The sequence below is a fragment of the Pseudomonas sp. S2_H10 genome (genome assembly GCF_054668285.1).
In genome coordinates, this window is record NZ_CP162754.1 from 1,435,785 (window position 1) to 1,551,127 (window position 115,343).

General features: G+C 61.0%; 89 protein-coding genes, 4 tRNA genes and 1 pseudogene (2 of these 94 cut by a window edge). 37 read left to right on the forward strand and 57 right to left on the reverse strand.

Features of this window, described 5'->3' with window-relative positions; all coding sequences use genetic code 11:
- Positions 1–523: the start of an ABC transporter ATP-binding protein gene (locus AB4O16_RS06355; RefSeq protein WP_160390002.1), read on the reverse strand. The gene continues 593 nt to the left of window position 1, outside the view; 523 of the gene's 1,116 nt are visible here — the first part of the coding sequence; its start codon is at positions 521–523; its stop codon lies beyond the left edge, outside the window.
- A complete protein-coding gene (locus AB4O16_RS06360) occupies positions 523–1,617 on the reverse strand; it encodes an ABC transporter ATP-binding protein (RefSeq protein WP_160390001.1) in 1,095 nt (364 codons plus the stop codon). Before AB4O16_RS06360 ends, AB4O16_RS06355 begins: the two co-directional genes overlap by 1 nt.
- 378 nt (positions 1,618–1,995) lie before the next feature.
- Here AB4O16_RS06360 and AB4O16_RS06365 point away from each other — a divergent pair, with 378 nt between their 5' ends.
- On the forward strand, positions 1,996–3,828 hold the full coding sequence (locus AB4O16_RS06365) for a sigma-54-dependent Fis family transcriptional regulator (protein ID WP_460157322.1): 1,833 nt from the start codon (positions 1,996–1,998) through the stop codon (positions 3,826–3,828).
- Between the two features lie 197 nt (positions 3,829–4,025).
- Here the strand turns inward: AB4O16_RS06365 and cysS are convergent, their stop codons facing one another.
- Both cysS and AB4O16_RS06375 read right to left on the reverse strand, forming a co-directional pair.
- Entirely contained in the window at positions 4,026–5,408 is a 1,383-nt protein-coding gene (gene cysS, locus AB4O16_RS06370; RefSeq protein WP_460157323.1) for a cysteine--tRNA ligase, read from the reverse strand.
- 20 nt (positions 5,409–5,428) lie between these two features.
- Complete coding sequence (locus AB4O16_RS06375; RefSeq protein WP_460157324.1) at positions 5,429–7,126, reverse strand: glutamine--tRNA ligase/YqeY domain fusion protein; 1,698 nt, start codon at positions 7,124–7,126, stop codon at positions 5,429–5,431.
- A gap of 266 nt (positions 7,127–7,392) precedes the next feature.
- Between AB4O16_RS06375 and AB4O16_RS06380 the strand changes: the two genes are divergently transcribed.
- The gene (locus AB4O16_RS06380) at positions 7,393–7,896 is read left to right on the forward strand and encodes a peptidylprolyl isomerase (RefSeq protein WP_160389238.1); all 504 of its coding nucleotides are present in this window, start codon (positions 7,393–7,395) and stop codon (positions 7,894–7,896) included.
- Entirely contained in the window at positions 7,893–8,648 is a 756-nt protein-coding gene (gene lpxH / locus AB4O16_RS06385; protein ID WP_460157325.1) for a UDP-2,3-diacylglucosamine diphosphatase, read from the forward strand. The genes AB4O16_RS06380 and lpxH overlap by 4 nt, the downstream gene beginning before the upstream one ends.
- 124 nt (positions 8,649–8,772) lie before the next feature.
- Here the strand turns inward: lpxH and AB4O16_RS06390 are convergent, their stop codons facing one another.
- The 7 genes from AB4O16_RS06390 to AB4O16_RS06420 form a co-directional block, all read right to left on the reverse strand.
- The gene (locus AB4O16_RS06390) at positions 8,773–10,305 is read right to left on the reverse strand and encodes a DHA2 family efflux MFS transporter permease subunit (protein ID WP_160389236.1); all 1,533 of its coding nucleotides are present in this window, start codon (positions 10,303–10,305) and stop codon (positions 8,773–8,775) included.
- Positions 10,306–10,369: 64 nt separating this feature from the next.
- Positions 10,370–11,572, reverse strand: a complete 1,203-nt coding sequence (locus AB4O16_RS06395; RefSeq protein ID WP_460157326.1) for an HlyD family secretion protein — start codon at positions 11,570–11,572, stop codon at positions 10,370–10,372.
- Positions 11,573–11,587: 15 nt separating this feature from the next.
- Positions 11,588–13,057: an efflux transporter outer membrane subunit gene (locus tag AB4O16_RS06400; protein WP_460157327.1), complete on the reverse strand. Its 1,470-nt coding sequence runs from the start codon at positions 13,055–13,057 to the stop codon at positions 11,588–11,590.
- Positions 13,054–13,527: a MarR family winged helix-turn-helix transcriptional regulator gene (locus AB4O16_RS06405; protein WP_160389233.1), complete on the reverse strand. Its 474-nt coding sequence runs from the start codon at positions 13,525–13,527 to the stop codon at positions 13,054–13,056. Before AB4O16_RS06405 ends, AB4O16_RS06400 begins: the two co-directional genes overlap by 4 nt.
- 238 nt (positions 13,528–13,765) lie before the next feature.
- Positions 13,766–17,434 (reverse strand): translocation/assembly module TamB domain-containing protein, encoded by a 3,669-nt coding sequence (locus AB4O16_RS06410; RefSeq protein WP_460157328.1) that lies wholly within the window; start codon positions 17,432–17,434, stop codon positions 13,766–13,768.
- Positions 17,431–19,158: an autotransporter assembly complex protein TamA gene (locus tag AB4O16_RS06415; protein WP_460157329.1), complete on the reverse strand. Its 1,728-nt coding sequence runs from the start codon at positions 19,156–19,158 to the stop codon at positions 17,431–17,433. The genes AB4O16_RS06410 and AB4O16_RS06415 overlap by 4 nt, the downstream gene beginning before the upstream one ends.
- Positions 19,159–19,223: 65 nt before the next feature.
- Positions 19,224–19,874 (reverse strand): GNAT family N-acetyltransferase, encoded by a 651-nt coding sequence (locus tag AB4O16_RS06420; protein ID WP_160389230.1) that lies wholly within the window; start codon positions 19,872–19,874, stop codon positions 19,224–19,226.
- A gap of 217 nt (positions 19,875–20,091) precedes the next feature.
- On the opposite strand from AB4O16_RS06420, the gene xthA reads away from it, so the two are divergent.
- On the forward strand, positions 20,092–20,904 hold the full coding sequence (gene xthA, locus AB4O16_RS06425; protein ID WP_160389229.1) for an exodeoxyribonuclease III: 813 nt from the start codon (positions 20,092–20,094) through the stop codon (positions 20,902–20,904).
- 81 nt (positions 20,905–20,985) lie between these two features.
- Positions 20,986–22,326 carry a phosphate ABC transporter substrate-binding/OmpA family protein gene (locus AB4O16_RS06430; protein ID WP_160389228.1) on the forward strand — a complete coding sequence of 447 codons (1,341 nt, stop codon included), beginning with the start codon at positions 20,986–20,988 and terminating at the stop codon, positions 22,324–22,326.
- Between the two features lie 106 nt (positions 22,327–22,432).
- Here the strand turns inward: AB4O16_RS06430 and AB4O16_RS06435 are convergent, their stop codons facing one another.
- Positions 22,433–23,662: an acyl-CoA dehydrogenase gene (locus AB4O16_RS06435; RefSeq protein WP_008053616.1), complete on the reverse strand. Its 1,230-nt coding sequence runs from the start codon at positions 23,660–23,662 to the stop codon at positions 22,433–22,435.
- A gap of 165 nt (positions 23,663–23,827) precedes the next feature.
- Here AB4O16_RS06435 and AB4O16_RS06440 point away from each other — a divergent pair, with 165 nt between their 5' ends.
- The 3 genes from AB4O16_RS06440 to AB4O16_RS06450 all read left to right on the forward strand — a co-directional run bounded on the left by AB4O16_RS06440 (position 23,828) and on the right by AB4O16_RS06450 (position 26,432).
- Positions 23,828–24,757 carry a LysR family transcriptional regulator gene (locus tag AB4O16_RS06440; RefSeq protein ID WP_160389227.1) on the forward strand — a complete coding sequence of 310 codons (930 nt, stop codon included), beginning with the start codon at positions 23,828–23,830 and terminating at the stop codon, positions 24,755–24,757.
- A 219-nt stretch (positions 24,758–24,976) separates the two neighbouring features.
- The gene (locus tag AB4O16_RS06445; RefSeq protein ID WP_460157330.1) at positions 24,977–25,378 is read left to right on the forward strand and encodes a MerR family transcriptional regulator; all 402 of its coding nucleotides are present in this window, start codon (positions 24,977–24,979) and stop codon (positions 25,376–25,378) included.
- Between the two features lie 154 nt (positions 25,379–25,532).
- The gene (locus AB4O16_RS06450; RefSeq protein ID WP_460157331.1) at positions 25,533–26,432 is read left to right on the forward strand and encodes a hydroxymethylglutaryl-CoA lyase; all 900 of its coding nucleotides are present in this window, start codon (positions 25,533–25,535) and stop codon (positions 26,430–26,432) included.
- A gap of 692 nt (positions 26,433–27,124) precedes the next feature.
- Here the strand turns inward: AB4O16_RS06450 and AB4O16_RS06455 are convergent.
- Entirely contained in the window at positions 27,125–28,822 is a 1,698-nt protein-coding gene (locus tag AB4O16_RS06455; RefSeq protein ID WP_160389225.1) for an AMP-binding protein, read from the reverse strand.
- A 250-nt stretch (positions 28,823–29,072) separates the two neighbouring features.
- Here AB4O16_RS06455 and AB4O16_RS06460 point away from each other — a divergent pair, with 250 nt between their 5' ends.
- From AB4O16_RS06460 to AB4O16_RS06475, 4 genes are read left to right on the forward strand one after another with little or no spacing between them, the layout of a single operon-like run.
- Entirely contained in the window at positions 29,073–30,236 is a 1,164-nt protein-coding gene (locus AB4O16_RS06460) for an isovaleryl-CoA dehydrogenase (protein ID WP_007946948.1), read from the forward strand.
- A 12-nt stretch (positions 30,237–30,248) separates the two neighbouring features.
- Entirely contained in the window at positions 30,249–31,856 is a 1,608-nt protein-coding gene (locus tag AB4O16_RS06465; protein ID WP_223589102.1) for a carboxyl transferase domain-containing protein, read from the forward strand.
- A gap of 13 nt (positions 31,857–31,869) precedes the next feature.
- Positions 31,870–32,682 (forward strand): gamma-carboxygeranoyl-CoA hydratase, encoded by an 813-nt coding sequence (locus tag AB4O16_RS06470; protein WP_160389223.1) that lies wholly within the window; start codon positions 31,870–31,872, stop codon positions 32,680–32,682.
- Positions 32,682–34,637 carry an acetyl/propionyl/methylcrotonyl-CoA carboxylase subunit alpha gene (locus tag AB4O16_RS06475; RefSeq protein WP_460157332.1) on the forward strand — a complete coding sequence of 652 codons (1,956 nt, stop codon included), beginning with the start codon at positions 32,682–32,684 and terminating at the stop codon, positions 34,635–34,637. Before AB4O16_RS06470 ends, AB4O16_RS06475 begins: the two co-directional genes overlap by 1 nt.
- Positions 34,638–34,676: 39 nt before the next feature.
- On the opposite strand, the gene AB4O16_RS06480 is transcribed toward AB4O16_RS06475, so the two are convergent.
- On the reverse strand, positions 34,677–35,324 hold the full coding sequence (locus tag AB4O16_RS06480; protein WP_160389221.1) for a LexA family protein: 648 nt from the start codon (positions 35,322–35,324) through the stop codon (positions 34,677–34,679).
- Between the two features lie 129 nt (positions 35,325–35,453).
- On the opposite strand from AB4O16_RS06480, the gene AB4O16_RS06485 reads away from it, so the two are divergent.
- Together AB4O16_RS06485 and AB4O16_RS06490 are read left to right on the forward strand one after the other, a co-directional pair.
- Positions 35,454–35,795 (forward strand): DUF6124 family protein, encoded by a 342-nt coding sequence (locus AB4O16_RS06485; RefSeq protein WP_160389220.1) that lies wholly within the window; start codon positions 35,454–35,456, stop codon positions 35,793–35,795.
- Positions 35,796–36,279: 484 nt separating this feature from the next.
- Complete coding sequence (locus tag AB4O16_RS06490; protein ID WP_160389219.1) at positions 36,280–37,431, forward strand: M14 family metallopeptidase; 1,152 nt, start codon at positions 36,280–36,282, stop codon at positions 37,429–37,431.
- Between the two features lie 60 nt (positions 37,432–37,491).
- Here AB4O16_RS06490 and AB4O16_RS06495 read toward each other — a convergent pair whose 3' ends face one another.
- Together AB4O16_RS06495 and AB4O16_RS06500 are read right to left on the reverse strand one after the other, a co-directional pair.
- Positions 37,492–38,037, reverse strand: a complete 546-nt coding sequence (locus AB4O16_RS06495) for a cytochrome b (RefSeq protein ID WP_460157333.1) — start codon at positions 38,035–38,037, stop codon at positions 37,492–37,494.
- Positions 38,034–39,119 (reverse strand): catalase family peroxidase, encoded by a 1,086-nt coding sequence (locus tag AB4O16_RS06500; protein ID WP_460157334.1) that lies wholly within the window; start codon positions 39,117–39,119, stop codon positions 38,034–38,036. Before AB4O16_RS06500 ends, AB4O16_RS06495 begins: the two co-directional genes overlap by 4 nt.
- Before the next feature lie 158 nt (positions 39,120–39,277).
- Between AB4O16_RS06500 and AB4O16_RS06505 the strand changes: the two genes are divergently transcribed.
- The 4 genes from AB4O16_RS06505 to AB4O16_RS06520 all read left to right on the forward strand — a co-directional run bounded on the left by AB4O16_RS06505 (position 39,278) and on the right by AB4O16_RS06520 (position 43,141).
- The gene (locus AB4O16_RS06505) at positions 39,278–39,784 is read left to right on the forward strand and encodes a sigma-70 family RNA polymerase sigma factor (RefSeq protein WP_253559815.1); all 507 of its coding nucleotides are present in this window, start codon (positions 39,278–39,280) and stop codon (positions 39,782–39,784) included.
- Positions 39,781–40,533 carry an anti-sigma factor family protein gene (locus AB4O16_RS06510; protein ID WP_460157335.1) on the forward strand — a complete coding sequence of 251 codons (753 nt, stop codon included), beginning with the start codon at positions 39,781–39,783 and terminating at the stop codon, positions 40,531–40,533. The genes AB4O16_RS06505 and AB4O16_RS06510 overlap by 4 nt, the downstream gene beginning before the upstream one ends.
- An 88-nt stretch (positions 40,534–40,621) precedes the next feature.
- Entirely contained in the window at positions 40,622–41,746 is a 1,125-nt protein-coding gene (gene zapE / locus AB4O16_RS06515) for a cell division protein ZapE (protein ID WP_460157336.1), read from the forward strand.
- Positions 41,747–41,827: 81 nt separating this feature from the next.
- A complete protein-coding gene (locus tag AB4O16_RS06520) occupies positions 41,828–43,141 on the forward strand; it encodes a leucine-rich repeat-containing protein kinase family protein (RefSeq protein WP_460157337.1) in 1,314 nt (437 codons plus the stop codon).
- A gap of 132 nt (positions 43,142–43,273) precedes the next feature.
- Here the strand turns inward: AB4O16_RS06520 and AB4O16_RS06525 are convergent, their stop codons facing one another.
- Positions 43,274–43,981 carry a YebC/PmpR family DNA-binding transcriptional regulator gene (locus AB4O16_RS06525; protein WP_160389212.1) on the reverse strand — a complete coding sequence of 236 codons (708 nt, stop codon included), beginning with the start codon at positions 43,979–43,981 and terminating at the stop codon, positions 43,274–43,276.
- 225 nt (positions 43,982–44,206) lie between these two features.
- Between AB4O16_RS06525 and AB4O16_RS06530 the strand changes: the two genes are divergently transcribed.
- Positions 44,207–45,619, forward strand: a complete 1,413-nt coding sequence (locus AB4O16_RS06530; protein WP_460157338.1) for a type VI secretion system Vgr family protein — start codon at positions 44,207–44,209, stop codon at positions 45,617–45,619.
- 3 nt (positions 45,620–45,622) lie between these two features.
- On the opposite strand, the gene AB4O16_RS06535 is transcribed toward AB4O16_RS06530, so the two are convergent.
- Positions 45,623–47,020, reverse strand: coding sequence for an FAD-dependent oxidoreductase (locus AB4O16_RS06535; RefSeq protein ID WP_460157339.1), 1,398 nt, complete (start codon positions 47,018–47,020; stop codon positions 45,623–45,625).
- 62 nt (positions 47,021–47,082) lie between these two features.
- On the reverse strand, positions 47,083–48,408 hold the full coding sequence (locus AB4O16_RS06540) for an MFS transporter (protein WP_460157340.1): 1,326 nt from the start codon (positions 48,406–48,408) through the stop codon (positions 47,083–47,085).
- Between the two features lie 269 nt (positions 48,409–48,677).
- On the opposite strand from AB4O16_RS06540, the gene AB4O16_RS06545 reads away from it, so the two are divergent.
- Positions 48,678–49,550 carry a LysR family transcriptional regulator gene (locus tag AB4O16_RS06545; protein ID WP_110660817.1) on the forward strand — a complete coding sequence of 291 codons (873 nt, stop codon included), beginning with the start codon at positions 48,678–48,680 and terminating at the stop codon, positions 49,548–49,550.
- Between the two features lie 101 nt (positions 49,551–49,651).
- Here AB4O16_RS06545 and AB4O16_RS06550 read toward each other — a convergent pair whose 3' ends face one another.
- Positions 49,652–50,515 carry a LysR substrate-binding domain-containing protein gene (locus tag AB4O16_RS06550; protein ID WP_154861372.1) on the reverse strand — a complete coding sequence of 288 codons (864 nt, stop codon included), beginning with the start codon at positions 50,513–50,515 and terminating at the stop codon, positions 49,652–49,654.
- 109 nt (positions 50,516–50,624) lie between these two features.
- Here AB4O16_RS06550 and AB4O16_RS06555 point away from each other — a divergent pair, with 109 nt between their 5' ends.
- The 3 genes from AB4O16_RS06555 to AB4O16_RS06565 all read left to right on the forward strand — a co-directional run bounded on the left by AB4O16_RS06555 (position 50,625) and on the right by AB4O16_RS06565 (position 53,491).
- The gene (locus tag AB4O16_RS06555; RefSeq protein ID WP_160389208.1) at positions 50,625–51,734 is read left to right on the forward strand and encodes a 2-aminoethylphosphonate--pyruvate transaminase; all 1,110 of its coding nucleotides are present in this window, start codon (positions 50,625–50,627) and stop codon (positions 51,732–51,734) included.
- A 123-nt stretch (positions 51,735–51,857) separates the two neighbouring features.
- Positions 51,858–52,685 (forward strand): phosphonoacetaldehyde hydrolase, encoded by an 828-nt coding sequence (phnX, locus tag AB4O16_RS06560; protein WP_160389207.1) that lies wholly within the window; start codon positions 51,858–51,860, stop codon positions 52,683–52,685.
- A 245-nt stretch (positions 52,686–52,930) separates the two neighbouring features.
- Positions 52,931–53,491: a cytochrome b gene (locus AB4O16_RS06565; protein WP_160389206.1), complete on the forward strand. Its 561-nt coding sequence runs from the start codon at positions 52,931–52,933 to the stop codon at positions 53,489–53,491.
- Positions 53,492–53,515: 24 nt separating this feature from the next.
- Here AB4O16_RS06565 and AB4O16_RS06570 read toward each other — a convergent pair.
- From AB4O16_RS06570 to AB4O16_RS06585, 4 genes and pseudogenes are all read right to left on the reverse strand, one after another.
- Positions 53,516–54,433: pseudogene (locus AB4O16_RS06570) on the reverse strand (1-aminocyclopropane-1-carboxylate deaminase/D-cysteine desulfhydrase); the annotation flags it as partial.
- Positions 54,434–54,510: 77 nt separating this feature from the next.
- Positions 54,511–56,550 carry an oxidoreductase gene (locus tag AB4O16_RS06575; protein WP_460157341.1) on the reverse strand — a complete coding sequence of 680 codons (2,040 nt, stop codon included), beginning with the start codon at positions 56,548–56,550 and terminating at the stop codon, positions 54,511–54,513.
- Between the two features lie 168 nt (positions 56,551–56,718).
- Positions 56,719–57,294, reverse strand: coding sequence for a hypothetical protein (locus AB4O16_RS06580; RefSeq protein ID WP_160389203.1), 576 nt, complete (start codon positions 57,292–57,294; stop codon positions 56,719–56,721).
- 169 nt (positions 57,295–57,463) lie between these two features.
- Entirely contained in the window at positions 57,464–68,728 is an 11,265-nt protein-coding gene (locus tag AB4O16_RS06585) for a peroxidase family protein (protein ID WP_460157342.1), read from the reverse strand.
- 670 nt (positions 68,729–69,398) lie between these two features.
- On the opposite strand from AB4O16_RS06585, the gene AB4O16_RS06590 reads away from it, so the two are divergent.
- The 5 genes from AB4O16_RS06590 (at position 69,399) to AB4O16_RS06610 (ending at position 76,415) form a co-directional block, all read left to right on the forward strand.
- On the forward strand, positions 69,399–71,135 hold the full coding sequence (locus AB4O16_RS06590; RefSeq protein WP_160385815.1) for a type I secretion system permease/ATPase: 1,737 nt from the start codon (positions 69,399–69,401) through the stop codon (positions 71,133–71,135).
- A 6-nt stretch (positions 71,136–71,141) separates the two neighbouring features.
- A complete protein-coding gene (locus AB4O16_RS06595) occupies positions 71,142–72,482 on the forward strand; it encodes an HlyD family type I secretion periplasmic adaptor subunit (protein ID WP_160385814.1) in 1,341 nt (446 codons plus the stop codon).
- A 1-nt stretch (position 72,483) separates the two neighbouring features.
- Positions 72,484–73,812: a TolC family outer membrane protein gene (locus AB4O16_RS06600; protein WP_460157343.1), complete on the forward strand. Its 1,329-nt coding sequence runs from the start codon at positions 72,484–72,486 to the stop codon at positions 73,810–73,812.
- Positions 73,813–74,240: 428 nt separating this feature from the next.
- Entirely contained in the window at positions 74,241–75,371 is a 1,131-nt protein-coding gene (locus AB4O16_RS06605; protein WP_160385812.1) for a carbon-nitrogen hydrolase family protein, read from the forward strand.
- 3 nt (positions 75,372–75,374) lie between these two features.
- On the forward strand, positions 75,375–76,415 hold the full coding sequence (locus AB4O16_RS06610; protein WP_160385811.1) for an AraC family transcriptional regulator: 1,041 nt from the start codon (positions 75,375–75,377) through the stop codon (positions 76,413–76,415).
- A 3-nt stretch (positions 76,416–76,418) separates the two neighbouring features.
- On the opposite strand, the gene AB4O16_RS06615 is transcribed toward AB4O16_RS06610, so the two are convergent.
- The 12 genes from AB4O16_RS06615 to AB4O16_RS06670 all read right to left on the reverse strand — a co-directional run bounded on the left by AB4O16_RS06615 (position 76,419) and on the right by AB4O16_RS06670 (position 87,195).
- On the reverse strand, positions 76,419–76,601 hold the full coding sequence (locus AB4O16_RS06615; RefSeq protein WP_178120525.1) for a hypothetical protein: 183 nt from the start codon (positions 76,599–76,601) through the stop codon (positions 76,419–76,421).
- 154 nt (positions 76,602–76,755) lie between these two features.
- Positions 76,756–77,607 carry a DUF2242 domain-containing protein gene (locus tag AB4O16_RS06620; protein ID WP_160385810.1) on the reverse strand — a complete coding sequence of 284 codons (852 nt, stop codon included), beginning with the start codon at positions 77,605–77,607 and terminating at the stop codon, positions 76,756–76,758.
- Between the two features lie 203 nt (positions 77,608–77,810).
- Entirely contained in the window at positions 77,811–79,682 is a 1,872-nt protein-coding gene (locus AB4O16_RS06625) for a SurA N-terminal domain-containing protein (RefSeq protein ID WP_460157344.1), read from the reverse strand.
- A gap of 233 nt (positions 79,683–79,915) precedes the next feature.
- Positions 79,916–80,188 carry an HU family DNA-binding protein gene (locus AB4O16_RS06630; RefSeq protein WP_002552737.1) on the reverse strand — a complete coding sequence of 91 codons (273 nt, stop codon included), beginning with the start codon at positions 80,186–80,188 and terminating at the stop codon, positions 79,916–79,918.
- A gap of 149 nt (positions 80,189–80,337) precedes the next feature.
- Positions 80,338–82,734, reverse strand: a complete 2,397-nt coding sequence (lon, locus tag AB4O16_RS06635; protein ID WP_150715926.1) for an endopeptidase La — start codon at positions 82,732–82,734, stop codon at positions 80,338–80,340.
- Positions 82,735–82,895: 161 nt separating this feature from the next.
- Complete coding sequence (clpX, locus tag AB4O16_RS06640; RefSeq protein ID WP_007982210.1) at positions 82,896–84,179, reverse strand: ATP-dependent Clp protease ATP-binding subunit ClpX; 1,284 nt, start codon at positions 84,177–84,179, stop codon at positions 82,896–82,898.
- Between the two features lie 111 nt (positions 84,180–84,290).
- Positions 84,291–84,926, reverse strand: coding sequence for an ATP-dependent Clp endopeptidase proteolytic subunit ClpP (gene clpP / locus AB4O16_RS06645; protein WP_007970761.1), 636 nt, complete (start codon positions 84,924–84,926; stop codon positions 84,291–84,293).
- 93 nt (positions 84,927–85,019) lie between these two features.
- Positions 85,020–86,330: a trigger factor gene (tig, locus tag AB4O16_RS06650; protein WP_460157345.1), complete on the reverse strand. Its 1,311-nt coding sequence runs from the start codon at positions 86,328–86,330 to the stop codon at positions 85,020–85,022.
- Positions 86,331–86,716: 386 nt separating this feature from the next.
- Positions 86,717–86,792 (reverse strand) — tRNA-His (locus AB4O16_RS06655).
- Between the two features lie 77 nt (positions 86,793–86,869).
- Positions 86,870–86,954, reverse strand: a tRNA-Leu gene (locus tag AB4O16_RS06660).
- Positions 86,955–87,010: 56 nt separating this feature from the next.
- A tRNA-His gene (locus AB4O16_RS06665) sits at positions 87,011–87,086 on the reverse strand.
- Between the two features lie 32 nt (positions 87,087–87,118).
- A tRNA-Arg gene (locus AB4O16_RS06670) sits at positions 87,119–87,195 on the reverse strand.
- 274 nt (positions 87,196–87,469) lie between these two features.
- Here AB4O16_RS06670 and folD point away from each other — a divergent pair.
- Together folD and pbpG are read left to right on the forward strand one after the other, a co-directional pair.
- Positions 87,470–88,324: a bifunctional methylenetetrahydrofolate dehydrogenase/methenyltetrahydrofolate cyclohydrolase FolD gene (folD, locus tag AB4O16_RS06675; protein ID WP_150715924.1), complete on the forward strand. Its 855-nt coding sequence runs from the start codon at positions 87,470–87,472 to the stop codon at positions 88,322–88,324.
- A gap of 238 nt (positions 88,325–88,562) precedes the next feature.
- The gene (pbpG, locus tag AB4O16_RS06680; protein WP_160385807.1) at positions 88,563–89,501 is read left to right on the forward strand and encodes a D-alanyl-D-alanine endopeptidase; all 939 of its coding nucleotides are present in this window, start codon (positions 88,563–88,565) and stop codon (positions 89,499–89,501) included.
- Positions 89,502–89,559: 58 nt separating this feature from the next.
- Here pbpG and AB4O16_RS06685 read toward each other — a convergent pair whose 3' ends face one another.
- From AB4O16_RS06685 to AB4O16_RS06695, 3 genes are all read right to left on the reverse strand, one after another.
- Positions 89,560–89,775 (reverse strand): hypothetical protein, encoded by a 216-nt coding sequence (locus tag AB4O16_RS06685; protein WP_150715922.1) that lies wholly within the window; start codon positions 89,773–89,775, stop codon positions 89,560–89,562.
- Positions 89,776–89,792: 17 nt separating this feature from the next.
- Positions 89,793–89,999 carry a DUF6021 family protein gene (locus tag AB4O16_RS06690; RefSeq protein WP_460157346.1) on the reverse strand — a complete coding sequence of 69 codons (207 nt, stop codon included), beginning with the start codon at positions 89,997–89,999 and terminating at the stop codon, positions 89,793–89,795.
- A gap of 94 nt (positions 90,000–90,093) precedes the next feature.
- Entirely contained in the window at positions 90,094–90,828 is a 735-nt protein-coding gene (locus AB4O16_RS06695; protein WP_160385806.1) for a peptidase C39 family protein, read from the reverse strand.
- 180 nt (positions 90,829–91,008) lie between these two features.
- Between AB4O16_RS06695 and AB4O16_RS06700 the strand changes: the two genes are divergently transcribed.
- Positions 91,009–91,170 carry a hypothetical protein gene (locus AB4O16_RS06700; RefSeq protein ID WP_178120526.1) on the forward strand — a complete coding sequence of 54 codons (162 nt, stop codon included), beginning with the start codon at positions 91,009–91,011 and terminating at the stop codon, positions 91,168–91,170.
- A 70-nt stretch (positions 91,171–91,240) separates the two neighbouring features.
- On the opposite strand, the gene AB4O16_RS06705 is transcribed toward AB4O16_RS06700, so the two are convergent.
- Positions 91,241–91,990 (reverse strand): TerC family protein, encoded by a 750-nt coding sequence (locus AB4O16_RS06705; protein ID WP_253559782.1) that lies wholly within the window; start codon positions 91,988–91,990, stop codon positions 91,241–91,243.
- A 29-nt stretch (positions 91,991–92,019) separates the two neighbouring features.
- Positions 92,020–92,262, reverse strand: a complete 243-nt coding sequence (locus tag AB4O16_RS06710) for a hypothetical protein (protein WP_160385804.1) — start codon at positions 92,260–92,262, stop codon at positions 92,020–92,022.
- A gap of 135 nt (positions 92,263–92,397) precedes the next feature.
- Here AB4O16_RS06710 and nhaR point away from each other — a divergent pair, with 135 nt between their 5' ends.
- A complete protein-coding gene (nhaR, locus tag AB4O16_RS06715; protein WP_160385803.1) occupies positions 92,398–93,297 on the forward strand; it encodes a transcriptional activator NhaR in 900 nt (299 codons plus the stop codon).
- Here the strand turns inward: nhaR and AB4O16_RS06720 are convergent.
- On the reverse strand, positions 93,284–94,444 hold the full coding sequence (locus AB4O16_RS06720; protein WP_160385802.1) for an MFS transporter: 1,161 nt from the start codon (positions 94,442–94,444) through the stop codon (positions 93,284–93,286). The genes nhaR and AB4O16_RS06720 overlap by 14 nt on opposite strands.
- A gap of 278 nt (positions 94,445–94,722) precedes the next feature.
- On the opposite strand from AB4O16_RS06720, the gene sstT reads away from it, so the two are divergent.
- Entirely contained in the window at positions 94,723–95,955 is a 1,233-nt protein-coding gene (gene sstT / locus AB4O16_RS06725; protein WP_160385801.1) for a serine/threonine transporter SstT, read from the forward strand.
- 189 nt (positions 95,956–96,144) lie between these two features.
- Here the strand turns inward: sstT and AB4O16_RS06730 are convergent, their stop codons facing one another.
- The 15 genes from AB4O16_RS06730 to AB4O16_RS06800 form a co-directional block, all read right to left on the reverse strand.
- Positions 96,145–96,654: a DUF1993 domain-containing protein gene (locus tag AB4O16_RS06730; protein WP_056722346.1), complete on the reverse strand. Its 510-nt coding sequence runs from the start codon at positions 96,652–96,654 to the stop codon at positions 96,145–96,147.
- A 191-nt stretch (positions 96,655–96,845) separates the two neighbouring features.
- Positions 96,846–97,721: an SDR family oxidoreductase gene (locus tag AB4O16_RS06735; protein ID WP_160385800.1), complete on the reverse strand. Its 876-nt coding sequence runs from the start codon at positions 97,719–97,721 to the stop codon at positions 96,846–96,848.
- Positions 97,722–97,865: 144 nt separating this feature from the next.
- Positions 97,866–99,014: an acetyl-CoA C-acetyltransferase gene (locus AB4O16_RS06740; RefSeq protein WP_160385799.1), complete on the reverse strand. Its 1,149-nt coding sequence runs from the start codon at positions 99,012–99,014 to the stop codon at positions 97,866–97,868.
- Between the two features lie 127 nt (positions 99,015–99,141).
- A complete protein-coding gene (locus AB4O16_RS06745; protein ID WP_160389999.1) occupies positions 99,142–100,197 on the reverse strand; it encodes an acyl-CoA dehydrogenase family protein in 1,056 nt (351 codons plus the stop codon).
- 10 nt (positions 100,198–100,207) lie between these two features.
- Positions 100,208–101,374, reverse strand: a complete 1,167-nt coding sequence (locus AB4O16_RS06750) for an acyl-CoA dehydrogenase family protein (protein ID WP_160390000.1) — start codon at positions 101,372–101,374, stop codon at positions 100,208–100,210.
- Between the two features lie 10 nt (positions 101,375–101,384).
- A complete protein-coding gene (locus AB4O16_RS06755; RefSeq protein ID WP_160389998.1) occupies positions 101,385–102,140 on the reverse strand; it encodes an enoyl-CoA hydratase family protein in 756 nt (251 codons plus the stop codon).
- A 10-nt stretch (positions 102,141–102,150) separates the two neighbouring features.
- Positions 102,151–103,218, reverse strand: a complete 1,068-nt coding sequence (locus AB4O16_RS06760; RefSeq protein ID WP_160389997.1) for an NAD(P)H-dependent flavin oxidoreductase — start codon at positions 103,216–103,218, stop codon at positions 102,151–102,153.
- Positions 103,219–103,220: 2 nt separating this feature from the next.
- A complete protein-coding gene (locus AB4O16_RS06765) occupies positions 103,221–104,093 on the reverse strand; it encodes an enoyl-CoA hydratase (RefSeq protein ID WP_160389996.1) in 873 nt (290 codons plus the stop codon).
- Positions 104,094–104,116: 23 nt separating this feature from the next.
- The gene (locus AB4O16_RS06770; RefSeq protein ID WP_160389995.1) at positions 104,117–104,905 is read right to left on the reverse strand and encodes a CoA-transferase subunit beta; all 789 of its coding nucleotides are present in this window, start codon (positions 104,903–104,905) and stop codon (positions 104,117–104,119) included.
- Positions 104,906–104,917: 12 nt separating this feature from the next.
- Positions 104,918–105,799: a CoA transferase subunit A gene (locus AB4O16_RS06775; RefSeq protein WP_160389994.1), complete on the reverse strand. Its 882-nt coding sequence runs from the start codon at positions 105,797–105,799 to the stop codon at positions 104,918–104,920.
- Positions 105,800–105,810: 11 nt separating this feature from the next.
- Positions 105,811–106,701, reverse strand: coding sequence for a VOC family protein (locus AB4O16_RS06780; RefSeq protein ID WP_160389993.1), 891 nt, complete (start codon positions 106,699–106,701; stop codon positions 105,811–105,813).
- Between the two features lie 347 nt (positions 106,702–107,048).
- Positions 107,049–107,489: a hypothetical protein gene (locus tag AB4O16_RS06785; RefSeq protein WP_160389992.1), complete on the reverse strand. Its 441-nt coding sequence runs from the start codon at positions 107,487–107,489 to the stop codon at positions 107,049–107,051.
- Positions 107,490–107,596: 107 nt separating this feature from the next.
- Positions 107,597–108,097 (reverse strand): DUF4822 domain-containing protein, encoded by a 501-nt coding sequence (locus AB4O16_RS06790; protein ID WP_460157347.1) that lies wholly within the window; start codon positions 108,095–108,097, stop codon positions 107,597–107,599.
- Between the two features lie 397 nt (positions 108,098–108,494).
- Positions 108,495–109,616 (reverse strand): LLM class flavin-dependent oxidoreductase, encoded by a 1,122-nt coding sequence (locus AB4O16_RS06795; RefSeq protein ID WP_116581264.1) that lies wholly within the window; start codon positions 109,614–109,616, stop codon positions 108,495–108,497.
- Positions 109,617–109,739: 123 nt separating this feature from the next.
- Positions 109,740–110,924 carry an acyl-CoA dehydrogenase family protein gene (locus AB4O16_RS06800; RefSeq protein WP_460157348.1) on the reverse strand — a complete coding sequence of 395 codons (1,185 nt, stop codon included), beginning with the start codon at positions 110,922–110,924 and terminating at the stop codon, positions 109,740–109,742.
- Positions 110,925–111,303: 379 nt separating this feature from the next.
- Here AB4O16_RS06800 and AB4O16_RS06805 point away from each other — a divergent pair, with 379 nt between their 5' ends.
- The 4 genes in view from AB4O16_RS06805 to AB4O16_RS06820 are tightly spaced (at most 13 nt apart) and all read left to right on the forward strand, a layout consistent with a single transcriptional unit that may run on beyond the window.
- Positions 111,304–111,819 carry a flavin reductase family protein gene (locus AB4O16_RS06805; protein WP_110663281.1) on the forward strand — a complete coding sequence of 172 codons (516 nt, stop codon included), beginning with the start codon at positions 111,304–111,306 and terminating at the stop codon, positions 111,817–111,819.
- A 9-nt stretch (positions 111,820–111,828) separates the two neighbouring features.
- Positions 111,829–113,508, forward strand: a complete 1,680-nt coding sequence (locus tag AB4O16_RS06810) for an FAD-binding protein (RefSeq protein WP_460157349.1) — start codon at positions 111,829–111,831, stop codon at positions 113,506–113,508.
- Positions 113,496–114,251: a glucose 1-dehydrogenase gene (locus tag AB4O16_RS06815; RefSeq protein ID WP_460157350.1), complete on the forward strand. Its 756-nt coding sequence runs from the start codon at positions 113,496–113,498 to the stop codon at positions 114,249–114,251. Before AB4O16_RS06810 ends, AB4O16_RS06815 begins: the two co-directional genes overlap by 13 nt.
- Positions 114,252–114,264: 13 nt before the next feature.
- Positions 114,265–115,343, forward strand: the 5' portion of a protein-coding gene (locus AB4O16_RS06820; protein ID WP_460157351.1) for a 2Fe-2S iron-sulfur cluster-binding protein. 4 nt of this gene lie beyond the right edge of the window; the window shows 1,079 of its 1,083 coding nt (coding positions 1–1,079); it begins with the start codon at positions 114,265–114,267; its stop codon lies beyond the right edge, outside the window.

The following is a 115,343-nucleotide window of genomic DNA, read 5'->3' on the forward strand; positions in this document are numbered from 1 at the left end:
GGTGCGGGTCGATCACCGTCAGCGGCTCGTCGAACAGGATCGCCGAGACGTCGTCACGCACCAGCCCACGGCCCATGGAGACTTTCTGCTTTTCATCGGCGGTGAGGTTGCGCGCCTTTTTGCTCAGCAGGTTCTGCAGGTCGAGTACTTCGGCGATTTCCTGCACCTTGGTATGGATTCTTGCCTCCGCCATGCCCTGGTTGCGCAGCGGGAAGGCCAGGTTGTCGAACACCGTCATGGTGTCGTAGACCACCGGAAACTGGAAAACCTGGGCGATGTTGCGCTTCTCCGGGGTCAGGTCGTTGACCGCTTTGCCGTCGAACAACACATGGCCCTGGGACGGGCTGAGCAGCCCGGAAATGATGTTGAGCAAGGTCGACTTGCCGCAACCCGATGGCCCCAGCAACGCATAGGCGCCACCCTGCTCCCAGATGTGGTCCATCTCGCGGATCGCGTAGTCCTCAGGTCCCGCCGGGGTCTTGGTGTAGCTGTGGGCGAGGTTCTGCAATCGGATTTCGGCCATCAGGCAACCCTCGCGACACGCCGGCCCGGCGCCTGGACCAGCCGCCCCTGCGTATCGAACACAAACAGTTTATGGGTCGGGATGTAGATGCGGATCGGCGCATCGACGTCGTATTCGTGAACACCGGGCAAGTGCAGCACCAGCAGGAAATGCTCGTTGCGCACATGCAGGAAGGTTTCCGAGCCGCTGATTTCGGCGACCTCGACGGTCACCGCCAGTTCGAGGTCATCGTCATTGCTCGGCACCAGCGAGATATGACTGGGCCGCACGCCGAAACGGAATTCGCCCTCGCCCACCGGGCGCAAGTCGACGTTCAGCGGAAAGTGCACGAAGTTGGCGAAACTCACTTCGTTGCCGGCAATGCGCCCCGGCATCAGGTTGATCGGCGGCTCGGAGAACAGCTCGGCCGCCAACACCGTTTGCGGCTGGTGATAGACCGCTGAAGACTGCCCGCTCTGGATCACCCGGCCTTCGTGAAGAATGGTCGTGGTGCCGCCCAGGGCCAGGGCTTCGTTGGGTTCGGTGGTGGCGTAGATAGCGATGGTGTGGCGCGCCTTGAACAGCTCGCGCATTTCCTGGCGCAGTTCTTCGCGCAACTTGTAGTCGAGGTTGACCAGCGGCTCGTCGAACAGGATCAGTTCGGCATCCTTGACCAGCGCCCGGGCCATGGCCGTGCGTTGTTGCTGGCCACCGGAAAGCTCCAGCGGATAGCGTTTGAGAAACTTCTCGATGCGCAGCATCTTCGCGGTTTCCAGCACCTTGCTCTGGATCATCTCGCTGGATACACCGGCCTGACGCAACGGCGAGGCGATGTTCTCGAACACCGTCATGGTCGGGTAGTTGATGAACTGCTGATAAACCATCGACACGTTGCGCAGGCGCACCGGGCGTTGGGTGACGTCGACGCCGTTCATCAGGATGCGCCCGCTGTCGGGCTTGTCCAGACCGGCCATCAGGCGCATCAGGCTGGTTTTGCCGGACAGGGTGCGCCCCAGCAAAACGTTGAAGGAACCGGGTTCGAAACTCAGGTTGGCATCGTCGATCCAGGTCTGGCCCTCGACGGTGCGGCTGACGTGCTCCAGGGTGAGTGACATGGCTCGGCCTTTTTATTATTGGAGTCAAGCGACCGGAGCGATAAAGCGACATTCGTGCCAAAAATCTCAAGCCGTTGATTCAGCTTGAAATCCCTGAAGATGAAGGCAAAAACGCGTTCGTTGCTGAACACAAATGAACAATCGGAAATGAACAATTGAACAGTTCACCCATTGACAGTGAACAATAGTGAACAACACTCTAGACACCGTTCATGCCCCTGTAGGAGCCGGCTTGCTGGCGATGGCGTCATCGAAATCGCCATCGCCAGCAAGCCGGCTCCTACAAAGGCGTGGCACGCCAGAACCGTCACGTGTGAGATTCAACGTGATGTGCAAAACCCATAAAAACAATAAAAGCTTGCCCAGAGATCGACTGCCATGGCCGCACCCGCCTCGCCGCTGTCCCACGACGCCATCATCCAGGACTCCTGGTCGCGATGCCGCGCGTTCGGCCTCAGTCACCAAAGCGCGCCGGCCTTCGACCAGTTGCCGGCCGCGGGCATCGCGCAACTGCTGGAGAGCCAGCACTCACTGGTGCAAACCACCCATCAGGAAGTCCTGCCCTACTACGAGAACATCCTGAGCAATTCCAATTGCCTGATCATGCTCGCCGACCATCAGGGCCAGGTGCTCACGTCCTGGGGCACCCAGCGCTTTATCGAACCGAAACTGGCCCGAGGCTTTAGTGCCGGCGCCAGCTGGATGGAGCGCTGCACCGGCACCAACGCCATCGGCACCGCCCTGGCCTGCGAGCAAGCCGTGCATATCGAGCACGATGAACACTTCCTCAAGGCCAACCGCTTCATGACCGGTTCCGCCGCGCCGATTTTCGATGCCGAGCGTAAAGTGATCGCGGTGCTGGACGTGTCCAGCGACAGCTACCTGCCGCCCTCCCACACCCTGGGCATGGTCAAGATGATGAGCCAGACCGTGGAAAACCGGCTGATCCTCAACCTGTTCCATGGCCAGCATTTCCAACTGACGTTCAACACCGGGCTGAACAACCTCGACAGCCAATGGGCCGGCTTGCTGATTTTCGATGAAAGCGGCCAGGTGCTTTCCGCCAATCGCCGCGCCGACAATCTGCTGGGCATCAGCCTGTCGCGGGTCAGTGTCGAGAGCCTGTTCAAGGTTTCGCTGCTGGAGTTGCTGAACCAGCCCGAAGGCCTGCCCTTCGCCCTGCAAACCTCGGGGCGCAATCGCTTCCAGTGCCTGTTGAAGCGGCCGAAACAGGTATCAATTCAACCTCGAGTGTTCACCGAACCGGTAGTAGCTACACCCGCCGCCATCAGCCTCAACACTCTGCATTACGGTGACAGCCGCGTGGAAAAAGCTGTGCGCCAGGCCGAGCGCTTGCTGGAAAAAGACATTCCATTGCTGATCCACGGTGAAACCGGCGTTGGTAAAGAAGTCTTCGTCAAAGCGCTGCACCAGGCCAGCTCACGCAGCAAACAAGCGCTCATCGCGGTCAACTGTGCGGCGATTCCCGCCGAACTGGTGGAATCAGAGCTGTTTGGTTATGAGAAAGGTGCATTCACCGGTGCCAATCAGAAAGGCAGCATCGGGCTGATCCGCAAGGCTGACAAAGGCACGCTGTTCCTCGACGAAATCGGTGACATGCCGCTGCCGACCCAGGCGCGACTGTTGCGGGTGTTGCAGGAGCGCTGCGTGCAACCGGTGGGCAGCAGTGAATTGTTCCCGGTGGACTTGCGCATCATTTCCGCGACCAATCGCTCGTTGCGCGAACAAGTCCAGCTGGGGCGATTTCGTGAAGACTTGTATTACCGCATCGGCGGCCTGCCCCTGGAACTGCCGCCGCTAAGAGAACGAAGCGATAAAGAAGCACTGTTCAAGCGCCTGTGGGAGCAGCACCGTGAACCCGCGCAATGGGCCGGTTTGAGCCAGGAAGTGATGGCGTTGTTCGGCCGGCATCCGTGGCCGGGTAACCTGCGCCAGGTCAGCAGCGTGATTCAGGTCGCCCTGGCCATGGCCGAGGAGCAACCGATACGGCCGGAGCATTTGCCGGATGATTTTTTTGTCGACCTGGAGATGGAGCCGGTGGAGACGCAGGAACCATTGGCCGTTGACCTCAATGATATCGAGGCGCTGAACCGGCAGTTGCAGGCGGTCGGGGGGAATATTTCCTACCTGGCACGCAGGCTTGGGGTGAGCCGCAATACCCTTTACAAGCGGTTGCGCCAGGCTGAATGACGGGTTGGCCGAACGGCCCCCATCGCTGGCAAGCCAGCTCCCACAGGTTCAGCGGGCTGCATGGATTTTGTGTACGACACGGACACTGTGGGAGCTGGCTTGCCAGCGATGACGTCAGCCCGGACTCCACATATATCCCCCTTTTCAAAAACAAAAACCCGCACTAGGCGGGTTTTGTTTTACAGCAGATCAAGCAATCAATCAGCCAAACGCCAGGTCGTGCCGCCCTTGCCGTCTTCCAGCACCACGCCCATGGCGGTGAGCTGGTCGCGGATGCGGTCGGATTCGGCCCAGTCCTTGCCGGCACGTGCCGCCAGGCGCGCAGCGATCAGCGCTTCGACTTCGGCGGCATCCACGCGCCCTTCAGCGCCCGCTTGCAGGAAGTCATCGGCTTCGAGCTGCAACACACCCAGTACGCTGGCCAGTTCTTTCAAACGGGCTGCCAGAGCGGCCGCTGCGTTCAGATCGCTTTCACGCAGACGGTTGATTTCACGAACCATCTCGAACAACACCGCACAAGCTTCCGGCGTGCCGAAGTCGTCGTTCATCACCTGGGTGAAACGCTCGACGAAGGCTTCGCCGCCAGCAGGCGCCACGCTCGGCAGGCCTTTCAACGCGTGGTAGAAACGCTCCAGGGCGCCCTTGGCGTCCTTGAGGTTGTCTTCCGAATAGTTGATGGCGCTGCGGTAGTGGCTCGACACCAGCAGGTAACGCACGACTTCCGGGTGGTACTTGTCGAGCACGTCGCGAATGGTGAAGAAGTTGTTCAAGGACTTGGACATCTTCTCGCCATTGATACGGATCATGCCGCAATGCATCCACGCGTTGGCGTAGGTCTTGCCGGTGGCCGCTTCGCTCTGGGCGATTTCGTTTTCGTGGTGCGGGAACTCAAGGTCGCTGCCGCCGCCATGAATGTCGAAAGTCTCGCCCAGGCAGCAGGTGGACATCACCGAGCACTCGATGTGCCAGCCCGGACGCCCGGCGCCCCACGGCGATTCCCAGCTCGGCTCACCCGGCTTGGTGGCTTTCCACAGTACGAAGTCCAGCGGGTCCTGCTTGGACTCGTCGACTTCGATCCGTGCGCCGATGCGCAGGTCTTCGATTTTCTTGCGCGACAGCTTGCCGTAACCCATGAACTTGGCGACGCGGTAGTACACGTCGCCATTGCCCGGTGCGTAGGCATAACCCTTGTCGATCAGGGTCTGGATCATGCTCAGCATGCCCGGAATGTGATCGGTGGCACGCGGTTCCATGTCCGGCTTGAGGATGTTGAGGCGCGCCTCGTCCTCATGCATTGCAGTGATCATGCGTTCGGTCAGCGCGTCGAACGGTTCGCCGTTCTCGCGGGCACGATTGATGATCTTGTCTTCGATGTCGGTGATGTTGCGCACGTAGGTCAGGTTATAACCGCTGAACCGCAGCCAGCGGGTCACCAGGTCAAACGCGACCATGCTGCGGCCGTGGCCAATGTGGCAGTAGTCGTACACGGTCATCCCGCAGACGTACATGCGCACGTTGTTGCCATCCAAAGGCTTGAAGACTTCTTTGCTCTTGGTGAGCGTGTTGTAGATCGTAAGCACTTTAATTCCTTGACGCTAAATCACTGGCCCCACGAATCACGCAGGGTCACGGTACGGTTGAATACCGGCTGACCAGGTTTCGAGTCCTTGAGATCGGCGACGAAGTAACCTTCGCGCTCGAACTGGAAACGGTCTTCCGGCTGTGCGTTGCCCAGCGAAGGCTCGGCACGACAACCGGTGAGTACCTGCAGCGAGTCAGGGTTGATGTTGTCCAGGAAACTGGCGCTGTCTTCGGCCTTCTCAGGGTTGGCCGAACGGAACAGACGGTCGTACAGACGTACTTCGCACTCGACGCTGGCAGCAGCCGGCACCCAGTGCACCACGCCTTTGACCTTGCGGCCTTCCGGGTTCTTGCCCAGGGTCTCGGGATCGTACGAGCAGCGCAGTTCGACGATGTTGCCATCGGCGTCCTTGATCGCTTCGTCGGCACGGATCACGTAGCTACCGCGTAGACGCACTTCACCGGCCGGCTCCAGGCGCTTGTAGCCTTTTGGCGGCTCTTCCATGAAGTCGTCACGATCGATGTAGATTTCGCGAGCGAACGGCAACGCGCGCACGCCCATGTCTTCTTTCGGGTGGCACGGCAGTTCGAGGTTCTCGACCTGGCCTTCCGGATAGTTGGTGATCACGACTTTCAGCGGACGCAGCACGCACATGGCACGCGGGGCGCTGTGGTCGAGGTCGTCACGGATGCTGAATTCGAGCATGCCGAAGTCGACCACGCCGTCGGAACGGTTGGTGCCGATCATCTCGCAGAAGTTACGGATCGACTTCGGCGTGTAGCCACGGCGGCGGAAGCCCGACAGCGTCGACATGCGCGGGTCGTCCCAGCCGTTGACGTGCTTTTCATCGACCAACTGCTTGAGCTTGCGCTTGCTGGTGATGGTGTAGTTCAGGTTCAGGCGGCTGAACTCGTACTGACGCGGGTTGGCCGGCACCGGCAGGTGCTCGAGGAACCACTCGTACAGCGGACGGTGGCTTTCGAACTCCAGGGTGCAGATCGAATGGGTGATGCCTTCGATGGCGTCCGACTGACCGTGAGTGAAGTCGTAGTTCGGGTAGATGCACCACTTGTCACCGGTCTGGTGGTGATGAGCGTGACGAATGCGATACATGATCGGATCGCGCAGGTTCATGTTCGGCGAGGCCATGTCGATCCTGGCCCGCAGCACGCGTGCGCCGTCCTTGAATTCACCGGCCTTCATGCGGGCGAACAGGTCCAGGTTTTCTTCCACGGAGCGGTCGCGGAACGGGCTGTTCTTGCCCGGCTCGGTCAGGCTGCCACGGTATTCCTTGGCTTGCTCCGGAGTCAGGTCATCGACGTAGGCATTGCCGGATTTGATCAGCTCCACCGCCCAGTCATGCAACTGGTCGAAATACTGCGAGGCGTAGCGCACTTCACCGGACCATTCGAAGCCCAGCCATTTGACGTCGCTTTCGATCGCGTCGATGTATTCCTGGTCTTCCTTGGCCGGGTTGGTGTCGTCGAAACGCAGGTGCGTGACGCCACCGAACTCCTGGGCCAGGCCGAAGTTCACGCAGATCGACTTGGCGTGGCCGATGTGCAGGTAGCCGTTGGGTTCAGGCGGGAAACGGGTGACGATCTGCGTGTGCTTGCCCGAGTCCAGGTCTGCCTGGATGATCGGCCGCAGGAAGTTGACCGGCACGGCAGGGCCGGTCTTGGCATTCGAGGTAGGGTCGACAGTGGGCTTGCTCATAGGATCCTTGAACGTACAAGTGCGTGGCCGTAATGAAGGCCGGACAAAACAAAGCCGCTATCATAGCCGATGCCGTCAAGTACCTGACAGAGCGCACTCTGTAAACCGTCGCATTTAATAGGACGCAAATGAAAAAACAGCCTCGAAATTCGCGTCTGGCACGCTAAACTGCGCACCTTGGCCAAAAAGGCTGAACCGGTGGCGGGACGTGATGTTCCAACACCAAGAATTCCTTCAATACGCTCCACCTCAAAAGAGTCCCGATCATGACCCAAGTCAAACTGACTACTAACCACGGTGACATCGTCATCGAACTGAACGCCGAAAAAGCCCCGATCACCGTGGCCAACTTCGTCGAGTACGTTAAAGCCGGTCACTACGAAAACACTGTTTTCCACCGTGTCATCGGCAACTTCATGATCCAGGGCGGCGGTTTCGAGCCAGGCATGAAAGAAAAGAAAGACAAGCGCCCAAGCATCCAGAACGAAGCTGACAACGGTCTTTCCAACGAAAAATACACCGTCGCCATGGCCCGTACCATGGAGCCGCATTCGGCCTCCGCGCAGTTCTTCATCAACGTGGCCGACAACAGCTTCCTCAACCACAGCGGCAAGAACGTTCAGGGCTGGGGCTACGCGGTATTCGGTAAAGTGACCGCGGGCACCGACGTTGTCGACAAGATCAAAGGCGTGGCCACCACTTCCAAGTCCGGCCACCAGGACGTACCGGCAGACGACGTGATCATCGAGAAAGCCGAGATCATTGAGTGATACTGCTGATTTCAGATTTACATCTGGAAGAGGAGCGCCCGGACATCACCCGGGCGTTTCTGGATTTGCTCGCCGGACGCGCCCGCTCGGCGAGTGCGTTGTACATCCTGGGCGACTTTTTCGAGGTGTGGATTGGCGACGACGCCATGACACCCTTCCAGCGCTCCATCTGCCAGGCCCTGCGCGACCTAAGCGACAGCGGCACGGCCATTTTCCTGATGCACGGCAATCGCGACTTCATGCTCGGCAAGGCCTTCTGCAAACAGGCCGGCTGCACCCTGCTGAAGGACCCGAGCGTCGTGCAGTTCAACGGCGAGCCGGTGCTGCTGATGCACGGCGACAGCCTCTGCACCCGCGACGAAGGCTATATGAAGCTGCGTCGCTACCTGCGCAACCCGGTCACCCTGTTCATCCTGCGCAACCTGCCGTTGCGCACCCGGCACAAGCTGGCACGCAAACTGCGCAATGAAAGCCGCGCGCAAACGCGGATGAAGGCCAATGACATTGTCGACGTCACGCCCGAGGAGATTCCGCGGATCATGCAGGCGTTCGGCGTGAAGACCCTGATCCACGGACATACCCACCGTCCGGCGATTCACAAATTGCAGCTCGGCGAGCAAGCGGCGCGGCGCATTGTGCTGGGGGATTGGGATCGTCAGGGCTGGGCGCTGCAGGTCGATGAGCAAGGGTTTGCCCTGGCGCCGTTCGACTTCGCCCCACCGCCGCAACTCGCCGCACCGACAAACTTGTAGGAGCCGGCTTGCTGGCGATCACGGTGGGTCAGCTGTATCAATGACATCTGAAACACCGCGATCGCCAGCAAGCCGGCTCCTACAGGATCGCGTTCCAGCCGGCCCGGATTTGATCGCGTTTGGCTCAATGCCCGGCAGAAGCCGCAGGCCCTGCCTTGGCCGTAAACGGCGGTTTGGCCAGCCACACGATCAATATCAGCCCCATGAACATCCAGCCCAGCAAGGTGAAGTAATCCACCGTGGACAGCATGTACGCCTGGCTGACCACCGTCTGCTCCAGCTGCGTGTAGGCCTTGGCCCCTGCCCCGCCCAGTTGGGTCAACGCTTCGCGGGTGGCCGGATCGAACGGGGTGATGCTTTCGGTCAGGTAGGCATGGTGCTGGTCGGCCCGACGAATCCAGATCCAGGTGGTCAACGATGCAGCAAAACTGCCGCCCAGGGTGCGCAGGAAGGTCGCCAGTCCGGAGCCGTCGGCAATCTGGTGCGGTGGCAGGTCCGAGAGCAGGATGGTCAGGGTCGGCATGAAGAACAGCGCCACGCCGATGCCCATGAACAGTTGCACCATGGCGATGTGCTGGAAGTCCACTTCATTGGTGAAACCGGCGCGCATGAAGCAGCTCAGGCCGATGGCCAGGAAGGCCCCACCCGCCAGCACACGCATGTCGAAGCGCGGTGCGTACTTGCCGACGAAAGGTGACAGCAGTACCGGCAGGATCCCCAGCGGCGCGACGGCAAAACCGGCCCAGGTCGCGGTGTAGCCCAATCGGGTCTGCAACCACTGCGGCAGGATCAGGTTGATCCCGAAGAACCCGGCATAGCCCAGGATCAGCACGATGGTGCCGTAGCGGAAGTTGCGGTGGGCGAACAGGCGCAGGTTGACCACCGGATGTTCATCGGTCATTTCCCAGATCACGAAGAACGCCAGGGCCACCACCGAAATAACCGAACCGATCACGATGAAGCTGGACTCGAACCAGTCGGCATCGTTGCCCTTGTCGAGCACGATCTGCAGCGCCCCGACGCCGATGATCAAGGCGATCAGGCCGACGTAATCCATCGGTTGGCGACTGGTGACCACCGGACGTTTTTTCATCTGCTGGGTCACCACCCAGGCGGCGAACAGGCCGATCGGCACGTTGATGAAGAAGATCCACGGCCAGCTGTAGCTATCGGTGATCCAGCCGCCGAGGATCGGCCCGGCAATCGGCGCGACCACCGTGACCATCGCCAACAGTGCCAGCGCCATCCCCCGTTTCGCCGGTGGATAAACGGCAATCAGCAAGGTCTGGGTCATCGGGTACAACGGCCCCGCCACCACCCCTTGCAGCACCCGAAAGCCCACCAGCTCAGGCATGGACGTGGAAATCCCGCACAAAAACGAGGCCAGCACGAACAGCAGTGTTGCCCAGACAAAAAGCTTCACCTCGCCAAAACGGCGACTGAGCCAACCGGTCAGCGGCAAGGCGATGGCGTTGCTCACCGCGAACGAAGTGATAACCCAGGTGCCCTGCTCCGAACTCACGCCCAGGTTGCCGGAAATCGTCGGCAGCGCCACGTTGGCGATGGTCGTGTCGAGCACTTGCATGAAGGTCGCCAGCGACAGGCCGATGGTGCTGAGCACCAGGCTGGGCGGCGTGAAAGACGCGTTATTGCTCATCGCGAATCCTTTGACACTCAAGTTGCGCTGCGCCCGTTACAGGCGCAGCCGACGGATTGGCGAATCAGCGCTGCGCGGTCTTGCTGACCGCGGCGCTGTTGTCGTGAATCAACTGCGTGATCATGGCGTCGGCCTCGGCCAACTGGCGGTCGTAGACGTTGGTGCTGAATGACGCCTTCTGCGGCGGCTGTTGCGCCAGCACCGGGCCGCTCTGGTCATGCAGATCGACATCGACGAGGGTCGACAGGCCGACGCGCAACGGGTGCTTGGCCAGCTCTTCGGCGTTGACGTGGATCCGCACCGGCACGCGCTGCACGATCTTGATCCAGTTGCCGGTGGCGTTCTGCGCCGGCAGCAAGGCAAAGGCGCTGCCGGTCCCGGCACCGAGACTGTCGATGGTGCCGCTGTACTTCACGTCGCTGCCGTACAGGTCGGTCTCGATCTCGACCGGTTGGCCGATGCGCATGTCACGCAGCTGGGTTTCCTTGAAGTTGGCGTCGATCCACAACTGATCCAGCGGAATCACCGCCATCAGCGCGGTACCCGGTTGCACCCGCTGGCCCAGTTGCACCGAACGCTTGGCCACGTAACCGGTGACCGGTGCAATCAGCACGCTGCGCGAGTTGTTCAGGTAGGCCTGGCGCAGTTGCGCGGCGGCGGCCATCACGTCCGGGTGCGAGGAAACCACGGTGTCGTCGACCAGCGCGCTGGTGGTCTTGAGCTTTTGTTCGGCATTGGCCAGGGCGTTTTGCGCCGAGGTCAGGTCGTCGCGGGCGTGGGACAGCTCTTCCTGGGAAATCGCCCCGCCGGCGGCGAGGTTCTTGCGCCGGCTGAAGTTGTCCCGGGCCTTTTGCACTTCGGCTTTCTGCGCGTTGACCTGGGCTTTCATGCCATCCACATCGCTGTACAGGCCGCGCACCTGGCGCACGGTACGGGCCAGATTGGCCTGGGCGTTTTGCAGACCGATTTGTGCGTCGTTCGGGTCGAAGTTCACCAGCACCTGGCCTTCATGGACCAGATCGCCGTCATCGGCGCCGATGCTGACCACGGTGCCGGTGACCAGCGGGGTGATTTCCACCACGTTGCCGTTCACATAGGCGTCGTCGGTGCTTTCACTCCAGCGCCCGTAGAATTCGTGGTAGGCCCAGACGCCCGCGCCGCCGAGCACTACGACGACAGCCAGCACCAACAGCATGAGTTTGCGCTTGCCCGAATTGGGGTTGCCCTGGGTGTTTTCAGGAGGTTGAGTTGTATCGGCAGTGGCCATGACAGGTACCTTGAATTAGTGGGTCAGCGTGGCTGGCGCGGCGTTGGCCGAGGCAATGGCCTCAGGCTGGAAACCGCCGCCCAGCGCCTGCATCAGTTGGATCGACAGGTCAATCTGCTCGGCATTCAGGTTGGCCAGCTGACGCTGGGCCTGGAGCAATTGCTGCTCGATGCTGAGCACGTCCAGGTAGTTGCCGATGCCGGAACCGTAACGCTGGACCACGGTGTTGTAGGAATCCTGGGCGATGTCGGTGGCATGCTGCTGGGCCGCGATCTGCCGGCCGATGTCACGCAGCTGGTTGATGCTGTCACTGACATCCCCCAGTGCCTTCACCAGGCTTTTGTTGTACTGCGCCACGGCGAGGTCGTAATCGGCGTCGCGCGAATCGAGGTCGGCGCGCAAGCGGCCACCGTCGAAGATCGGCACCGAGATCGTCGGTGCAATGTTGAAGAAACGGCTGGCGGAACCAAACATCGCATCGCCCAACAGGGATTCGGCGCCGGCTGCGGCACTGAGGTTCAAGTTGGGATAGAACCGGGTCTTGCCGGCGTCGATGTTTTTGCTCGCAGCCTCGACCCGCCAGCGCGCGGCCACCAGGTCCGGACGACGTCCGAGCAACTCGGCCGGCAACACTGAAGGTAGCGCTACCACGCCTGGCTGAAGAATGTTCGGTCGGGCAATGTCATTGCCGCGGTCCGGGCCTTTGCCGAGCAGCACCGCGAGAGCGATTTTGGCGCTGTTCAGGCGTTTCTCGGCATCGATCAGGTTGGCCTGGGAGGTGGCTTCCAGGCTTTCGGTCTGCTGGAACTGATACTGGCTGTCGATCCCGGCCGTCAGGCGGCGCTGGCTCAGGTCGAGCATTTGCCGGGTGCGCTTGAGGTCTTCGCTGGACAGGTCGTAGACGATGTGTGCCTGGCCCAGATCGCTGTAGGCGCGGGCAACATCGGCGGCCAGGGTCAGTTGCGCAGCCTGCTGGTCGACTTCGGCGGCACGGGCCTGGCCAAGGGCCGCTTCCCAGGCATCGCGCTGGCCGCCCCACAGGTCGAAGTTGTAGTTGAAACCGGCGCTGATGTTGCGAATGGTGGCGTAAGCGTCCCCCTGCCCGAGCGGGTCCTGGTCGCGGGCCAGGCGCGAACGGCTGACGCCGGCGCTGGCATCCAGGGTCGGCATCCGCTCGGCGTCGGCGGCGTCGGCAGCGGCGCTGGCCTGATGGGCGCGGGCGTCGGCAATCTGCATGTCCGGGCTGTCACGCAGGGCTTCGCGGATCAGGCCGTCGAGTTGCGGGTCGCCGAGGCTTTTCCACCAGTCGCTTTTCGGCCAGGCGGCCGGCGACAGGGTCACGCCGCCGAGGGATTGCCCGGCCTCGAGGGTTTTCGCGTCGAGGCTGACCCCTTCGGTTTTCAGTCCGCTGTAACTGGCGCAACCGCCCAGGCTCATGGCCAACAGCACCAGGCTCAGGCCGGTACGCAAGGGTTTACTGCTCATTTGTCACCTACCCGCAGCAGGGTGATCGAGTCACCGGCTGCCAGCAAAATTTTCTTCAGGATCAGCTCCAGAGTCTTCAGCTCATCCGGAGTGATGGCACCGGCCAGTTCATTCATGGCTTCGGCACCGATGTGCGGCAATAGACTGGCGAGCTTCTGCCCTTCTTCGGTCAGTACCAACTGCACCTGACGGCGATCCGCCTCGGAGCGTTGGCGGGCGAGGAAACCTTTCTGTTCCAGACGATCGAGCATGCGCGTCATCGAGCCGCTGTCGAGGGACAGGTGACGGCACAGCTCGCCCGGCGAATCGACGCCGTACTGGGCGATGATGATCAACACCTTGAACTGCGCGGCGGTGATGCCGTGGGGTTCCATGCGGGTGTCGAGGATCCGGTCCTTGAGCAGCGCGGCACGTCCGAGCAACAGGCCGAGATGGCAATTCTGGAAATCTTCCGGAGAGAAATGTTTCATCTGACCACCAATTAGCTGCCTAGGCAGTGAATGTATGTCGAGATGTTACTGCCTAGGCAGCGAATGTCAACGTAATAGTTAGCAAGCTTCGCAAATAGTTGACTAACGGCGTCGGGATTTGTTTCGACCACACTGACGCCATCGCTGGCAAGCCAGCTCCCACAAGGATCGCATTGGACCTTGTGGGAGCTGGCTTGCCAGCGATGGCAGCGACTCGGTTTGAAGAGGAAACGGGAGCCTAGAAATCCCGCTTGTAGAAGATGTCCAGCGAACTGGCCACGCCGCCGGCGGCTTCGAGATAGACCTTTTTGCTCAGCTTGTAGCGCAAGGCAATGGTATTGGCCGGTTCGAACACGCCGACGCCGTAACGCAGGCTGAGCTTCTCGGAAATATTGCCGCTGGCCACCACGCTGGTGGCATCGCCACTGCCCTGGGTGTCGAGCTGGAAGTCCTGGATGCCCAGGTTCTTGGCGATGCTGCTGGTCACCCCGGAACTGCCCATCAAGCCCAGACCGAGGGCCGCTTGGGCGAGCATGTTGTTGTCTTCGCCATTGGTGCTCAGCGGACGCCCAAGCACCAGATAGGACAACGCTTGCTCCTGACTCATGGCCGGCTCCGAGAAGATCTGCGTGGTCGGCTGCTCGGCACTGCCACTCAAGCGAATGCCGGCGATGATGTCATCGGTCTTGCGAATGGCCTCGATGTCCAGGTATGGCTGGTCGATGGGACCGGCAAACAGCAGGCGCGCCCGGCGTACCGAAAGCCGCTGGCCGTAGGCACGATAACGCCCGTCGTTGAGCCACTGCTCGCCGCGGGTGTCCATGTTGTCGCCGACGTGCACATGGCCCTGCACATTCGCCGTCAGGCCAAACCCGGTGAAACTCAGCTTGTCCTCGCCGACCACCACTTCAATGTCCATCTTCATGGCCAGCGGCGGCTTGCCCTCTTCGGTCTGCTGTCCGACGATCACCGTGTCATCGGAAACCTTGACCGTCGACGGCGGCAACTCGCGAATGGTGATTTCACCCCTCGGTACCAGCACTTTGCCAGCGATGGCCAACTCGTCGCCCTTCATCGAGATTTTCAGGTCCGGTGCGACTTCCAGCTTGGCGTAAGGCTCGACGGTAACCGGTAACTGCGAGCCCTTGAGCGCCAGATCCACCACCATGGCCTGCCCCCAGGCGATGTTGCCGTTCAGGCTGCCCTGCCCGGCCTTGCCGCTGTTCCAGCCGCCGTTGAGTTGCACGCTTTCACCGGCGATGAGCGCTTGAACGTGCAGGTTTTGCAGCTCCATCGGCAGTTCAGGCCCGGCAACCACGCCATCGCTCAGTTGCAGACTGCCATTGACCTGTGGCGCCAGCAGGCCACCGGAAATCGTCCCGCTGCCATTCAGGCGCCCGGCCAGCTTTTCGACCATGGGTACAAACGGCCGTACCACCGACAGGTCCAGCCCGCTCAAGCGGAATGAACCGGTCACGGGCTTGTTCTTCGGCAACGGATTGAGCTGTGCCTGCACCATCAGCTCCCCGAGCTTGCCACCGACGAAATTGAGTTCGGTGTCGATGCGTTTGGGCGTGAGCTTGCTGGTGAGTTTCAGGGCCTGGTACGGGAAATCCAGCCACTGGTCCTTATCCTTGACGCGCAACGTGCCGCCGCCGGCATCGACACTGACCTGGCCGTTCGGGCCGCTGGCCGGCAAGTCCAGTTGCAGGTCGGCATTGAGCCGGCCCTGCCAGGCGAAATCCTTCGGCAACCACTGCGCAAGACTGTCGATGGGGAACTGCTTGAGGTGATAGCGCAGCTTCGGCTCGGGCATCAGGCGCGAGTCTTCACCGCACAGGCTGGCTTGGCCGGAGGCCCAGCAATGGGCGCCGAAGTTGATCTTGCCATCCGCCAGGCGTTCGAGTTTCGCCGGCCCTTGCAGCTTCCAGTCCTGGCCACCGGCCTGGATATCACCGCTGGCCAGGCGTCCGCGCCAATTGCCCTGGTCGAGCGCACCGTCCAGACCAAGCGCCAGTTTCAATTTCGGCCCTTGCAGGTCGAGGTTCAGCTTCTGCTTCCTGATATCGCCCTGGCCGCTGGCGGTCAGCGTTCCCAGCGAGGTGTCGCCGGCCTGGATGCCGCTGCCCTTGAGGTCGATTTGCGCCCGTTGCGCGCTGTCCAGCGTGGCGTCCAGGTTCAGGCTTTGCAGGCGGTTGTCCTGGAAAGCCAATTGCGCGCCTTGCAGGTCAAGCTTGCCCTGGGGCGCCTTGAGCGTGCCGGCGACATCCACGCGGCCATTGAGTTGGCCGCGCAGCTCTGGCCAGAGCTGCGCCAGGCGCGGCAACTTCAGATCGATCTGGCCGGCGAGTTTCTGTTGCAGGCTGCCCTTGCCAGTGATGCTGTTGTCGCCGAGGCGAACTTGCAGGGCGTTGAGGTTCCACTGCTCGCCACGGCCATCGGCCTTGGCCTGGATCACCGCTGGCTGACCGCGCAGTTTGCCCTTGAGGTCCAGGTCGGCATTGAGGCTGAGCACTTCGTTTTTCATCTCGCCCTGGCTGCGCAACGGCCCGGCGAGGGTGCCCGGCAGCTCCGCGACCCAGTACGCCGGGTTGATCGCCGACAGGTCCAGCGCGGTGTCCCAGGCAATGCCGTCGGCAAATTGCAGGTTCAGGTGCCCTTCGGCCTTGCCCTGCCCGGCCTGGAGTTGAATCTGCTGCAGGTAGATTTTCGTCAGGTCGCCGGCGAACGGGCTGGCCAGGGTGAAAGCACCGGCCGGACCATCCGCCGCGGCGTCGAAATGACCGAGGTACTTGCCGTCGGTGTAGGAGATTTCGCCGGTGAACGTGCGCAGCGTTACCTGCGGCTCGTCGATGAGCGGATAGAGCCTGTGCCAGGGAAAATCCAGCCAGTCGATATTCGCTTGAGCGCTCAGGCCTTTGCTCCAGTCCAGAACCCCTGTGAGCTTGAGGCTTTGCTTGTCGTTGGCGGTCAGGTCCAGCGCGGCGATCTGTGCACCGTTGGCGTCGACCTTGCCCTGCAGCGCCAGGGCGACCGGCCCTTGCTCGGCGGGTAATGTGGCTTTGCCGAGCAGTGCGTAGCCGTTCTTCAAGTCGCCGGCCCCCGTGAGCTCAAGTTGATTGAGTTGCAGGGTGTCCGGCAGATCGGCGCTGGCCTTGAAGCCATCGGCGGTGATCCGCACCTTGGCCGGCAGGTTTTCCACCAGTGGTTGCAGCTCGCCGCTCAGTTGGCCGTTGAGGTAACCACTGCTGTCGGCTTTGAGGTTCAGGGTCTTGAGCAGGTCGCCGTCGATCTTGAGTGCCAGATCCCAGGGTGCTGGGGTAGACAGGGTCAACTTGCCTTCTGCGGTAAGTGGCCAGTTGCCGCTCGGTTGCAGGGAGCCGGACAGGTTCAGGCTCAGGTCATCGCGCTGCAAATGCACGGAATCGATCTGCATACCCTCAGGGGTCCAGTGCGCCGCGAGTTGCAGGCCCTTGAGTTGTTCGCTGCCGTTGAACAGCAGCCGGCCGACCTTGACGTCTCCCAACTGAATGGCCAATGGCAACTTCAGTTCCGGCAGCGTGATCGGGCCGCTGTCGGGCTCTTCGGCACCCGGCGGGAACGTCAGGCTGACCTGATCGGCCTGCAATTGCTCGATACACAGGGTCATGCGGGCCAGGCACAACGGCGACCAGGCGAAAATCACCTGAGCAAGTTCAACCCGGTTGTTGTCCTGCTGCCATAAAACCCGGTCGGCACTCCACTGCCGGCCCAGCCGGCCCTGGAAGTTGTCCAGGGTCAGCCCCGGGACGAAGCCCAGCGCCCAGCGGCTGCCTGTCGCCGTGCCCAACACCGTGGCCAGCGTCAGGACAACCAGCATCAACAGTGCCGTTATCGCCAGCAGCGTTACTTTCAAACCACGCTTCACAGCTCAGGCCCCATGGAAAAGTGCAGTCGAATGCCGCCATCGTCGTCCAGCGCATGGGCCAGGTCCAGCCGGATCGGCCCGACCGGCGAGACCCAGCGCACGCCGATGCCGACCCCGGTCTTGAGGTTCGGCAATTCGAGTGTGTTGAAGGAGTTGCCCTGATCGACAAAAGTCGCGACCCGCCATTTTTCGGCGATGGAATACTGGTATTCCGCGCTGGCGGCCACCATGTAGCGGCCACCGATGCGGTCACCGTCGGAGTTTTCCGGGGACAGGCTCTGATAGTCGTAGCCGCGCACGCTCTGGTCGCCACCGGCGAAGAAGCGCAACGACGGCGGCACCGACTTGAAACCGTTGGTGGCGCTGCCGCCGACCTGCACCCGCCCGAGGAAGCGGTGTTTATCGAACACCGTGGTCAGGCCTTTGACCAATGCCGTGCCGTAGAGCAGGTTGCTGTCGGAACCCAGGCCTTCCTTGGCCACTTTGGATTCGAATGCCAGGCGATAGCCGTTGTGCGGGTCGATGCGGTTGTCGCTTTTGAGGTACGAGTAGCTCACACCCGGCATCAGCAAGGTACTGAGTCCCGCGTCGTCGCCCAGTTGGTAATCCTCGCGCTGCCACTTCAGCGAAACCACCCGTTGCCAGCCGCTGGGCAGTTTGCTGTGCCACTCGGGGCCTAGGGTCAACAGCTTGCTGTGGCTTTCCTTATCGGCGATTTCTTCATTCTGGTAGCCGCCGGCAAAACGCAATTTGTCGGTCAGTGGCGGGTCCAGCGGAATGTCGTAGAACAGCCCGACGTTTTGCCGCGGCGCCGAGACTTCGGTTTCCCAGCCGTAACTGTGCCCTTGCGCGTTGACCCAGTGCCGGGTCCAGTTGGCCTTGGCCCGTGGGCCGACGTCGGTGGAGAAACCCAGGCCCAGGCCCATGGTCCGTGGCTTGCGGGTTTCGAGCTTGACGTCCACCGGGATCACATCTTCTTTCGATGCCGTGGGTGCCGCGTCCACGCGCACGCCTTCGAAGTAGCCACTCGATTGCAGGTTCTGATTGAGTTCGGCGATCAGTTCCGAGTCATAGGGCGCACCGGCCTTGAACGGCACCATGCGTTGCAGCAGCTCGTCGTCGAACGGCGTATCGCCCTCGAAACTGACCTTGCCCAAGGTATAGCGCGGACCACTTTCATAGATCAGTTCGATATCGGCGACGCCGGCCCGCGGGTCGACCGACAGTTTTGAACGGGTGAAGTAGCCGCTGAAAAAGCCATAACGCGAAGCCTGGTTCTGGATCAGACGCTTGGCGTCCTCGTAATGACCATGATTGAGCACGGCGCCGGACTTGAGCGCGTCGCTCTTGGGGACTCGAAAGGCCTTGAGGGAAGCGGCCGGACCCTCAACTCGTACCGTGACGTTGCGCAGATGCACCGGCTCGCCGGGATCGACCGTGAGCACCAGGCGCGGCTTTTCGCCGCCCTTCACTTCGCTGTCGATGTGCGGCTGGTAATAACCCAAAGCCTGGGCGGCCTTGCGTGCCTGCTCCTCGGCGCCACGGCTGAAGCGCAGCAGCGCCTCCTCATCGCGATCGCCGAGGCTGCCGATATAGCCTTCAATATTGGCCTTCAGCTCGTCATTGGACGGTTTGATCCGTACATCCAATTCACTTTGTGCCAGCGCTGCGCAGCTGGTCATCAGCATCAGCACACCGCTGGTAATTCTTCCTGGAAACTTCATAGGCGCGGATGCTATCACGAGCTCGAGAGCGTGATAGAGCCTGACTTGCCCGGAAAGTTCTTGGATTAAGCCGTTGCTGTATGTAACACCTGGGGATTGGGGTGAAAAAACACGTGCTCGCGCACCGGTCCTACGGCGACTTCACCGATTTCCTCGTACCCCTGACGCTTGTAGAACTCCAGATAACGCGGATTGCCGGTGTCGAGGATCACGCCCTGTGAGTTTTCATCCACGGCGCACCAGTTGTGCACGGCTTGCAACAGTTGCTCGCCGAAATGTTGGCCCTGGAACTGCGGATGAACCCCGAGCAATGGCAAGACGTGCACCGAGTCGTTCGGCACGCAGGCCTCCACGGCGGCGTGGTACTCGAGGTAGCGACGGGTGCAGCGAAATCCTGTGCTGAGCACCATGCGCAGGCGCCACGCCCAGCTTTCGGTGACGCCAAGACGACGTTGCGGCGGCGCGATCAGGGCGATGCCGATCAGGCGGTCGTTGACCAGCAGGCCGATGGCCGGCAGGTCCTGGAGAAAATGCTGGGTCACCAGTTCGCGCACCGTGGCGCGAACCCGCTGTTCGTAACCGGGGCGTTCGGCTTCGAACAGATAACCGAAGGTCGGCTCGTGTCGATACGCCTGGTACAGAAGAGAACGCGCTTCGCGGGCGTAGCCGCTGTCGAGCATGTGGATATCGGCGATGGCGGTCGAGGTTTCGGGCATGACGGTTGATCTCCCCGGCACAGCTCAAATGGCTGCGCTCTTGTTGTTACGAGCTGATCGGCGCTGACACAGTTCCCTACAGATCCGAAATCAGTGTAGGCAATGAAATCGCCTTCGCGAGCGACACAGATCTGACTGTACAGAGTAAATCCCTACCCCACACTGGCCCGATTCCCACATGTCAGCTAGCATCGCCCTTTTGCCAGGACTGCCGACCATGAAGATCGTCTCCTTCAACATCAACGGGCTGCGCGCCCGTCCCCATCAGCTGGCGGCGCTGATCGAAAAGCACCAGCCCGATGTGATCGGCCTGCAGGAAACCAAGGTCCACGACGAACAGTTCCCGCTGGCCGAGGTTCAGGCCCTGGGTTATCACGTGTATTTCCACGGGCAAAAAGGCCACTACGGCGTCGCCCTGCTGTCGCGCCAGGAGCCGCTGGCCCTGCATAAAGGTTTCGTCACCGACGAAGAAGACGCCCAGCGACGCTTCATCTGGGGCACTTTCGCCGACGCCAACGGCGTGCCGGTGACCATCATGAACGGTTATTTCCCACAGGGCGAAAGCCGCGACCACCCGACCAAATTCCCGGCCAAGGAACGTTTCTACGGCGACTTGCAGCAATTGCTGGAAAGCCAGTTCAAGAACGACCAGCCACTGGTGGTGATGGGCGATGTGAACATTTCCCCGGAAGACTGCGACATCGGCATCGGCCCGGACAACATGAAGCGCTGGCTGAAGACCGGTAAATGCAGCTTCCTGCCGGAAGAGCGCGAGTGGATGGCCCGCCTGAAGAACTGGGGCCTGGTCGACAGTTTCCGCCACCTGAACCCGGACGTGACCGACACCTTCAGCTGGTTCGACTACCGCAGCCGCGGCTTCGAAGACGAGCCCAAGCGCGGCCTGCGTATCGACGTGATCCTCGCCTCCCATGGCCTGCTGCCACGGGTGAAGGCTGCCGGAGTGGACTACGAGTTGCGCGGCATGGAAAAACCATCGGACCATGCGCCGATCTGGCTTGAATTGAGCTGATCCTCTCAGCAATTTGTCATTTTTCCGAAACCTTACTGACTTAATCTCCCGGCACCTCCTTTAGCTATATAAGGTGCCGGCATGATGCTGCGCGTGTTGTTCCTGTTGATGTTGTGCACGGGCTTGCCGCAGGCGGTCTCGGCCGGCGACTTGCCGACACCCGAACACGGCCCCGTACTGCGCATTCAGGGCTCCAACACCATTGGCGCGGCATTGGGACCGGCGCTGGTCGAGGGCTTGCTGAGCGAACAGGGCCTGCGCAAGATTCATCGCGAAACCCCGGACACCGCCAACGAATTGCGCATTGTCGGCGAAACCGTTGAGGGTCGGCGGGTCGTGGTGGAGGTGGCAGCCCATGGTTCCAGCACCGGTTTCACTGCACTGAAAGCAGCCAGCGCCGATCTCGCCGCCTCGTCGCGCCCGATCAAGGACGGCGAACTGGCCAGCCTGCAGTCCCTCGGCGACCTGAAAAGCCCGAACGCAGAACAAGTCATCGCCATCGATGGCCTGGCGATCATCCTTCACCCGGACAATCCGCTGAATCAACTCGACACCGTGCAACTGGCGCACATTTTCAGTGGCGAGGTGAAGACCTGGGAAGACCTCGGCGGCCGCGGCGGTCCGATTCATCTGTATGCGCGCGATGATCAGTCCGGGACTTACGACACCTTCAAGGAACTGGTCCTCAGTGGCCGGGGCAAGACCCTGAGCAGCTCGGCGAAACGCTTCGAGTCCAGCGAACAGCTGTCCGATGCGGTCAGCGCAGACCCGAAAGGCATCGGTTTTATCGGTCTGCCCTACGTGCGCCAGGCCAAGGCCGTGGCCATTGTCGATGGTCAATCACAAGCCATGCTGCCGCTCAACAGCCTGATTGCGACGGAGGATTATCCGCTGTCCCGTCGGTTGTTCCTTTACCTGCCACCCAACGGGAAAAACCTCTGGGCCAGTGCCCTGGTGGCCTTTGCACAGAGCACCAAGGGTCAGGCCATTGTCGCCGCCAACGGTTTTATTGCCCAAACCGTCCAGGCCATGGCCGTTACGCCCAATGCGCTGATGCCCGAGGGATACCAGTCCCTCAGTCGTCATGCCCAGCGGTTATCGGTGAATTTTCGCTTTGAAGAAGGCAGTGCCAGCCTGGACAACAAGGCGCGGCAAGACCTGACGCGAGTGCTCGACTATTTAAAGCAGCACGGCAAGGTCGATGGCCAGGTCACGCTGGTGGGGTTTGGCGATGCCAAGAGCGACCCGGCGCGCGCCGATCTGTTGTCGAAGCTGCGGGCCATGGCGGTACGGCGGGAGTTGGTGAAGAACGGCGTGGTGTTTCGCGAGATCCGTGGATTCGGTGCCGAAATGCCGGTGGCGGCCAATAGCGCCGATGAGGGAAGGATCAAGAACCGGCGGGTTGAGGTTTGGGTGTATTGAACCTGCTTTTGATGCACTGGATCGACTGACGCCATCGCGGGCAAGCCCGCTCCCACAGGTTCGGTGCAGTTCTTGTGGGTGCGGGCTTGGTCCGGGCGGCTGTCTGTCAGTGCCCGCTACGCATCATTTCCTTCGGCACATACTTGCCGATTTCAAACTTGCCGATCGCCGCACGGTGCACTTCGTCCGGGCCGTCGGCCAGGCGCAGGGTGCGCTGCATCGCGTACATGTAGGCCAGCGGGAAATCGTTGGAAACCCCTGCCCCGCCATGAATCTGGATCGCCCGGTCGATCACCCGCAACGCAACGTTCGGCGCGACGACCTTGATCTGCGCGATCTCGCTTTTCGCCACTTTGTTGCCGACGGTGTCCATCATGTACGCCGCTTTCAGCGTCAGCAGGCGTGCCATATCGATCTCCATCCGTGAATCGGCGATCTTGTCGATGTTGCCACCCAGGCGTGCCAGGGGTTTGCCGAATGCCGTACGGCTAACCGAGCGTTTGCACATCAGCTCCAGTGCACGCTCGGCCATGCCGATCGAACGCATGCAGTGGTGAATCCGCCCAGGGCCAAGGCGACCTTGAGCGATTTCGAAGCCGCGGCCTTCGCCCAGCAGGACGTTTTCGTACGGTACCCGGACGTTTTCGAAATGCACTTCAGCATGACCATGCGGTGCATCGTCGTAGCCGAACACCGGCAGCGGACGCACGATCTTCACGCCCGGCGCATCGACAGGCACCAGAATCATCGAGTGCTGGGCGTGACGTGGCGCGTCCGGATTGCTCAGGCCCATGAAGATCAGGATCTTGCAGCGTGGGTCGCAAGCACCCGAAGTCCACCATTTCTTGCCGTTGATCACCCACTCGTCACCATCGCGCACGGCTCGGGCGGCCATGTTGGTGGCGTCGGAAGATGCAACGTCCGGTTCGGTCATGGCGAATGCCGAACGGATTTCACCGCGCAGCAGAGGTTCGAGCCAGCGCTGTTTCTGCTCTTCGTTGGCGTAACGCACCAGCACTTCCATGTTGCCGGTGTCCGGTGCCGAGCAGTTGAACGGCTCTGGCCCCAGCAGCGAACGGCCCATGATTTCCGCCAGCGGTGCGTATTCGAGGTTGGTCAGGCCGGCGCCCAGCTCGGACTCAGGCAGAAACAAATTCCACAGCCCCTCGGCCTTGGCCTTGAGTTTGAGCTCCTCCATGATCGCGGTCGGCTGCCAGCGATCACCCTCGGCGACCTGACGCTCGAACACGGCTTCGGCGGGATAGACGTAGGTGTCCATGAACGCAGTGACGCGCTCACGCAGTTCCTGAACCTTGGGCGAATAAGCGAAATCCATGAGCGAGATACCTTCTTGGGGGAGGTTGTTTAGATCATGCAATCGATGCTAGAACAGCCATGAAAATTTACCTAGCCTATTCTCGGCGTGTATAAACATTCATCACCGATATATGATCGGCTGATCGTCATGGTCAGCCCGCCCACATAACAAGAGAACCGCGTAATGAATCTGAGCAAGGTCGATCTCAACCTTTTCATCGTCTTCGACGCGATCTACACCGAAGCCAACCTGACCCGTGCCGGGCAGATCGTGGGCATTACCCAGCCGGCGGTGTCGAACGCGCTGGCCCGGTTGCGCGAGACCTTCAACGACCCGTTGTTCGTGCGCACCGCCCAGGGCATGGTGCCGACGCCCATGGCCCAGAACATCATCGGCCCGGTGCGCAACGCGCTCTCGCTGCTGCGTGTGTCGGTGCAGGAAAGCCGCATTTTCAACCCGCAGCAAGCGGTAAAGACCTACCGCATCAGCATGACCGACCTCACTGAAGCGGTGATCCTGCCGCCGCTGTTCCAGCGCCTGCGCCGCCTGGCACCGACGGTGATCATCGAAAGCTTCCTGTCCAAACGCCGCGAAACCACCAAGGAACTGGCGGCCGGACGCCTGGACTTCGCGGTCGACGCACCGCTCAATACCGACCCGCAGGTGCGCCACGTCAAATTGATGGAAGACCGTTATGTGTGCGCCATGCGCAAGGGTCATCCGCTGGCGGGCAAGGACAAACTCACGCTGGATGACTACCTGAGCCTGACCCACATTCATATCTCCAGCCGCCGCAGCGGCCTGGGCTATGTCGACCTGGCGCTGGGCAAGATGGGCATCCAGCGCAAGATCGCCCTGCGCTCCCAGCATTACCTGATGGCCTCGCAGGTGCTGCAACAAACGGACATGGTCATGACCGTGCCGGAACGTTTCGCCCGCCGCAACGACCTGCATGCCTTTTATCTGCCGGTCAACGATGTGCCGCCGGTGGAAACCCACCTTTACTGGCACGAAAGCACTGACCAGGACCCGGCGAACCGCTGGATGCGCGAGCAGATGATCGAGTTGTGCCAGCAGGTGACGGCGCAGGAGAAAAAGCTCGAGAAGGTGTAGTACTTGATACCGAGGTGCCCCCATCGTCGGAACGCCGCCCGGAGCAAGCTCGCTCCCACAGGGGGCCGGGCTGTTCACAGCATGTACGAGCGACACAGATCCAGTGTGGGAGCGGGCTTGCCCGCGATGAGGCCTGCAAGAACAGCGAAAACCAATGCCCCTTGACGTAAACGTCAACCTGCCATTAGCTTAGCGCCATGACCTTTCGTGAGCGCTTCCATGAGCAGCCAGACCTACAGCATTTCCGATCTCGCCCGCGAGCTCGACATCACCACCCGCGCCATTCGCTTTTATGAAGAACAAGGCCTGCTCAGCCCCGAACGCCGTGGCCAGGAACGCATCTACTCGCCCCGCGACAAGGTCAGCCTGAAGCTGATCCTGCGGGGCAAACGCATCGGTTTCTCGCTGGCCGAATGCCGCGAACTGATCGAACTCTACGACCCGTCCAGCGGTAACACCAAACAGTTGCACAGCATGCTGGCGAAAATCAGCGAGCGCCGGGAGCAGCTTGAACAGCAAATGCTCGACATCGAACAGATGAAACTGGAACTCGATACCGCCGAAGAGCGCTGCGTGCAGGCGCTGGAGCAGACGCTCAAGAACCAGGAAGTCATTCAATAAAACCCGCCCCCTTGTAGGAGCGAGCTTGCTCGCGATGGTCGTTAACGATAACGCGTGTCTGCTGGATAAACGCGGTGCCTGGGAGTCCATCGCGAGCAAGCTCGCTCCTACAGGGTTTTCTGTTCATTCAGACAATCAGCACAGGTCGAACCCCATGCCCCTCCCCACCCACGTACGCATTGTCGAAGTCGGCCCACGCGACGGCCTGCAAAATGAAGCCCAACCCATCAGCGTCGCCGACAAGGTGCAACTGGTCGATGCACTGACCGCCGCCGGGCTCGGCTATATAGAAGTCGGCAGTTTCGTGTCGCCCAAGTGGGTGCCGCAGATGGCAGGCTCCGCCGAGGTGTTCGCGCAGATCCAGCGCAAACCGGGTGTGGTCTATGGCGCGCTCGCGCCCAACCTGCGCGGTTTCGAGGATGCCCTCGCCGCCGGGGTCAAGGAAGTGGCCGTGTTCGCGGCGGCATCCGAAGCGTTTTCGCAACGCAACATCAATTGCTCGATCAGCGAAAGCCTGGAACGTTTCGCGCCGATCATGGATGCCGCCAGGCAACAGGGGGTGACCGTGCGCGGGTATGTGTCCTGTGTGCTGGGCTGCCCCTATGAAGGTAACGTCGCCCCGGAGCAAGTCGCCCTGGTCGCCCGCGAGCTGTATGCCATGGGCTGCTACGAGGTCTCGTTGGGGGACACCATCGGCACCGGTACCGCTGGCGCAACCCGCAAGATGTTTGAAGTGGTCACGAAGGATGTGCCCCGGGAGAAACTCGCCGGGCACTTCCACGACACCTACGGTCAGGCTGTGGCCAACATCTATGCCAGCCTGCTGGAAGGCATCTCGGTGTTCGACAGTTCCATCGCAGGCCTGGGCGGCTGCCCCTATGCCAAGGGCGCCAGCGGTAACGTCGCCACCGAAGACGTGGTCTACCTGCTCAACGGCCTGGGCATCGACAGCGGAATCGACCTCGACGCCTTGATGGTTGCCGGTCAACAGATATGCACCGTACTGGGTCGCCCTACCGGCTCACGCGTGGCCAGGGCTCGCAGCGCACAGTGAGTGCGCTGAGTGTGTCCAGGTGTTACCGCTGTGTCTGAAACGTGGGCGAAAGCGAGTAACACGGAAACAAATCGTAGGGTTTTGCCTGAGGCGTAAAACCCTACAAAACTACAAACCTTTGATTTTAAAGGCTTTTGAAAAGTTGGCACGCCTCCTGCTATATCTATCGCATAACAAGAATAAAAAAAATTGCAGCAACCCTAATAAAAACAAGACGTAACGACTCTGACATAACAAAAACAACACGGCAGAGACGCAGCTAACAGATTTTTTTGGAGAAGATGTGCTTTTCAGGGTGCTTTTCGGAGTTACCCGCAACCGGACAGAGAATAATAAAACTACCTTCAGGTAGCTCCCGTATCGGTTGGATCGCTCAGCGAGAAAGTAGATCAGCGCTCAAAAAAATACGTTTGCTCTTGATCCCGAATGGGGATCGCCAAAAACAGCGGTAAAGGGCAACGGTTGCCAAAAACAAAAACAGACCGACCCTCAATAATAAAAAAAGAGCACGCGCAACGAGAATTAAAGGGGAGCTTCGGCTCCCCTTTGTGCTGTCTGGCATTTGAGATTTCCACCGCCCTTTGTAGGAGCGAGCTCGCTCGCGAAGAACACAAGGGCACCGCGTATTTCCAGACTGCACGCGTTATCGTTGACGTTCTTCGCGAGCAAGCTCGCTCCTACAGGGGAACGAGTCAGGCCTTGTTGCTACGCAACTCCTCAATGCTGATCTCGCGCATGCGGAATTTCTGGATCTTGCCGGTCACCGTCATCGGGAACTCCTCGACGAACTTGAAGTAACGCGGCGTCTTGAAGTGCGCGATGCGCTCCTTGCACCAGGCTTGCAGTTCCTGCTCGGTGGCGCTGTGGCCGGGGTGGAACTTGATCCAGGCAACGATCTCTTCGCCATAGCGCGAGCAAGGAATGCCGATCACCTGCACGTCGGCCACGGCCGGGTGAGTAAAGAAGAACTCCTCCAGCTCCCGCGGGTAAACATTCTCACCGCCGCGGATGATCATGTCCTTGTTGCGCCCGGCAATGCACACGTAACCCTCTTCGTTCATGCTCGCCAGGTCCCCGGTGTGCATCCAGCCTGCCTGATCGATGGCGCCTGCCGTGCCTTCGGGGTTGTTCCAGTAACCGAGCATCACGCTGTAGCCGCGGGTGCACAGCTCGCCGATGGTGCCACGCGGCACCAGGTTGCCTGCTTCGTCGATGATCTTGCTTTCGAGCTGCGGCTGGGTGCGGCCGACGGTGGTCACGCGCAGTTCCAGGTCGTCTGCAGGACCGGTCTGCAACGACACCGGACTGGTTTCCGTCATCCCGTAGGCAATCTGCACTTCGCTCATGTGCATTTCGCTGATGACCCGACGCATCACTTCGATAGGACAGGTTGCGCCCGCCATGATCCCGGTGCGCAAGCTCGACAGGTCGAACTCGGCGCGTTGCGGCTGATCGAGCATGGCGATGAACATGGTCGGCACGCCGTACAGCGCCGTGGCCTTTTCGTCGGCCACGGTACCCAGGGTCAGCAACGGATCGAATGCATCGTTCGGATAAATCATCGTGCTGCCATGGGTGATGCAGCCGAGGTTGCCCATGACCATGCCGAAGCAGTGATACAGCGGCACCGGGATCACCAGGCGATCGGCCGCCGTCAGGCCCAGGCTTTCGCCGACCATGTAACCGTTGTTGAGAATGTTGTAGTGACTGAGGGTCGCGCCCTTGGGGAAACCGGTGGTGCCGGAGGTGTACTGAATGTTCACCGCTTGATCGAAATGCAGGCTGTCCTGACGTTCGCGCAGTTGTTCGACCGAAACACCGCCCGCCAGATCAGCCAGTTGCGACCAAGGCAGGAAACCGCTCGGCGGCTGTGCATCCAGGCTGATGACGCCACGCAGCTCCGGCAACCGTTCACTGTGCAACTTGCCGATGGACTGCTCTGCCAACTCCGGCACCAGCCCTTGCAGCATCGCGTGATAGTTCGAAGTCTTGAAGGCCCCGGCACACACCAGCCATTGGCAACCGGATTGCTTGAGCACGTATTCGAGTTCGGAGCTGCGATACGCCGGATTGATGTTGACCAGGATCACACCGATTTTCGCCGTGGCAATCTGGCTGATGCACCACTGCGCACAGTTCGGCGCCCAGATACCGAGGCGGTCCCCGGCTTGCAGCCCCAACGCCAGCAGTGCCCTGGCGTGCAGGTCCGCAGCCTCGGCCAGTTGCCGCCAGGTGTAACGCAGCTGTTGATGGCGCACAACCAGCGCCTCCCCGTCCGGGTATTGCGCGACCGTGTTGTCGAACGCCTGGCCGATGGTCATCGCCAACAAGGCTTTGTCCTGGGAACCGCGGGTGTAACTGCGTTGCGGGCTTGCACTGGGTTGATCCATGACGACCCCTATTGTCTTTATTTTGTAGGAGCGAGCTCGCTCGCGAAGAACGTCAGGGCACCGCGTTTATCCAGACAACACGCGTTATCGTTGACGTCCATCGCGAGCAAGCTCGACTCCTACAGAATCACCCAAGTTGACGTTAACGTAAAGGGTGATTGACAGCCATTCGTCACAGGCTTACGTTAACGTAAAGGTGAGAGCCAAATCACGACCCTCCCCGCCCTACAAAAAAGCCAAAAGGTGACCCATGAGCTATCCATCCCTGAACTTTGCCCTCGGTGAAACCATCGACATGCTGCGCGATCAGGTCCAGTCCTTCGTCGCCAAAGAGATCGCCCCGCGCGCCGCTCAGATCGACATCGACAACCTGTTTCCCGCCGACCTGTGGCGCAAATTCGGCGACATGGGCCTGCTGGGCATTACCGTGCCGGAAGAGTACGGCGGTGCCGGCCTGGGTTACCTGGCCCACGTGGTGGCCATGGAAGAAATCAGCCGTGGCTCGGCCTCGGTGGCGTTGTCCTACGGTGCTCACTCCAACCTGTGCGTCAACCAGATCAACCGCAACGGCAACCACGAGCAGAAATCCAAATACCTGCCCAAGCTGATCAGCGGCGAGCACATCGGCGCCCTGGCCATGAGCGAACCGAATGCCGGTTCCGACGTGGTGTCGATGAAACTGCGCGCCGACAAACGCGGCGACAAGTACGTGCTCAACGGCAGCAAGACCTGGATCACCAACGGTCCGGACGCCAACACCTACGTGATATACGCCAAGACCGACCTGGAAAAGGGCCCTCACGGCATCACCGCCTTCATCGTCGAGCGCGACTGGAAAGGCTTCAGCCGCAGCAACAAGTTCGACAAGCTCGGCATGCGCGGCTCGAACACCTGCGAACTGTTCTTCGATGACGTCGAAGTGCCGGAAGAAAACATCCTCGGCGTGCTCAACGGCGGCGTGAAAGTGCTGATGAGCGGCCTCGACTACGAGCGCGTCGTGCTCTCCGGTGGACCGACCGGGATCATGCAGGCGTGCATGGATCTGATCGTGCCGTACATCCACGACCGCAAGCAGTTCGGCCAGAGCATCGGCGAATTCCAGCTGATCCAGGGCAAGGTCGCCGACATGTACACCCAACTCAACGCCAGCCGCGCTTACCTGTATGCGGTAGCCCAGGCTTGCGAGCGCGGCGAAACCACGCGCAAGGACGCCGCCGGTGTGATCCTCTACAGCGCCGAACGCGCCACGCAAATGGCCCTCGACGCGATCCAGATTCTCGGCGGCAACGGCTACATCAATGAATTCCCGGCCGGCCGTCTGTTGCGTGACGCCAAGCTGTACGAAATCGGCGCGGGCACCAGTGAGATCCGTCGCATGCTGATCGGTCGCGAACTGTTCAACGAAACCCGCTAAACGGAGCTGTCCATGGCTACCCTGCATACCCAGCTCAACCCCCGTTCAGCGGAGTTCGCCACCAACAGCGCGGCGATGCTCAAGCAGGTCGACGCGTTGCACACCCTGCTCGCCCAAGTGGCGCAAGGTGGCGGCCCGAAGGCTCAGGAACGCCACACCTCGCGGGGCAAACTGCTGCCTCGCGAGCGCATCAACCGCCTGCTCGATCCGGGTTCGCCGTTTCTGGAGATCAGCCAGCTTGCGGCCTACGAGGTGTATGGCGAGGACGTCCCCGCGGCTGGCGTGATTGCCGGGATCGGCCGTGTGGAGGGCGTCGAATGCATGATCGTCGCCAACGACGCCACGGTAAAAGGTGGTTCGTACTACCCGCTGACGGTGAAAAAACACCTGCGCGCCCAGACCATCGCCCAGCAGAATCGCCTGCCGTGCATCTATCTGGTGGATTCGGGCGGCGCCAACCTGCCGCGCCAGGATGAAGTGTTTCCGGACCGCGAGCACTTCGGGCGGATCTTCTTCAACCAGGCCAACATGAGCGCCATGGGCATTCCGCAGATTGCCGTGGTCATGGGCTCCTGCACCGCTGGCGGCGCGTATGTACCGGCGATGGCCGACGAAGCAATCATGGTTCGTCAACAAGCGACGATCTTCCTCGCCGGCCCGCCGCTGGTGAAAGCCGCGACCGGTGAAGTGGTCAGCGCCGAAGACCTCGGCGGAGCCGATGTGCACTGCAAGATTTCCGGGGTGGCCGACCATTACGCCGAGAGCGATGAACACGCACTCGCGCTCGCCCGCCGCAGCGTCGCCAACCTCAACTGGCGCAAGCAAGGCGAAGTTCAACAGCGCACACCCATCGCTCCCCTGTACAGCAGCGACGAGTTGTACGGCGTGGTTCCGGCCGACGCCAAGCAGCCGTTCGACGTGCGCGAAGTGATCGCGCGACTGGTGGACGGGTCGGTGTTCGACGAATTCAAGGCGCTGTTCGGGACTACGCTGGTTTGCGGTTTTGCCTACCTGCACGGCTACCCGATCGCGATCCTCGCCAACAACGGCATTCTTTTCGCTGAAGCGGCGCAGAAAGGCGCGCACTTTATCGAACTGGCCTGTCAGCGCGGCATTCCGTTGCTGTTCCTGCAGAACATCACCGGCTTCATGGTCGGCCAGAAATACGAGGCCGGCGGCATCGCCAAGCATGGCGCGAAACTGGTGACGGCGGTGGCGTGCGCCAAGGTGCCGAAGTTCACCGTGATCATCGGCGGCAGTTTCGGTGCCGGTAACTACGGCATGTGCGGGCGCGCCTACGATCCGCGTTTCCTGTGGATGTGGCCGAACGCGCGCATCGGCGTGATGGGTGCCGAGCAGGCGGCCGGCGTGCTGGTGCAGGTCAAGCGCGAACAGGCCGAACGCAGCGGCCAGGGTTTCAGCGCCGAGCAGGAAGCCGAGATCAAGCAACCGATCCTCGACCAGTACGAAGAGCAGGGTCACCCCTACTACTCCAGTGCACGCCTGTGGGACGACGGTGTCATCGACCCGGCCCAGACCCGCGACGTATTGGCCCTTGCCTTGTCCGCGTCGTTGAACGCGCCAATCGAACCGAGCCGCTTCGGCGTGTTCCGGATGTGATCGGGAGAAAAACATGACCGACTTCAACACCCTCGAACTGCTGACCGACCCCCGTGGTTTTGCCACGCTGTGGCTCAGCCGTGAAGAAAAGAACAACGCCTTCAATGCCGAAATGATCCGCGAACTGATCCTCGCCCTCGACAAGGTCGCGAGCGATGCCAGCCTGCGGTTCCTGATCGTGCGCGGTCGCGGCAAGCATTTCAGCGCCGGGGCTGACCTTGCCTGGATGCAGCAATCGGCCGAACTCGATTACGCCACCAACCTGGACGACGCCCGGGAACTGGCGGAGTTGATGTACAACCTGGCCAAACTGAAAGTCCCGACCCTGGCCGTGGTACAAGGCGCGGCCTTTGGCGGCGCACTGGGCCTGATCAGTTGCTGCGACATGGCCATCGGTGCCGATGACGCGCAGTTCTGCCTGTCGGAAGTGCGCATCGGCCTGGCGCCGGCGGTGATCAGCCCGTTCGTGGTGCAAGCCATCGGCGAGCGCGCGACCCGTCGTTATGCCTTGACCGCCGAGCGCTTTGGCGGGCAACGGGCACGGGAAATCGGTCTGTTGTCGGAGAGCTACGCAAGTGCAGAGCTGGAACAAAAAGTCGAACAGTGGATCGACAATCTGCTGCTCAACAGTCCGGCCGCGATGCGCGCCAGCAAGGACCTGTTGCGCGAAGTCGGCGACGGCTCACTGACCCCGGCATTGCGCCGCTACACCGAAAACGCCATCGCCCGCATTCGCGTCAGCCCCGAAGGCCAGGAAGGCCTGCGCGCCTTCCTGCAAAAACGTCCGCCGAGCTGGCAAGCACAAACCACCAAGGAGCCCCGTTGATGAGCGCACCTGTCCTCACCACCCTGCTGGTGGCCAACCGTGGCGAAATCGCCTGCCGGGTGATGCGCACCGCCAAGGCCCTGGGCCTGACCACCGCGGCCGTGCACAGCGCCACCGACCGTGACGCCCGGCACAGCCGTGAAGCCGACATTCGTGTTGACTTGGGTGGCAGCAAAGCCGCCGACAGCTACCTGCAGATCGACAAACTGATCGCCGCCGCCAAGGCCAGCGGCGCCCAGGCGATTCACCCCGGCTATGGCTTTTTATCCGAGAACGCCGGGTTCGCCCGCGCCATAGAAAACGCCGGCCTGATTTTCCTCGGCCCGCCCGCCTCGGCCATCGACGCCATGGGCAGCAAGTCCGCCGCCAAAGCCTTGATGGAAACCGCTGGCGTGCCGCTGGTGCCGGGCTATCACGGCGAGGCTCAAGACCTCGACACCTTCCGCGATGCCTGCGAACGCATCGGCTACCCGGTGCTGCTCAAGGCCACAGCGGGTGGTGGCGGCAAAGGCATGAAGGTGGTCGAGGACGTCAGTCAACTGGCCGAAGCCCTGGCCTCGGCCCAGCGTGAGGCGCTATCGTCATTCGGCGATTCGCGGATGCTGGTGGAGAAATACCTGCTCAAGCCACGTCACGTGGAAATCCAGGTGTTCGCCGACCAGCACGGCAACTGCCTGTACCTCAACGAACGCGACTGCTCGATTCAGCGCCGCCACCAGAAAGTCGTCGAAGAAGCCCCGGCGCCGGGCCTGAGCCCGGAACTGCGTCGCGCCATGGGCGAAGCCGCCGTGCGTTCGGCGCAGGCCATCGGCTATGTCGGTGCCGGCACCGTGGAGTTTTTGCTGGATGCGCGCGGCGAGTTCTTCTTCATGGAGATGAACACCCGCCTACAGGTCGAACACCCGGTCACCGAAGCCATCACCGGCCTCGACCTGGTCGCCTGGCAGATTCGCGTGGCGCGCGGCGAAGCCTTGCCGATGACTCAGGACCAGGTACCGCTGGTGGGTCACGCGATCGAAGTGCGGCTGTATGCCGAAGACCCGGGCAATGATTTCCTGCCGGCGACCGGCCGCCTCGAGCTGTATCGCGAATCCAATCCGGGGCCGGGGCGCCGGGTGGACAGCGGCGTTGAAGAAGGCGACGAAATCTCGCCGTTCTATGACCCGATGCTCGGCAAGTTGATTGCCTGGGGCGAGGATCGTGAACAGGCGCGCTTGCGCCTGCTGGGCATGCTCGACGAGTTCGCCATCGGCGGTCTGAAGACCAACATCAATTTCCTGCGGCGCATTATCGCTCATCCGGCGTTCGCCGCTGCCGAACTCGATACCGGCTTCATTCCGCGCTATCAGGAACAGTTGCTGCCGGCGCCAGCGCAACTCAGCGATGATTTCTGGCAAGCCGCCGCCCAGGCGTTTGCCCAGAGCCAGCTGCCTGTTACCCGTGCCGATGACCCGAGTTCGCCATGGGCGGCGCCGAACGGGCTGCGTGCCGGTTTGCCGAGAGAGATCACCCTTCACTTGAGTTGTGAAGGCCAGGACCATGCGCTGACGCTGGGCGACATCGATGCCCACAGCGCACGGCTCAAGGGCGAGCAACTGCTGACCGAGCACGCAGGTGTGCGCCGTCAACACCGCGCAATCCGCCGTGGCGAGCATGTGTATCTGCAGTGGGATGGCGAATTGCGCCGTATCGAGTCTTACGACCCGATCAGCGCCGTCGAGGCCAGCCACAGCCATCAGGGCGGGCTCACCGCACCGATGAACGGCAGCATCGTCCGCGTGCTGGTGGAGGCCGGACAATCGGTCGAAGCCGGAGCGCAATTGGTGGTACTTGAAGCGATGAAGATGGAGCACAGCATCCGCGCGCCCCATGCCGGTGTGATCAAGGCACTGTATTGCCAGGAAGGCGAGATGGTCAGCGAAGGCAGTGCGCTGGTCGAACTGGAAGAAGCATGAAATGAAGATCGGTCCTACGCATCGCGAGGACCGATCTGATCAGAACCTGGCAGTTGCCTGAACCACGACGCCGATGATTCGACATTCGTCGGTATACAAGGCTTTCGGATACGTCGGATTGAGCGGGACCAGATAACGCTGCCCGCCCTCTTCGATCAGTTTGCGAAACGTGGCTTCGGTGCTGTCCGGCCACTGGGCAATGACCAGTTTGCCAGGCACGGCTTCCACGGCCGGGTCGACCAGAATCAGCATGCCTTCCGGGATGCTGATGCCATTGGGCGCGGTCATCGCGTCACCGGCCACTCTCAACCAGTACGCCGCCCCGCGGGCATGGTAATCGGACAGTTCAAACTGCTCTTTTGCATACGCCGGGAGCTCACCGTCGCGCACCTGCGCGGGTTCGCGCCAGTCACTGACGGGGTAGCGAAAGTACGGGTTGTACTTCTGAGTCAGGGGCAGTTCGTCGTCCGTGGACGCCAGCGGTTCCCGGATCACCAGCGCCACTTCGAGAAACTCGAGACCCAGCGCCCGCAGGACACGGTTCATGTCTTCGATGCCGGGTTCACGACGCTTGTTGAGCCAGTGGCCAATGCCGCCCTGGGACATCCCGAGGCGCTCGGCGAGTATCTCTTGAGTGATTTTGAGTTCACTCATCTTGGCCTTGACCAATTCAATCCATTTATCCATGTGCGGCACGATACGTGGGCGACTCCGGCCATCAAAACACATATTGTAGTATTTAATTTGTCGTCACAAATACAATTCGTATTAGGATCAATTCACGGATCTGAATCTGACACGGAGCTTGCCATCACCATGAACCCACCCGCCAATGACCTGCCGAACATACAAATCGATACCACCCTCACCTCGCCCCAGGGCTCCGCTGCGGCACAGCGCGCGCTGGACTACTACTTGAAACCAACTGTTTCAGAGGAAATGGACGAGCCGCGTTTTTTTGATGTGAACCGCAATATCGGCGGCGAAGAGGCGTTGGTCCATGCGCTGGATCTGTTGCGCTGTGCGGCCGCCACCGCGTACGAGTCGGCCAATCACCTGCAAGGCGCCAACCGTGACCTGGCGTTTTCGACGGTGCACATGATCGACATGGCCAGGGCGATGGTCGATCGATCGCTGGAGAAGTATGAAAACGCTTGAAGTGGAAAAGGCGAATCGAGAGGACAGGAAAGAATTTTCCTATCGCGCAGGTAAAAACGTTTGACTTGCAAACGAGAATGATTATTATTGCATCAGCTGGTCGCGAGATCAGTCGATGGACCAGGTGACCTTAGGTCGGTCTCCTGGACTATCTCCTCATCAGGCTAATCACGGTTTTTGACCCGGCTTTTTGCCGGGTCTTTTTTTGCCAGTTTTCTGGCTTTTGGCTTCAGGCTAATGAAGTCTTTGGGTGTCGCAAATTCGATGGCGCGGATGATATCAAAAGAATACCGATTGGCAAGAGAAGCCCGGCATCATTGGTTGAAACCACTGACAAATAGCACTTGAGAATCAATCGCACAATCTCTAAGCTGCGACAGCGTCAAGGAGGACGCCCCCACCGCTACACCCCGCAATTTCCCTCGGTTTCACCCTTCCCTGCGTGTAAAGTAGCCGCCATAAAAATCATATTCAGGAATCGATTATGACCGTGGCCAAATCCTCTTTCGATATCAGTGCCAACTTCGACAGCGGCAACATCCAAGTCATCGACATCAGCGATCCGCTCAAACCGCTTCTGGCCATCCGCCCGGACACCAAAAGCAACCATTTCCAGTGGTTCCACTTCAAGGCCAGCGGCCTGCATGTCGGCCAGGATCACTGGTTTCGCCTGAACAATGCCAGCCAGTCCTCCTATAACAAGGCCTGGACCGGTTATCAGGCGGTGGCGTCCTACGATCACGTCAACTGGTTCCGCGTACCGACCATTTTCGAAGGCGACTGCCTGCGCTTCAGCCTCGAAGCCGAACAGACCCACGCCTGGTTCGCCTACTTCGAGCCCTACAGCCGTGGCCGTCACGACTGGCTGATCGAGCAGGCGCTGAGCAAGGCCGGCACCGAACTGTTGGCCACCGGCAAGAGCGTCGAAGGCCGTGACATCCAGTTGTTACGCAAAGGCACCGGAGCCGAGGGCCGCCGCAAGGTGTGGATGATTGCCCAGCAACATCCGGGCGAGCACATGGCCGAGTGGTTCATGGAAGGCGTGATCGAACGCCTGGAAAAACACGACGACCCGGTACTCAATAAACTGCTGGCCAGCGCCGACCTGTACCTGGTGCCGAACATGAACCCGGACGGTGCTTTCCACGGCCACCTGCGCACCAACGCCATGGGCCAGGACCTCAATCGCGCCTGGCAGAGCGCCAGCCAGGAAATCAGCCCGGAAGTCCTGTTCGTTCAGCAGCAAATGGAAAAGTACGGCGTCGACATGTTCCTCGACGTCCATGGTGACGAGGAAATCCCTCACGTCTTCACCGCCGGTTGCGAAGGCAACCCCGGCTACACACCGCGGATCGAAAAACTCGAGGAGCACTTCCGCAACCATCTGAAGCACACCACCAAAGACTTCCAGACCAAACACGGCTATGTCCGCGATTTACCGGGCCAGGCCAACATGACGCTGGCCTGCAACAGCGTGGGGCAGAAGTTTGACTGCCTGTCGCTGACCCTGGAAATGCCGTTCAAGGATCACGACGACCACCCGAACGCGGAAACCGGCTGGTCGGGCAAGCGTTCGAAACAGCTGGGCAAGGATGTGTTGACCACGCTTGCCGATATGGTCGATACCTTGCGCTGATTCCTCCCGCCAGTTGACCATCAGTGATGAGGGAGCCAGCGCCCTCATCACGAACGCTCTTCAGCCTCGATCCTTGCCCCGCAACATGCTGTCCAGCACCTCATCACGCCGAATCCAGCCGTGAAACAACGCCGCCGCCAAATGCAGCAACACGGTCAGGAACAGCAGATACGCCAGATACCCATGCGCCTTGCGCAAAAACGCAAACACCTGCGCATTCGCCGGCACAATCGACGGCAGTTGCAACGAACTGCTGAGCATGACCGGTTCGCCAGACGCAGAAATCATCGCCCAGCCCAGCAGCGGCAAGACCAGCATCAGAGCGTACAGCAGCACATGCGATGCCTTGGCGGCCAGCACCTGCCAACCTGGCAGATCCGCTGGCAGCGGTGGCTGCGTGGTGGAAAATCGCACCACCAGCCGCACGATCACCAGCAGCAAAATCGCGATGCCCAAGGGTTTGTGCAAATGAATCAGCCATTCATGTCGCTCGGACACCGAGGCAACCATGCCGGCGCCGATAAACAGCATGGCGATGATCATCAACGCCATCAGCCAATGCAGCAGGCGCGCCAGCGGGGCGAAGTGGTTCGGTTGGGTACTCATTGCCGGGTCTCCTGTTTGGCGGCGGGCAACTGGCTGACTTCGCTGGTACGACGCAGGTAGGAAGTGGCGTAACCGGCTGAACGAGCGGCGAGCAACGGGTCGTCGGAACCTTCGATCCCGGCAGGCAACACCAGCGGATCGTAGTTGATGTCACGGCATTCGCCGTTGAGTTGCGGCTGGGTCTTCTCAAGCACCAGCGTGCCGGCATTCAACACTTTGCGCCCTTCGGGCCAGGCCTTGCTGGCGTCGTTGACCGGGTCGCCGGGGTTGGCCAGGGTGATGTTCAACTGCCAGCGCAAGGGGCCTGCGGCGATTCGCTGAACCAAGTCTTTCTCCAGGAAATCACTACCTTCCGGTGCCGTGGCCCCTGGTGCGTCCTGGGCCATCGGCACCATGTTCCAGCGCACTGCCTGGCGTTGGCCGGCCGCGTTGACCAGGTAGAACGCATTGACGCTGTTGTAGTTTTCGGTGGCGTAGCTGGCCGAAGGCTTGGCCGTTTTGATCCAGGCCAGGAACGGTGCGGCTTCCGGGTGTGAACCAAAGAACGCCGGAACCGCCTTGGGGTCCGGCTTGCCCGTGGCCGGGTCTGGCGACTGGGCTTTTTGCAATTGATAGAACGCCTCGGGCGTGCCCACCGGGAACACCGGCATGCTGTTCATCCCCGTGCGCCACTGCTGGCCGTTGGCCTGGTTGAAACGCAACGCCATGCTGCGGATCGGCACGGCGCTGTCCGGCGCGTAAGGGTTGCCGGCCGGCAAGGCGAATCGTCCGACCACCGGCGTCTGCGCGTCGTTGAACACTTGAGCGGTGGAATAGCTGCGCGCCTCGCCGCTGCTCTCGAAATGCCCGATCACACACACGCCTTTGGAATGGTTGCGACGGAACCCCGGATGCACGCCGTTGTTGGTTTCCAGCACATTGATCAGCTTCTTCGGGGTCAGGCGTTGTGGGTCGAAAGTGCCGTTGACGTAGGCAAACGCCCCGGCCACGGCGGCAACGACCACGGCAATGCCAGCCAGCCGCAACGTCAGGCTGGCTGCGCTCAGGGGCGGCCGGATTGGCGGTGATGATCGATCTACCATGAAAGGCTCCAGGGCCATCGGCCACAAGTGAGAAGAATCAAGCAGACGAACCGCAAGCAGGTTTATTCCCACACGCGGTGTTTATTTTTTCTGACGTGGAATAACCTCGAGTTCCGGGCGTCTTCCTAGTCCAAAGCGTAGTGACTAGTCAGAATTTGATGAACGATATCGACGAACAACTGAGAGAAATCATTCCGCGATTGCGGCGCTTTGCCGTGTCCTTGACGCGCAACACCAGCAGCGCTGACGACCTGGTGCAAGCCTGCCTGGAGCGCGCGCTGTCGAGTTGGGGCAGCAAACGCACCGAGGGCGATTTGCGCGCCTGGCTGTTCTCGATTCTCTATCGGCAGTTTCTCGATGCGCACCGGCGCTCCCGGCGCTACGCGCGCATGCTCGAATTCTTCACCGGACGCGACGATGCCCAGCCGTCGGTGGAGCGTACAGTCATTGCACAATCGACCCTCAACGCCTTCGATCAACTGCCCACCGAACAACGTGCACTGCTGCTCTGGGTGTCGGTGGAAGGCTTGAGCTACAAAGAGGTCGCCGAGATTCTCGACGTACCCACCGGCACCGTGATGTCCCGCCTGTCCCGGGCTCGCCAGGCCCTGCGCCAACTCAGCGACGGCGAAATCAACCGCCCTTCCCTGCGGAGACTCAAATGATCAGCATGCCCCCCGGCGAGCGTGACCTGCACGCCTACGTCGACCACCAACTGAGCGACGCCGACCGACGCATGGTCGAGACTTTTCTGGCAAGCAACCCGGAAATTTCCACACAGGTGCGCGCCTGGCAACTGGACGCCCAGCAACTGCGTGCAGCCCTCGGGGGTGCCTTGCAGGAACCGGCCAACCCGGAACTCGATCCGGCCGTGATTCGCCAGCGCCTGAAACGTCAGTCGCGTCGGCATCTGGCCAGCGCGGCGGTGCTGTTGATTGCGGTCAGTGTCGGCGGGTTCAGCGGTTGGCAAGCGCGGGAAATGACCCTGGCCAGCCCCCAGCTGCCAATGACCGATGCCCTGCAAGCCTATCGCCTGATTGCCCAGCAAGGCCTGCTGCCGGCGGATTACAAGGTCGGCGACGACGGCGACATACAGGGTTGGCTCGACCGCTACTTCACCCAGGCCAATCGCCTGCCCGACCTTTCGAGTGCCGGGTTCAAGCCGGCCAGCGGGCGCCTGCTGAGCACCGAGCAAGGCGCGGCGGCAATGGTGGTCTACGAGAGCCAGAGCGGGCAGAAAGTCAGTTTCTACGTGCGTCCGCCTGGGCCGAAAAACTACATGCTGCCGAGGGGCAGTCGCAGCGATGGCGAGTTGCAGGCCGAGTACTGGTCGGGAAGTGGCTACAACTATGCGATGGTCAGCCCGGCGGACACAGCGGCGGCACAGATGCTCAGGCAGACCGTGCAGTTCTGAGACACTGCTGGAAGCACATTCCCTGCTCTGGTTACACTATGGCGCCGTAGCTCGGGGAGCCTGCCCGCACACCAGAGGTGATATTTCAGTGGCCTTTCGACCGCCCAACCGTTCGCGCATCAAATCGCGCTGGCAAACGCTGCGTCGCCTTCTCGGCAAGGCACCAGCGGCCGGCAGCGCCGAGGCAGGCCAGGTCATCCACGATTACTTTCGTCACCAGGCCCATTCCCGAGGCTACACCCTCAGTCACAGCCAGCAACGCGTGATCGACTGCATGGCCCGGCATGCCTGCATGCTGATCGGCACTTCGACGAAAACCCTTCCGGGCCTTTACCTGCACGGTGCCGTGGGGCGCGGCAAGAGCTGGCTGCTCGACGGCTTCTTCCGGGCCATTCCCATCGCGCAAAAACAGCGCCTGCACTTCCATGAGTTTTTCGCCCGGCTGCACCAGGGCATGTTCGAGCACCGCGAACAGGCCGACGCCCTGGCGAGCACTCTCGATGAGCTGCTCAACGATTGTCGGGTGCTGTGTTTCGATGAGTTCCATGTGCACGACATCGGCGATGCGATGCTCATCACCCGGTTGTTCAAGGCACTGTTCCAGCGCGGCATCCTGTTGCTGGTGACCTCCAATTACCCGCCCGAAGGCCTGCTGCCCAATCCGCTGTACCACGCACGCTTCAAACCGGTGATCGACCTGATCCATGCGCGCATGCAGGTGATGGAAGTCGGCGGGCCCCACGACTACCGCAGCCAGGCCCGAACCCATGCGCATCAGTTGTTCACTCAAGGTCACTACGTTTGGCCGGCGAACGTGGCGCAACGACAATTGCTGAACCTGCCCGGGCGCAATGCCACGCCTGTTTCGTTGCCGGTGGGCACCCGGCATTTGCGAGCGCATTTTTGCGAAGGGCGCGGCATCGGTTTTACCTTCACCCAATTGTGCGATCAGCCCACGGCGGTGATGGATTATCTGGAGCTGTGCCGCCAGTTCGACCGCTGGATCATCGATGAACTGCCACTGCTGGGCGATTGCTCGATTGCCGCCCAACAACGCTTCATCAATCTCATCGACGTGCTGTACGACCAGGACAAGCACCTGACCTTGCTCGGACAGCACTCATTGCGCGACAGCCTGGGTGGCGATGCCATTGATCTGGCGCGCACCCGCAGTCGACTGGGGCAACTGGTCGAAGTCAGCGAACCGACCTGACGGATCGGCCGCCGTTGCCGCTATCATGTCGCGCATTTCCTCGGCCACGTGCCTGTTCCTCGATCAAAAGCGAATCCATTCATGCACACCCTTGCTCAATTGCGTGCCGGCGAGTTGTCAGGCATCACGCGGCTGGATCTGGTCGACGGCCTGACCGAGTTCCCCCGGGAGATCTTCGATCTGGCGGACTCTCTGCAAGTGCTCAACCTCAGCGGCAATGCCTTGAGCGCCCTGCCCGAGGACCTGCATCGCCTGACGCGTTTGCGCGTGCTGTTCTGTTCCGATAACCGCTTCACCGAGTTGCCGGCCTGCCTGGGCCAATGCGCCGCGCTGACGATGATCGGCTTCAAGGCCAACCGCATCGCCCACGTGCCCGCAGCGGCACTCCCACCCCTGCTGCGCTGGCTGATCCTGACCGACAATTGCGTCGAGACGCTGCCGAGCGAGTTGGGAGAGCGCCCATACCTGCAAAAACTCATGCTTGCCGGTAACCGCCTGCGGGCGTTGCCGGAGTCGATGGGCAATTGTCATCGGCTGGAACTGATCCGCATCGCCGCCAACCAATTCACCGACTTGCCACAATGGCTGCTGACGCTGCCGAGCCTGACCTGGCTGGCCTACGCCGGTAACCCACTGGAAACCGAAGCCGATGCCGCCGCCCTCGATGCCACACCGCGCATTGACTGGTCGGCATTGCACCTGGAGAAAAAACTCGGCGAAGGCGCGTCCGGGGTGATTCATCAGGCCGTCTGGCAACCGGATGACCAGCCGCCCATGGCCGTTGCGGTGAAGCTCTACAAGGGCGAAATGACCAGCGACGGCTCACCGCTGCACGAGATGAACGCCTGCATCACCGCCGGTCTGCACCCGAACCTGATTCGCGTTGAAGGGCGGATTGTCGATCACCCGCAGCAAACGGCCGGACTGGTCATGCAGTTGATCCCGCCGAGCTTTCGCAACCTCGCCGGCCTGCCGAGCCTGGTGTCGTGCAGCCGTGACATCTACCCCGACGACTTGCGTTTCAGTGCCGCCGTGGCACTGCGCATTGCCTCGGGCATTGCCTCGGTGGCCGAACACCTGCATGGCCATGGCATCACCCACGGCGACCTCTATGGACACAATATTCTGTGGAATGAGCAGGGTGATTGCTTGTTGGGAGATTTTGGCGCGGCGTCGTTCCACGGGATTTCCGACAGCCTTGAAAGTCGTGCCTTGCAGCGGATCGAGGTGCGGGCGTTCGGGGTGTTGTTGGGGGAATTGCTGGCGCGGGTTGATTCGGGGTTGAGCGAGGAGCTGCGTGGGGCGCTGGAGGATCTGGAGCGGCGTTGCTGTCAGCCGCAGGTGCTGGGGCGGCCTGGTTTTGATGAGATCGTTCAGGAATTGAATGGTGGGTGACCGCTGCGCGGTCAATCGTCGGATCGCCGCCCGGAGCAAGCTCGCTCCCACAGTTGACCGAGTTGCCCGGACGGGCGCGATCCAATGTGGGAGCGAGCTTGCTCGCGATGACGGTGTCGCTGGCGAATCAGATCAACCCGCTAACCCGACAAACATGTCCTGCACGTCGTCGTGGTTATCGAGGCCTTCGAGGAACGCTTCGACTTCCGCCATCTGCTCATCGCTCAGGCCGCTGACCGGGTTTTTCGGCTGGTAGCCCAGTTTGGCCGACAGCACGGTGAAACCTTGTTCCGGCAGGGCTTTCTGTACCGCGTCGAGGTCGGTCGGCTCGGTCAGGAACAGGGTCGTCCCCTCCTCTTCACCCGGTTCGAAATCCTGTGCACCGGCTTCGATGGCGGCCATTTCCGGATCGGCGTCCGGGGTGTCCGGCGACGCTTCGATCATGCCGACGTGGTTGAAGTCCCAGGCCACCGAACCGGAAGCGCCCAACTGGCCCTTGCGGAATGCAACGCGGATTTCAGCGACGGTACGATTGATGTTGTCGGTCACGCATTCAACGATCAACGGCACCTGATGCGGTGCAAACCCTTCATACGTCACGCGATGGTATTGCACGGTCTCGCCCAGCAGGCCCGCGCCTTTCTTGATGGCGCGATCCAGGGTTTCCTTGGGCATCGAAGCTTTCTTGGCCTGTTCGACTACCAGACGCAGGTGTGCGTTGGTGGCGGTATCGGCGCCGTTGCGCGCAGCAATGGTGATTTCTTTCACCAGTTTGCCGAAGATCTTGCCCTTGGCATTGGATGCCGCTTCTTTGTGTTTAACCTTCCACTGTGCGCCCATTTCTCACTCTCTTATCTGTGCCAACTGTGGCGTCGGGACAATGATTGGCCGACGCTTTGCGCAAGTTTATACGGCATAAAGTTGGCAATCGACCAAAAAATCCCGACTCGCATCGACATCTTCACCAGCGGTTGTAGGGCGATTCTGAAATGCCGCTTTAGCCTGCCCGCAATGCGCCGGGGTTTCGTACGCTTTGCAGCCTATTCCACGGCAGTAGCGTGTTCGATGCACAACGACAAGGAAAGTCCCACCACCCTGACGCTTCTCGAGGACGACCTGAGTTTCCAGGTGGTCCGGTTCAGCGGTCACGAAGCACTCAACCAGCCCTATCGCTTCGACATCGAGGTCATCGGGCTGGCACCGGCCCTGAACCTTGAACGATTGCTGCACCAGCCGGCGTTCCTCGACTTTGGCCACGACCAGGGCATTCATGGCGTGCTCGACAGCGCCGGCTGTGAACATCGAAGCGGGCACCGGGTCGCTTACAAGCTGGTACTGGTGCCACGTGTCCAGGCGCTGGAGCAGCAACGCTGCCGACGGGTTTTCCAACGCGCCAGCGTGCCCATGATCCTGCGCCAATTGCTCGAGGAACACGGGTTGCCCGCCAGCAGTTATCGTTTTGAACTGGCAACCGGGCACTATCCCCTGCGACCTTTTTGCATACAGTACGAAGAAACCGACCTGGCATTGCTGCAACGATTGTGCGAGGAAGAAGGCATCCACTACCACTTCGAGCATCAACGCGACGGCCATGTCCTGGTGCTGGCCGATGACAGCCTGAGTTTCCCCCAGGAGCCGCTGCTCATGCCGCTGCGCAGTGACAGACATCAGCAACCCGTGATCAGCGAACTGTTCCAGCGCCATGACGCTTCGCTCCCTCCTCTGCGCCCGGGTGCGAGGGATCCGGGTGCAATGGACACCGGCGACGGCGCAGCCAATCACTCGTTCGCCACCACGAGACAGGCTCCCGCTCGCGAACAACAACATCGCGATCAGCTCGGCCGTCGGCAGCTGGAACGCCTGCGCTGCCGACACCTGCAGATCCACGGCCAAAGCAACCAGGGCGCATTGCGCAGCGGCCGGATCGTGCAGGTGGCCGAACATCCGCTGGCGAATTTCAATGATCAGTGGCTGGTGACCGATATCCGCCATCAGGGCCGTCACTCATCCATTCTGCTCGATGACACACCCGACATGCCCCCCGGTTACCGCAATCAATTCAGCGCCATCCCTTGGTCGACGGTGTTCAGGCCCGCACTCGAACAACCCAGGCCGAGTATTCCCGGGTATCAGCCGGGCCGGGTGTGCGGCCCGGTCGGGAAACCGGCGGTAGTGGATGAGAATGGCAAGGTGCAGGTGAGCCTCTGGCCCGACACACTATCAACCGCAGAGGCGTCCACCGGGCTTTGGCTGCCGCTGGCGCTGAGCACCGCCGAGGACTGGATCGATCCGTCGCGCCTGCCCGTGGCCGGCAGCGAGGTCTTGGTGATTTTCCTCGACAGTGATCCGGATCGCCCGGTGCTCTGTACCGCGCTGGGCCCCCGGCCAAAACCTCACCGACCTCGCCCCCGCGAACCCCGTGGCGATACCCGCCTGCTGTTCGACTGGTTGCTCACCCGCTCGGACCTTGCGCCCTGACACTCAGCCCTTGTCAGCCTTGCCGGCCGCTGCGGCGAACTTTGCCAGACGCACATCCAGATGCCGCGGCCGGTGCCCGTGATCCTCTGCGCGTTCCTTGCGGCGGATGGCGTTGCGCACCATCAGCGAGCCGAGGTAGCGAATCGGTTCCGGCGGGAAAAACCCCAGCGGGCCGTTGATCAGCGGCGAACGGGTCCAGGGGTTGTCCAAACCCTGGACCATCGACGCCAGGATCTGCCCGCCCATGTGGCAAGGCCCGACACCGCTGCCGGAGTAGCCAAAACCGTAGAACACGTTGCCACTGGCGCTCATCTGCCCGAAGAACGGCAGCCCGGTCACCGAACGGTCCGACGGGCCATTCCAGGTTGCTTCGACCTTGACGTCGGCAAACGCCGGGAAGAAATCCGCCAGGCTGTTCTTCAACAAGCCGGCATAAGGCGAAGGCTGATCGAACACCGGCAGCATGCGTCCGCCATAGGCAAAGGTATTGCCGCCCTTGCCGAGCATGATCCGGCCGTCCGGGGTGTTGTGGTAGTAGTGCACGAAAATCCGCGAATCGAGCACCGTGACGCCGCTGGTCAAGCCGATTTCATCGAGCAGGTCCGGGCGCGGCTCGGTGATCAGCATGTCGCTGGAAACGATCGCCACGCTGCGTTCGAACTGCGGGAACGCCCGGGCCATCCAGGCATTCATCGCCAGCACCACGCGGTCGGCGCGAACGGTGCCGTTGGGGGTCTGTATGCCCACCGGCTTGCCCTCTTCCAGCCCGGTCATCGCGGTGTTTTCATGAATCCTCACACCCAGTTGCAGGGCGACCCGGCGCAGACCGCGCACCAGCTTGCCCGGTTGCACGCTGGCAGCGGCCGGGGAAAACCAGCCCTCCAGGTGTTTAACGGAGCCGGCCATACGCTGCACATCGGCCACCGGCCGCTGAGTGAACGAGTTGATGCCGTTGCGCTCCAGTGCAGCGATGACCGCATCGGTCGAGCCGCACTGCGCACGGTTGGTGGCGGTGTAGAGCGTACCGTCGAGGCGGTAATCGGCGTCCACCGCGTATTTTTCGCAGAACGCGCCGATGGCATGGATGCTGCGCTCGGACTCCGTGACCAGGCGCACGGCCTCCTCGACGCCGAACAAACGCTCAAGGGTGAAATACTTGGCCGACCACGACAACGCACAACCCCCATTGCGCCCACTGGCCCCGGCGCCGCAGATATCCGCTTCGATGAGCAACACGTCCAGCTCGGGGTTCTGTTCCTTGAGCATGATCGCGGTCCACAAGCCGGTATACCCGCCGCCGACAATGCACACGTCGGCGCGGCTGTCGCCTGCAAGTGGCGGACAGGTTGGTGATGTATCAGCCTTCAAGGCCTGGTCCAGCCAAAAGGGTCTCATGGTCAATCTCCAGTCAGTGGCCCACACGCCAGCCTGCCGCAGACGCAGCAGGCGACGAGGGACAGGATTCAGGTACGCAGGGGTTTGATGTTCATCGCCCGGTTGGGCACGAAGGGGTAGTTGGTTTTCAGGCCACCGGGGCGGCTGTTCCAGTGCGGGATCAGCACCAGCGCCGAGAACATCGCGCAGCCGGCGAAGACGATGAACACGGTAACGGTGTCGAAGTAGCCCGGCAGCAACCCGCCGAGGATCGCCCCGACCGAGCCGCAGCCGTTGACGAAACCGGCTGCCGTGGCGCCGGCCTTGGCCGTGCCGAAGTCGATGGCGGCCGCGCCGCTGATCATCGAGTCCGGTCCATAGAGGGTCAGACCCATGACGAACAGCAGCGCCACCACCAGCAGTACGCTGCCGGTATGCAGGGCGCCCATGAAAAACGCCAGGGACACGGTCAGCGCCAACAGGCTGATCACACAAGCCGGCATGCGCCGGGCGCCGAACAGTTTGTCCGAGGCCAGGCCGATCAGGATCGGGCCGAGCAAACCGGCCAGTTCAAACGCGGTCGGAATGATCGCCGCACCGACCTTGCCCACCGAAGGCATCTGTTCGAAGACGATCACCGGCCCCCACAGCAGAATCGCGTAGCGCGCCGGCTTCAGCATGAAGTACGCCAGCCCCAACACCAGCACGGTGCGGTTGCGCAGGATTTCCTTCAACGGCTCCCACATGCTGATTTTGCTTTGGGCTTCCGCTTGTTCGGCGGTCAGCTCAGGTTCCGGCTCCACCGCCGGCAAGCCGACGTCTTCCGGTTTGTTGCGTTGGAAAATAAAAAACAGCACGGCGACCAGCCCAACCACCGCCGCACTGGAAACAAACGCCGCATGCCAGCTACCGATGAGCGTGTACGCCCACCAGCCGGCAAACGGCGAGGCTACCAGACCACCAAAGGCATAGCAGGAACTCCACAGGCCCAATACCCGCCCGCGCTGCTCGGAGGGAAAGAAGCTGCCGAGGTTCTTGCACAAGCCCGACCATCCGGTGGACTGCGCCAGGCCCTGGATCAGCATGCAGGTAGCGAAAATCGGCAAGGTTGCAAAGTTGCCCATCACCAGCGCCGCGCCAGCGGAAATCAGCAATCCGCCCAGCACCACGACCCGTGGACCAAAGCGGTCGGCAAGAATGCCCCAGGTGAATTGGCCGACGGCGTAAGCCGTCAGGTAGATGGCGTCGAGGTTGGCCATGGCCATTTTGTCGAGCATGAAGGTCGGGTCTTCGGCGATGCCGAGCTTGGCCACCGAGAACGCTTTGCGGGTGAAGTAGAAAGCGGCGTAGGCGAGCCAGGTGATCGCGAAGATCTGCACGCGCCAACGCTTGATGGTGCCGATGTGCTTGTTCATTGTAGTTCTGACCTCAGGGTGTGAGTGTGCCGGCAGAATTTGCAAGAAAACGCCTGTTTTTTTATTGTTGAGCACTGCGATATCGGCCTGTCGCTACGGCGGATACCGGTCAGATGAGTCCTGTGATTGCACGCCCAGGCTCATGGCACCCGCTGCTGTTCGACTGAACAGTCAACGGGGCTGAGGTTGATAAAAACAATTACTGATTAATAAGTGAAATCGATTTATCGTATTTCCAAAATAAGCCCAGCTTGTTATTGGAGATTCCCGTGTCGGTTTCCCACGCCCAACTCAAAGCCTTCCATGCCGTGGCGGTCCATGGAAGCTTTACCAAAGCCGCCGAGCGGCTATTTCTCACGCAGCCGGCGATTTCCGACCAAGTGCGCAAACTCGAAGAGCGCTACGGGGTTTTGCTGTTTCACCGCAACAAGCGCTCGGTGCGCCTGACCGACCTTGGCGAGCGTCTGCTGAGCGTGACCCAGCGGCTTTTCGTGATCGAGGCCGAAGCGCAGGAACTGTTGCAGGACTCCCAGGCCTTGCAGACCGGCAGCCTGATTCTGGCGGTGGATGCGCCGGTGCACGTGCTGCCGCAAATTGCCCGGTTCTGTGAACGCTACCCCGGGATCAGCGTGAAGATCGAAACCGGCAACACCGATGAATCGCTGTTTCGCCTGTTCAACTATCAGGCCGACCTGGCGTTGCTCGGCCGTGACGTCAGCGATGAACGGTTGATCTCCCTGCCCCTGCGCAACGACCCGATGGTCGCGTTCGTGTCGCGCAACCATCCGTGGGCCGACCGCGAATCCATCACCCTGGCAGACCTTGACGACACGCCGCTGGTCTTACGGGAAATCGGTTCGGTGACCCGGCAGACACTGGAAGAGGAAATGGCCGGTGCCGGGTTTCGCATTCGCCCGGCGATCCAGGTCGAAGGCCGGGAGGCGGCGCGGGAAGCGGTGGTGGTCGGGATTGGCGTGGGCGTGGTGTCGGCTGCCGAGTTTGGCGCGGACTCCCGGGTTTGCGCGCTGCCGATTATCGATTGCAAACGACGGCTGACTGAAACCCTGGTGTGCCTGCGGGAGCAGAGTTCGCGGCGGGTGGTGGCGACGTTTCTGCAGATGGTTCGCGAGAGTCTGGTGTAGGCAGGTCTGACGCCATCGCGGGCAAGCCACGCTCCCACAGGTATTGGGTCGTACACGATACCTGTGGGAGCGGGCTTGCCCGCGATTACAGACAACTCGGTCTACCTGACGGGCGCCAAGCCGAAAAACGCCTGAATCAGGCGCAAATCCCGCCGCCGTTCCATGCACCCGATCATGTGCCGGTTCACCAATCCCTCGCCAATGATCGGCACCGCCGCCACTCGCGGGTCGTGGCTGACCTCCACCGACGACACCACCCCCACCCCCAGTTCAGCGGCCACGGCTTCAGTCACCGCTTCGCGGCTGTCCAGTTCCAGCAGCACCCGCGGATTGACCCTGGCCTGGGCGCAAGCCTCATCGAAGGTGCGCCGGGTAATCGAACTCGGTTCACGCAGCACCATGATCACCTGGTCCAGCTCCTTGAGCTGCACGCCTTTGGTCTTTTGCGCCCAGGGATGCCCGTCGGGCACCAGCGCGCAAATCCGTGATTCGTTCAGCGCTTGCAGGTGCAGGCCCTTGCGCGGTTCGACTTCGGTCAACACCGCCACGTCGGCATGTTCGGACAGCAGCGCCGCCAGGGTTTCCTGGGCATTGCCCAGGCGCAGGTTCACCGTGATCCCCGGATAGCGCGCGCGCAGGCTGGCGAGCATCGGCATGACCATGTGCGGACCGTCCGCCGCCACCTCCAGGCGCCCGGTCAACAATTGCCGGTTGGCTTCAAGCATCACCTGCGCCTCTTCGGCGAGGCCGAACATCGCTCGGGTGATCGCCGCCAGCTTGGTGCCCTCCTCCGTCAGCTCGACTCGACGGGCGGTGCGGCGCAGCAAAGTGATCTGGTAGTGCTCCTCCAGGGCCTTGATGTGCCCGGTAACCGCCGGCTGGCTGATGAACAGCCGCGCCGCCGCCCGGGTAAAACTGCCTTCCCGGGCCACGGCATCGAAGGCGCGGAGCTGAAACAGGTTCATGAATAACCCTCACTGATGGCTGGCATAACAATAAACAATTTGATTGATAGCACGGCAAATTGCAATTTAAGCCCCGTAGCTTCATCCCATCGATTGCGAGGACACGAGAATGAGTATTGCCGAACCCATCCTGCTCACCCCGGGGCCGTTGACCACTTCGGCCCGCACCCGTCAGGCGATGATGATCGACTGGGGTTCATGGGATGACCGCTTCAATCAACTGACCGCCAGCCTCTGCGAGCAACTGCTGGCAATCATCAACGGCGCCGCCACGCACCACTGCGTGCCCTTGCAAGGCAGTGGCACCTTCGCGGTCGAGGCAGCGATCGGCACGCTGGTGCCTCGCGATGGCAAGGTTCTGGTGTTGATCAACGGCGCCTACGGCAAACGCCTGGCGAAAATCTGCGAAGTGCTGGGCCGCTCGTTCAGCACCTTCGAAACCGCCGAAGACGAGCCGACCACCGCCGCCGACGTCGACCGCCTGTTGCGTGCCGATGCCGGTATCACTCACGTTGCGCTGATCCACTGCGAAACCAGCACCGGTATCCTCAACCCGCTGCCGGAAATTGCCCACGTCATTTCGCAACACGGCAAACGCCTGATCATCGACGCCATGAGTTCCTTCGGTGCGCTGCCGGTGGACGCGCAACAGGTGCCGTTCGACGCCCTGATCGCCGCCTCGGGCAAATGCCTGGAAGGCGTACCAGGCATGGGTTTTGTCTTCGCTCGCAAGGAATCCCTGACTGCTGCCGCCGGCAATTCGCACTCGCTGGCGATGGATTTGTACGACCAACACGCCTACATGGCCAAGACCGGCCAGTGGCGCTTCACCCCGCCGACCCACGTGGTCGCGGCGCTGCACGAAGCCCTGCTGCAATACAACGAAGAAGGCGGCTTGCCGGCGCGGCACGCACGCTACGCCGCCAACTGCCAGGCCTTGATGGAAGAGATGGGCAAACTGGGGCTGCGCAGCTTCCTGCCGGCGGCCATTCAGGCGCCGATCATCGCCACCTTCCACGCCCCGAAAGATCCGCGCTACGCGTTCAAGGAATTCTACGAGCGGGTCAAGGCCAAGGGTTACATCCTCTACCCCGGCAAACTGACCCAGGTCGAAACCTTCCGCGTCGGCTGCATCGGCCACGTACAACCGTCCGAAATGCGTGAAGCCGTGGCGGCGATTGCCGAAGTGTTGCGTGAGATGGAAGTGCTCGAGATCTGATCTTGCAGGCGACCGAGCTGTTGTAGGAACTGGCTTGCCAGCGATCCACACACCTCGGTCCATCAGTCATGCCCAATTATCGTTCATCGCTGGCAAGCCAGCTCCTACAGGACACCGATACTCATGAACTACGCCAACCCAACCAAACTGCAAGCCGCCATCCTCGACTGGGCCGGCACCGTGGTCGACTTCGGCTCCTTCGCGCCGACGCAGATTTTCGTCGAGGCCTTCGCCGAGTTCGACGTCCAGGTCTCCATCGAAGAGGCCCGTGGCCCGATGGGCATGGGCAAATGGGACCACATCCGCACCCTGTGCGATCTGCCGGCAGTTGCCGAGCGTTATCGCAAAGTGTTCGGCCGCACGCCGACCGACGATGACGTCACCGCCATCTATCAGCGTTTCATGCCGCTGCAGATCGAAAAAATCGCCGAGCACTCGGCGCTGATCCCGGGTGCGCTGGAGACCATCGCCAACCTGCGCCAGCAGGGGATCAAGATCGGCTCCTGCTCCGGCTACCCGAAACAGGTCATGGACAAAGTGGTCGAACTGGCCGCCACCAACGGCTACGTGGCCGATCACGTGGTCGCCACCGACGAAGTCCCGAATGGTCGCCCATGGCCCGCCCAGGCGCTGGCCAATGTCATCGCCCTGGGCATCGACGATGTCGCGGCGTGCGTGAAGATCGACGACACCGTGCCAGGCATTCTCGAAGGTCGCCGCGCCGGCATGTGGACCGTGGCGCTGATCTGCTCGGGCAACGCCCTGGGCCTGGACTACGAAGGTTATCGCGCACTGGCCAGCGACCAGTTGGACAGCGAGCGCAAGCGCATCCACGGGATGTTCGAGAGTTCGCGCCCGCACTACATGATCGACACCATCACCGATCTGCCGCAAGTGATCGCCGACATCAACAAGCGCCTGGCCAACGGCGAAATGCCGCAATCGAGCTAAAAAACGCCACACCGCCCCTGTAGGAGCGAGCCTGCTCGCGATGGTCGCCAGCGATGACGCCGGCAGCCTGACACCCAGTGGTGTCCCGGAGTCCATCGCGAGCAGGCTCGCTCCTACAGGGGTTCTTCGAATCAGAGCATCCAGCGACCAATCGCCTCAGGCAAACCCGGTGAAACAGGATTACAGTTAAAGCACACCGTCAGACTAGAACGGTGGCTTTAAACCGGACCTGTGAGGAACATCGTATGCCGTGGAAGAACTCTGCCTCGCGCTACAGCACCGTATCGATCACGCTGCATTGGTTGATGCTGGTCCTGCTGGCACTGGTTTACGCCTGTATCGAGTTTCGCGGGCTGTTTCCCAAGGGCAGTGGTGGGCGCACGCTGATCGTCGAATCACACTTCATGCTCGGCCTGACCGTGTTCGTCCTGGTCTGGCTGCGACTGTTCGCACGCAGCCTCGGCCCGGCGCCGCAGATCTTCCCCGCCTCGCCGCTATGGCAAACGACATTGGCCAGGCTGATGCACTGGGCGCTGTACATTTTCATGATCGCGACGCCGATTCTCGGCTGGCTGGTCACCAGCGCCAAAGGCAATCAGGTGATGTTCTACGGTTTCGACCTGCCCATGCCGATAGCAGAAAACAAGGATTTCGCCAAACAACTGCAGGGCTGGCACGAGCTCGGCGGCACCATCGGCTATTGGCTGATCGGCCTGCATGCCGTGGCCGGGCTGTATCATCACTATGTGGTGGGCGATAACACCTTGCTGCGGATGATGCCCAAAAGCGTAAACCGTGATACCTGAGGCCACATTGGCTTTCGGTGACTTTCAGATTTGTGAACTGAACCCCCGCCGCCCCTGCAAGCCGCCCGTGTGGACGAAGATCAGCCGCGTGCCACGGGCGAACTTCCCCGCCTCGACTTGTTGCTTGAGGGCCATGAGGGCCTTGCCGGTGTACAGCGGCTCAAGGGGAATGCCGCTGGCCTGTTCGTTTTTTTCGATGAAGTCGAGCAGCAGCGGATCGACCTTGGCGAACCCGCCGCGACTGGCATCGATCAGTTCATACCTCGCATTGACTACACCGGCTTGCTGCACGATTTGCTCGACCATCTGCGCCACCCCATGATCGTCAGGCACCGCCAGGGCACCGTACACCGGATGCTCCCCCGCTTCGGCCAGCACCAGGCCAGCCAGCGTCGTGCCGGTGCCGCAGGCCAGCCACCAGCCGTCGTAGTCGCTCCAGCCCAAGTCCTGCAATTGTGCGCAAACGGCGGCCCGCAATGGCCTGCAACCCAAGGCGCCAGGCAACCCGCCTCCCCCTTCAGGCACTGGATGCAAGGTCGGGTAACGGGTTTGCCAGGGCTGCCAGAAATCCGCCTCATGCCGCGCTCGATAGCCTGCGTAACCCAGCCAGTGCAGTTGCATGCCGAACGCCTGCAAGTCTTTGACCGTCGGGGTTTCCTGAGGATGGCCGCGCAACAGGCCGACGGTGGCAAAGCCGAATCGCTTGCCCGCCGCCGCCAACGCGTGAAGGTGATTGGAATGCGCGCCACCGAGACTGATGATGCCTTCGGTACCCAGGCGGTCGGCAGTTTTCAGGTGTTCGACGAGCTTGAACCATTTGTTGCCGCTGATCAGCGGATCGATCCGATCCAGGCGCAGGATCGCCACTTCAATGCCGGCTTGAGCGAGCCAGTCGAGGTGAAGAGGTTCGAGGGGAGCCTGGGGTAGCCAGGTGTCGGGAGGGAAAGCATCGGTGCCGGCTCTGGGTGAAGAGCCGGCATCTTAACAGCTGATTTGTGGTGAGCAGCCTGACGAGTGGATTACAACTGCGCCGCCAATCGCGAACCCTGATTGATCGCCCGCTTGGCATCCAGTTCTGCCGCGACATCCGCGCCGCCGATCAGGTGCACGCTCTGCCCCGCCGACACCAGACCGTCATGCAACTCACGCAGCGGGTCCTGCCCGGCGCAAATCACGATGTTGTCCACCGGCAACAGCTGCGGTTCGCCGGTTTCGCCGATGCGGATGTGCAGGCCTTCGTCGTCGATCTTCAGGTATTCGACGCTGTTGAGCATCTGCACCTGCTTGTTCTTCAGACCGGTGCGATGGATCCAGCCGGTGGTCTTGCCCAGGCCGTCGCCGACCTTGGACGTCTTGCGTTGCAGCAGGAACACTTCACGGGCCGGCGCGTGGGGCGCGGCCTTGATACCGGCAACACCACCGCGAGCCTCAAGGTGCGTATCAATGCCCCATTCCTTCCAGAACGCGGCGCGATCCTGACTGGTGGCGACGCCTTCGTGGACGAGGAACTCGGAGACGTCGAAACCGATGCCGCCGGCGCCAATCACCGCGACACGCTTGCCGACCGGCTTGCGCTCCAGGATCACGTCCAGGTAGCTCAGCACCTTGGCGTTTTCCACGCCCGGAATCGCCGGCACGCGCGGCGCAATGCCGGTGGCCAGAATGATCTCGTCGTAGCCGCCCTCGACCAGCGCGGCCACGTCGACGCGGGTGTTCAGGCACACCTCGACGTTGGTGGTCTGCAGCTTGCGGTTGAAGTAGCGAATGGTCTCGAAGAACTCTTCCTTGCCCGGTACGCGCTTGGCGATGTTGAACTGACCGCCGATTTCGCTGGCCGAATCGAACAGTGTCACCTGGTGACCCCGCTCGGCGGCCACGGTCGCGGCGGACAGACCGGCAGGGCCGGCACCGACCACGGCGATTTTTTTCAGTTGCTGCACCGGCAGGTAGTTGAGCTCGGTTTCGTGGCAGGCACGCGGGTTGACCAGGCAACTGGTCAGCTTGCCGCCGAAGGTGTGATCGAGGCAGGCCTGGTTGCAACCGATGCAGGTGTTGATCTCATCGGCGCGGCCTTGCGCGGCCTTGTTGACGAAGTCCGGGTCGGCGAGGAACGGCCGCGCCATGGACACCATGTCGGCATCGCCCTCGGCGAGGATCTGCTCGGCCACTTCCGGGGTGTTGATGCGGTTGGTGGTGATCAGCGGGATATTGACCGAACCCCGCAGCTTGGCCGTGACCTTGCTGAACGCCGCGCGCGGCACTTTGGTGGCGATGGTGGGGATCCGCGCTTCGTGCCAGCCGATACCGGTGTTGATGATGGTCGCGCCGGCCTGCTCGATGGCCTTGGCCAGTTGCACGATTTCGTCCCAGGTGCTGCCGCCTTCGACCAGGTCGAGCATCGACAGACGGAAAATGATGATGAAGTTCGGGCCGACCGCTTCACGCACCCGGCGAACGATTTCCACCGGCAGGCGCATGCGGTTTTCGTAGCTGCCGCCCCAGCGGTCGGTACGGTGGTTGGTGTGGGCGGCGAGGAACTGGTTAATGAAATAACCTTCCGAACCCATGATTTCCACACCGTCGTACTCGGCGGTTTGTGCCAGAACCGAGCAGGTGACGAAATCGCTGATCTGCTTCTCGATGCCTTCCTCGTCCAGCTCCCCGGGCTTGAACGGGTTGATCGGCGCTTGAATGGCGCTCGGCGCAACCTGTTTCGGGCTGTAGGCATAACGACCGGCATGGAGGATCTGCATGCAGATCTTGCCGCCCGCGTCGTGCACGGCACGGGTAACGATACGGTGCTTGAGCGCCTCTTCTTCGGTGGTCAGCTTGGCCGCACCGGAATACACACCGCCTTCGTCGTTCGGGCCGATACCGCCGGTGACCATCAGGCCGACGCCGCCACGGGCACGTTCGGCAAAGTACGCCGCCATGCGCTCGAAACCACCCGGCTTCTCTTCAAGGCCGGTGTGCATCGAGCCCATCAGCGTGCGATTGCGCAGCGTGGTGAAACCCAGGTCCAGCGGAGCCAACAGGTGCGGGTATTGAGCGGCGGTCATCGGTAACTCCACATCGATCGATCACGGAAAGTGCAGGAGCTCTGCGGCTCCCATCAGTCATGTTCGACAGACTAAGAGCCGTGACGTCATGGCTCAATGACCATAAATAACAACTTATTGATCAAAACGTGCAGCCCTTGACGGCATAACCGCCCTCTGCGGTCAAACTCAAAAGCCGAAGTAGATAAATGCCGTAATGGCTGCCATACCCCACGCGGCCAACGCCATGACAGTTGAGTTTTGCGGTAACTGAAATTCGCTTGTTTGCTGTCCATCTGTCTTCGAAAGACCGGCCTGGTCATAGTAGCCATACCGGACTGCCCGGTAGGTACATCCAAGACCGACCAACAAAAACACAGTGATCAGGCCAAGCACCAGTCCACGCCTGATAGCCGGTTTAGCCAATGCGGCAAGGTGATCCTGCTCGCAGGCAGCGCTGTTGAGTTGCACGATGGTAATTCGTTGATAGTCGGTCGAAGACCGCTTGTGCCCAATCTGGATCGCCGCCTGTTGCTCCAGATCCAGCGCCTGATACCTCCAGAGCGTCGACGAGCTTTTTCGGCAGAAGGTAAACACGGCAGGACTTGAAGCGGAGATGATGCAAGCGTCGTCGATATCCAGTTTTTTCAGGGTTTCCATGGCCGATCGGGTGAAGTCCAGATCGAACACCGAGGCAGCTCCGAAGGCAGAAGCCACAACCGAAGCCAACAGGCTGATCAAGAGGCAGGTGGCTGAAATGTTCACGGCCGAATTTCCCTTTTTCATTATTTGATTGCGCAGCCCGGTACCGGCCTGCCTTGTCGAGCTCCAGTACGCTGCTGGCACCCGGAAATCAGGTGGAAGAAGAAAGGGAGGGCATCCATTGCCCTCCCTTCCGTGGTCCACGTTCCTTGCGACAGTGCCTGTCAGAACATCAAGAGGCCAGGATGAAGTCCGAGGCCGAGATGGTGTTAGGGTCACCCACACCTACCAGGGTGATGGTGCCGGCACCGAAGGTGAGCAATGTATCCGCTCCCAGATCGGTAACGTTGACACTGCTGTTGAACGTCGCAGCCGTGATACCGCCCCCGACGAAGTTGAGCAGATCCTGGCCACCCGCCGCGTTGGCATCGAAGCCGATGATCCGATCGTTGCCGAAGGGCAGCAGTCCGAACACGAAGACATCGTCGCCAGCGCTGGCATTCATCGTGTCGTTGCCGGCACCACCCGTCATGGCGTCGTTGCCGGCACCACCATCGAGGATGTCGTTGCCCAGACCGCCCAGCAAGGTGTCGCCGCCGTCGCCGCCGGTGAGGGTGTCATTGCCCACCCCGCCGGTGATGACGTTGTTCGACGCGTTGCCGGTACCGACGAAGTTGCCGACGCCGGTGAAGATCATGTGCTCGACGTTGGCACCCAGGGTGTAGCTGTTGAGTGTCGTCTGCACGGAGTCCTCACCTTCACCTGCCACCTCGGTCACCAGATCCCCGGTTGAATTGACGTTGAAGGTGTCGCCGCCGACGCCACCGACCATCCGGTCATTGCCCGCACCGCCAATGAGGAAGTCGTTGCCGGTTGCACCGAGCAAGGTGTCGTTGCCGTCACCGCCGTTGAGCGTGTCATTACCGGCTCCAGCGGTAATGATGTTGTTCAATGCGTTGCCGGTACCGTTGAAGTTGCCGACGCCGGTGAAGATCATGTGCTCGACGTTGGCACCCAGTGTGTAGCTGTTGAGTGTTGTCTGTACGGAGTCCGCACCCTCACCCGCCACCTCGGTCACCAGGTCCCCGGTCGAGTCGACGCGGAAGGTGTCGTTGCCGACGCCACCGACCATCCGGTCATTGCCCGCACCACCGTTGAGGAAGTCGTTGCCGGCTCCACCGAGCAAGGTGTCGTTGCCGTCAGCGCCGCTGAGGGTGTCATTACCCACCCCGCCAGTGATGATGTTGGCCAGCTCGTTGCCGTTGCCGGTGAAGTTGCCGGTTCCGGTGAAGATCATGTGCTCGACGTTGGCACCCAATGTGTAGCTGTTGAGTGTCGTCTGTACGGAATCCGCACCCTCACCCGCCGTCTCGACCACCTGGTCTCCGCTCGAATCGACGCGGAAGGTGTCGTTGCCGGCGCCACCGACCATCCGGTCATTGCCCGCACCGCCATTGAGGAAGTCGTTGCCGGCTGCACCTATCAGTGTGTCGTTGCCGTCACCGCCGTTGAGGGTGTCATTGGCCGTCCCACCGGTCATGATGTTGTTCAACGCGTTGCCGTTGCCGGTGAAGTTGGCGGCGCCGAGATAGATCATGTGCTCCATGTTGGCGCCCAGTGTGAAGCTGGCCAGCGTGGTCTGTACGGAGTCCGCACCCTCGCCGGCCAACTCGGTCAGCACATCCCCGGCCGAGTCGACGCGGTAGGTGTCGTTGCCGACTCCGCCCAGCATCTGGTCATTGCCCGCACCGCCATTGAGGAAGTCATTGCCTTCCTCACCATTGAGGAAGTCGTTGCCATCCCCGCCGTTGAGAGTGTCGTCGCCGATGCCGCCAAACAACTGGTCGACACCCCCCAGGCCATTGAGCGTATCGTTTCCGGCCAGGCCAAACAGCACATCGCTACCGGCGGTACCGTTGAGGGTGTTCGCCAGGGCGTCACCCGTTTGTACCGCACCCAGCAGCACGACCAGCGCCGTCGCCGCAGAGGTCACCGACTCCAGTGTGCCGAAGCCATCGGTGTAGCGCGCGATCACCCGGATTTGCTGGTTGATCTGCGCCGCGCCTGGGGTGAAGTTCACGCCAGTCGCGCCAGCGATATTGGTGAAGGTAGTCCCGGTACCTTGCTGCCATTGATAGCTGAATGCGCCCACGCCGTCCGGATCGACAATCGCGGCCGTCTGTGCGGTCAGCACCTGCCCTTGAGTCGGTGTGGTATCGCTGATCAGCAACGCACCTGTCGGTGCATCGTTGACGTTGACCACCGGCGCCGTGGCATCGGACGGCACGCTTTCAGCGACACCGAAGTCATCCACGTAACTGACCACCACGCGCACCTGGTTGCCGACCTGAGCCTGGCCAAGCGTAAGCGTGCTGCCGGTGGCACCGGCGATGTTGACGAAGGTAACCCCGTTGGTCACCTGCCACTGGAAGGTGAACTGCGGATTGCTGAGGCCATCGACGTCGATGATGCTCGACGGGTCGGCGGTCAACACCTGGTTCTGTGTTGCAAGCCCGGTGACGGTTGGCCCTGCCGTCGGTGTGTTGTTCGCCGACGAGGAGACAAACTCCAGCGTGCCATTGCCATCCTGATACACCGCCCGAACACGGATGTTCAGGCCGGCGACATCATCCGCCACCCGGTAGGTGGCGCCGATCGCCCGCGATACCTCGCCTGCGGCGACGAAGGTGATGTCTTCATAGACACCCGAGCCAGCAACGTTTTCGACTTGCCAGTAGTAAGACACGGGACCGGTAACCGCACCGGTCGCATTGGTTGCACTCACGCTGTCCAGGTCGCGGATCGACTGACTGCTGACCCGCAGCAACTGACCGGCGACAGGCGTATCGTCACGCGCACCGGTAGTAGCGTCGAGAATTGCCAGACGCCCCACAGGTCCACTGTTCACAGCGGTGCCCACTCCGGTCGCCTGCGCCTGGTCAGAGAACTGCAGGCGTTCGATGCCCGTCAGACGATCGACACCATCACGGCCCGCCACCAGGTCGGTCACGACGACGGCATTGCCGTCGAGCGTGACGGTGTACTCCGACGCATTACCGGAATACACCGCGGTGTCGAAGTTGTCAGTGCCGGCCAGAATCTCCCGCACGACGACCAGTTGGCCCGGATTGTAGGTACCGTTGAGCATAAACGGCACCAGCGGCTCCATGCTGTTGAAACTGGCGATTTCCGCGCCGGTACCATCAGCGTTTGCCCGTACGCTGATGCGTACGTTCAGCCACTTGTCACCATCGATGATGTCGTCACCGCCGCGACCTTCGATGAGGTCGCTGCCGCTACCACCGAGGATGATGTTGCCGCCGTCGTAGAACGTCGCTCCGGCTGCCAGTAGATCGGACAGGCCGTTGATCAGACTGATGTTGGTCAGAACACTGCCGGTTGCACCCGCGGTAGGTAGCGATGTCGCATCTTCGTTATCACCGCGCAGGAAGTCACCGTGTGTCGAACCCGACAGGCCTTCCATGATGTCGAAGCGCACCAGCGCCGAGGCTCCCGAACCCGGCATCGGTGGCACATCGAAGAAGCGGTCGCTGTAATCGATGGTCACGCCCTGGGCGAGATCCTTGAAGGTCGCCCAGTCATAGCCCGAGCCGCCGATATAGCGGTCACCAAAGCCGAGGCTGCCAACCATGATGTCGTCGCCGCCTTCGCCGTTGAACTTATCGTTCTCGTTGCCGCCGACGAATACATCGTTGCCGATCACCGGATCGTTGCCGAGCGGATCGAAGTTGTCGCCAGGTGCACCGTCCGAGGTGCCCTTCTCGATCCAGTCGTCGCCTTCGTTACCCATGTCCTGTTCGTTGGCCTTGCTGCCCAGGATGAAGTCGTTGCCCTGGCCACCAATCGCTTCGGAGGCGTCTTCACCGGTGACGATGAAGTCGCTGCCGAACCCGCCAATGATCAGGTTGACGCCATTGCCGCCGTGCAGCACGTCGTTGCCGTCGCCACCCTGGATGTTATCGTCGCCACCGGTGTCGGTGATGATGTCGTCGCCAGCGCCGCCACGCAGCTGGTCGTTGCCGTCACCGCCGTCGATGCGGTCGTTGCCGCCGTCGCCCCAGACCGTGTCGTCGCCTTCACTGGAGATGAGGATGTCGTTGCCGTCGGTACCACCCAGCACGATGTGCTCGTCACCGCTGTAGCGGATGTAGTTGGTGTCCGCGCCCACGGTCAGCGGGTTGTCGCGGAACACCACCTGTTCGCCGTTCGGGCCAAGTGGATCGACCGCGAGCAGGCCTTCGTTGAATTGCTTGCCCTGATCCACTTCCAGGTAGAAGCCAGGGTCCGAGAACACCAGGCCAGGCAGGTGCGTGGCCGAGGTGTTGGCCATGATCAGCTTGGCGAACGAGTTGCTTTCAAGCTCCGCGTTCATCGACAGGCCAGAGGTACGCTCCAGGTAGTAGAAGCGATCGCCGTCCTGCAGTTTTTCCATCTGGTTCTCGAACACGAAGTTGAAGGTCGAGCCGAGCATGCCGCCGAACGGCGTTTTCTGTTCGGCAAGGCCGCCAATCCACATATCGATGGCATCGACGCCCGTGACCGTCACTCCCTTCAGGTCGTCGGCAGTACCCAGCACTCCATCCCTGCCGGGCAGCGTCACGTTGGCATAGGCACCGGTACCGTTGAGGAAGTCCAGGCGGTCAGCCGGGGCACCCACACCACCGAACACCAGTGCCAGGGCTGCATCGCGTTTGGCATCCATCGTGATCGCCGACGTGATCGAGGCATGCGTACCGTAGGCCGCGATGAAGTTGATCAACGACTCTGGATGCTTGAGGTGCTGCACCAGGTCGACCCAGCTGTTGTACGGCTTGAGTTGGGTGTCACCGGTTTGGCTGTAGATGTCGCGACGGAACGCGTTGAGTGAAGGAATCCCTACGTCGCGGCCACGGGCGATGTTGATCGCCGGCAGGTCGAGCGGCAGGCCGAGCAGGTTGTTACGCAGCGCCTCGGTGACGAACTCGTCGATTTCGTTACCGGCTTGCCGGGTCACCCCGCGCACGATCGCACTGGTCGCATCCTCTGGCGACACGCCACTGGCGGCATACGCCAACGGGTTGAGGAACGCCGCGATCAAGCCCAGTTGCTGATCGGGATTGGCGCTGGCCGGATCGCCCACCACGTTGAAGTCGATGTCGTAGCGATCGACCGTCTCGGTCAGCATCGAGTGGCCGAACCGGTACACGGTGTGGGCGAACTCGGCGACGATCGAGGGATCGAGGTCGACGTCATAGACCTGGGTCGGAGCGAAGAACAGGTCAACGTTAGGCTGGATGGTCCGCGCAAACTCCTCGAACACCAGGTGTTGATACTGCATCTCGGTGCCGAACTTGGCAGCCTGGAACAAGCGCTCGCCATTCCACTGCAGCGCATCGAACTCGGCCTGGGTGGTTGGCAATGCTGCCACCGGATTGAGCAGCCACTCGTTGAGGAAGGTCACGTCACCCGAATCGAGCACGGTGTCCTTGGTCTGCTGGACCAGACGGTTGTGCTCGGAGTGGAAGATCGCATGCACCGCGGTCAGGCCGATGTTCTCGTTGACCCGGCCGTCGCCAGCGATGTAGTGAGCGTCGAGCAGTTCGTTGTCATAGGTCAGGTTGTTGCCGGCCGGGCCAGTGGGCTGCGCATTACCGACAAGGGCGTCGGTATCCGCCTGCAGAACCCCACCGACGATTACTGGTGCGGCATTGTTGTTGATGTCGACGAGGAACTGGTGACCGGTACGCACAGCAGTGGTCAGGCTGATGGGGGAAGTCGGATCGCCTTCGACAAGCACGTCATCCGCCGTACCACCAATGCCGTCAGCCCCCCTCATCACAACCATCGGGAAGCCGTTCGGCCCCTTGATGAAATTGCCATAGGCGTCTGTCGCCAACAGTGGGGAGTTATCGACGTCGGCATCGGTCAGGTTGATGCCCAGAACGTCGCGGGCCTGAGCCTTGACTACCTTCCAGGTCGCCATGCCCCCGATTTCGACGTCGTCCGCGGTACCATATGTGCCATCCGCGCCCAGGTCACGGTTAGTGATCAACCTGCCGTTGGCGACGGGGCCATCAGCGGTAAGGTCATAAGCGCGCAGGAACACCTGGTGCGACGGGTGCGAGCTATAGGTCTGGTTCTGGTCCACGAACGGCGTCGTGGTGTTGGTTTGCTCATGGATGTCATCGGCCGTGCCGAGAATGCCATCCGCCCCAGGCAGGTTGGTCGCGCGGGTCACCACCATGAAGTTGGTGTTGCCGCCTGGCACAAACAGCGGATCATCCGGTTGCAGCGGGATGAAGATGGTGCCCGAACCGCCTTTGGTCACCAGGTCCAGGCCATGGTCGAAGAACTGCCCGAAGAACGTCATCCAGGAGTTGAACGGTGCGGACAGCCCCGCATCCGCCGCGGTGTTCTCGAACATGTACACATCTTGGTCGTCGGCAGTACCGAACTGACCGTCCAGGCCAGGGCTGGCGACTACCCGTACGCCATCCTTGAGCACGTCGTCGTTACCCACCGCGCCGAAGTTGAGCACGCCGTCCGCGCCCACGTCGTGGGCCGCGGCATAGGCCGCCGGGTTGTTCGACGTCTGGTCGGAGATCAGGTTACTGATGGTGCGCGGCTGCGAGTCAAACACATTGCCGGCGTTCTGCGCATACGACGATCCAGGGACGGCCGGCGAGCCGGGGCCGAAGAAGCCGGCAGGCACACCTTCCGCCGGATTGAAGACCGGATCGCTCAAGCGCGGAAAGACGTTGTCGGCGGCACCAAACTCGGTGTTGTTGTGGCCATTGAGGTTCATCAGGTTGTTGTTCGACCCGTCGACCGCACGCAGGCCCAACGGCGCGCGAATGTTCGGGATCAGCGAGAGGATGTCCTGACCAGACGCTTCAGCCTCGGCAATCTTGATCTGGTCAAGAATGAAGTTGAGGTCGGAGCGGACCATGTGCAGGCCCGCGCCACCCGCGCTGGCATCCACCACAGGTACTGGCGCCGTCGGTACCACCGGCGTGCCGGGAGCTACTACACCAGTCGGCTCAGAGAACAACACTTCAGTGGTGCCATGAGCATCCTGGTAGATCGCCTTGACCCGCAACGACAACCCGGCAAGGTCGGGAGAGACCTTGAACGTGGTGCCGTCGGCACTCTGGAATGCCAGGTCGCCGGCCGGCAAGAGGATGATGTCCTCGAAAACGCCGCTGCCTGGCGTTGACTCGAACTGCCAGTAGTAGGACACCGAGCTATTGATCAAGCCCAGCGGATTACCCGCCGTGATGTTGTCGGCATCGCGCAACGCGTTCACGTTGACCGTCAGCGTGTCGCCCACGACTATCGCACCGCCGTTGCCGTCGATGACAGCCGGACTGCCAGTCGGCTGGGCATTGAGCCCCGGTACCAGCACTTGCTGCTCATCGGAGAACTGCAGGCGTTCGATATGCAGCAGGGTATCGGTGCCGTCGCGGCCCGCTACGCTATCTGTCACCGTATAGACATCGTCCGCCAGATCGACCGTGCCGCGGTCATCAACGGTAACCGTGTACTCGGAGGCAACCCCGGAGTAAATGGCGGTGTCGAAGGCCGCCCCGCCCGTCGAGGTACCCGGCATGATTTCCCGCACGGCCTTGAGCTGACCGGGGTTAATGGTACCGTCGATCATGAACGGGATCATATCGACCATGCTGTCGAAGGAGGCGACCTCAGGGCCCGTATGGTTGACGTCGCCAGGGGCATAAACGGCAATCCTGACGTTGATCCATTTGTCGCCGTCGATCAGGTCGTCACCACCGCGACCTTCGATCAGGTCACTGCCATCGCCGCCAAGGATGATGTTGCCAGTGGCAAAGCCGGTAACCGGCAAGCCGGCATCGGCCAGGAACTGATCCAGTCCGCGGATCAACGCGACATTGGTCAGTGCACTGCCCGTGGCACCACCGTGGTTGATGATGGTGTCAGCATCGACATCATCGCCTTTGAGCACGTCGCCGAAGCTCGAACCGGACAAACCCTCGACCTCGGCAAAACGGTCGAGAATCGAGGCCGGCGAGGCGCCGACCGGATTGAATACCCCGGCGTTCTGGTTTGGCGCGTTGCCGTGTGGCTGCGCCAGCGCGGCCAGGCTCAGGTCAGCGGTCACGCCAACCTTGTCATTCTTGTAGGTGATCCAGTCGAAGCCGGACATGCCGTCCATCTTGTCCTGGGCATCGCTGCCGACAAAGATGTCATCGCCACCCTCGCCGATCATTTCGTCGAAGCCACCGCCACCGACAAAGATATCGTTGCCGATGATGTCGTCATTGAGCAGCGGCGAGAAGTTATCGCCTGGCGCACCGTCCTGGGTGCCTTTCTCGATCCAGTCATCACCTTCGTTACCGGTCGGTGGCAGGTTGGTCTTGGCACCGAGGATGAAGTCGTCACCCTGGCCACCGAAGGTGGTGGTGATGTCTTCAGTGGTGATGATGAAGTCCTGGCCATCGCCACCCAGGATCAGGTTGCCTAAAGCAAACATGCTGCCCGCCACGATCACATCGTTACCGGCATTACCTTCCAGACGGTTGTCGCCGAACGAGTCGCTGATGATGTCATCGCCATCGCCGCCCAGCACCGCATCGTTCCCCGCACCGCCTTCGAGGCGGTCGTTGCCGGCGTCGCCGTAAACGGTGTCATCGCCATCACCGGAAATGATGATGTCATTGCCGGCGGTGCCGCCCATGACCACATGATCTTCACCGGTGTACTGCAGGTAATTGGTGTCCGCACCGGGGGTGTCGGGGTTGTCGCGAATCACCAGCGGCACGACTTCCACGCCGTTGATCATGATGCCGCCGGTCGGATCGTCGTGGCCACCCACGCCAAGGCCGGTGAACTGATTGGCCTGATTCACTTCGAGAGTGAAGGTCGGTGTCAGGAACACGGTGTTCGACAGGTGGGTGACATCGCTGTTGAGCATGATCAACTTGGCAAACGAGTTGTTCTCAAGCTCAGTGCCGAAGTTCAGGCCCGCGGTACGCGACAGGTAGTAGAAGCGGTCGCCGTTCTGCAACGCTTCCAGCTGGGTTTCAAACACGAAGTTGAACGTCGAGCCGAGCATGCCGCCGAACGGCATTTTCTGTTCGGCGAGGCCACCGACCCAGAAGTCGACATCGTCGAGCCCGGTGATCGTCACGCCCGTCACGTCGTCTGCGGTACCCACTACCCCATCCGCGCCGGCCTGCGTTACGTTGGCCCAGGCACCGGTGCTATTGAGGAAGTCCAGGCGGTCGGCAGGCGAACCCGCGCCACCGAATACCAGCGCCAGGGCAGCAGCGCGTTTGTCTGCCAGCGTGGTCGCCGACGTAATCGAGCTATGTGTGCCATAGGCCGCGATGAAGTTGACCAGCGACTCGGGGTGCTTGAGGTGGTCCACCAGGTCAGCCCAACTGATGTACGGCTTCAGCTGGCTGTCGCCGGTCGCTCCGTACATATCACGACGCGCTTCATTCAAGGTAGGGATGCCAGTGTCACGACCACGCGCCAGGTTCAGGGCCGGCAAATCGAGCGGCAGGCCGAGCAGGTTGTTGCGCAAGGCTTCAGTGACGAACTCGTCGATCTCGTTGCCGAGCTGGCGGGTCACGCCACGAATGATCGCACCTGCCGCCTCGTCTGCGGTCGCACCGCTGCCGGCGAACGCCAGCGGATTGAGGAAGGCCGCGATCAGGCCCAGTTGCGAGTCCGGATTGTTCGGATCAGTGAGCAGCGGATTGAACGCAGGGTCGAAGCGATCGACGGTCTCGGTCAACATCGAGTGACCGAAGCGGTACACCACGTGGGCGAACTCGGCGAGGATCGCCGGGTTGATCGAGGTGTCGTAGCCGTTGGGCGCGAGGAACTCGTCGACCTGCGGCTGCACGGTCCGCGCGAACTCTTCGAACACCAGGTGTTGGTACTGCATCTCGGTACCGAACTTGGCGGCCTGGAACAGGCGTTCGCCGTCCCACACCAACGCCGCGATCCCGGCAGGTGTAGTCGGTATTGCGGTCACGTCGTCAGCCAGCCACTGATTGAGGAAGGCCAGGTCGCCGGAGGCCAGGATGGTGTCCTTGGACTGCTGGACCAGGCGGTTGTGTTCGGAGTGGAACACATGGTGCACGGTGGTCAGGCCGATGTTCTCGTTGGCCCGGCCGTCGCCGGCAATGTAGTGGGCGTCGAGCAGTTCGTTGTCATAGGTCAGGTTGTTGCCGGTCGGGCCAGTGGGCTGCGCATTACCGACCAGGGCGTCGCCATCCGCCTGCAGAACCCCGCCAACGACGACCGGCGCGGCATTGTGCGCGATGTCGTCAAGGAAGGCGTGCCCGGTGCTCACGGCGTTGGTCAGACTGATGGGCGCTGCGCGGTTGCCTTCGACCAGTTGAGTGACGTCATCCGCCGTGCCCGCGATGCCGTCGGCACCGTTGCTGACGCGAATCACTACCTGCGGCATGCCGTTAGGCCCGCGGATGAAGTTGCCGTAGGCATCGGTTGCCAGTAACGGCACGTTGTGCACATCGGCGTCGGTCAGGTTGATACCGAGCATGTCACGGGCCTGGGCCTTGACCACTGCCCAGGTGGCCATGCCATCACCGGCGCCATCATCGGCAGTGCCGAAGATGCCATCGGCACCGAGGTCGCGGTTGGAAATCAGGTTCCCCGTTGCCACAGGGTCACCTGCCGCGTTGAGGACGTACTCGCGCAGGAACACCTGATGCGAGGGGTGCGAGCTGTAGGTCTGGCTTTGGTCGACGAACGGCGAGGTGGTATTGCTCTGGCCATCATCGGCAGTGCCGACTACGCCGTCCGCGCCAGCGGTACGCACCGCACGTGAGAGCACCATGAAGTTGGTCGGGCTGCCCGGTACGAACAACGGATCGTCCGGTTGCAGCGGAATGAATACGAGGTCGGTAGCGCTCTTGGTGACCAGGTCGAGGCCGTGGTCGAAGAACTGACCGAAGAACGTCATCCACGAGTTGAAGCCGGCGGTCAGGCCGGCGTCTGCCGACTGGTTGGGAAAGAAGAACACATCCTTGTCATCGGCCGTGCCGAAGACCCCGTCCAGACCGGGGCTGGAGACGATCTCTACGCCATCCTTGAGGACGTCGTCATTACCCGCGCCCACCACACCGAAGTTGAGCACTCCGTCCAGGCCGGGGTCGAAAGCTGAGGCATAGGCCGCCGGGTTGTTGGCGGTCTGATCGACTATCAGATTACTGATGATCCGTGGTTGCGGGTCGAACACCGTCCCTGTCCCGACATAGTCCGGCAGGAACGAGGGTTCAAGCAGGCGCGGGAAGGCGTTGTCCGCGGCGCCGAACTCACTCTGGCCGGTGACCAGGTTGTTCAGGCTGCCATCGACGGTACGCAGGCCGAATGGCACCTGACTGTTGGGTAGCAAATCACTGAGGCTGGTGCCGTCGGCATTCGCCTCCGCGATGAAGATTTGCTTGAGGATGAACTCCAGGTCCGACTTGTTGAAATTGGCCATTTTGGATTGCCCTCGATCTATTTGGGTAAAGGCACGGGACGAGAAGGTCCACCCGCGCCAAGTCAAATGCTGGCTTGTGCAGTTTTTTGGTCTTGTTTTTAGCGAGAGAGCTGGCGTTACCCGGGACCCGGGATACGCGCCTGGAATTCGCGTAGTGAATTGCCCGCCGAACGGTCAGGCAAAGCGGATACGAGCCCTGGGCGGGCCATGGAAACAGGAGGTAAAGGCGAACTTGCCAGGAAGCCCCTTCACTCTGCGAAAGAACGCAATGATCAACATGCTCTGCTCCTTCCGGGAAATCACCGCGCCTTGCGTCGCCAAACCGCTGGCAAGCTTCAGGCGGGCGGGGCCCCCGATAACTAAGACTAAAGTTCCATAGCAAACCTTTGTCAATATTACGTCATTAAAACAGACGACTGGTGCCAAGCCTTCCAACTAGCTGTTTTTAAAAGACATATAGAAATCCGAGTGCAGGTATAGAGCGAAATGTTATTTCGGAGTGTTTCGCCGCCACCTACGCTCCTGCATAAGGGAGCAACGCAGAGATTTCGGAAGACTCGCCATCCACAGAGCGACCAGCCTGCGTGTGCATAAGCGCTTAAAGGAACTACATTTACTGTTAGCTGTTGCGCCATATGGGCAACCGGCTTTTCGAAGTGGGAGGATCACCATGCCCCAGCAGTCGAGCATCCGTTCCGAACTGGCCGACGCGCTCTTTCGCATGCGCCGCAGCTTTTACACACTGGGCGCGTTCAGTGGCGTGATAAACGTCATGATGTTGACGCCAGCTATTTATATGCTGCAGGTCTACGATCGAGCCCTGGTCAGTCGCAACGTCACGACGCTGACGATGCTGACTGTGTTGGTGGTCGGTCTGTTCCTGCTGATGTCCACGCTGGAGATGGTCCGCACCAAGGTCCTGATCCGCGTTGGCAACTGCCTCGACATGGATCTCAACCGGCGCATCTTCAACGCCGCATTCGAGCGCAACCTGAGTCGCGCCGGCGGCAATCCGGCCCAGGCCCTGCAAGATCTCTCACAGGTTCGCCAGTTCGTCACCGGCAACTCCCTGTTCGCGTTCTTCGATGCACCCTGGACGCCGATCTACCTGCTGGTCGCCTACCTGATCCACCCGTTGCTCGGGCTGCTCACGCTGGTCGGCTCGCTGATTCTGATGGGCCTGGCCTATCTCACGGAAAAGGCGACGCAGAAGCCGCTCGCCGAAGCCAACCAGGCCGCCATGTCCTCTGCCCAATACGCCAACAACAACCTGCGCAACGCCGAGGTCATCGAGGCCATGGGCATGCTGCCGTCGATCAGCAAGCGCTGGTACATGAGCCATTTGCGCATTCTGGAAATGCAGACCCTGGCCTCTGACCGCGCAGCCTTGATCAGCAGCACCGGGCGCTTCGTGCGGATCACCCTGCAATCGCTGATCCTTGGTGCCGGCGCACTGCTGGCGATCGAAGGCAAGATCACCCCGGGAATGATGATTGCCTGCTCGATCCTCACCGGCCGCGCACTGGGTCCGGTGGAACAGGTCATCGCATCGTGGAAGCAACTGTTGGGCTGCCGTTCCGCCTGGGGCCGGCTCAATGAGATGTTGACCGATTACCCGCGCCGGCCACCGAGCATGTCGCTGCAGCGGCCAATGGGCATGCTGGCGGTAGAGAATGTGTATGCAGGCGCCCCCGGCACTACCAACACAATTCTGCGCGGCGTGAGCTTCAGCCTTGTGCCCGGCGAAAGCCTTGGCATCATCGGCCCGTCCGCCTCGGGCAAATCCACCCTCGCCCGCCTGCTGGTTGGCGTCTGGCCGACGCAGGCCGGCAAGGTGCGCCTGGACGGCGCGGACATTTTCACCTGGAACAAGGGCGAACTCGGCCCCTGGCTAGGTTACCTGCCACAGGACGTGGAGCTGTTCGAAGGCAACATCGCCGACAACATTGCGCGCTTTGGCGACGTGGACAGCGAAGCGGTCATCCGCGCCGCCAAGATCACTGGCGTGCACGAGATGATCCTGCGATTCCCGCAGGGTTATGACACCCGCCTGGGCACCGATGGCAGCCCGCTTTCCGGTGGCCAGAAGCAACGCATCGCCTTGGCCCGCGCACTGTATGGCGAGCCTAATCTGATCGTGCTGGACGAACCCAACGCCAACCTCGATGACGTCGGCGAAAAGGCCCTGGTCGATGCGCTGGCCGAACTCAAGAGCCGTGGCGCCACCGTCATCCTGATTTCCCATCGTCCCAACGTACTCTGCGCCGTCGACAAGGTGCTGATGCTGCGTGACGGCGGCGTGCAGATGCTTGGCACCCGCGATGAAGTATTCGCAGCGCTGCGCAAGGCCAGTGTGATGCCTGCAGGCGCGTCGACTCCGCTGGCCTCCGTCAAAGCACGGGAGTGACCGATCATGCAATTGAGCCAACATACCGAAATGATTCCTGCCGATCCGCGCAGCGTCGTCGATCTGGACGTCGCCAGGCCCGCGCGTTGGGGCGTGTGGCTGGTGCTCGCCGGCTTCGGCGGTTTCCTCCTGTGGTCCTGGCTGGCCCCGCTGGATGCCGGCGTGGTCGCGACCGGCACGGTCAAAGTCACCAGCAATCGCAAAGCCGTACAGCACCTGAGCGGCGGCACCGTGGAGGCCATCCTTGTTCGCGAAGGCGACCTGGTGACAAAAGGACAGGAGGTGGTTCGCCTCGACTCGTTGCGTGCCGCTGCCGAAGAGGGTGCGATCAGCGCCCAGTACATCGTCAGCAAGACCGTGGAAAACCGCCTGGAAGCGGAGCGTGACGGTCGCGATGTGGTGGCCTTCGACCCCGAGCTGCTCAAGCGCTTCAAGGGCGATTACCGTCTGGAGGCCGCCATGGATCTGCAGCAGCGCCTGCTCGACACCCGTCGTGCCGGACTCGCTGGCGAAATCAGCATCCTGCAGGAGAACCTCGCGGCATCGGCAGTGCAACAAAAGGGCCTGCAGCAGGTCTATGCCGCCCGCGCCTCGCAGATCAACTTCCTCAATCAGGAACTGCAAGGCACCCGCGTGCTGTCGGCCGAAGGCTATGTGCCACGCAACCGCCTGCTCGAGCTGGAACGCAGCAACGCCGACCTCTCCGCCGGCCAGGCCGAGAACCTCAACAACATCGCCCGCATACGCAGCCAGACCACCGAGATCAAGCTGCGCATCCTGCAGCGTCAGCACGATTACCTGAAGGAAGTCGAATCGCAGCTGACGGAAACCGCCAAGGAAAACACCACATTGGCCGACCGCTTGCGCGCACTCGACTATGAAGTGACCCACACGGTGATTCGCTCGCCGATCGACGGCGTGGTCCAGGGCCTGAGCATCGCCACGGTCGGCGGGGTCATTCAACCCGGCTTCAAGATCATGGAAATCGTTCCGCTCGACCAACCGCTGCAGGTCGACGCGATGATTCCCGTGCAGGCCATCGACAAGATGGTGCCCGGGTTGCCCGTGGACATTTCCTTCCCGGCCTTCAACCATGCCAAGACACCCAACATCCCCGGCCGCGTGAAGACCATCTCCGCCGACCGCCTGATGGACGAGGAAAGCAAGCAACCGTTCTATCTGGCCCAGGTAGAAGTCACGCCCGACGGCATGAGCCTGCTGGGTACCAATCACATTCGCCCTGGCATGCCCGCCAGCGTCACCATCAAGACCGGCGAACGCAACATGATGAGCTATCTTCTTAAACCAATGCTCGAACGTGTGGACAGCTCATTCAAGGAACAATGAAATGGACCGTCATTGCCTGCTCTACTGCCTGCTCGGGCTGGCCCTGCCGGCCGATGCAATGGATCTCAAGCAAGCCTGGGATCTGTTGCAATACCAGGGCCCTATCTACCAGGCCGCCGTGCATGAAAAACAAGCCGGCGGCGAAAATCGCGCCATCGGCAAGGCTGGCCTGCTGCCGCAGATCAATGCCTCGGCCTACAACAACAAGGTCAATGGCTCGCAAAGCCAGAACAACATCGACAACGATCTGCACTACGACTCCAAGGGCGCCAACGTGCGCCTGCGCCAGCCTTTGTTCAACAAACAGAAAATGGCCGAGTACCGCCAGGGTCATCAGCGTGCCGACTACAGCAACGCAGTATTCGATGCCAAGAGCCAGGATGCTGCGGTGCGCCTGGCCGAAAGCTATTTCGATGTGCTCCTGGCCAGCGAAACCATTTCCCTGGCCAAATCCAAGCTCAGCGCCTTCGATGAACAACTCGCCTCGGCGAAACGGCGCATGGAGTTGGGGGCAGGCACCATTACCGACATCGACGAGTCGCTCGCTCGCCGCGACCTCGCCGAAGCCGAACTGATCGAAGCCCAGGACAACCTGGTCAACGCGCGCCGCAAACTTGAGGAATACATCGGCGAAACCCCTGAATCACTGACCACCTTGCGCCCGAGCTTCGATACACCACCGCTGCTGCCGAGCAACCTGCAGGACTGGCTGGTCAAGGCCCAGGCCGATAGCCCGCTGATCCATGCACGCCGTTACAGCCGCGACCTCGCCGAAGAAGAGGTCAAGCGCAACAGGGCCGGCCACTGGCCAACCCTGGATTTCATCGCTGGTTACACGGCGGGCGAAAGCCAGTCGCTCTCCGAGTTGAATCAACGCAACCACTACGGCTCGGTCGGGCTGGAAGTCAATATTCCGTTGTACAGCGGTGGCGGCGTCAGCGCACTGACGCGCCAGGCCGCCGCCAATAGCGACAAAGCCCTGGACGAACTTGACGCCGCGCGCCAGGAAGTCATCACCGGAACCACCCGTGAGTATCAAGGCATCCTGAGCGGCGCCAAACGCATTCGCGCACTGGAGAAGGCGGTAGCGTCCAACGAACGCTCTCTGGCATCGTCACGCAAGGGCTTCAAGGAAGGTGGCACCAGCACCAACTCGGATGTCCTCAATGCCGAAGAGCTGCTCTTCGTTGCGCGTCACGACCTGTTCGACGCCAAGTTGCGCTATCTGATGTCACGCCTGCGCCTGGCCTCTTCGGTGGGCAGCCTGGGCGACGACGATATCGAGCAGATCAACGAATACCTCGGCCCGGAACTGCTGGTCACCAACTAGTGTCGCACACAGACCTGTAGGAGCCGGCTTGCTGGCGATGGACTCAAGAGCTCCGCGTCCATCCAGTTCACCCGCGTTATCGTTGACGTCCATCGCGAGCAGGCTCGCTCCTACAAGGGACTGTGTGACCTCCAAACCCTGTAGGAGCCGGCTTGCCGGCGATGGACTCAAGAGCGCCGCGTTTATCCGGTTCACACGCGTTATCGTTAACGACCATCGCGAGCAAGCTCGCTCCCACAAGGGACCGCGCAATACCTGTAGGAGCCGGCTTGCCGGCTCCTACAAGAGATCGTGTGACCTCCACGCCAGTGAAAGCCAAAAAATACATCAGCGTTGAAAAGTGCCCACCCAGCCTTTGATTCCATTTATCCTCGATCCGCTTTCAAATCAAAAGCCACGCCCGTCTCCAGACTGTAAACTGTGTCCCCATGCGCAAACTCTTGTACCTGACATTCTCCATGGCATTGCTCGCCGCCCTCACGACCTACGCGATGTGGGCCGCCGACCGGCCGGTGGGTCATTACCTTTCAGACCTGCGGATCAACCTGGCTGTCGACCAGGGCACGCCTGCGGACCGTGGCAATCTGCTGGGCATTCAGCCCGAACTGTTTCCTACCGATTATCAAAGCCCCGAGCGTTTGCACCGCAAGCTCGCGGCCTATTTGCAAGCGGCCCGGGACCAGGGCTTGTTGAACGGCAAGACCGTCGTGGTATTGCCGGAACACGTCGGTACCTGGTTGATGGTCAGCGGCGAGAAGGATGAGCTGTATCAGGCCAGCTCTCTCAAGGAAGCCATGAACTGGCTGGCGGTGAGCAATCCCCTGAAGTTCGCCAGGGCGCTGATCAGCGCCGACGGCGGCAACCGCCTGGACGATGCGCACCTGCGCATGAAAGCCAAGGCGATGGCCAGGGACTACCAGGCATTGTTCGGCGGATTGGCCAGGGAATTCCACGTGACGCTGGTCGCGGGCTCCATCGTGCTGCCCGAGCCGAGCATCGTCGATGGCACCTTGAAAACAGGTCGCGGCGCGCTCTACAACAGCAGCGTGGTCTTCAACAACGACGGCCTGCCGATCGGCCAGCCCCAGCGCCAGATGCACCCCTTCTTCGCCGAACAGAGCGGGATCAAGGCGAACGCCGAGCGGTCGCTCAACGTCGTTGATACCCCCGCAGGAAGACTGGGCGTATTGATCGGCCACGACAGCTGGTACCCGGAAAACTACCTCAAGCTCAACGACCAGAATGTCCAGCTGGTTGCGGTACCGGCCTTTGTCGCCGGCCGAGGCACCTGGGAGCAGCCGTGGCGCGGCTACAGGAGCTCATCGGAGCCGGCGCAGGTCACCCTCAAGCCTGGAGAGGTCAGCGAAGGCCAGGCCTGGCAGCGCCTGAACCTCGCGACCCGGGTACCGGACAGTCAGGCAGTTGCAGGCATGAGTGTGTTCCTGCGGGGCCAGTTCTGGGATCAGGGCAGCGCCGGGCACAGTTTTCTCAGTCGCAACGGCCAGCACTTCGCCGATGGCAACGCCCAGGGTGCGCGCTTGCTGAACCTCTGGTTGTAAGCCATGAAACCGCAGCCCATGCGCCTGGGCGATCTGTCGGTGGGTTTTGTCCATAGCCTGGCCGATGCCGTGCGCAGTCATGGCATCGATCCGCAACCACTGCTCGATCAATACGGTCTCGATGCCGCGCGACTGAGCGAGGCCGGTGCCAGACTGTCGATACCGCGCTACATGCGCCTGGGTCACAGCGCCATTCAACTGACCGACAACCCGGCCCTGGGCTTGCGCATGGGTCAGCTCAGTCGCCTGAGCCAGATCGGCCTCGCAGGCGTCACCGCCGCCCAGGCACCGACAGTCCGAGAGGCCGCGCGCTGTCTGATTAGATTCGAAGCCTTGTATGGCTCGAACTATCGCGGTCAATCCAGCTTTCACGAAGACGCCCGGGGCGCGTGGCTGCGTTTCTATTCGATCAGCCCCTACAACGCCTACAACCGCTTCGTGGTGGACTCGATCGTCGCCGGCTGGCTGCAGCAGTTATCCAGTGTCAGCCCTGTCCCGCTGCGCGCCGAACGTATCGAGATCGAATTCGAAGAACCCGGTTACCGCTCGGCCTATGATGTTTTGGGGGACTGTCCGATTCAGTTTGGTAGCGAACGCAATCAACTGCGCTTGAGCCTGGCCAGTCTTGCCCAGCGCAACGCCGAGCATTGCCCGAGCACCTGGCGGCATTTGCTGCAACTGTGTGAGCAGGAGCTGGAACGACTGACACGCACCCGCAGCCTGCGTGAGCGGATCATTGCGCTGCTGGGACCCTTGCTCAACGGTGGCCGGGAGCCCGACCTGCAAGAGGTGGCGGCGCGCCTGAAGCTGCCGACCTGGACCTTGCGCCGCCGGCTCGTCGAAGAAGGCACGCAATTTCGTGCGATTCTCAACGACACCCGACGCGACCTGGCCATGACGTACATACGCGACACGGAACTGGCGTTCGGAGAGATCGCCTACCTGCTGGGCTTTGCCTCAGCCGAGGCGTTTCAACGCGCATTCAAACGCTGGAACGGGCAGACACCCGGCGAATTTCGCCGCAGCCATCGCCAATCCGCCTGACGCTCAAAGCTCGGTGGCGTCTTCCGCAGGCTCCAGTGGGTCCAGTTCGAACGCCTGATACTCGAGCAGCTCTTCTTGATAATCGTCCATTTTTGAATCCCCCAACCCGTCTTGAAAAAACGCCTGAATAAATGACCTGTCCCCTGAGAATAAAGTGCCCGTGTGAAAGAAAAATGACGCGGGCACGACACTCCGTCGCTACTGAATAAAACGTAGCAGCTGGTCAGGAATTTATCATCGGTTTTTTTTGCGGGAAACCGCAGAACAGCGGACTTGCCTGATGCAGGTCAATCAGTGGGGCGCTCGCAGGATCGGCTCATCCGATCCTGTGCTGTCGCCTTCACTGGCCGGAGACAGGCATCGCCGGAATGGGTTCGCTCGGCGGCGGCAAGTCACTCGGGTTCGACGGTGGCGTGATGATCTCCGAGGACTGTGCAGGCTCTGCACTCTCGGCCGGAGTGATCGGCGCCGCTTCGGGCGGTGGGGCAAGCGGTTCGGAGGCCGCAGGTGCTACTTCAACAGGTGCAGGCGCAACCACAGCGGCAGCAGGCTCCGAGGTGGGTGCCGCTACGGGGGCAGGCGCGAGCGGTGCCGGTGCCGCCTTGACTTCAGGCATGCCCAGGTCGGTTTTCGGTTTTTCGGTGATGTGCGCGGCCTTTTTCGCTTCCGGCGGCAGGAACAGCTCGACCAGTGCGAAGAAACGCTCGTAGAACTTGGCCGACGATACAGTCTCGCTGGCGACCTTGACCATCGAATCGTCCGATGAACCGATCGGCATCGACACCGAGCCCAGCACACCCACACCGAGACTGGCGGAGTTGTTGGTTTTCTTCAGCGCATAACGATCCTGCAGGGCGTTGGCAAACACGGTTGCGTGATGCCCTTCGCTGCCGTCATCGGCACAGACCACACTGAAGCTGATCTCCATGTGGTTTTCCCCGGTTTGCTGGAAGCTCTTGTGACCGCTGACCAGCTTCGAATCGTTGCTGGTGATGATGTAGCCCTGGCTGAGCAGGGCGCGACGGACGGCTTCACAACTCTGGGCATCGGTGACCGGATAGTTGCGCGAGAAGGTGCCGGAATCGTCGAAGTTCTCATGCTCGTAGATGGCGCTTTTGTTCGATGAACAACCAGCCGCGATGGCGAGCACGGCTGCCATCCCGACAACCCGCATGGGAAGTGATTTAAACATTGAACATCCTGAGGAAAACGGTTCGGGGCATATTGTGCAACAGATCGATGCTTAGCGGAGCATCGATTGTGTCTTAAAACGGTTACAGGCTGATTGACCCCGGTTTTGCGCAAAAGTCACCGCGGCTAATGACGTACGGCCAAACAAAAAGACCCCGGCGTTTCGGCCGGGGTCTCCTGTGCAGCGTCAAACCTGGTCAGGCATCAGAACTTCTTGATGTCCGCCTGGCTTTCCAGCTGTTTGCGATACGCCGCAAAGTCTTGCTGGCCGATGCGCGAAGCGAGGTAGCGACGATACTGCGCTTTCTCTTCGTCAGTCGGTGCCGCAGCTTCGTTCACGCCATTGAGACGCACGATCATCAGGCTGCCATCCGCCAGCGTGACGCTGGTGAAGGTCGGCTTGTCCTTGGCCGCAGGCTTGGCCATGCGGAACAGCGCTTGCAGCACGGCTGGGTCACCCCCTTCCTGAGCGCGGGTCGCCGCTTCGGTGACTTTCCAGGCCTGACCGTCGACCGCCTGATCCAGCGGGGTCTTGCCATCGCGCAGGCCAGCGATCAGGGCTTCAGCCTTGGTCTTGGCTTCGGCGCTGGCGTGTTCCTTGGCCAGTTGCGCACGGATCGGGCCATCAACGCTTTCCAGCGGCAGTTGCGAAGGCTTCAGGTGCTCCTTGGCACGCAACACGACCACGGTTTCCGGATCGAGCTCGATGGCGGTGCTGTTGGCACCCTCATCCAGCACTTCAGGGCTGAACGCGGCAGTGATCACGGCACGATTGGCTGCAATACCCTCGCCACCTTCACGGCCGAACGGCTTGGACGTCTGCACGGTCAGTTTCAGGTCCTGCGCCGGCTGAGCCAGATCGGACGCTTCGAACGACGCGTCTTCCAGTTGCTTGCTCGCCTCGACGAAACGCTGCTCGACCTGCTGGGTTTTCAGAGCACGGGTCAGCTTGTCTTTCAGGCTGGCGAAGGTTGGCACTTCAGGTGCTTCCACACCCAACAGCTTGATCAGGTGGAAACCGAAATCAGTGCGAACCGGTGCGGATACCTGATCCTTGGTCAACGCATACAGGGCTTTTTCGAACGCCGGGTCGTAGACGCCAGGACCGGCATAACCGAGGTCGCCGCCGTTGTTCGCCGAACCCGGATCCTGGGAGAACTCCTTGGCCAGCGCCTCGAACTGCTCACCCTTGGCCAGACGGGCCTGGATCTCGTCAATCTTCGCCTTGGCCTGCGCCTCGGTGGTCTTGTCGTTCACTTCAATCAGAATGTGCGCAGCCCGGCGTTGCTCGGACAGGTTCGCGATTTCTTTCTGATAGGCCGCTTGCAGGTCTTCGTCGTTGACGCTGACCTGATCGAAGAAGGAAGCCTTCTTCAGCTCGAGGTAATCGATGACCACCTGGTCCGGGGTCATGAACTCCTTGGCGTGTTCGTCGTAATAGGCTTTGACCTCTTCGTCGGTCAGCTTCACAGCCGCCGGGTCAGCCTTGATGTTCAGCGAGGCGAAATCGCGGGTCTGTTTTTCCAGACGGGCAAATGCCAGCACTTGCGCATCGGTCACGAAACCGCTGCCCGCCAGGCCGGCGCGCAGCTGACCGATCAGCATTTCCTGGGCCAGCATCTGGCGGAATTGCATGCGGCTATAGCCGAGTTGGCGAATCACTTGGTCGAAACGCTCGGGGCTGAACTTGCCGTCAACCTGAAACTCTGGTGTTTGCAGGATGACCTGATCAAGTGCCGCTTCGGAAAAAGCGAATTTCGATTGTTCTGCGCCTTGCAGCAGCAGCTTGCGATCGATCAGGCCCTTGAGAGCCGATTCGCGCAACATTTTCTCGTCCAGCAAGGAAGCATCGAAATCCTTGCCCAGCTGTTGCATGAGCTGGCGGCGTTGCATATCGACCGCCTGGCTCAGCTCGTTCTGGCTGATTTCTTCACCATTGACCTTCGCCGCGTCATTCTTGTGCGTCGTGGCCTGAAAAATGGCGTCGAAACCGGTCAAGGCCATCAGTGCAACGATGACCCCGATAATAGTCTTGGCAATCCAGCCTTGTGAATTGTCCCTGATATTCTGCAGCATGCGTCCCCCAGAAACGGTTGAACTTCAAAATTAGGCAACCGTGGAGCGTGGGTAGAATCCGGATAGAAGAAAGGCGCATCCGAGGATGCGCCTTCTCGTAACTGGCGGAGCGGATCGAGGGCTCGAACTGGCGACCCTCGGTGTCTTGAACCGGCGACCTGCAGTCAGGACTGCCGCTCCGCTGCCAAGTCAGGCATGACCCCGACCCGGATGGGTAAAAACCTGAATCGAACTTAGTTGACAGCTTCTTTCAGTGCTTTACCGGCTTTGAAACCTGGTTTTTTGGCTGCTGCGATTTCCAGCGTCTTACCGGTCTGTGGGTTACGACCAATGCGAGCTGGACGATCGGTGACGGAGAAAGTACCGAAACCAACCAGAACAACAGAGTCGCCAGCCTTGAGAGCGCCAGTGACGGATTCGATTACAGCGTCCAGCGCACGGCCAGCAGCAGCTTTCGGGATATCAGCGGATGCAGCGATAGCATCAATCAGTTCCGACTTGTTCACTCTAAGTCCCCTTATATCTATTTGAGTATGATTCTAAGTTTTTTTGGTTAAAGCAAAAACGAGTGCTGAATGGCCTACAGACACTTAAGAGCCGCTTTATAACAAGGGCTCTAAAAAACTGTCAAGGAAGCCCCCCAGGCAAATACGTACTAATGCGTGCTAATTCTTTCCTTAGAATCCGCGTCGCGTTTCTCATCCTTCGCGACTATCTCCGGAGCCACGTCCGGCAAGGGCTCCGGCGCGTATTGCAACGCAATTTGCAGGACCTCGTCAATCCATTTAACCGGTTTAATCTGTAGATCCTGCTTGATATTGTCCGGAATCTCTTTGAGATCGCGCACATTCTCTTCAGGAATGATCACCGTCTTGATTCCGCCACGGTGGGCAGCCAGCAGTTTTTCTTTCAAACCGCCAATCGCCAGCACCTGGCCACGCAAAGTGATTTCGCCGGTCATGGCAACATCCGCGCGCACCGGAATGCCGGTCAAGGCCGAAACAAGGGCCGTGCACATGCCTACACCCGCGCTGGGGCCGTCTTTCGGGGTCGCCCCTTCTGGCATATGGATATGCGTGTCGCGCTTCTCATGGAAGTCCAGGGGAATCCCCAGGCTCTTCGCCCGGCTACGAACGACGGTCAAGGCTGCGGTGATCGACTCGACCATCACATCACCCAGGGAACCGGTCTTGATCAACTGGCCCTTGCCCGGCACCACAGCGGCTTCGATGGTCAGCAGTTCGCCGCCCACCTGAGTCCACGCCAGCCCGGTCACCTGACCGATCTGATCCTGCTGCTCGGCCAGGCCGTAACGGAATTTACGCACGCCGAGGTAATGTTCCAGATCGTCGACAGTGACCTTCACCGAGAAGCGTTTTTCCAGCGCATGCTCTTTAACCGCCTTGCGGCAAACCTTGGCAATCTGGCGTTCCAGCCCACGCACACCGGCTTCGCGGGTGTAGTAACGGATGATATCGCGGATCGCTTCGGCGTCGAATTCCAGCTCGCCTTTCTTCAAACCGTTGGCAGTGATCTGCTTCGGCGAAAGGTACTTGACGGCGATGTTGATCTTTTCGTCTTCGGTGTAGCCCGGCAGGCGAATCACTTCCATCCGGTCCAGCAATGCCGGCGGGATGTTCATCGAGTTCGAGGTGCACAGGAACATCACATCGGACAGGTCGTAATCGACTTCCAGATAGTGATCGTTGAAGTTGTGGTTCTGCTCCGGATCGAGCACTTCCAGCAACGCCGATGCCGGATCGCCACGCATGTCGCTGCCCATTTTGTCGATTTCATCGAGCAGGAACAGCGGGTTGCGGACACCCACTTTTGTCATCTTTTGAATCAATCTTCCTGGCATCGAACCGATGTAAGTACGGCGATGACCACGAATTTCCGCTTCATCACGCACGCCGCCGAGGGCCATGCGCACGAATTTGCGGTTGGTGGCGTGCGCGATCGACTCCGCCAGGGAGGTCTTGCCCACCCCTGGAGGACCGACCAGGCACAACACCGGACCACGAATCTTCTTCACGCGTTTTTGCACGGCGAGGTATTCAAGGATGCGTTCCTTGACCTCTTCGAGGCCGTAGTGATCGGCATCAAGAATGTCTTCGGCACGCGCCAGATCCAGGCGCACCTTGCTCTGGGCCTTCCACGGCACCTGAACCAGCCAGTCGATGTACGAACGCACCACGGTCGCTTCGGCAGACATCGGCGACATTTGCTTGAGCTTGTTCAGCTCGGCCGTGGCCTTGGCCAGCGCGTCTTTCGGCAGGCCGGCGGCATCGATACGCTTTTTCAGCTCTTCGACTTCGTTGTGACCCTCGTCGCTGTCGCCGAGCTCTTTCTGAATGGCCTTCATCTGCTCGTTCAGGTAGTACTCGCGCTGACTGCGCTCCATTTGCTTTTTGACGCGACCGCGAATGCGTTTTTCGACTTGCAGCAGATCGATCTCGGCATCCAGCAACGCCAGAACGTGCTCGACCCGGGCCGACAAATCGATGATTTCGAGGATTTCCTGCTTCTGCTCGATCTTCAGCGCCATGTGCGCGGCCATGGTATCCACCAGGCGGCCTGGCTCGTCGATGCTGTTGAGCGACGACAGGACTTCAGCCGGGACTTTCTTGCCCAACTGCACATATTGCTCGAACTGGGACAGTAGGCTGCGCACGAACACTTCCGACTCGCGCTCTGGTGCGTCCACTTCGTCGATCAGGGAGACTTCGGCACGGCAGTGGCCGTCCACTTCAATGAAGCGCTCGACGGCGCCGCGCTGCTCGCCCTCGACCAGAACCTTGACGGTGCCGTCAGGCAGCTTCAGCAGCTGCAGAACGGTGGCAATCGTACCAACGCGATACAGGGCATCTTCGCCGGGATCGTCGTCAGCCGGGTTTCTCTGGGCCAGCAGAAGAATCTGCTTGTCACCCGTCATCGCAGCCTCGAGGGCTTCGATGGATTTCTCGCGCCCCACGAACAGCGGGATAACCATGTGCGGATAAACCACGACATCACGCAATGGCAGGAGAGGCAATTCGATGGTTGTCTTCATGATTTCGCCTCTACGGCGGCCATAAGGCCGTAAACAGATGGAAGTAAGCTTGAAACCAAGATGGGGGCTGCCTTGAAAAAAAACAAGCGCAAAGACAGGGTTAAAACACACGAAAAGAAAAGGGGCCCGAAGGCCCCTTCTTTGTTCAAGCTGCGTGACGCTTAGGCGTCTGGCGCGGCCTTGGCGGTCGGCTCACTGTTTTCGTAGATATACAGTGGCTTGGACTTGCCTTCTATCACGCTTTCATCGATCACTACTTTGCTCACCTCCGATTGCGAGGGGATTTCATACATAGTGTCGAGCAATACACCTTCGAGAATCGAACGCAGGCCACGGGCACCGGTTTTACGCTCCAGGGCACGCTTGGCGACCGATTTCAGAGCGTCGGAACGGAATTCCAGATCAACGCCTTCCATCTCGAACAGCTTGGCATACTGCTTGGTCAGGGCATTTTTCGGCTCGGTGAGGATCTGCATCAACGCAGCCTCGTCAAGCTCGTCCAGCGTCGCAAGTACCGGCAGACGACCGACGAATTCCGGGATCAGACCGAACTTGACCAGATCGTCAGGCTCGACTTCACGCAGGGATTCACCGACTTTCTTGCCTTCTTCCTTGCTGCGCACTTCCGCGTTGAAACCGATGCCGCCCTTGGTGGAACGGTTTTGAATAACCTTTTCCAGACCGGAGAACGCACCACCGCAGATGAACAGGATGTTACGGGTGTCGACCTGCAGGAATTCCTGCTGCGGATGCTTGCGACCACCTTGAGGCGGAACGGAAGCGACCGTGCCTTCGATCAACTTGAGCAGGGCTTGCTGCACGCCCTCACCGGAAACATCCCGGGTGATCGACGGGTTGTCGGACTTGCGCGAAATCTTGTCGATTTCATCGATGTAGACAATGCCCATCTGGGCCTTTTCCACGTCGTAATCGCATTTCTGCAGCAGCTTCTGAATGATGTTCTCGACATCCTCACCCACGTAACCCGCCTCGGTGAGGGTGGTTGCGTCAGCGATGGTGAACGGAACGTTCAGCAAGCGGGCCAGTGTTTCGGCAAGCAGGGTTTTACCCGAGCCTGTCGGGCCGATCAGCAGGATGTTGCTCTTGCCGAGTTCGACGTCGTCATTCTTTTTGTCGCGCTGGTTCAGACGTTTGTAGTGGTTGTACACCGCTACGGCCAGAACCTTTTTCGCACGCTCCTGACCAATCACATACTGATCAAGGATGCCGCTGATTTCTTTAGGCGAAGGCAATTTATGCGCGCTGCTCTCGGCCTGTGCTTCCTGCACCTCCTCGCGGATGATGTCATTGCACAGGTCGACGCACTCGTCGCAGATAAAGACCGAGGGGCCGGCAATCAATTTGCGCACTTCATGCTGGCTTTTGCCACAGAAGGAGCAATAGAGCAGCTTGCCGTTGTCCTCGCCGTTGCGGGTGTCAGTCATTCGTTCGATCCAAATCCGATAGGCTTGCAACACAAGATGAAGGCTATTGCGGGCTTTTTCAAGCCCGCAGGTGTCGGACGCGCCGACCAACCCTATTTTGAGCTGCTTATTTTACGCAGGGCGCTGACTGATCACTTCGTCGATCAAGCCGTACTCGCGCGCAGCCTCTGCACTCATGAAGTTGTCGCGGTTGGTATCGCGCTCGATTTCTTCAAGGGTGCGCCCGCTGTGCTTGGCCATCAACGTGTTGAGGCGCTCACGAATGAAGAGGATTTCCTTGGCGTGGATTTCGATATCCGACGCCTGGCCCTGGAAACCGCCCAGTGGCTGGTGAATCATCACTCGCGAGTTTGGCAGGCAGTAACGCTTGCCCTGGGCACCGGCCGTCAGCAGGAATGCGCCCATGCTGCACGCCTGACCGATACAGGTGGTCGATACGTTGGGCTTGATGAACTGCATGGTGTCGTAGATCGACATGCCCGCCGTCACCGAACCGCCTGGGGAGTTGATATAGAGATGGATGTCCTTGTCCGGGTTTTCCGCTTCAAGGAACAGCAGTTGCGCACAGATCAGGTTGGCCATGTAGTCCTCTACCGGGCCAACCAGAAAGATCACTCGCTCCTTGAGCAGGCGCGAGTAGATGTCGTAGGCGCGCTCGCCACGAGCGGACTGCTCGACAACCATCGGGACCAGGCCGCCTGCGGCCTGGATATCAGAGTTCTGCTGAATATAGGAATTACGGAACATGCTCTGCAGTCACTCCCAAATAGTTATGTCTTGAATACGCATAAGCCAGCTCGAGAGCTGGCTTATGGTGTGTGCTTCTTACCGCAAAAGTGATCAGTCGGCTTGTGGTGCTTCTACCGGCTTGACCGCTTCTTCGTAAGAGACCGATTTGTCGGTCACGCTAGCTTTCTGCAGAACAGTATCCACAACTTGCTCTTCCAGCACAACCGAACGAACTTCGTTCAGTTGCTGGTCGTTTTTGTAGTACCAGGACACAACTTGCTCAGGCTCCTGGTAGGCCGAAGCCATTTCCTGAATCATCTCGCGAACGCGGGTTTCGTCAGGCTTGAGGTCGAACTGCTTGACCACTTCAGCCACGATCAGGCCCAGCACTACGCGACGCTTGGCTTGTTCTTCGAACAGCTCGGCCGGCAGTTGGTCAGGCTTGATGTTGCCGCCGAACTGCTGAACAGCCTGCACGCGCAGACGGTCAACTTCGTTGGACAGCAGAGCCTTTGGCACTTCGATCGGGTTGGTGGCCAGCAGACCGTCCATTACCTGATTCTTGACCTTGGATTTGATCGCCTGACGCAGCTCGCGCTCCATGTTCTTGCGAACTTCGGTGCGGAAGCCTTCCAGACCGGTTTCCTTGATGCCGAATTGAGCGAAGAATTCTTCAGTCAGTTCTGGCAGCTTTGGCTCGGAAACAGTGTTGACGGTCACGGTGAACTCGGCGGTTTTGCCAGCCAGGTCCAGGTTCTGATAGTCCTCTGGGAAGGTCAGGTTCAGAACGCGTTCTTCACCGGCCTTGGCGCCAACCAGGCCATCTTCGAAACCAGGGATCATGCGACCGGAACCCAGAACCAGCTGGGTGCCCTTGGCGGAACCACCAGCGAACACTTCACCGTCGACCTTGCCGACGAAATCGATGTTCAGCTGGTCTTCGTTCTGGGCAGCGCGATCAGCCACTTCGAAACGGGTGTTCTGCTTGCGCAGGATGTCCAGCATCTTGTCCAGATCGGCGTCAGTCACGTCGGCGCTCAGACGCTCGACGGTAATGCCTTCGAAACCGGCAACGGTGAACTCAGGGAACACTTCGAATACGGCTACGTATTCCAGGTCCTTGCCAGCTTCCAGGGATTTTGGCTCGATCGAAGGCTGACCAGCCGGGTTCAGCTTCTGCTCAACCACAGCTTCGTAGAAGGAAGACTGGATCACGTCGCCTACAGCTTCCTGGCGAGCGTCGGCACCGAAACGGCGCTTGATTTCGCTCATTGGCACTTTGCCTGGACGGAAGCCAGCAATCTTGGCCTTTTGGGCGGTCTGCTGCAGACGCTTGTTGACCTGGCTCTCGATGCGCTCAGCCGGCACGGTGACGCTCATGCGGCGCTCAAGAGCAGTAGTATTTTCAACAGAAACTTGCATGGATATTCCTCGTTGCACAGACGTTAGCCGGCCGTTTCCGACCCCAGAATCAAGGGCATGCATTCTAGTGGGTCAAACTCAAGAAGTCACCCTACTGAAAACGGGTAAAAAAACAGCAGGCAATTTATAGGTGCGAATGCACGAATGCACCTCGCCCCGATGGCAAATACAACCAATCACGCCAGGGCTCTGCGCCGACCTTTCTCTATATGGAAGAGGTCGCCAATCATCTCCCCGACAGCCGTTCTCGCACGCAAGACCGGCGGACAGGGCAGCATCATCGAGAAACATAAATACGACGAAACGCCCTGCCCCTGCGACCCGCAACCGGCGGCCGCCGAAACAAAAAAGGCGCCAGACTTTTCAATCTGGCGCCTTTCGAAATATGGGGTGGACGATGGGGATCGAACCCACGACAACGGGAGTCACAATCCCGTGCTCTACCAACTGAGCTACGCCCACCATATTGCCTGTTAAAGAAGCCAAACAACTTCTTTATCAAGCTTCAGCCAGGCCAAGGACCTGAGTGAAGCTTTAATTGGTGCGGATGAAGAGACTCGAACTCTTACGCCTCGCGGCGCTGGAACCTAAATCCAGTGTGTCTACCAATTCCACCACATCCGCGGGTGAAGCCTTTAAAGCAAAGGCGCCAGACTGTTAATCTGGCGCCTTTCGAAATATGGGGTGGACGATGGGGATCGAACCCACGACAACGGGAGTCACAATCCCGTGCTCTACCAACTGAGCTACGCCCACCATATCGCGTTACTTGTGCCAAAGCTGCCTAATGGCGCACCCGGCAGGACTCGAACCTGCGACCATCCGCTTAGAAGGCGGATGCTCTATCCAGCTGAGCTACGGGCGCCTTGTTAGCTGTACCCTTGGAGGACTACAAACTAAGTGCTTTCCAGTCTTGCAGAACCGTAATCCCGCTCAACCTTCTTAACCAGTGCTAGGCTGTGCCCGACAAGTGCGACGAATAGTATAGAGCCCCCCGAAGGTCGTCAAATCCTTTTTAAAAAAAATTCATTTAATTAAAGGAGTTAGGGGAATTTGCAGACCAAGCGCCTTTGCCCTCACCGCATGACATGCGAGAATGCGTTCTCTTTTTTTCCCCTCTCGATGGTTAATCACGCGCAATGACTGCACAACTAATCGACGGCAAATCGATCGCCGCCAGCCTGCGCCAGCAGATCGCCCAACGTGTCACCGAGCGTCGCCAGCAAGGCCTGCGCACGCCCGGCCTCGCGGTGATCCTAGTCGGCAGCGATCCTGCCTCTCAGGTTTATGTCTCGCACAAGCGTAAAGACTGTGAAGAGGTCGGCTTTCTATCCCAAGCTTATGACCTGCCTTCCGAAACCACTCAAGAAGCGCTGACCGAGCTGATCGATCGCCTGAACGACGATCCGGCGATCGACGGCGTTCTGCTTCAGCTTCCGCTTCCCGAACACCTGGACGCCTCCAAGCTGCTGGAGCGCATTCGTCCGGACAAAGATGTCGACGGGTTCCATCCTTATAACGTCGGTCGCCTGGCCCAGCGCATTCCACTGCTGCGCCCATGCACCCCCAAAGGCATCATGACCCTGCTGGAAAGCACCGGTGCCGATCTTTACGGGATGAATGCCGTGGTCGTCGGAGCATCCAATATCGTTGGCCGCCCGATGGCGATGGAATTGTTGCTGGCCGGTTGCACCGTGACGGTCACCCACCGCTTTACCAAGGACCTGGCGGGCCATGTCGGCCGTGCGGACCTGGTCGTCGTCGCCGCCGGCAAGCCGGGCCTGGTCAAGGGCGAATGGATCAAGGAAGGCGCGATTGTGATCGATGTCGGCATCAACCGTCAGGACGACGGCAAGCTGGTCGGCGACGTGATCTACGAAACCGCCCTGCCCCGCGCCGGCTGGATCACTCCGGTGCCGGGTGGCGTCGGCCCGATGACCCGTGCCTGCCTGCTGGAAAACACCCTGTACGCCGCCGAAACCCTGCACGGCTGAGTTTCACCGCAGCCGCCGGCAGCGAATCAAAGAACCCCGCCCCTTGGCGGGGTTCTTTTTGCCTGCGAAACAAGCTCGACCACCCGACGGAAAATGACTTATTTTTCATGTTTCTCAGGACTTTCACCTGTTACTTGAACAACCATCGACAGTTATTCAGCCATACTCCAGAATGTCGCGCTTTTCAGGTAACAGCCCGTTACAAAACGGCTTATCAACACTTTACGAGTCTGCCAGCGTGAAAATCCGTCTTTCCATCCTGAGCCTATTTATTGCAGTTGCAGGGACTTTCATCACGCCAATCGCCAGCGCTGGCGAAACCACCGCTGCGCCGCGAGATACCAAGTCACTCAAGCTCGCTTCCGGCAGCTCCCTGCTGCTGGACATGCAGACCAACAAAGTCATCTATGCCAGCAATCCCGACGTGGTGGTGCCGATCGCTTCCGTCAGCAAGTTGATGACGGGCCTGGTCGTGGTTGAGTCCCGGCAGAACATGGACGAATACATCGACGTCAACATCAGCGACACACCGGAAATGAAAGGTGTGTTCTCCCGGGTCAAGCTGCGCAGCGAACTGCCGCGCCGGGAAATGCTGCTGATTGCCCTGATGTCCTCGGAAAACCGCGCCGCCGCCACTCTGGCGCACCACTATCCGGGTGGCTATGCCGCGTTCATTGCTGCAATGAACGCCAAGGCCCGGGCACTGGGCATGACCAACACGCACTTCGTCGAACCGACCGGGCTTTCACCGCGCAACGTGTCGACCGCTCGCGACTTGAGCAAACTGTTGATCGCCGCGCACAAATACCCGCTGCTGACCGAACTGAGCACGACCAAGGAAAAAACCGTCTCGTTCCGAAAACCGAACTACAGCCTGGGTTTCCGCAACACCGACCATCTGGTCCGCAAGCCGGACTGGGACATCCAGCTGACGAAAACCGGTTTCACCAACGAAGCCGGTCACTGCCTGGTGCTGGTGACCCGAATGGGTAACCGCCCGGTGGCCCTGGTGATCCTTGACGCCTATGGCAAGTACACCCATTTTGCCGATGCCACGCGCATGCGAAATTGGGTAGAGAGCGGAAAGAGCGCGGACGTGCCTTCCGTGGCCTTGCAGTACAAGGCAGACAAGAACCTCAAGCAGCGTCAGAGCGGCGTGGTTGAAGCGTCGAAGTAACCTTGCTGAAAGGCATGAAAAAGCCCCGGACATTCGGGGCTTTTTTTTCGTCGCAACGTCAGTCGTTGGGCAGCGGCATCTGGTCGTCATCCGGGATGCCATCCCCTTTGCTCGGGTCTCGCCAGCCCTGGGGATGCTCGGTTGGCACCACTGTCGGCCGTGCCAGGGGATCACGCAGCGGGCTGTCCGGGTCCAGCACCGGGTCGATGTCCTCTTGTGGGGTAGTGGGGACGGTTTCCGGACGTTTATCGTCGAAACTGGAATCAGTAGACATACGCACCTCCATTGGACCTAAGGTTTCAGATCACCCAGTGGATCGTAGGGCTTGGCCGGAGCCTTGGGGTTGTCACCCGGCTTCACGTCCCTCGGTGCCTTGGCGGGCCCGATCGGGTCGACCTGAGGATCGGCAAGGTCCGGGGAATCGGGATCGAAACCCAGCTCATCGCCAGACGAATGCTCAGACGAGTGGGGACCGACGGGCGTAGGGGAATGAGCCATGGGTGCCTCCTGATCGCGGCCCGGATGATGTTACGGGCCTTGAAAGATCAGAGGCTGTCGACGGGCGATGGTGCCCGTCGGGTGACCAACGGACTCAGTGCGCGGCCAAGGCTTTTTTCGCCTTGGCCGCTGCTTGCTCCTGACCGGCCTGGGCCACATCGTTGGCGGCCTTGAGCCAGCGCTGCTGATCGACCTGTGCGGGGATCTGCGTCGGGTTCTGGATCAGCACCGCCCAACCACCGGCCTCCTTGAACGCCGACTCGAAGGCGCTGAAGCTCATCAGTTCGCGGCGATTCATCCCGGCGCGCAGCAAAACCGTCTGCTTCTGGCGGTTGTAGCCGGCCAGAATGGCGTAACGCGGTTCGGCCCACATCGCCGAGCCCTCGGTGAAGCGCACCATCACCGGGTAACCGGCGGCGACCTGGGTCAACAAGGCCGCAAGATTGCTGTCGAGGGGATACACGACCATCCCGTACTCGCGGGCCAGGTTCTGCATGTTCTGTTGCAACTGCGCTTCACCCCCCGGCAAATGCAAGGGTTTGTCGAGCAGGCCAGGGGTAATCACGATGCCCTGCTGGGACAGCATGCTGGCCAATACCTGCGGCCCGCTTTGATAGGCCTCGCCCCGGTAGAATCGACCGCTGAGTTCGACGCGCTCCGGCAAACGCTTGATCTCGGGCGCAACGCTCCCGGCGCAGCCCGCCAGACCTGCAACACAACCGGCTATCAGCATGGCCGACAAAATTCGAGAAAATACCCGCACCATCCGCTCTCTCTTGTTCAGGTTCAGACGCCAGGCAATCCCATTCCCGGCTGGGTCGTCGATCATAGGTCGCCGCGCCCCTACGGTATAGCTCTAAACAGCAGTGGAGTGCATTCGATAGAGCGAACTGATTGGTGGCTGCCGACTTTCGGTCAATAGCCTGAAATGCTGCAAAGGCTAGACTGTTCTCTAACGAGGCAACTGCGAAGCTGTGTGTGCCCGCGGCAGGGCAAAGAGGAGGCACAAATGAGCCTGACCATGATCATTGTGATGTTGATAAGCGGCTGGCTGGCGGTAGCCGCCGCCATGCTGTGGGGCGTACTGCGCATTACTCGCCGCCACCATCACCCTGCCCCGCCAGCAACGGCGCCGGAAGAGACGCCCAGCCCGCACGCCAACGCGCACTGACAAGTTTTTTGCCTCGCACAAACGAAAACGGCCGCCTGGGTACAGGCGGCCGTTTCGCATTCATCTACCGTCAAGCGTCAGCGTTGACCTGCTTCTGCCGGGCCCGGCGGGACATCATGTTCAACACCTCGATCGCAGCCGAGAATGCCATGGCCGCATAGACGTAGCCTTTCGGTACGTGGGCGCCGAAGCCTTCGGCGATCAGCGTCATGCCGATCATGATCAGGAAGCCCAAGGCCAGCATCACCACCGTCGGGTTGTCGTTGATGAACTTGGCCAGCGGATCAGCTGCCAGCAACATCACCAGCACCGACACCACCACTGCGATGACCATGATCGGCAAATGCTCGGTCATGCCGACAGCGGTAATGATGCTGTCGATGGAGAACACCATGTCCAGCATCAGGATCTGACCGATCGCGGCAGCGAAGCCCAGGGTCACGGTCGAGGTCGCCGTCTTCGGATCATCCGGTGCCGGGTCCATGCTGTGATGGATCTCGGTGGTCGCCTTCCACAACAGGAACAGGCCACCGGCGATCAGGATCATGTCTTTCCAGGAGAACGCGTGGCCGAGAATCTCGATCACCGGCGCGGTCAACTGCACGATGAACGCGATGGTGCTCAGCAAGCCCAGGCGCAGGATCAACGCCATGCCGATACCAATGCGCCGTGCCCGCTGCCGATTGTGCAAAGGCAGCTTGTTGGTCAGGATCGAGATGAAGATCAGGTTATCGATGCCGAGCACGATCTCCATCACGATCAGGGTGGCCAGGGCGACCCAGGCGGTGGGGCTGGCGGCAAGTTGTAAAAGGTAATCCATGGGTCAGTCCTGACTCGTTGTAATGCGGTTTAGATTTCCTGGGAGGAAGATTCGGTTTTTTCCGTTTCTTGTTCCGATGATTCTTTTTTGCTGATCAACCCACCGGTGGCGTCGCTGAGCGCTTGCTCGGCGGCCTTGTGGGTATCGTCGATCGCCTGTTTGGCGCTTTCGGCAGCCTTGCCCATCAATTGCTGCGCGCTTTTCTCGGCCTGGTCGCAACCGGCCAGTACCAGTAAAGACGTAATCAGCAGTGCCGTGGTTTTCAGCGTCATGATGCTTTCCTCGATAGAACAAACGGGACCGAAACGATGGCCCGTTGATAGCGATGCATTCTAGGGAAATGAATACTTCAGTAAAATTCGTATTTTCAGCGGTTATACTTCGGTTTTTACGAACTGTAGACCGCCATGCTCAACTATCGGCAATTGCATTACTTCTGGGTGGTGGCCAAAACCGGCAGCATCGTGCGCGCCTGTGAGCAACTGAACCTCACGCCACAAACCATCAGCGGGCAGATATCACTGCTCGAACAGACTTACGGCGTTGAATTGTTTCGACGTGTCGGGCGGCAACTCGAGCTGACCGAGGCCGGACGCCAGGCCCTGCCCTACGCCGAGCAAATGTTTCAGCTGGGGGGCGAACTGGAACTGATGCTGCGGGCACAACCCAATGAGCAGCAGATTCTGTTTCGCGTCGGTGTGGCCGACGTGGTGCCCAAGTCCATCGTCTATCGCCTGATCGCGCCGACCATGGAGCTCAGCGAACCGCTGCGCATCACCTGTCGCGAAGACAAGCTGGAACGCCTGCTCGCCGACCTGGCGATCCAGCGCCTGGACCTGGTGATTTCCGACAGCCCGATGCCGTCGCACCTGGACATCAAGGGCTACAGCCAGAAACTCGGTGAGTGCGGGATCAGTTTCTTCGCCACCCCTGAGCTGGCGGCACGTTACGGACGCAACTTCCCGCGCAATCTGCACGGTGCGCCGCTGCTGATTCCCGGCCCGGAAACCGTGGTGCGCAGCCGTTTGCAACGCTGGTTCGCCGAGCAACAGGTGCAGCCGCAGATTGTCGGCGAATTCGACGACAGCGCCCTGATGCAGGCCTTCGGCCAATCCGGCAGCGGAATCTTCATCGGCCCGAGCGTGATTGCCGATGAGGTGCAGCGCCAATGCGCCGTGGAGGTGATTGGCCAGACTGACGCGGTGAGCGAGTCGTTCTATGCCATCTCGGTGGATCGCAAGGTCAAGCACCCCGGCATTGTCGCCATTACCGAAGGTGCCCGCCGCGAGCTGTTTACAGCGCTGTGATTTCTTCGCGCGGCTTGAAAGTCATCAGGGCGATGGCCAACAGGATCGACGCCAGAATGAAAGCGGCGGCTGCAAAGCCAAGGCCTTGCAGGCCGACGCTGTCGATCACCCGGCCGCCGATCATCGCGCCCAGGCCGATACCGAGGTTGGCCCCGGCGATGTTGAGCGACGCGGCAAACGCCGGCGCTTCGGGCGCGGCTTTCATCAGGCGCACATGGCTGACCAGGAACAATGCCGCCTGGGTCACGCCCCAGATGCCCATCGCCGCCGCCAGACCGAGCGGCGAATGGATGTTCGGCACCAGCGCCACCAGGCCGGCAATCATGAACGCGCAGAACATCATCGACGCCATCAGCGGATGACGATCCACCGCCCGACCGCCCAGGGAGTTGCCGATCAACCCGACCGCGCCGAAGCCCATCAGGCACCAGCCGACCACCGTGCCGTTGAAACCGGCCAGGCGCTCGAGAATGTCCGCCAGGTAGGTGTAGGCGGTGAACATGCCGCTGAACACAATCACTGACAGCAGCACATGCCCCAGCATCAGCGGGCTGCGCAGGATCTTGAACTGCGAGCGGAAGCTGACCTGGTGCTGGTGCAGATTCGTTCTCGGCAGGTAGATGAACAGCAGCAACGCCTTGGCGAAGGCGATGACCGCCAGAATCGCGAAGGCACTGCGCCAGCCGAACGCATCGGAGATCAGCGTGCCCACCGGAATGCCGAACACCGTGGCGCAGACAATGCCGAAGCCGATCTTGGCGATGGCACGACCGGCATAATCCGGCCCGACGATGTCCACCGCCGTCTCGCTGGCCAGCGCCCAGAACACCGGCAGCCCCAGCGCCGGGATCAAGCGGGCAAACGCCATCACCCAGATATTCGGCGCCAGCGCCGCCAGGGTGTTGGCCAGACCAAACATGATCAGCACCGAGATAAACAGCTTGCGCCGTTCGAAGCGGGCGAAGTACGCCGTCAGGAACGGCCCGAACGCGGCCACGGTGAAGGCGAACAGGGTCACCAGCAAACCGGCCTGCGGGATGCTGACGTCCAGGTCCCGGGCGATGGCCGGCAACAGGCCGACGATGACGAACTCCGTGGTCAGCACCGTGAAACCGGCGGCGGACAACAGAAGAATGGGCAACAGCATGCAAAACTCCAGAAAACGACAGCACCAGCGATAGCCCGGAGGCTCACTGGCAGACATGAAAATGAGGATGGCGAATCTTAGCAGAGTGTGTCCGGATGCGGTTGCACGAACCTGCAATTCGCGTTGAATGCCGGGGTGGCAGTTCGTCACAGGTCTGAAAGATCATTCCCACGTTGTGATAAAGTCCGCGCCCCTCGGTTTCCCGCCTGCGGCCTGCCCTGCTTGTTGCCGCAAGCCTGCGAAATCATGCATTTATAAAAAATCAGAGATGCCGTTTTATGACTGCTTCATCCCCTTCTCTATTGCAACGCCTTAAACGCCTGAGCCTGGTCACACAGATCGTGATCGGCCTGATCGCCGGTATTGCCCTGGCCCTGGTTGCGCCTGAAGCGGCGAAATCCACCGCGTTCATCGGCAAAGTGTTTGTCTCGGCACTCAAAGCGGTCGCGCCGATTCTGGTGTTCGTGCTGGTCATGGCCTCCATTGCCAACCACAAGCACGGCCAGGAAACCCACATCCGGCCGATTCTGTTCCTGTATCTGCTGGGCACTTTCGCCGCCGCCGTGGTCGCGGTGGTTGCCAGCATGATGTTCCCGTCGAACCTGGTGCTGTCGACCCAGGACGTCGCTGTCACGGCGCCAGGCGGCATCGGCGAAGTGCTGCAAAGCCTGTTGCTGAGCGTGGTCGACAATCCGGTCAGCGCCCTGATGAACGCCAACTTCATCGGCATCCTGGCGTGGGCCATCGGCATGGGCATCGCCATTCGCCATGCCGGCGACACCACCCGTGAAGTGCTGGGCGACCTGTCCAACGGCGTGACGGTGATCGTGCGCCTGGTGATCAGCTTCGCCCCGCTGGGCATCTTCGGCCTGGTGGCCTCGACGCTCGCCACCTCCGGCTTCGGCGCCCTGCTCGGCTACGCGCACCTGCTGGCCGTGCTGCTCGGCTGCATGTTGTTCGTGGCGCTGGTGATGAACCCGCTCATCGTTTTCTGGAAACTGCGTCGCAACCCGTACCCGCTGGTCCTGACCTGCCTGCGCGAGAGCGGCATCACCGCGTTCTTCACCCGCAGCTCGGCGGCGAACATTCCGGTCAACCTGGAATTGAGCAAGCGTCTGGGCCTGCACGAAGACACCTATTCGGTATCGATCCCGCTGGGCGCAACCATCAACATGGCCGGCGCGGCGATCACCATTACCGTGCTGAGTCTGGCAGCCGTGCACACCCTGGGCATCGCGGTGGACATCCCGACCGCGATCCTGCTCAGTGTCGTCGCGGCAATCTGCGCCTGCGGCGCGTCGGGTGTGGCCGGTGGTTCGCTGCTGCTGATTCCGCTGGCGTGCAGCCTGTTCGGCATCCCGAGCGAAATCGCCATGCAGGTGGTGGCGGTCGGCTTCATCATCGGCGTGTTGCAGGACTCGGCGGAAACCGCGCTGAACTCCTCCACCGACGTGCTGTTCACCGCGGCGGCTTGCCTGGGTGAAGAGGCAAAGGCAGAACGATTGGCCTGACACTCCCCCTGTGGGAGCGAGCTTGCTCGCGATAGCGGTGGGTCAGTCAACATCAATGTTGAAGGTTACACCGCCATCGCGGGCAAGCCCGCTCCCACAGGGTCGGCGGTGTATTTGCAACAAATGCATGCATGAAAAAAAAGCCCGCCAAGGCGCAAACCTTGGCGGGCTTTTTTGTACCCGGACGGTTTAGAACGCGCCCATGTAGTCGCGCTTGCCCACTTCCACGCCGTTGTGGCGCAGCAGTGCGTAAGTGGTGGTGACGTGGAAGAAGAACTGCGGCAGGCCGTAGGTCAGCAGGTAGGACTGGCCGCTGAAACGCTTCTCTTTAGGCGTGCCCGGACGGGTGACGATCTCGATGCCTTCCTTGCCGTTGATCTGCTCGGGCGTGAACTCGCCGATGTAGGCCAGAACCTTGGCGATCAGTGCCTGCAGCTCGGCGAAGGTGGTTTCGGTGTCGTCGTACTTCGGCAGTTCGACTTCGGCCAGACGCGAAGAAATGCCTTTGGCGAAATCAACGGCGATCTGCACCTGACGCACCAGCGGGAACATGTCCGGGAACAGGCGCGCTTGCAGGAACGCGTTCGGGTCGATGTTTTTCTCGGTGGCGTGGGCTTCGGCCTTTTTCAGCACGCCGCTGAGGGCGTTGAGCATTTGCTGGAGAACAGGGATGGAAGCGTCGTACAGGGAAATGGTCATGGCAGGTCTCGTGTTGAGGAACGTGGGTCATGTGTAGGAGCGAGCTTGCTCGCGATGGACGTGAACGATAACGCGTTCTGTCTGATTAAACGCGTTGCGCCGGAGTTCATCGCGAGCAAGCTCGCTCCTACAGGTGATCGGCATCAGGGGCCGATTATAGCCATGCACAGCCCTCCCGAGACCGGACTTTTTCAGCTGCCGTACACTTTGGCCGCCGGAACGGCGTGAGCCACCAACTGTGCAACGGCTTCACCCATCTCGCCCACCGCCCAGCGGCCCTGGCGATCCAGTTGCGGCCCACGGCGCCAGCCGTCGGCGATGGACAACTTGCCGCCCTCGACTTCGAACATCTGCCCGGTGACATCGGCGGAAGCCTCGGAACCGAGCCACACCACCAGCGGCGCGACGTTTTCCGGGGCGAAATAATCGAAGCCCTCTTCAGGCTTTTTCATGGTGTCGGCGAACACCTGCTCGGTCATCCCGGTCCGGGCGGCCGGAGCCAGGGCGTTGGCGGTGATGCCATAGCGGCGCAGTTCAGCGGCCTGAACCAGCGTCAGCGAAGCAATGCCGCCCTTGGCCGCCGCGTAGTTGGATTGACCGATGGAGCCCTGCAGACCGGCGCCGGAGCTGGTGTTGATGATCCGCGCATCGACCTTCGCACCGCCCTTGACCTGCTCGCGCCAGTACTTCACGGCGTGGCTGGAAATGCAGAAGTGACCTTTCAGGTGCACCGCAACCACGGCGTCCCAGTCGGCTTCGCTGAGGCTGGCGAACATGCGGTCGCGGCAGATGCCGGCGTTGTTGACCACCACGTTCAAGTCGCCGAAGGTTTCGATGGCCTGGCGTACGATCAGCCCCGCCGAGTCGTAGCGGGTGATGTCGTCGCTGTTGGCCACGGCACTGCCGCCCTGGCCGAGGATTTCGCCGACCACGGCCAGCGCCGCTTCGCGATTGATGTCGTTGACCACCACTTTCGCGCCTTCGGCGGCGAAGGCCAGCGCGTAGGCACGGCCCAGACCACCGCCGGCACCGGTGATAATCACGACGCGGTTTTCACAGATTTTCATAGGGTTATTCCTTAAAATTCATCACAGCACAAATCTCTGTAGGAGCCGGCTTGCTGGCGATGGGATCACTGCGGTGCGCCTGGTACACCGCGGTGATCCCATCGCCAGCAAGCCGGCTCCTACAGGATCGGTGTGCATCCTGGTTTACAAGCGTTCGATGATCGTCACGTTGGCCTGACCGCCGCCTTCGCACATGGTCTGCAGGCCATAACGGCCACCGCTGCGTTCCAGCTCATGCAGCAAGGTGCACATCAAGCGGGTGCCGGTGGCGCCCAGCGGATGGCCGAGGGCAATCGCGCCGCCGTTGACGTTGGTCTGTTCATGGGGATAACCGGTCTCTTTCAACCAGGCCATGGCCACCGAGGCGAAGGCTTCGTTGATCTCCACCCGGTCGATGTCTTCAAGCTTCATGCCGGCGCGCTTGAGTGCGTAGGCAGTGGCCGGGATCGGCGCGGTGAGCATCCAGATCGGATCTTCGGCGCGTACGCTCAGGTGATGGATGCGTGCCCGTGGCGTCAGGCCGTAACGCTTGAGCGCCGCTTGCGAGACGATCAGCATCGCGCTGGCCGCGTCGCAGGTCTGGCTCGACACCGCGGCGGTGACCCGGTCGCAGCCGAACAGGTATTCCAGCTCGGCCATTTTTTCCAGGCTGGTCTGGCGCGGGGTTTCGTCATGCAGCACACCGGCCAGCGGCACGATCTCGCGGTTGAAGCGGCCTTGCTCGATGGCCTGCAAGGCACGTCGATGGGACTCAAGCGAATAGGCTTCAAGTTGCGCCCGGGACAGGTCCCACTTTTCCGCAATCATCTGCGCCGAACGGAACTGCGTCGGCGGTTGCGCGCCGTAGCGCCGCACCCAGCCTTCGGAACCGCTGAACGGATCGGTGAAGCCCAAGGGTTCGGCGGCGATCATCGCCGAGGAAATCGGGATCTGGGTCATGGTCTGCACGCCACCGGCGATGACCACGTCCTGGGTGCCGCTCATCACCGCCTGGGCGGCGAAGTGCACCGCTTGCTGGGACGAACCGCACTGGCGATCGATGGTGGTGCCCGGCACCGATTGCGACAGGCCGGCCGCCAGCCAGCTGGTGCGGGCGATGTCCCCGGCCAGCGGGCCGATGGTGTCGACGCAACCGAAGATCACGTCATCGTAATCCTCGTCGGGAATGTCGTTGCGCTCGACCAGCGCACGCAACACATGGGCGCCCAGGTCGGCGGCGTGAATCTGGCTCAGACCACCCTTGCGCCGCCCGGTGGGCGTGCGCAGGGCGTCGACGATATAGGCTTCAGGCATGGTCTACCTCGGTGAAGAAATTGAAATCGGCACGGTCGCATCTTTGTAGGAGCCGGCTTGCTGGCGATGGCGTATTTGGGATCGCCATCGCCAGCAAGCCGGCTCCTACAGGTTCGATCCCCGTTGACTAGAAGGTGCTACCGGCACCCAACGCACGTTGTCCGTCGAACAGCGCCGCACGAATCCGTCCTTTGTGCAAACCGCGATCGCCCCAGACCTTGTCCAGTGCCCAGGCGCGTTTCATGAACAGGTGCAAATCGACTTCCCAGGTGTACCCCATCGCACCGTGAGCCTGGATGGTGTTCTTCGCCGCGAGCATGGCCGCTTCCGCGGTCGCCAATTTGGCGTGGGACACGAATACGTCCTGCTCCGGTTGTTGTTCGGCGATAGCATAAGCGGCGCGATACAACGGCCCCTTGGCGAACTCGATCTGCACCGCGACGTTGGCCATCAAGTGCTTGACCGCCTGGAACGAGCCCACCGGCTTGCCGAATTGCTTGCGCTCGAAGGTGTAGTCCACCGCCAGGTCGACCATGCGCTTGGCCAGCCCGAGCAATTGCGCGGCACTGGCGAGAGCGCCACGGTTGAAGGCGGCCGCCCACAAGCGTCGGCCCTGTTCACCGGAGGCGACGCAGGTAGCAGGCGTGGGTGTCCACTCGATCTGGAACAACTGGCGGCTCGGGTCGACCGACACGTTGCGGGTCAGGCGTACGGCATCACGCTCCAAGGCGTGCACTTCGTCGCCATTGGCCAGCAACAGCAGATCGGCGACATGGGCATCGCTGACCAGCGGATTACCTGGCTCGGAAACAGCAAGACGTGCGCGGCCCTCGGCCACTCGCGACAGCCATTTTTGCTTGAGCGACGCATGTTGCTCATCCAGGGCCGCGAGCAACGGCACGCCGACCAGCATGGTGTCCACCAGCGGTTCAGGCAGACCGGCGTAACCGCATTCCTGGGCGATCAGCACGAAGTCCAGCTCGTTCATGCCCATGCCCTCCTGCGCCTCGGGCACGGTCAGTGCAGTCAGGCCCAGCTCCACCAGTTGCGCCCAGAGCTGATCGCTGCGGCCACTGTCGCTCTGCCACAGTTCGCGAATGCGTTCCGGCGTGACTTCGTTGATCAGGAAGCTGCGGACGTTGTCCTGAAACAGCAGTTGGTCGCGGCTGAAACTAAAGTCCATGGTCTATTCCTCAGGCACGCGGCATGCCGAGCATGCGTTCGGCAATGATGTTGCGCTGGATCTCGTTGGTGCCGGCGTAGATCGGCCCGGCCTGGGCAAACAGGAAACCTTCCAGCCAATGGCCGACGTCACCGGCGGCCGGGGCATGCGGCAGCAGTTCGCCACGCAGGCCGAGAATGCTCATGGCGGTGTCGTGCATGCGCTGGTCGAGTTCGGACCAGAAGATCTTGTTGGTCGACGATTCCGGCCCGATCTTGCCGCCCTGCACCAGTTGCGAGGCGGTCATGTAGGTGCTCAGGGTGTAGGCCTCGGCATCGAGCCAGGCGCGCATCACCGCTTCGCCAATGGCCGGGTCGCGGTCGGCCTGTTCACGGTTGGCCAGGTACAACTGCACCAGGCGCTTGGCGGTCTCCTGGAAGCGCGCAGGTGAACGCAGCAACAAACCACGCTCGAAACCGGCGGTGGACATCGCCACGTGCCAGCCCATGCCTTCGCCACCGAGGGCGTTTTCCACCGGCACCTTGACGTCGTCGAAGAAGATTTCGGCAAAGCCCGGCAAGCCGTTGAGCTGCGGAATCGGCCGCACCGTGATGCCCGGCGTGTCCAGTGGCAACAGGATGAAAGTCAGCCCGTGATGACGCTGGGACTGCGCGTCGGTGCGGAAAATACCGAACGCCCAATCGGCCCACACCGCGCGGGTCGACCAGGTCTTCTGGCCATTGATCACGTAGTGGTCGCCCACCCGTTCAGCCTTGGAGCGGATCGCCGCCATGTCGGAACCGGCACCCGGCTCGGACCAGGCCTGGGCCCAGATGTCTTCGCCGGTGGCCATGCGCGGCAGGAACCGCGCCTTTTGCTCCGGGGTGCCGTACTCCATCAGGGTCGGGCCGAGCAGGAAGATGCCGTTCTGGTTGACCCGTGCCGGCGCCCCGGAACGGTAATATTCCTCTTCGAAAATCAGCCACTCGATCAGGTCGCAGCCGCGCCCGCCGAGTTCGGTCGGCCAGGTGACCATGCCCCAACGGCCTTCATTGAGCCTGGCTTCCCAGGCGCGGTGCTCGGCAAAGCCCTGTTCGGTGTCGAACGATTGCAACGGTTCACTCGGTACATTGGCCGCCAGCCAGGTCCGCGCCTCGACGCGAAAGGCCTGCTGGGCCGGGGTATAGGTCAGGTCCATGGATATGCCTTCAGCCGTTGAATCGGGCATCGCGTTTCTCGACGAACGAGTCGCGTGCTTCCTGAGAGTCCAGTGAGCGGTAGGCTTCGAGGGTGAAGCCCTGCTCCCAGCGGTATTTGTCTTCCAGATTGCCGTCTTCGATGCCGCTCAGCGCTTCCTTGGCCAGGCTGATCATGCCCGGGCTCTTGGCGGCGATGGTGCGGGCGATCTGCAACGCCGCTTCGCGCAAGTCTTCGCGCTTGACCACCCGCTCCACCGCGCCCAGGCGGTAAGCCTCGGCGGCGTCGATGGCCTCACCGGTGAAGTACATGTGGCGGACTTTCTGCACCGGGAACAGGCGCTGCAAATGCGCGCCGCCGCCCATGGCGCCGCGATCCACTTCCGGCACGCCGAAGGTGGCGCACTCGGACGCGACGATGATGTCGGCCGCCCCGCAGATGCCGATGCCGCCGCCCAATACGAAGCCATGCACGGCAACGATCACCGGTTTCGGGTTGCGATGGATCGCCTTGAAGCTGTCGTAGTTGCCCTTGTTCACCGCGACGATCAGGTTGCCGTCGGCGGCCAGTTCCTTGATATCGACCCCGGCGCAGAAGCCGCGGCCTTCGGCACGAATCACGATCACCCGCACGTCGCTGTTGCGACCCAGGCCCTCGATCTCGCTGGCGATGTCGGCCCAGCCCTGGTTATTGAAGGCGTTGACCGGCGGTCGGTCGAACACCAGTTCGGCAATGCCGTTATCGATGCTGACGCTAAATGGTTTCATGTCTTTCCCCTTACGACACACGGCGACACAGCTCGCCCAGGCGCGCTTCGGCGTCGCGGACGATCTGTTCAATCAATTGGGCGCAGCTGGGCAAGCTGTCGATGGAGGCGGCGATCTGTCCGGCGGGCAACACGCCCGCGGCCGGTTGCCCGTCGACCATGGCTTTCTGGATCACCATCGGCGCGTTGGCGGCCATGATGCTTTGCGCGGCGGTCAGCTCTCCGGCACCGCGCATCTTCAAGGCGCTGCTGAGCAATTGGGTCAGGCTCATGCCGGTGTGGCGGCGGTAGGCCAGGCCACTTTGCAACGCCAGCAACAGGCGCTTTAGGCCGCCACTGCTTTCCAGCTGGTTGAGCAATTCGTTGCGGATCATCCGTTGCGGCATGCCGTCGATAGCGCGGCTGATGATGATCGCCGCCGGGTCCTTGACCGCCAGGTAACGGGCAAGCGTCGCCTGGGGCACCGGGCTGTCGGCGCACATCAGGAAACGCGTGCCCATGGCGATGCCTTCGGCACCGTAGGCCAGGGCCGAGACCAGTCCTTTACCGTCCTTGAACCCACCGGCCGCCACCACGGGCACCGACACGGCATTGACCACCTGATCCAGCAGCAGCGAGGTCGGCACGGAACCGGTGTGCCCACCGCCCTCGCCGCCCTGCACGGTCACCGCATCGGCGCCCATTTCCACGGCTTTCTGCGCGTGCTTGAGCGCGCCGACCGTGGGAATGCACACCACGCCGGCATCCTTCAGGCGGCTGATCATTTGCTTGCCCGGCGAACGGCTGTAGCTCACCGCGCGGACTTTATGGCGCAACACCAGCTCGACGATCTCGCCGGCATTGGCTTGGTACATGTGGAAGTTCACCCCGAACGGCTGATCGGTCAGGCGCCGGGTTTCAATGATCGCCGCTTCCATCTGTTGCGGCTCGATGGTCGCCCCGGCGAGAAAACCGAAACCACCGGCATTGCCCGTGGCCGCCACCAGTTTCGGGTCGGCGACCCAGCCCATGGCGGTCTGGATGATCGGATAACGGCAACCGAGCAGTTCAGTCAAACGGGTATTCAACGAGATCGCCATGCTCACGCCTCGCCCGACTTGCGCTGGGAACTGGCCATGGCCTTGGCGTCGTAGCCGCCGAGGCGGTCGCCGGACACCAGTTCATTGTGGGCATGGGCGAAGTGATGCAGGCCGAACACCATGTCCATGGTCGCGCGCTTGCCCATCAGGTCTTCGGCGTTGTTCACCGCTTGCTTGCTCAGTTGCAGGCCCAGGCGCGGCATTTGTGCGATGCGCCCGGCGATGTCGAGGGTCTGTTGTTCCAGCTCGTCGCGAGCCACCACTCGATTGAGCATGCCCATCTGATAGGCACGCGGCGCCGGCATGCGTTCGCCGAGGAACAGGAATTCCTTGGCGATGCGCGGATTGAGTTCATGCACGTGGGCGAAATACTCCACCCCGGGAATGCCCATGCGCACCACCGGATCGGCGAAGTAGGCATCCTCGCTGGCGACGATCAGGTCGCAGACCCAGGCCAGCATCAGCCCACCGGCAATGCACGCGCCCTGGACCATGGCGATGGTCGGCTTGGGCATTTCGCGCCAGCGGCGGCACATGCCCAGATAGACTTCCTGCTCGCGGGCATACAAAAACTCGCCGCCCGGTTTGTTCACATGGTCGTACCACAGGCTGGCGCGGTCGAAGGTCTTGTCGACGTCGCGGCCCGGAGTACCGATGTCATGCCCGGCGGAGAAATGCTTGCCGGCGCCACGCAACACAATGACCTTCACTTCATCGTCATCGCAGGCCCGGCGAAACGCCGCGTCCAGCGCATAGGTCATCTGCGAGTTCTGCGCGTTGTGGAACTCGGGGCGGTTCATGGTGACCAGGGCCACCGCGCCACGCACCTCGTACAGCACCACCTCGGCCTGATTGTTATCGTTATGTTCAGCCATCACTTTTCTCCGCAACGCGTTGCTCAGCGTTGGCCTGGCGGGTTGTCTTTGAGTTGCAGGGCGCGCAGGTTGTGCGGGTCCAGACGCTGGATCAGTTGCAATTGCTCGACAGTCGGGGCCGCGGTGGTCGGGCAGTCGTCCGGCACGTGCAATTCGAAACCGGTGTTGTCCTGGACTTGCGCTGCCGTCACGCCGGAGTGCAGCGAACGGATGCGCATCTGCCGCTGCGGACCCTGGAAATCCAGGACGCAGAGGTCGGTGATGATCAGGCGGATGTCGATGTCGTCCAGCGACCAGCCCCGCGCCAGACGCGCCGGGTTGTAGCCGACCGAGGCGACCATATCGACCTCGCCTTCGACGAACACCCGACGGTTATGGCTCGGCACGCAAAACGAGTTGGCGTGGCTGATCGAGTTGCCGGGGAAACCGCGCACGCCGAGCATCTGCGCCTTGGGTTTGGCGTAGTCGCCGATGCAGGAAATGTTGGCTTGACCGTAACGGTCGATCTGGGTCGGGCCGACCAGGGCATGGCGCTTGCCGCCCCAGACGTTGTCGAAAATCCGCGAGAAGCCCATCCAGCTGTCGCGCTTGGGTTCATAGCCTTTGCGCGCGCCCAAGGGCACCGGTTCGGCGACCATGTAGGCTTCGGAGTCGGTCATCAGCAGTTGCGGGTTGCTGGTCAACATGGCCAGCGAAGCAGCCAGACGCGGAATCACGCCGATGCCGGAGGCCAAAACTTCGCCGTCTTCGCGCCAGGCTTCGGAGGCCGCGCAGATCATCAACTCAGCGAGGCTGTAATCAGTAGTGCTCATCGAAAGGCTCCCTTAGAAAATCGGCAACGGCAGTTCACGGATCGCAGCCAGGCCGCCGACCTTTTCCAGATACTGTTCGTGGGTGCAGTCGACGTAGTCGCGCACGTAGCCTTCCCAGCCATCGGCCGCCTGGACCGTGGCGTTGTAGGCCTTGAAGTGCGCGACGTCGAAACCGTACAGCGGCGCGCAGGACGACGGATGCGCCCCGCCCGGCACGTGGGCCACGGCCGTGGTCAGGTTGCGTTCCCAGAACACTTGATGGGCGTGGGCACTGTCCTGATGGAAATACTCGCTGTCGACCAGCTCATCGCAGGTCACGTAGCTGTGGGTCGCGGCCCGCACGAACAGATCGTCCATGTAGTGATCCGGACCGCTGATCTGGCACACACCGCGTTTGTCGGCGCGGTCGACGTGGACCAGCGCCGCGTCGAGCTTGAGCGCCGGCATGGCGACCCAGTCCTTGCCATCGGCGTACGGCGAGGCGATCAACTTGATCTGACGGTTGTGGCGCAGCACGTCGGTGCCCAGGCCCACGGCAGTCGGAATGAACGGGACATTCATCGCCGCCGCCCGCAGGCCGAGCAGCAGCATGCCTTCGTCGATCTCCATCACTTCCAGCGCCGCTTCCTGGCGCGCCTTGCGGAAGTACGGCTCCAGCGGAATGAAGTCCAGGGAAACGAAGGCGAACACCAGTTTCTTTATCTTGCCGGCCGCGCAGAGCATGCCGACATCGGCCCCGCCGTAGGCAACCACGGTCAGGTCCTTGAGGTCCGAGCGCAGGATCTCGCGCACCAGCGCCATCGGCTTGCGGCGCGGGCCCCAGCCTCCGATACCGATGGTCATGCCGTCACGCAGATTGCCAACGATCTCGGCGGTGCTCATTTGCTTGTCCATCGTCTTGTTCCTCATTGGCGACCGACACTGAAGTCGTGGCCCCAGTGGCTGACCACGGTGCTTTCGAACGGCGTGTGGCGGTCCCAATCGACCACCAGGCCATCGCAGCCGTACTCCAGGTCAAACCCGGACGGGGTCTTGATATAGAAAGAAATCATCTGGTCGTTGGTGTGCTGGCCGAGGGTGGCCGACAGCTTCACACCGTTGGCGTGCACGCGGTCCAGGGCACGGCCGACTTCGTCCAGCGCGTTGACCTCGACCATCATGTGCACGCAACCGTGGGGCATCGGGCACTCGAAAATCGCCAGCGAGTGGTGCCGGCCGTTGTTGCAGTGCAGGAAGTGAATGCGTTTTTGCGGCTCGGCAGGGTCCGGGGTGAAGCGGACTTTCATCAGGTCCGACAAGCCAAAACCCATCACCAGTTCGTAGAAGTCGCGGCAGCGTTCGAAGGCTGGGGCCGGCAATACGACGTGGCCCATGCCGAGGTCGTTGGTGACAAAACCTTTGACGCCCACCGGCGAAACGAAACGAGCGAAGTCCTGCAGCGGGCCCCAGAAGATTTCGTGACGGTTGCCATCCGGGTCGCTGAAGTGCACCAGTTCCTGGACCTTGCGCAGCTCGGCTTCGGCCGCGGTGCCACGGGTCACCTGTACGTCGGCCTGTTGCAACTCACTGACCGCCTGCTCCAGCGCCGCCTTGCCGGCCACTTCCCAGCCGCAGGCACCGAAGCTGTTCTCGGCATTCTTCTGCACGAGGATGCGGTAATGACGCTCGTCCATTTTCAGGTACAGCTGCTCATCGTCGCCGCTGACCATCATGCCCAACACCTGGCTCGCGTAGTGGCGCCACTGCGCCAGGTCGCTGGATAACAGGGTGACGTAACCCAGACCGCGGATATCCATGGATGCACTCCTCGTTTTACTCAGGCCGTGCCGCCCTTCGGCGACTGCCGGGGGAGACTTTATGTAGGGGCTATATGTAGGAGCCATTCAAACGGGTTCGGGGAGGGGCAACATCGTCCAATGGGACTAGCGGAAATGATGGGGTAAACACATCAAAACTGTAGGAGCGAGCTTGCTCGCGATGGTCGCCAACGAAAACGCTGATAGCCTGACACCACGCGGCGTTCTTCTGTTTTTCGCGAGCAGGCTCGCTCCTACAGGGGATATGCGGTGGTCACGCCCTATCCGGCAGGCATAAAAAAACGGGCCTGGAAGACCCGTTATGGCGTTGCACGTCTGCTCTGTAGTTACTGGTTGGATTTGGCTTCTCGCACTTTCTTTTGCTCTGCCAGTGCTATTTCCTTGTAATCATAGGTAGGAAAGAATTCTGTCCGGTAACTTCCCCATGCGGTGTTTTCGAGTGCGAGATTTACCGCTGCGAGACGCGAGGCAGGCAAGCGCAGAACGATGACATGTCCAATACCCATGGTTATATTCCAGCTGACAACCTCCACCCCGGCAGGAGGGAACACCTTGTAAAACCCCAGCTTGGTGAATTGCTCTCTCAACTCCCCCAATGGCCGTGACTGATCGTGTTTCAGGAAAACAGTCAGCATGATTGCATTATCGGGTGTGGCGACAGCCTCTTTTGAAACCGAAGGCGTTGTCGGCTGTGCATTGGCGCCAGCCGAGTACATTCCAGCCAGCAGTAACATAGACATTAATAGCGGTCTGAATTCAATAATCATGTTGTGCCTTTTTTTGATTTTTATGGATGTTATTTCAGGACAGCATCAACAAAGTGGACGCTTTACAATATCGAAACAATGGATTGATAAATTACTGCAGGAAGTTTTTAGTGCGACATCGAGGTCTTTATAGGGCCTTTGTAGGGCGCATGAACCACATAAATCCGGACAGGCGCATTGGCATCGACCATGTCGCGAGGCACCTCTCGTGAATAGGTGAACTCTTCGTTATCCAGTTTTTCCAGCCTTCTGACCACAGTCCTGACCGTTCCTTGATCAGGCACCAGGATATGCGTTGTTTTGTCACCGGTGACAAGGAAGTAACCGCCACCACCATTGTCATACTTTGATAGCCCGGTATCGGTATAGAAAAACTCATAACGATTGCGGCCGGGATCCCACATTGAAATCCCAACAACACCCGGATACTTTTCCTTCACATCTACTTCAGGGGCTCCTTCTACATAAACCTTGGTTGTCAACCATTGAGAAGATGAGGCCAATGCTTGAATATCAGACTTATTCTCCATTTGCTTTCCATGGCTGACAAGCGGACTGAGTAGTCCAGCGAAGAGCAAACCTATAAACATTGAGTTGTATTTTCGCATGAAATAATCCCTCGATGAGCTTAGAGGTAACGCTTGTTTTTTTGTTGTCGCGGAAATTGATCACTGCGATCAGCGGATGGAATATAGGACCGATATCAGCCACTCACAATACCTGGCATATATTTGCAACAATTGCCGCGGAATGTTCTCGAAGTTAAACAAGGGGTGACAGCTACGCACAGGTCAATCGACCGGGGAGAAATCGGCGGGCATAAAAAAACGGGCCTTGGGGACCCGTTGGAAAGTTGGCCTGACGTCCGTGCCAGGCCTGAAAAACTTCTAAGCTTGATCAGCCAGATGGCAGACCAAAAACCTGTGGGAGCGAGCTTGCTCGCGATGGGGCCATACCAGTCAAGACCGCCATTGCGAGCAAGCTCGCTCCCACAGGGGTTAGCTCTTAGCCCTTGCGGAAGTGCGGAATCACCTTCTCGCCAATGTTCTTCAGGGTCTCCAGCTGTGCCCACTGCGGCACGGTGCCCATCTGGCAGATGAACAGGATTTCGTCGGCGCCGGCATCGATCAGGCGCTGCACGTAGCCGATGCAATCCTCGACGGTACCGTAGGCGTGGTTCGGGTTCATCATCGCCATGGTCGGGTCGGAGAAGTCGACGCTGACTTCTTCGGAGGCGAAGCGCGACTTGATCACGCTCTGGCCGTTGCCATCGACGAAGGTGTCGTCCTTCCACTTCTCCGGGTCCGGACGCTCGCCACCGCCGTACCAGTAGCCCAGGGATTCCATGAAGTAACGCTGGCCACGGATGCCGATGCGGCGTGCTTCTTCGTTGTCGTCCAGCACGATGGCCGGGCACAGCGCGGCAATGTGGCGGTTAGGGCGGAAGCCCACTTGCTTCTTCTCATCGCGATTGTCGTAGGCGGTGTGATACACCTCGACCTTCTTGGCGATCTCTTCCGGGCCACCGAAGCCCAGCACCAGGGCGCCCATGCCGCGACCGCCGGCATTCTTCAGCGACTCGGTGTTGGTGCACGCCAGGTACATCGGCGGGTGCGGATCCTGGTACGGCTTCGGATGGATCGGGCGCTTGGGGATCTGCACGAAGTCGCCGTTGTGCTCGATCTCGTCCTGCACGAACATTTTCGGGATCAGGTACATCATCTCGTCGATCTGCGGCTGCAAGGTCGCCAGGTCGTAGCCGAAGGTGCCGGCCTCCTGCTGGGTGCCGCCCTTGCCCACGCCGAAGTGCACACGGCCCTTGGACAGCAAGTCGAGGGTGGCGATGCGCTCGGCGACTTTCACCGGGTGGTTCATCGCCGGTGGCAGGCAGACCACGCCGTGGCCGATGCCGATGCGCTCGGTTTTACCGGCCACGAACGCCAGCATGGTTTCCGGCGCGGACATGTGCGAGTAGTTGCTCAGCGCGGTGTGTTCCACGCACCAGAAAGTATCGAAGCCGAGTTTGTCGGCGAGCACGGCCTGCTCGACGGTGTCTTCGAAAATCTTGCGGTCGCCTTCGCGGCTGGAGTCCACCGTCTGGGCTTCGTAAATCAGGGAAAATTTCATGGTTGATCCTTGTGCTTATTTGGATGCGCAGTCGGCGCCGTAGACCTTCGCCTTACCGTCAATGCTCGTGCATCGACGGGGCGCTCGAATCACGCAAACGGACTAGCTAATTCAGTAAAAATATCAGAGGAAAAAGTCGCTGCTGTCCTGCCCCATGCTGACGCCGCCGAGGTTCCAGGCGTACTTGGCCGGGCTGTTGGCGACGTGCGCGCGACCGGTGTGAATGTCGCGGAACGCACGGTTGATCGGGTGGCTGCGGAAGATCGTCGAAGCACCGCTGTTGAACATCAGGTCGCCAACGGCCTTGGCGCACTTGTCGGCCACCAGCGCCGAGTCGTAACGCATCTTCACCCGCTCGGGCATGCTCAACGGCTCGCCTTTCTGCGCGCGCTCCAGCATCAGGGCAAAGTTGCGATGCAGCACGGTCTTGCACTCGTCCACGCAGACCATGGCATTGGCCAGCGACGATTGCGCAGCCGGGTCCTGGACCATCTTGCGACCATCATTGACCCCGACCCGGGCACGGTTGTGCTCGACAAACTGATCCACTGCGCCTTGCAGGGCACCGATGGCCGATGACGACACCGCACGCACGAAAATCTGCCCGAACGGCAAACGGAACAAGGGCGCGGTGTTCACCTCGTTGCCCGGACTGTTCTGCATGAAACCGTCGAGTGCGCGATGGGTGCGATACTCGGGAACGAAGGCGTTTTCCACCAGAATGTCGTGGGAGCCGGTGGCTTCCAGGCCCATGACGTTCCAGTTGTCGAGAATCTGGTAGTCGCTGCGCGGCACCAGAAACGTCCGGTAATCCGGCGCCCCGCCCGCCTCTGCCGGCGGCACCAGCGCACCGAGGAACGCCCAGTCGCAATGCTTGCTGCCGGAAGAAAACCCCCAGCGCCCGCTCAGCTTGAAACCACCGTCGACGCGCTCCACCTTGCCCACCGGCATATAGGAAGAGGAGATCAGCACACTGGAATCACTACCCCAGACATCCTGGGCCGCGCGGTCGTCGAACAGCGCCAGCTGCCAGTTGTGGATGGCCACCACACCGAGCACCCAGGCAGACGACATGCAGCCTTCGGCGAGGGTCATCTGTACGTCGAAGAAATCCTTGGGCTCGAGCTCATAACCTTCCCAACGGGACGGTTGCAGGATGCGAAAGAACCCGGCGTCGTGGAAATCCTTCAGGGTTTCTTCAGGCAACTGGCCGGCTTGCGCGGCATTCAGGGCGCGTTCACGCAGGATCGGCACCAACTCGCGGGCACGTTGGCTCAGACGCTGGCGAATCAGGTCTTGGTTGAGCATTTTTATTGTTCTCCTTTGTTCACCCCATCCGCCGGGGCGCGCGTGCAGCGGGGCGGGTGTAGCGCCCCTACACTGGCATTCAAACAATGCGCAACGCGGGGGACATCCCTCAAACGGACCATGTGGGGTTGGAGAATCGCTTTGCCTGGCAGACCGCCGTCGCTGGCAAGCCAGCTCCCACAGTGATTGCAGGTGTTCACAGGATCTGTGCTCACAGCTGAAACCTGTGGGAGCTGGCTTGCCAGCGATGAGGCCGGCCCATTCAACATGAATGTCAGCCAGCAGGCCTCGCTGGCCTAGTCCCCTCGGACGATGTTTGCGCTAGACACCAGAGCAAGAATCCATCGCACTCCATCCCCAACAAAAAAGGCCCAGTGCGATGAACGACGCCAACCTCAAAGCCGACATGCTCCAGGCCATGCGCCGCCTGGCCAAGTCAGTCACCATTATCAGCACCAGCAACGGCTCCGAACGCTTCGCCATGGCCGCCACCGCAGTCGACTCCCTGAGCACCGAACCGCCATCGCTGCTGATCTGCGTCAACAAGACCGCCTCGCCCCACGCCGCACTGGCGACCGGCGCCGACTTCTGCGTCAACATCCTCGGCGTCGAACAACAAGACCTCGCCAACCTGTGCAGCGGCGCAATCAAGGGCGAAGCACGCTTCGACCGCGGCAACTGGCTGACCAGCCCAGGCGGCATCCCCTACTTGGGTGACGCCCAGTCGGCGATCCTCTGCCGCCAGGACGGCCACTTCAGCTACGGCACCCACACCGTCTTCATCGGACGCATCCTGCAGATCCACACCACCGCCGAGATCACCCCGCTGGTCTACCTCGACGGCAGCTACACCACCACCGCCAAACCGGCCCCTTCTCTCGCTGCTGCCGGCTGAGGCCCGGACATGAACGGCCAAAACGGGTTGACGGCGTTGCGAGTGAACAGCGCCGACCAGTTGCCATGGGATGACCGCTGCGACTTGCTGATCGTCGGGTTTGGCGGTGCCGGTGCCTGTGCCGCCATCGAAGCCAGCACTCGCGGCCTGTCGGTGCTCGCGCTGGATCGCTTCGAAGGTGGCGGCGCCACCGCACTCAGCGGCGGCGTTGTCTACGCCGGCGGTGGCACGCCGTATCAGCGCCAGGCCGGTTATGAAGACACCAGCGATGCCATGTTCAATTACCTGCGCCAGGAAGTCGGCGAAGCCGTCAGCCACGCGACATTGCGCAATTTCTGCGACGGCAGCCGCGAGCAACTGGCCTGGCTGGAGCGACAAGGCGCAGCCTTCGAAGCCAGCGTACCGCCGCACAAAACCTCGTACCCCAGCGACCAGTACTACCTCTATTACTCGGGCAACGAAACCGTGCCGGCCTATGCCGCCAGCGCCAAGCCGGCACCCCGTGGCCATCGCACCAAGGGCCCGGGCATGTCCGGCGCCAGCCTGTTCGCCCCGCTCAAGGCCAGCGCCTTGCGTCACGGTGCTCGCCTGCGCAGCCAGTGCGAAGTGCGCAGGCTGGTGCTCGACCTCGACGACAAGGTCATCGGCGTCGAAGCCTGGCAATTGCCGTCAGGCAGCCGCGCCGCCAAACAACATGCGCGCCTGTCACGCTGGGCCGCCGCCATTCATATGTACGCTCCGGCGTTGGCCGATCGCTTGCGCGCCCGTCAGCGGCGCATCGAACAGAGCAGCGCCATTCGCCAATTGATTCGCGCCGAACAGGCGGTGCTGCTGAGCAGCGGCGGCTTCATCTTCAATCGCGATCTGGTGCGCCAGCACGCGCCGCAGTACCTGGCCGGTTTGCCGCTGGGTGCCACCGGGTGCAATGGCAGCGGCATCGCCCTCGGCCAGAGCGCCGGTGGCAGCGTGGCGCGGATGGACAAAGTCAGCGCCTGGCGCTTCATCAACCCGCCACTGGCCTGGGCCCGTGGGCTGATCGTCAATGCCCGCGGGCAACGTTACGCCAACGAAGAAATCTACGGCGCGACCCTCGGCCACGCCATGGTCGAAGAACAGGACGGTCGCGCCATCCTGATTATCAATCGGGCCCTGGTCGCAGAAGCGCTCCGTCAGGTCGGCCCGGGCAAGGTGTGGAATTTCCAGCGCCTGCCGGTGCTGCTCAACCTGCTGTTCAACGCCAAGCGCAGCAACAGCCTCGCCGGCCTGGCCAAGCGCTGCAACCTGCCGCCGGAACTGCTGCGCCAAAGTGTCGAGCGTTATTCCCGCGCGGCACGCGGTGAGGTGGCCGATGAGTTCGGCAAATCCGCTGCGATGCTCGCCGACCTCGACCAAGGCCCGTGGTACGCCCTTGACCTGTCCTTCGACAGCAAACTCTTCCCCTGCCCGGTCATCACCCTCGGCGGGCTGAAAGTCTGCGAAGGCAGCGGTCGGGTGCTGGACCACACCGGCGTGCCCATAAACGGTCTCTACAGCGCTGGCCGCAATGCCGTCGGCGTGGCTTCCAACCTGTATGTCTCCGGCCTGTCCCTGGCCGACTGCATCTATTCCGGTCGCCGGGCTGCCGCCCACGTGGCCGACCAATTCGCACTTCAAACCGCACGATCAGGAGAACAACAATGCAACGTGTAGAAGGCAAAGTCTGCATCATCACCGGCGCCGCCAGCGGCATCGGTCGCGAAGATGCAATGCTGCTGGCCCGTGAAGGCGCCAAAGTGGTAGTGACCGATCTCAACGAAGAAGCCGGTCGCCAGGTGGCTGCGGAAATCGGCGCCAACGCGCTGTTCATCCGCCACGACATTGCCAGCGAAAGCGACTGGCAGAACGTGGTCAAAACCACCGTCGAACACTTCGGCCGTCTCGATGTACTGGTCAACAACGCCGCGATCCTGGCCCTGGGCAGCATCGAAGACACCACCCTGGAGCTGTGGCAGAAGGTGCAGAAGATCAACGGCGAAGGCTACTTCCTCGGCTGCAAGTACGCGATCCAGGCCATGAAGGAAACCGGCGGCGGCTCGATCATCAACATGTCCTCGGTCGCGGCATTGGGCGCGATGCCGATGTTCTGCGCCTACTCGGCGTCCAAAGGCGCAGTAGCGGCGATGACCCGCTCCATTGCCCTGCACTGCAAGCAACAGGGCTACCGCATCCGCTGCAACAGCGTGCACCCCGACGGCGTGAACACCCCGATGACCCAGGCCCTGGCCGGTGGTCAGCCAATCCCGCAGGAAGCCCTCGATCAGGACCCGATGAACCGCATGGCCGCGCCACGGGACATTGCCAACGTGGTGCTGTTCCTCGCCACCGACGAGTCGCGATTCGTCAACGGTGCCGAGATCCGCGTCGACAACGCCCAACTGATCAGCGGGCTCTGAGGTCGAGGTGAATATGGGCACGCAACAACAGAACCTGACCCCGGCTGAATCGACGACGGGAAGCGTCTCATTGCAAGTGTGCGCGGTGATCGACGAGACCGCTGACGCGCGCTCGCTGGTGCTGGACGTACCGCCAACCTTGCGTGAGCGCTTTCGCTACAAACCGGGCCAGTTCCTGAGTTTTCGCGTGCCTTTCGCCGGCAAACTGTTGACCCGTTGCTATTCCATGGCCAGCTCGCCCCTCGCGGATGCGCTGCCCAAGGTCACGGTAAAACGGGTCGACGGCGGCCGGGTGTCGAACTGGATGAACGAAGTCCGGGTCGGCGACTGGCTGGAGGTCCTGCCACCGGCGGGGCTGTTCTGCCTGGACCCGCAGGCGGACAGCGAAAAGCCCCTGGTCCTGTTCGGTGGAGGCTCGGGCATCACTCCGGTGTTCTCCATTCTCAAGTCGGTGCTGCACAGCAGCCGGCGGCCGATCAAATTGATCTACGCCAACCGCGACGAAGCGTCGGTGATTTTCAAGGACGAGCTGTGCCGGTTGATCAAGGCGCATCCTGATCAACTGCACGTGGTGCACGTCCTCGATTCGGTGCAGGGGTTCCTGACGGACCATCAGGTCCGTCATCTGCTGCGCGGATCGGCCGGCGGCGACTACTTCATCTGCGGGCCGGGACCGTTCATGGACACCGTGGAGCGCACGCTGCTGGCGTTGGGCGAAGCGGCCGAACGCATCCATGTCGAACGTTTCGTCTCACCGCCGGACCCGGACGAACTGCTGGCCGAAGAAGCCCTCGCCCGCAAGGCCGCGATGGGTTCCCACTGTGAAGCGTTGATCGTCGAACTCGATGGCCAGCAACACGAAATTGCCTGCCAGCCCGGCGATACCCTGCTGCAAAGTTGCAAGGCGGCGGGCCTCGACGTGCCGTCGTCCTGTGAAGAAGGTTTCTGCGGGGCGTGCATGTGCGTGGTCAAGGAAGGTGAGGTTCAGTTGGCGCGCAACGATGTGTTGAGCGCAAAAGAACTCGCCGACGGTTGGACACTCGCCTGCCAGAGCCGACCTACGGGAGCTCGGGTTCGCCTGAAATTCCCTGA

Coding starts and splice junctions, on each gene's coding strand:
- AB4O16_RS06360 (WP_160390001.1), bottom strand. CDS start 1,617: ATGTCACTCACCCTGGAGCACGTCAGCCGCACCGTCGAGGGCCAGACC.
- AB4O16_RS06365 (WP_460157322.1), top strand. CDS start 1,996: ATGGCCGCACCCGCCTCGCCGCTGTCCCACGACGCCATCATCCAGGAC.
- AB4O16_RS06375 (WP_460157324.1), bottom strand. CDS start 7,126: ATGAGCAAGCCCACTGTCGACCCTACCTCGAATGCCAAGACCGGCCCT.
- AB4O16_RS06380 (WP_160389238.1), top strand. CDS start 7,393: ATGACCCAAGTCAAACTGACTACTAACCACGGTGACATCGTCATCGAA.
- AB4O16_RS06390 (WP_160389236.1), bottom strand. CDS start 10,305: ATGAGCAATAACGCGTCTTTCACGCCGCCCAGCCTGGTGCTCAGCACC.
- AB4O16_RS06395 (WP_460157326.1), bottom strand. CDS start 11,572: ATGGCCACTGCCGATACAACTCAACCTCCTGAAAACACCCAGGGCAAC.
- AB4O16_RS06400 (WP_460157327.1), bottom strand. CDS start 13,057: ATGAGCAGTAAACCCTTGCGTACCGGCCTGAGCCTGGTGCTGTTGGCC.
- AB4O16_RS06405 (WP_160389233.1), bottom strand. CDS start 13,527: ATGAAACATTTCTCTCCGGAAGATTTCCAGAATTGCCATCTCGGCCTG.
- AB4O16_RS06415 (WP_460157329.1), bottom strand. CDS start 19,158: ATGAAGTTTCCAGGAAGAATTACCAGCGGTGTGCTGATGCTGATGACC.
- AB4O16_RS06420 (WP_160389230.1), bottom strand. CDS start 19,874: ATGCCCGAAACCTCGACCGCCATCGCCGATATCCACATGCTCGACAGC.
- xthA (WP_160389229.1), top strand. CDS start 20,092: ATGAAGATCGTCTCCTTCAACATCAACGGGCTGCGCGCCCGTCCCCAT.
- AB4O16_RS06430 (WP_160389228.1), top strand. CDS start 20,986: ATGATGCTGCGCGTGTTGTTCCTGTTGATGTTGTGCACGGGCTTGCCG.
- AB4O16_RS06435 (WP_008053616.1), bottom strand. CDS start 23,662: ATGGATTTCGCTTATTCGCCCAAGGTTCAGGAACTGCGTGAGCGCGTC.
- AB4O16_RS06440 (WP_160389227.1), top strand. CDS start 23,828: ATGAATCTGAGCAAGGTCGATCTCAACCTTTTCATCGTCTTCGACGCG.
- AB4O16_RS06445 (WP_460157330.1), top strand. CDS start 24,977: ATGAGCAGCCAGACCTACAGCATTTCCGATCTCGCCCGCGAGCTCGAC.
- AB4O16_RS06450 (WP_460157331.1), top strand. CDS start 25,533: ATGCCCCTCCCCACCCACGTACGCATTGTCGAAGTCGGCCCACGCGAC.
- AB4O16_RS06455 (WP_160389225.1), bottom strand. CDS start 28,822: ATGGATCAACCCAGTGCAAGCCCGCAACGCAGTTACACCCGCGGTTCC.
- AB4O16_RS06460 (WP_007946948.1), top strand. CDS start 29,073: ATGAGCTATCCATCCCTGAACTTTGCCCTCGGTGAAACCATCGACATG.
- AB4O16_RS06465 (WP_223589102.1), top strand. CDS start 30,249: ATGGCTACCCTGCATACCCAGCTCAACCCCCGTTCAGCGGAGTTCGCC.
- AB4O16_RS06470 (WP_160389223.1), top strand. CDS start 31,870: ATGACCGACTTCAACACCCTCGAACTGCTGACCGACCCCCGTGGTTTT.
- AB4O16_RS06475 (WP_460157332.1), top strand. CDS start 32,682: ATGAGCGCACCTGTCCTCACCACCCTGCTGGTGGCCAACCGTGGCGAA.
- AB4O16_RS06480 (WP_160389221.1), bottom strand. CDS start 35,324: ATGGATAAATGGATTGAATTGGTCAAGGCCAAGATGAGTGAACTCAAA.
- AB4O16_RS06485 (WP_160389220.1), top strand. CDS start 35,454: ATGAACCCACCCGCCAATGACCTGCCGAACATACAAATCGATACCACC.
- AB4O16_RS06490 (WP_160389219.1), top strand. CDS start 36,280: ATGACCGTGGCCAAATCCTCTTTCGATATCAGTGCCAACTTCGACAGC.
- AB4O16_RS06495 (WP_460157333.1), bottom strand. CDS start 38,037: ATGAGTACCCAACCGAACCACTTCGCCCCGCTGGCGCGCCTGCTGCAT.
- AB4O16_RS06500 (WP_460157334.1), bottom strand. CDS start 39,119: ATGGTAGATCGATCATCACCGCCAATCCGGCCGCCCCTGAGCGCAGCC.
- AB4O16_RS06505 (WP_253559815.1), top strand. CDS start 39,278: ATGAACGATATCGACGAACAACTGAGAGAAATCATTCCGCGATTGCGG.
- AB4O16_RS06510 (WP_460157335.1), top strand. CDS start 39,781: ATGATCAGCATGCCCCCCGGCGAGCGTGACCTGCACGCCTACGTCGAC.
- AB4O16_RS06520 (WP_460157337.1), top strand. CDS start 41,828: ATGCACACCCTTGCTCAATTGCGTGCCGGCGAGTTGTCAGGCATCACG.
- AB4O16_RS06525 (WP_160389212.1), bottom strand. CDS start 43,981: ATGGGCGCACAGTGGAAGGTTAAACACAAAGAAGCGGCATCCAATGCC.
- AB4O16_RS06530 (WP_460157338.1), top strand. CDS start 44,207: ATGCACAACGACAAGGAAAGTCCCACCACCCTGACGCTTCTCGAGGAC.
- AB4O16_RS06540 (WP_460157340.1), bottom strand. CDS start 48,408: ATGAACAAGCACATCGGCACCATCAAGCGTTGGCGCGTGCAGATCTTC.
- AB4O16_RS06550 (WP_154861372.1), bottom strand. CDS start 50,515: ATGAACCTGTTTCAGCTCCGCGCCTTCGATGCCGTGGCCCGGGAAGGC.
- AB4O16_RS06555 (WP_160389208.1), top strand. CDS start 50,625: ATGAGTATTGCCGAACCCATCCTGCTCACCCCGGGGCCGTTGACCACT.
- phnX (WP_160389207.1), top strand. CDS start 51,858: ATGAACTACGCCAACCCAACCAAACTGCAAGCCGCCATCCTCGACTGG.
- AB4O16_RS06565 (WP_160389206.1), top strand. CDS start 52,931: ATGCCGTGGAAGAACTCTGCCTCGCGCTACAGCACCGTATCGATCACG.
- AB4O16_RS06575 (WP_460157341.1), bottom strand. CDS start 56,550: ATGACCGCCGCTCAATACCCGCACCTGTTGGCTCCGCTGGACCTGGGT.
- AB4O16_RS06585 (WP_460157342.1), bottom strand. CDS start 68,728: ATGGCCAATTTCAACAAGTCGGACCTGGAGTTCATCCTCAAGCAAATC.
- AB4O16_RS06590 (WP_160385815.1), top strand. CDS start 69,399: ATGCCCCAGCAGTCGAGCATCCGTTCCGAACTGGCCGACGCGCTCTTT.
- AB4O16_RS06595 (WP_160385814.1), top strand. CDS start 71,142: ATGCAATTGAGCCAACATACCGAAATGATTCCTGCCGATCCGCGCAGC.
- AB4O16_RS06600 (WP_460157343.1), top strand. CDS start 72,484: ATGGACCGTCATTGCCTGCTCTACTGCCTGCTCGGGCTGGCCCTGCCG.
- AB4O16_RS06605 (WP_160385812.1), top strand. CDS start 74,241: ATGCGCAAACTCTTGTACCTGACATTCTCCATGGCATTGCTCGCCGCC.
- AB4O16_RS06610 (WP_160385811.1), top strand. CDS start 75,375: ATGAAACCGCAGCCCATGCGCCTGGGCGATCTGTCGGTGGGTTTTGTC.
- AB4O16_RS06620 (WP_160385810.1), bottom strand. CDS start 77,607: ATGTTTAAATCACTTCCCATGCGGGTTGTCGGGATGGCAGCCGTGCTC.
- AB4O16_RS06625 (WP_460157344.1), bottom strand. CDS start 79,682: ATGCTGCAGAATATCAGGGACAATTCACAAGGCTGGATTGCCAAGACT.
- lon (WP_150715926.1), bottom strand. CDS start 82,734: ATGAAGACAACCATCGAATTGCCTCTCCTGCCATTGCGTGATGTCGTG.
- clpX (WP_007982210.1), bottom strand. CDS start 84,179: ATGACTGACACCCGCAACGGCGAGGACAACGGCAAGCTGCTCTATTGC.
- clpP (WP_007970761.1), bottom strand. CDS start 84,926: ATGTTCCGTAATTCCTATATTCAGCAGAACTCTGATATCCAGGCCGCA.
- tig (WP_460157345.1), bottom strand. CDS start 86,330: ATGCAAGTTTCTGTTGAAAATACTACTGCTCTTGAGCGCCGCATGAGC.
- folD (WP_150715924.1), top strand. CDS start 87,470: ATGACTGCACAACTAATCGACGGCAAATCGATCGCCGCCAGCCTGCGC.
- AB4O16_RS06685 (WP_150715922.1), bottom strand. CDS start 89,775: ATGTCTACTGATTCCAGTTTCGACGATAAACGTCCGGAAACCGTCCCC.
- AB4O16_RS06690 (WP_460157346.1), bottom strand. CDS start 89,999: ATGGCTCATTCCCCTACGCCCGTCGGTCCCCACTCGTCTGAGCATTCG.
- AB4O16_RS06695 (WP_160385806.1), bottom strand. CDS start 90,828: ATGATCGACGACCCAGCCGGGAATGGGATTGCCTGGCGTCTGAACCTG.
- AB4O16_RS06700 (WP_178120526.1), top strand. CDS start 91,009: ATGAGCCTGACCATGATCATTGTGATGTTGATAAGCGGCTGGCTGGCG.
- AB4O16_RS06705 (WP_253559782.1), bottom strand. CDS start 91,990: ATGGATTACCTTTTACAACTTGCCGCCAGCCCCACCGCCTGGGTCGCC.
- AB4O16_RS06710 (WP_160385804.1), bottom strand. CDS start 92,262: ATGACGCTGAAAACCACGGCACTGCTGATTACGTCTTTACTGGTACTG.
- nhaR (WP_160385803.1), top strand. CDS start 92,398: ATGCTCAACTATCGGCAATTGCATTACTTCTGGGTGGTGGCCAAAACC.
- AB4O16_RS06720 (WP_160385802.1), bottom strand. CDS start 94,444: ATGCTGTTGCCCATTCTTCTGTTGTCCGCCGCCGGTTTCACGGTGCTG.
- sstT (WP_160385801.1), top strand. CDS start 94,723: ATGACTGCTTCATCCCCTTCTCTATTGCAACGCCTTAAACGCCTGAGC.
- AB4O16_RS06730 (WP_056722346.1), bottom strand. CDS start 96,654: ATGACCATTTCCCTGTACGACGCTTCCATCCCTGTTCTCCAGCAAATG.
- AB4O16_RS06735 (WP_160385800.1), bottom strand. CDS start 97,721: ATGAAAATCTGTGAAAACCGCGTCGTGATTATCACCGGTGCCGGCGGT.
- AB4O16_RS06740 (WP_160385799.1), bottom strand. CDS start 99,014: ATGCCTGAAGCCTATATCGTCGACGCCCTGCGCACGCCCACCGGGCGG.
- AB4O16_RS06745 (WP_160389999.1), bottom strand. CDS start 100,197: ATGGACTTTAGTTTCAGCCGCGACCAACTGCTGTTTCAGGACAACGTC.
- AB4O16_RS06750 (WP_160390000.1), bottom strand. CDS start 101,374: ATGGACCTGACCTATACCCCGGCCCAGCAGGCCTTTCGCGTCGAGGCG.
- AB4O16_RS06755 (WP_160389998.1), bottom strand. CDS start 102,140: ATGAAACCATTTAGCGTCAGCATCGATAACGGCATTGCCGAACTGGTG.
- AB4O16_RS06760 (WP_160389997.1), bottom strand. CDS start 103,218: ATGGCGATCTCGTTGAATACCCGTTTGACTGAACTGCTCGGTTGCCGT.
- AB4O16_RS06765 (WP_160389996.1), bottom strand. CDS start 104,093: ATGGCTGAACATAACGATAACAATCAGGCCGAGGTGGTGCTGTACGAG.
- AB4O16_RS06770 (WP_160389995.1), bottom strand. CDS start 104,905: ATGAGCACTACTGATTACAGCCTCGCTGAGTTGATGATCTGCGCGGCC.
- AB4O16_RS06775 (WP_160389994.1), bottom strand. CDS start 105,799: ATGGACAAGCAAATGAGCACCGCCGAGATCGTTGGCAATCTGCGTGAC.
- AB4O16_RS06780 (WP_160389993.1), bottom strand. CDS start 106,701: ATGGATATCCGCGGTCTGGGTTACGTCACCCTGTTATCCAGCGACCTG.
- AB4O16_RS06785 (WP_160389992.1), bottom strand. CDS start 107,489: ATGATTATTGAATTCAGACCGCTATTAATGTCTATGTTACTGCTGGCT.
- AB4O16_RS06790 (WP_460157347.1), bottom strand. CDS start 108,097: ATGCGAAAATACAACTCAATGTTTATAGGTTTGCTCTTCGCTGGACTA.
- AB4O16_RS06795 (WP_116581264.1), bottom strand. CDS start 109,616: ATGAAATTTTCCCTGATTTACGAAGCCCAGACGGTGGACTCCAGCCGC.
- AB4O16_RS06800 (WP_460157348.1), bottom strand. CDS start 110,924: ATGCTCAACCAAGACCTGATTCGCCAGCGTCTGAGCCAACGTGCCCGC.
- AB4O16_RS06805 (WP_110663281.1), top strand. CDS start 111,304: ATGAACGACGCCAACCTCAAAGCCGACATGCTCCAGGCCATGCGCCGC.
- AB4O16_RS06810 (WP_460157349.1), top strand. CDS start 111,829: ATGAACGGCCAAAACGGGTTGACGGCGTTGCGAGTGAACAGCGCCGAC.
- AB4O16_RS06815 (WP_460157350.1), top strand. CDS start 113,496: ATGCAACGTGTAGAAGGCAAAGTCTGCATCATCACCGGCGCCGCCAGC.